At 69.8% G+C, this 114,835-nt stretch carries 103 protein-coding genes, 1 tRNA gene and 5 pseudogenes (2 of these 109 running past the window's edge); 70 read left to right on the top strand and 39 right to left on the bottom strand.

Annotated elements, in window-relative coordinates:
* A protein-coding gene (locus RV986_RS17305; protein WP_475918264.1) for an ATP-binding cassette domain-containing protein crosses the window boundary here: on the bottom strand, positions 1 to 124 show its 5' portion. It extends 365 nt beyond the left edge of the window; the window shows 124 of its 489 coding nt (coding positions 1-124); its start codon is at positions 122 to 124; its stop codon lies beyond the left edge, outside the window.
* Between the two features lie 45 nt (positions 125 to 169).
* On the opposite strand from RV986_RS17305, the gene RV986_RS17300 reads away from it, so the two are divergent.
* The 6 genes from RV986_RS17300 to RV986_RS17275 all read left to right on the top strand — a co-directional run bounded on the left by RV986_RS17300 (position 170) and on the right by RV986_RS17275 (position 7,488).
* Positions 170 to 628, top strand: coding sequence for an IS607 family transposase (locus RV986_RS17300; RefSeq protein ID WP_475918263.1), 459 nt, complete (start codon positions 170 to 172; stop codon positions 626 to 628).
* The gene (locus RV986_RS17295; RefSeq protein ID WP_475918262.1) at positions 625 to 2,556 is read left to right on the top strand and encodes a zinc ribbon domain-containing protein; all 1,932 of its coding nucleotides are present in this window, start codon (positions 625 to 627) and stop codon (positions 2,554 to 2,556) included. The genes RV986_RS17300 and RV986_RS17295 overlap by 4 nt, the downstream gene beginning before the upstream one ends.
* 145 nt (positions 2,557 to 2,701) lie before the next feature.
* The gene (locus tag RV986_RS17290; protein ID WP_475924306.1) at positions 2,702 to 3,271 is read left to right on the top strand and encodes an ATP-binding protein; all 570 of its coding nucleotides are present in this window, start codon (positions 2,702 to 2,704) and stop codon (positions 3,269 to 3,271) included.
* Between the two features lie 288 nt (positions 3,272 to 3,559).
* Complete coding sequence (gene lon / locus RV986_RS17285; protein WP_475918261.1) at positions 3,560 to 5,998, top strand: endopeptidase La; 2,439 nt, start codon at positions 3,560 to 3,562, stop codon at positions 5,996 to 5,998.
* 259 nt (positions 5,999 to 6,257) lie between these two features.
* Positions 6,258 to 6,776 (top strand): MarR family winged helix-turn-helix transcriptional regulator, encoded by a 519-nt coding sequence (locus RV986_RS17280; RefSeq protein ID WP_475918260.1) that lies wholly within the window; start codon positions 6,258 to 6,260, stop codon positions 6,774 to 6,776.
* Positions 6,777 to 7,056: 280 nt separating this feature from the next.
* Complete coding sequence (locus RV986_RS17275; protein ID WP_475924305.1) at positions 7,057 to 7,488, top strand: MarR family winged helix-turn-helix transcriptional regulator; 432 nt, start codon at positions 7,057 to 7,059, stop codon at positions 7,486 to 7,488.
* A gap of 97 nt (positions 7,489 to 7,585) precedes the next feature.
* Here RV986_RS17275 and RV986_RS17270 read toward each other — a convergent pair whose 3' ends face one another.
* The gene (locus tag RV986_RS17270; protein ID WP_475918259.1) at positions 7,586 to 8,374 is read right to left on the bottom strand and encodes a hypothetical protein; all 789 of its coding nucleotides are present in this window, start codon (positions 8,372 to 8,374) and stop codon (positions 7,586 to 7,588) included.
* A 395-nt stretch (positions 8,375 to 8,769) separates the two neighbouring features.
* Here RV986_RS17270 and RV986_RS17265 point away from each other — a divergent pair, with 395 nt between their 5' ends.
* From RV986_RS17265 to RV986_RS17245, 5 genes are read left to right on the top strand one after another with little or no spacing between them, the layout of a single operon-like run.
* Entirely contained in the window at positions 8,770 to 11,643 is a 2,874-nt protein-coding gene (locus RV986_RS17265; protein ID WP_475918258.1) for a sensor histidine kinase, read from the top strand.
* Positions 11,640 to 12,143, top strand: coding sequence for a roadblock/LC7 domain-containing protein (locus tag RV986_RS17260; protein ID WP_475918257.1), 504 nt, complete (start codon positions 11,640 to 11,642; stop codon positions 12,141 to 12,143). The genes RV986_RS17265 and RV986_RS17260 overlap by 4 nt, the downstream gene beginning before the upstream one ends.
* The gene (locus RV986_RS17255) at positions 12,140 to 12,547 is read left to right on the top strand and encodes a DUF742 domain-containing protein (protein ID WP_475918256.1); all 408 of its coding nucleotides are present in this window, start codon (positions 12,140 to 12,142) and stop codon (positions 12,545 to 12,547) included. Before RV986_RS17260 ends, RV986_RS17255 begins: the two co-directional genes overlap by 4 nt.
* A gap of 37 nt (positions 12,548 to 12,584) precedes the next feature.
* On the top strand, positions 12,585 to 13,214 hold the full coding sequence (locus tag RV986_RS17250; protein ID WP_475924304.1) for a GTP-binding protein: 630 nt from the start codon (positions 12,585 to 12,587) through the stop codon (positions 13,212 to 13,214).
* A 24-nt stretch (positions 13,215 to 13,238) separates the two neighbouring features.
* Positions 13,239 to 14,492: a styrene monooxygenase/indole monooxygenase family protein gene (locus tag RV986_RS17245; protein ID WP_475918255.1), complete on the top strand. Its 1,254-nt coding sequence runs from the start codon at positions 13,239 to 13,241 to the stop codon at positions 14,490 to 14,492.
* Between the two features lie 30 nt (positions 14,493 to 14,522).
* On the opposite strand, the gene RV986_RS17240 is transcribed toward RV986_RS17245, so the two are convergent.
* The 4 genes from RV986_RS17240 to RV986_RS17225 form a co-directional block, all read right to left on the bottom strand.
* On the bottom strand, positions 14,523 to 15,662 hold the full coding sequence (locus RV986_RS17240) for a C40 family peptidase (RefSeq protein WP_475918254.1): 1,140 nt from the start codon (positions 15,660 to 15,662) through the stop codon (positions 14,523 to 14,525).
* A 101-nt stretch (positions 15,663 to 15,763) separates the two neighbouring features.
* Positions 15,764 to 16,075, bottom strand: coding sequence for a hypothetical protein (locus RV986_RS17235; protein ID WP_475918253.1), 312 nt, complete (start codon positions 16,073 to 16,075; stop codon positions 15,764 to 15,766).
* Between the two features lie 25 nt (positions 16,076 to 16,100).
* Positions 16,101 to 16,826, bottom strand: coding sequence for a TetR/AcrR family transcriptional regulator (locus RV986_RS17230; protein ID WP_475918252.1), 726 nt, complete (start codon positions 16,824 to 16,826; stop codon positions 16,101 to 16,103).
* A gap of 213 nt (positions 16,827 to 17,039) precedes the next feature.
* Positions 17,040 to 17,969 carry an AurF N-oxygenase family protein gene (locus tag RV986_RS17225; protein ID WP_475918251.1) on the bottom strand — a complete coding sequence of 310 codons (930 nt, stop codon included), beginning with the start codon at positions 17,967 to 17,969 and terminating at the stop codon, positions 17,040 to 17,042.
* Between the two features lie 125 nt (positions 17,970 to 18,094).
* Between RV986_RS17225 and RV986_RS17220 the strand changes: the two genes are divergently transcribed.
* A complete protein-coding gene (locus RV986_RS17220; RefSeq protein ID WP_475918250.1) occupies positions 18,095 to 19,201 on the top strand; it encodes a ferritin-like domain-containing protein in 1,107 nt (368 codons plus the stop codon).
* Between the two features lie 20 nt (positions 19,202 to 19,221).
* Positions 19,222 to 20,211: pseudogene (locus tag RV986_RS17215) on the top strand (ADP-ribosylglycohydrolase family protein).
* A gap of 13 nt (positions 20,212 to 20,224) precedes the next feature.
* On the opposite strand, the gene RV986_RS17210 reads toward RV986_RS17215, so the two are convergent.
* The 5 genes from RV986_RS17210 to RV986_RS17190 form a co-directional block, all read right to left on the bottom strand.
* Positions 20,225 to 21,034, bottom strand: a complete 810-nt coding sequence (locus RV986_RS17210; RefSeq protein WP_475918249.1) for a TIGR03943 family putative permease subunit — start codon at positions 21,032 to 21,034, stop codon at positions 20,225 to 20,227.
* Positions 21,031 to 22,086 (bottom strand): permease, encoded by a 1,056-nt coding sequence (locus RV986_RS17205; RefSeq protein WP_475918248.1) that lies wholly within the window; start codon positions 22,084 to 22,086, stop codon positions 21,031 to 21,033. Before RV986_RS17205 ends, RV986_RS17210 begins: the two co-directional genes overlap by 4 nt.
* Positions 22,087 to 22,216: 130 nt before the next feature.
* On the bottom strand, positions 22,217 to 23,674 hold the full coding sequence (locus RV986_RS17200) for a penicillin-binding transpeptidase domain-containing protein (RefSeq protein WP_475918247.1): 1,458 nt from the start codon (positions 23,672 to 23,674) through the stop codon (positions 22,217 to 22,219).
* On the bottom strand, positions 23,671 to 25,065 hold the full coding sequence (locus RV986_RS17195; protein WP_475918246.1) for an FtsW/RodA/SpoVE family cell cycle protein: 1,395 nt from the start codon (positions 25,063 to 25,065) through the stop codon (positions 23,671 to 23,673). The genes RV986_RS17200 and RV986_RS17195 overlap by 4 nt, the downstream gene beginning before the upstream one ends.
* An 80-nt stretch (positions 25,066 to 25,145) precedes the next feature.
* Complete coding sequence (locus RV986_RS17190) at positions 25,146 to 25,613, bottom strand: SH3 domain-containing protein (RefSeq protein ID WP_475918245.1); 468 nt, start codon at positions 25,611 to 25,613, stop codon at positions 25,146 to 25,148.
* 145 nt (positions 25,614 to 25,758) lie between these two features.
* Between RV986_RS17190 and RV986_RS17185 the strand changes: the two are divergent.
* Positions 25,759 to 25,902, top strand: a pseudogene (locus tag RV986_RS17185) (transposase); the annotation flags it as partial.
* Between the two features lie 213 nt (positions 25,903 to 26,115).
* On the opposite strand, the gene RV986_RS17180 reads toward RV986_RS17185, so the two are convergent.
* On the bottom strand, positions 26,116 to 26,622 hold the full coding sequence (locus RV986_RS17180; protein ID WP_475918244.1) for a protein-tyrosine phosphatase family protein: 507 nt from the start codon (positions 26,620 to 26,622) through the stop codon (positions 26,116 to 26,118).
* Positions 26,623 to 26,719: 97 nt separating this feature from the next.
* On the opposite strand from RV986_RS17180, the gene RV986_RS17175 reads away from it, so the two are divergent.
* A complete protein-coding gene (locus tag RV986_RS17175; RefSeq protein ID WP_475918243.1) occupies positions 26,720 to 27,523 on the top strand; it encodes a nuclease-related domain-containing protein in 804 nt (267 codons plus the stop codon).
* 357 nt (positions 27,524 to 27,880) lie between these two features.
* Here RV986_RS17175 and ligD read toward each other — a convergent pair whose 3' ends face one another.
* Positions 27,881 to 28,762 carry a non-homologous end-joining DNA ligase gene (gene ligD / locus RV986_RS17170; RefSeq protein WP_475918242.1) on the bottom strand — a complete coding sequence of 294 codons (882 nt, stop codon included), beginning with the start codon at positions 28,760 to 28,762 and terminating at the stop codon, positions 27,881 to 27,883.
* 113 nt (positions 28,763 to 28,875) lie between these two features.
* On the opposite strand from ligD, the gene ku reads away from it, so the two are divergent.
* From ku to RV986_RS17130, 8 genes and pseudogenes are all read left to right on the top strand, one after another.
* Positions 28,876 to 29,985: a non-homologous end joining protein Ku gene (gene ku / locus RV986_RS17165; RefSeq protein ID WP_475918241.1), complete on the top strand. Its 1,110-nt coding sequence runs from the start codon at positions 28,876 to 28,878 to the stop codon at positions 29,983 to 29,985.
* Positions 29,986 to 30,258: 273 nt separating this feature from the next.
* A complete protein-coding gene (locus RV986_RS17160; protein ID WP_475924303.1) occupies positions 30,259 to 31,008 on the top strand; it encodes a patatin-like phospholipase family protein in 750 nt (249 codons plus the stop codon).
* A 367-nt stretch (positions 31,009 to 31,375) separates the two neighbouring features.
* Positions 31,376 to 31,588, top strand: coding sequence for a hypothetical protein (locus tag RV986_RS17155; RefSeq protein ID WP_475924733.1), 213 nt, complete (start codon positions 31,376 to 31,378; stop codon positions 31,586 to 31,588).
* A gap of 305 nt (positions 31,589 to 31,893) precedes the next feature.
* On the top strand, positions 31,894 to 32,460 hold the full coding sequence (locus RV986_RS17150; protein ID WP_475918240.1) for a peptidoglycan-binding domain-containing protein: 567 nt from the start codon (positions 31,894 to 31,896) through the stop codon (positions 32,458 to 32,460).
* Positions 32,461 to 32,961: 501 nt separating this feature from the next.
* Positions 32,962 to 33,393, top strand: a complete 432-nt coding sequence (locus RV986_RS17145) for a MarR family winged helix-turn-helix transcriptional regulator (protein WP_475918239.1) — start codon at positions 32,962 to 32,964, stop codon at positions 33,391 to 33,393.
* 79 nt (positions 33,394 to 33,472) lie between these two features.
* Positions 33,473 to 34,236: pseudogene (locus RV986_RS17140) on the top strand (transposase).
* A 768-nt stretch (positions 34,237 to 35,004) separates the two neighbouring features.
* A complete protein-coding gene (gene snpA, locus RV986_RS17135; protein WP_475918238.1) occupies positions 35,005 to 35,841 on the top strand; it encodes a snapalysin in 837 nt (278 codons plus the stop codon).
* Between the two features lie 251 nt (positions 35,842 to 36,092).
* Positions 36,093 to 37,567 (top strand): IS3 family transposase gene (locus tag RV986_RS17130; RefSeq protein WP_475918237.1). Its coding sequence is split into 2 segments (ribosomal slippage): positions 36,093 to 36,441 and positions 36,441 to 37,567, totalling 1,476 coding nucleotides; the frame shifts between segments, so codons are not numbered across the junction.
* On the opposite strand, the gene RV986_RS17125 is transcribed toward RV986_RS17130, so the two are convergent.
* Positions 37,512 to 37,925 (bottom strand): hypothetical protein, encoded by a 414-nt coding sequence (locus tag RV986_RS17125; RefSeq protein WP_475918236.1) that lies wholly within the window; start codon positions 37,923 to 37,925, stop codon positions 37,512 to 37,514. The genes RV986_RS17130 and RV986_RS17125 overlap by 56 nt on opposite strands.
* A 28-nt stretch (positions 37,926 to 37,953) precedes the next feature.
* Positions 37,954 to 38,850 (bottom strand): YecA family protein, encoded by an 897-nt coding sequence (locus tag RV986_RS17120; protein WP_475918235.1) that lies wholly within the window; start codon positions 38,848 to 38,850, stop codon positions 37,954 to 37,956.
* A gap of 394 nt (positions 38,851 to 39,244) precedes the next feature.
* Here RV986_RS17120 and recD2 point away from each other — a divergent pair, with 394 nt between their 5' ends.
* On the top strand, positions 39,245 to 41,563 hold the full coding sequence (recD2, locus tag RV986_RS17115; RefSeq protein ID WP_475918234.1) for an SF1B family DNA helicase RecD2: 2,319 nt from the start codon (positions 39,245 to 39,247) through the stop codon (positions 41,561 to 41,563).
* Positions 41,564 to 41,800: 237 nt separating this feature from the next.
* On the opposite strand, the gene RV986_RS17110 is transcribed toward recD2, so the two are convergent.
* The 3 genes from RV986_RS17110 to RV986_RS17100 all read right to left on the bottom strand — a co-directional run bounded on the left by RV986_RS17110 (position 41,801) and on the right by RV986_RS17100 (position 43,306).
* Positions 41,801 to 42,523 carry a nucleotidyl transferase AbiEii/AbiGii toxin family protein gene (locus tag RV986_RS17110; RefSeq protein WP_475918233.1) on the bottom strand — a complete coding sequence of 241 codons (723 nt, stop codon included), beginning with the start codon at positions 42,521 to 42,523 and terminating at the stop codon, positions 41,801 to 41,803.
* Positions 42,523 to 42,843 carry a hypothetical protein gene (locus RV986_RS17105; protein ID WP_475918232.1) on the bottom strand — a complete coding sequence of 107 codons (321 nt, stop codon included), beginning with the start codon at positions 42,841 to 42,843 and terminating at the stop codon, positions 42,523 to 42,525. Before RV986_RS17105 ends, RV986_RS17110 begins: the two co-directional genes overlap by 1 nt.
* 391 nt (positions 42,844 to 43,234) lie before the next feature.
* Positions 43,235 to 43,306: transfer RNA gene (locus tag RV986_RS17100), tRNA-Arg, on the bottom strand.
* Positions 43,307 to 43,564: 258 nt separating this feature from the next.
* On the opposite strand from RV986_RS17100, the gene RV986_RS17095 reads away from it, so the two are divergent.
* From RV986_RS17095 to RV986_RS16970, 26 genes are all read left to right on the top strand, one after another.
* Positions 43,565 to 44,173 (top strand): response regulator, encoded by a 609-nt coding sequence (locus tag RV986_RS17095; RefSeq protein ID WP_475918231.1) that lies wholly within the window; start codon positions 43,565 to 43,567, stop codon positions 44,171 to 44,173.
* Positions 44,174 to 44,522: 349 nt separating this feature from the next.
* Positions 44,523 to 45,692: an ArgS-related anticodon-binding protein NrtL gene (gene nrtL, locus RV986_RS17090; RefSeq protein WP_475918230.1), complete on the top strand. Its 1,170-nt coding sequence runs from the start codon at positions 44,523 to 44,525 to the stop codon at positions 45,690 to 45,692.
* 7 nt (positions 45,693 to 45,699) lie between these two features.
* Positions 45,700 to 47,091, top strand: a complete 1,392-nt coding sequence (gene lysA / locus RV986_RS17085) for a diaminopimelate decarboxylase (protein ID WP_475918229.1) — start codon at positions 45,700 to 45,702, stop codon at positions 47,089 to 47,091.
* A 313-nt stretch (positions 47,092 to 47,404) separates the two neighbouring features.
* Positions 47,405 to 48,697 carry a homoserine dehydrogenase gene (locus RV986_RS17080; protein ID WP_475918228.1) on the top strand — a complete coding sequence of 431 codons (1,293 nt, stop codon included), beginning with the start codon at positions 47,405 to 47,407 and terminating at the stop codon, positions 48,695 to 48,697.
* A gap of 6 nt (positions 48,698 to 48,703) precedes the next feature.
* A complete protein-coding gene (gene thrC, locus RV986_RS17075; protein WP_475918227.1) occupies positions 48,704 to 49,762 on the top strand; it encodes a threonine synthase in 1,059 nt (352 codons plus the stop codon).
* A 719-nt stretch (positions 49,763 to 50,481) separates the two neighbouring features.
* Positions 50,482 to 51,414 carry a homoserine kinase gene (gene thrB / locus RV986_RS17070; RefSeq protein WP_475918226.1) on the top strand — a complete coding sequence of 311 codons (933 nt, stop codon included), beginning with the start codon at positions 50,482 to 50,484 and terminating at the stop codon, positions 51,412 to 51,414.
* Between the two features lie 386 nt (positions 51,415 to 51,800).
* Positions 51,801 to 53,909: a transcription termination factor Rho gene (gene rho, locus RV986_RS17065; protein ID WP_475918225.1), complete on the top strand. Its 2,109-nt coding sequence runs from the start codon at positions 51,801 to 51,803 to the stop codon at positions 53,907 to 53,909.
* A 149-nt stretch (positions 53,910 to 54,058) separates the two neighbouring features.
* Positions 54,059 to 55,933 (top strand): trypsin-like serine protease, encoded by a 1,875-nt coding sequence (locus RV986_RS17060; protein ID WP_475918224.1) that lies wholly within the window; start codon positions 54,059 to 54,061, stop codon positions 55,931 to 55,933.
* Between the two features lie 219 nt (positions 55,934 to 56,152).
* Positions 56,153 to 57,328 carry an LCP family glycopolymer transferase gene (locus tag RV986_RS17055; protein WP_475918223.1) on the top strand — a complete coding sequence of 392 codons (1,176 nt, stop codon included), beginning with the start codon at positions 56,153 to 56,155 and terminating at the stop codon, positions 57,326 to 57,328.
* 227 nt (positions 57,329 to 57,555) lie between these two features.
* Positions 57,556 to 57,777, top strand: coding sequence for a 50S ribosomal protein L31 (gene rpmE, locus RV986_RS17050; RefSeq protein WP_352052736.1), 222 nt, complete (start codon positions 57,556 to 57,558; stop codon positions 57,775 to 57,777).
* 137 nt (positions 57,778 to 57,914) lie between these two features.
* Positions 57,915 to 58,991 carry a peptide chain release factor 1 gene (gene prfA, locus RV986_RS17045; protein WP_475918222.1) on the top strand — a complete coding sequence of 359 codons (1,077 nt, stop codon included), beginning with the start codon at positions 57,915 to 57,917 and terminating at the stop codon, positions 58,989 to 58,991.
* A gap of 115 nt (positions 58,992 to 59,106) precedes the next feature.
* Complete coding sequence (gene prmC / locus RV986_RS17040) at positions 59,107 to 59,952, top strand: peptide chain release factor N(5)-glutamine methyltransferase (protein WP_475918221.1); 846 nt, start codon at positions 59,107 to 59,109, stop codon at positions 59,950 to 59,952.
* 53 nt (positions 59,953 to 60,005) lie between these two features.
* A complete protein-coding gene (locus tag RV986_RS17035; RefSeq protein WP_054233231.1) occupies positions 60,006 to 60,653 on the top strand; it encodes an L-threonylcarbamoyladenylate synthase in 648 nt (215 codons plus the stop codon).
* Entirely contained in the window at positions 60,650 to 61,315 is a 666-nt protein-coding gene (locus tag RV986_RS17030; RefSeq protein ID WP_475918220.1) for an arsenate reductase/protein-tyrosine-phosphatase family protein, read from the top strand. The genes RV986_RS17035 and RV986_RS17030 overlap by 4 nt, the downstream gene beginning before the upstream one ends.
* A gap of 120 nt (positions 61,316 to 61,435) precedes the next feature.
* Positions 61,436 to 62,677: a serine hydroxymethyltransferase gene (locus tag RV986_RS17025; RefSeq protein ID WP_475918219.1), complete on the top strand. Its 1,242-nt coding sequence runs from the start codon at positions 61,436 to 61,438 to the stop codon at positions 62,675 to 62,677.
* Between the two features lie 126 nt (positions 62,678 to 62,803).
* On the top strand, positions 62,804 to 64,195 hold the full coding sequence (locus RV986_RS17020; RefSeq protein ID WP_475918218.1) for an MraY family glycosyltransferase: 1,392 nt from the start codon (positions 62,804 to 62,806) through the stop codon (positions 64,193 to 64,195).
* A 284-nt stretch (positions 64,196 to 64,479) separates the two neighbouring features.
* On the top strand, positions 64,480 to 64,917 hold the full coding sequence (locus RV986_RS17015) for a Cg1360 family ATP-synthase-associated protein (protein ID WP_467595142.1): 438 nt from the start codon (positions 64,480 to 64,482) through the stop codon (positions 64,915 to 64,917).
* Positions 64,918 to 65,190: 273 nt separating this feature from the next.
* Positions 65,191 to 65,961: a F0F1 ATP synthase subunit A gene (gene atpB / locus RV986_RS17010; RefSeq protein WP_475924302.1), complete on the top strand. Its 771-nt coding sequence runs from the start codon at positions 65,191 to 65,193 to the stop codon at positions 65,959 to 65,961.
* Positions 65,962 to 66,036: 75 nt separating this feature from the next.
* Complete coding sequence (atpE, locus tag RV986_RS17005) at positions 66,037 to 66,282, top strand: ATP synthase F0 subunit C (RefSeq protein WP_212726922.1); 246 nt, start codon at positions 66,037 to 66,039, stop codon at positions 66,280 to 66,282.
* Between the two features lie 38 nt (positions 66,283 to 66,320).
* Positions 66,321 to 66,878, top strand: coding sequence for a F0F1 ATP synthase subunit B (locus RV986_RS17000; RefSeq protein ID WP_475918217.1), 558 nt, complete (start codon positions 66,321 to 66,323; stop codon positions 66,876 to 66,878).
* Complete coding sequence (locus RV986_RS16995) at positions 66,875 to 67,696, top strand: F0F1 ATP synthase subunit delta (protein WP_475918216.1); 822 nt, start codon at positions 66,875 to 66,877, stop codon at positions 67,694 to 67,696. The genes RV986_RS17000 and RV986_RS16995 overlap by 4 nt, the downstream gene beginning before the upstream one ends.
* Before the next feature lie 160 nt (positions 67,697 to 67,856).
* A complete protein-coding gene (gene atpA, locus RV986_RS16990) occupies positions 67,857 to 69,446 on the top strand; it encodes a F0F1 ATP synthase subunit alpha (protein ID WP_475918215.1) in 1,590 nt (529 codons plus the stop codon).
* Positions 69,447 to 69,467: 21 nt separating this feature from the next.
* Positions 69,468 to 70,382, top strand: a complete 915-nt coding sequence (locus tag RV986_RS16985; protein ID WP_475918214.1) for a F0F1 ATP synthase subunit gamma — start codon at positions 69,468 to 69,470, stop codon at positions 70,380 to 70,382.
* On the top strand, positions 70,382 to 71,818 hold the full coding sequence (atpD, locus tag RV986_RS16980) for a F0F1 ATP synthase subunit beta (protein WP_475918213.1): 1,437 nt from the start codon (positions 70,382 to 70,384) through the stop codon (positions 71,816 to 71,818). The genes RV986_RS16985 and atpD overlap by 1 nt, the downstream gene beginning before the upstream one ends.
* A gap of 163 nt (positions 71,819 to 71,981) precedes the next feature.
* A complete protein-coding gene (locus tag RV986_RS16975; protein ID WP_054233220.1) occupies positions 71,982 to 72,356 on the top strand; it encodes a F0F1 ATP synthase subunit epsilon in 375 nt (124 codons plus the stop codon).
* Between the two features lie 161 nt (positions 72,357 to 72,517).
* Positions 72,518 to 72,964: a DUF2550 domain-containing protein gene (locus RV986_RS16970; RefSeq protein WP_475918212.1), complete on the top strand. Its 447-nt coding sequence runs from the start codon at positions 72,518 to 72,520 to the stop codon at positions 72,962 to 72,964.
* 34 nt (positions 72,965 to 72,998) lie between these two features.
* On the opposite strand, the gene RV986_RS16965 is transcribed toward RV986_RS16970, so the two are convergent.
* Both RV986_RS16965 and RV986_RS16960 read right to left on the bottom strand, forming a co-directional pair.
* Entirely contained in the window at positions 72,999 to 74,855 is a 1,857-nt protein-coding gene (locus RV986_RS16965; protein ID WP_475918211.1) for a glycosyl hydrolase family 18 protein, read from the bottom strand.
* 108 nt (positions 74,856 to 74,963) lie between these two features.
* Positions 74,964 to 75,053, bottom strand: a pseudogene (locus RV986_RS16960) (DNA-binding response regulator); the annotation flags it as partial.
* A 101-nt stretch (positions 75,054 to 75,154) separates the two neighbouring features.
* Between RV986_RS16960 and RV986_RS16955 the strand changes: the two are divergent.
* Together RV986_RS16955 and RV986_RS16950 are read left to right on the top strand one after the other, a co-directional pair.
* Positions 75,155 to 75,415 (top strand): annotated as a pseudogene (locus RV986_RS16955) (hypothetical protein); the annotation flags it as partial.
* Positions 75,416 to 75,582: 167 nt separating this feature from the next.
* A complete protein-coding gene (locus RV986_RS16950; RefSeq protein ID WP_475918210.1) occupies positions 75,583 to 75,840 on the top strand; it encodes a hypothetical protein in 258 nt (85 codons plus the stop codon).
* On the opposite strand, the gene RV986_RS16945 is transcribed toward RV986_RS16950, so the two are convergent.
* Positions 75,837 to 76,409: a cob(I)yrinic acid a,c-diamide adenosyltransferase gene (locus RV986_RS16945; protein WP_475918209.1), complete on the bottom strand. Its 573-nt coding sequence runs from the start codon at positions 76,407 to 76,409 to the stop codon at positions 75,837 to 75,839. The two genes, RV986_RS16950 and RV986_RS16945, sit on opposite strands and share 4 nt — an antisense overlap.
* Positions 76,410 to 76,704: 295 nt before the next feature.
* Here RV986_RS16945 and RV986_RS16940 point away from each other — a divergent pair, with 295 nt between their 5' ends.
* The 3 genes from RV986_RS16940 (at position 76,705) to RV986_RS16930 (ending at position 80,928) form a co-directional block, all read left to right on the top strand.
* Positions 76,705 to 77,553 carry a 3-hydroxyacyl-CoA dehydrogenase family protein gene (locus tag RV986_RS16940; protein ID WP_475918208.1) on the top strand — a complete coding sequence of 283 codons (849 nt, stop codon included), beginning with the start codon at positions 76,705 to 76,707 and terminating at the stop codon, positions 77,551 to 77,553.
* A gap of 241 nt (positions 77,554 to 77,794) precedes the next feature.
* Entirely contained in the window at positions 77,795 to 78,118 is a 324-nt protein-coding gene (locus tag RV986_RS16935) for an STAS domain-containing protein (protein WP_030596935.1), read from the top strand.
* A gap of 269 nt (positions 78,119 to 78,387) precedes the next feature.
* Positions 78,388 to 80,928, top strand: a complete 2,541-nt coding sequence (locus tag RV986_RS16930; protein WP_475918207.1) for an ATP-binding protein — start codon at positions 78,388 to 78,390, stop codon at positions 80,926 to 80,928.
* A 113-nt stretch (positions 80,929 to 81,041) separates the two neighbouring features.
* Here the strand turns inward: RV986_RS16930 and nucS are convergent, their stop codons facing one another.
* The gene (gene nucS, locus RV986_RS16925; RefSeq protein WP_475918206.1) at positions 81,042 to 81,713 is read right to left on the bottom strand and encodes an endonuclease NucS; all 672 of its coding nucleotides are present in this window, start codon (positions 81,711 to 81,713) and stop codon (positions 81,042 to 81,044) included.
* 242 nt (positions 81,714 to 81,955) lie between these two features.
* Between nucS and RV986_RS16920 the strand changes: the two genes are divergently transcribed.
* Entirely contained in the window at positions 81,956 to 82,348 is a 393-nt protein-coding gene (locus RV986_RS16920; RefSeq protein ID WP_475918205.1) for an SCO5389 family protein, read from the top strand.
* Positions 82,349 to 82,712: 364 nt separating this feature from the next.
* Here the strand turns inward: RV986_RS16920 and RV986_RS16915 are convergent, their stop codons facing one another.
* Complete coding sequence (locus RV986_RS16915) at positions 82,713 to 83,741, bottom strand: LLM class flavin-dependent oxidoreductase (RefSeq protein WP_475918204.1); 1,029 nt, start codon at positions 83,739 to 83,741, stop codon at positions 82,713 to 82,715.
* A 220-nt stretch (positions 83,742 to 83,961) separates the two neighbouring features.
* Between RV986_RS16915 and RV986_RS16910 the strand changes: the two genes are divergently transcribed.
* On the top strand, positions 83,962 to 84,303 hold the full coding sequence (locus RV986_RS16910) for an ATP/GTP-binding protein (RefSeq protein ID WP_475918203.1): 342 nt from the start codon (positions 83,962 to 83,964) through the stop codon (positions 84,301 to 84,303).
* A 12-nt stretch (positions 84,304 to 84,315) separates the two neighbouring features.
* Here the strand turns inward: RV986_RS16910 and RV986_RS16905 are convergent, their stop codons facing one another.
* The 7 genes from RV986_RS16905 to mce all read right to left on the bottom strand — a co-directional run bounded on the left by RV986_RS16905 (position 84,316) and on the right by mce (position 94,301).
* Positions 84,316 to 85,161, bottom strand: a complete 846-nt coding sequence (locus RV986_RS16905; protein ID WP_475918202.1) for an ABC transporter permease — start codon at positions 85,159 to 85,161, stop codon at positions 84,316 to 84,318.
* Positions 85,158 to 86,396, bottom strand: a complete 1,239-nt coding sequence (locus RV986_RS16900) for an ABC transporter ATP-binding protein (RefSeq protein WP_475918201.1) — start codon at positions 86,394 to 86,396, stop codon at positions 85,158 to 85,160. Before RV986_RS16900 ends, RV986_RS16905 begins: the two co-directional genes overlap by 4 nt.
* A gap of 274 nt (positions 86,397 to 86,670) precedes the next feature.
* Positions 86,671 to 87,441 carry an ABC transporter permease gene (locus tag RV986_RS16895; protein ID WP_475918200.1) on the bottom strand — a complete coding sequence of 257 codons (771 nt, stop codon included), beginning with the start codon at positions 87,439 to 87,441 and terminating at the stop codon, positions 86,671 to 86,673.
* Positions 87,442 to 87,443: 2 nt separating this feature from the next.
* Positions 87,444 to 88,394, bottom strand: coding sequence for an ABC transporter ATP-binding protein (locus RV986_RS16890; RefSeq protein WP_475918199.1), 951 nt, complete (start codon positions 88,392 to 88,394; stop codon positions 87,444 to 87,446).
* A 229-nt stretch (positions 88,395 to 88,623) separates the two neighbouring features.
* The gene (locus RV986_RS16885) at positions 88,624 to 89,559 is read right to left on the bottom strand and encodes a coiled-coil domain-containing protein (RefSeq protein ID WP_099920630.1); all 936 of its coding nucleotides are present in this window, start codon (positions 89,557 to 89,559) and stop codon (positions 88,624 to 88,626) included.
* 183 nt (positions 89,560 to 89,742) lie between these two features.
* Positions 89,743 to 93,594 (bottom strand): polarized growth protein Scy, encoded by a 3,852-nt coding sequence (gene scy / locus RV986_RS16880; RefSeq protein ID WP_475918198.1) that lies wholly within the window; start codon positions 93,592 to 93,594, stop codon positions 89,743 to 89,745.
* A 266-nt stretch (positions 93,595 to 93,860) separates the two neighbouring features.
* Positions 93,861 to 94,301, bottom strand: coding sequence for a methylmalonyl-CoA epimerase (mce, locus tag RV986_RS16875; protein ID WP_475918197.1), 441 nt, complete (start codon positions 94,299 to 94,301; stop codon positions 93,861 to 93,863).
* Between the two features lie 183 nt (positions 94,302 to 94,484).
* Between mce and RV986_RS16870 the strand changes: the two genes are divergently transcribed.
* The 3 genes from RV986_RS16870 (at position 94,485) to RV986_RS16860 (ending at position 98,363) form a co-directional block, all read left to right on the top strand.
* Entirely contained in the window at positions 94,485 to 95,687 is a 1,203-nt protein-coding gene (locus tag RV986_RS16870; protein WP_475918196.1) for an acetyl-CoA C-acetyltransferase, read from the top strand.
* Positions 95,688 to 95,792: 105 nt separating this feature from the next.
* Positions 95,793 to 96,749: a methylmalonyl Co-A mutase-associated GTPase MeaB gene (gene meaB, locus RV986_RS16865; RefSeq protein ID WP_319746180.1), complete on the top strand. Its 957-nt coding sequence runs from the start codon at positions 95,793 to 95,795 to the stop codon at positions 96,747 to 96,749.
* Between the two features lie 354 nt (positions 96,750 to 97,103).
* Complete coding sequence (locus RV986_RS16860; RefSeq protein WP_475918195.1) at positions 97,104 to 98,363, top strand: MFS transporter; 1,260 nt, start codon at positions 97,104 to 97,106, stop codon at positions 98,361 to 98,363.
* Positions 98,364 to 98,449: 86 nt separating this feature from the next.
* On the opposite strand, the gene RV986_RS16855 is transcribed toward RV986_RS16860, so the two are convergent.
* From RV986_RS16855 to RV986_RS16840, 4 genes are all read right to left on the bottom strand, one after another.
* The gene (locus tag RV986_RS16855) at positions 98,450 to 98,926 is read right to left on the bottom strand and encodes a MarR family winged helix-turn-helix transcriptional regulator (RefSeq protein ID WP_168511268.1); all 477 of its coding nucleotides are present in this window, start codon (positions 98,924 to 98,926) and stop codon (positions 98,450 to 98,452) included.
* A 92-nt stretch (positions 98,927 to 99,018) separates the two neighbouring features.
* Entirely contained in the window at positions 99,019 to 99,858 is an 840-nt protein-coding gene (locus tag RV986_RS16850; RefSeq protein ID WP_475918194.1) for an AIM24 family protein, read from the bottom strand.
* Positions 99,855 to 100,505 carry an AIM24 family protein gene (locus tag RV986_RS16845; protein ID WP_475918193.1) on the bottom strand — a complete coding sequence of 217 codons (651 nt, stop codon included), beginning with the start codon at positions 100,503 to 100,505 and terminating at the stop codon, positions 99,855 to 99,857. Before RV986_RS16845 ends, RV986_RS16850 begins: the two co-directional genes overlap by 4 nt.
* Position 100,506: 1 nt before the next feature.
* Complete coding sequence (locus RV986_RS16840) at positions 100,507 to 101,139, bottom strand: AIM24 family protein (RefSeq protein ID WP_095852555.1); 633 nt, start codon at positions 101,137 to 101,139, stop codon at positions 100,507 to 100,509.
* Positions 101,140 to 101,340: 201 nt separating this feature from the next.
* Between RV986_RS16840 and RV986_RS16835 the strand changes: the two genes are divergently transcribed.
* The 5 genes from RV986_RS16835 to RV986_RS16815 all read left to right on the top strand — a co-directional run bounded on the left by RV986_RS16835 (position 101,341) and on the right by RV986_RS16815 (position 104,226).
* Complete coding sequence (locus RV986_RS16835; RefSeq protein ID WP_475918192.1) at positions 101,341 to 101,688, top strand: DUF3817 domain-containing protein; 348 nt, start codon at positions 101,341 to 101,343, stop codon at positions 101,686 to 101,688.
* Positions 101,685 to 101,978: an MTH1187 family thiamine-binding protein gene (locus RV986_RS16830; protein ID WP_095852554.1), complete on the top strand. Its 294-nt coding sequence runs from the start codon at positions 101,685 to 101,687 to the stop codon at positions 101,976 to 101,978. The genes RV986_RS16835 and RV986_RS16830 overlap by 4 nt, the downstream gene beginning before the upstream one ends.
* 189 nt (positions 101,979 to 102,167) lie before the next feature.
* Positions 102,168 to 102,917 (top strand): hypothetical protein, encoded by a 750-nt coding sequence (locus tag RV986_RS16825; protein WP_475918191.1) that lies wholly within the window; start codon positions 102,168 to 102,170, stop codon positions 102,915 to 102,917.
* A 23-nt stretch (positions 102,918 to 102,940) separates the two neighbouring features.
* Positions 102,941 to 103,597, top strand: coding sequence for a DUF4166 domain-containing protein (locus RV986_RS16820; protein WP_099946644.1), 657 nt, complete (start codon positions 102,941 to 102,943; stop codon positions 103,595 to 103,597).
* Positions 103,594 to 104,226: a TetR/AcrR family transcriptional regulator gene (locus tag RV986_RS16815; protein WP_475918190.1), complete on the top strand. Its 633-nt coding sequence runs from the start codon at positions 103,594 to 103,596 to the stop codon at positions 104,224 to 104,226. Before RV986_RS16820 ends, RV986_RS16815 begins: the two co-directional genes overlap by 4 nt.
* Positions 104,227 to 104,246: 20 nt before the next feature.
* On the opposite strand, the gene RV986_RS16810 is transcribed toward RV986_RS16815, so the two are convergent.
* Positions 104,247 to 105,233, bottom strand: coding sequence for an ArsR/SmtB family transcription factor (locus tag RV986_RS16810; RefSeq protein WP_475918189.1), 987 nt, complete (start codon positions 105,231 to 105,233; stop codon positions 104,247 to 104,249).
* A gap of 76 nt (positions 105,234 to 105,309) precedes the next feature.
* Between RV986_RS16810 and RV986_RS16805 the strand changes: the two genes are divergently transcribed.
* The 4 genes from RV986_RS16805 (at position 105,310) to RV986_RS16790 (ending at position 109,385) form a co-directional block, all read left to right on the top strand.
* Positions 105,310 to 106,641: an MFS transporter gene (locus RV986_RS16805; protein WP_475918188.1), complete on the top strand. Its 1,332-nt coding sequence runs from the start codon at positions 105,310 to 105,312 to the stop codon at positions 106,639 to 106,641.
* An 11-nt stretch (positions 106,642 to 106,652) separates the two neighbouring features.
* Positions 106,653 to 107,162 (top strand): MarR family winged helix-turn-helix transcriptional regulator, encoded by a 510-nt coding sequence (locus RV986_RS16800; protein WP_095852549.1) that lies wholly within the window; start codon positions 106,653 to 106,655, stop codon positions 107,160 to 107,162.
* A 95-nt stretch (positions 107,163 to 107,257) separates the two neighbouring features.
* Positions 107,258 to 107,596 carry a DUF3817 domain-containing protein gene (locus RV986_RS16795; protein WP_168511282.1) on the top strand — a complete coding sequence of 113 codons (339 nt, stop codon included), beginning with the start codon at positions 107,258 to 107,260 and terminating at the stop codon, positions 107,594 to 107,596.
* 88 nt (positions 107,597 to 107,684) lie between these two features.
* Positions 107,685 to 109,385, top strand: a complete 1,701-nt coding sequence (locus RV986_RS16790) for an acyl-CoA mutase large subunit family protein (RefSeq protein WP_475918187.1) — start codon at positions 107,685 to 107,687, stop codon at positions 109,383 to 109,385.
* Positions 109,386 to 109,516: 131 nt separating this feature from the next.
* Here the strand turns inward: RV986_RS16790 and RV986_RS16785 are convergent, their stop codons facing one another.
* Together RV986_RS16785 and RV986_RS16780 are read right to left on the bottom strand one after the other, a co-directional pair.
* On the bottom strand, positions 109,517 to 112,330 hold the full coding sequence (locus tag RV986_RS16785) for an FtsX-like permease family protein (RefSeq protein WP_475924301.1): 2,814 nt from the start codon (positions 112,328 to 112,330) through the stop codon (positions 109,517 to 109,519).
* Between the two features lie 5 nt (positions 112,331 to 112,335).
* Positions 112,336 to 113,034, bottom strand: a complete 699-nt coding sequence (locus RV986_RS16780; RefSeq protein WP_475918186.1) for an ABC transporter ATP-binding protein — start codon at positions 113,032 to 113,034, stop codon at positions 112,336 to 112,338.
* 68 nt (positions 113,035 to 113,102) lie between these two features.
* Here RV986_RS16780 and RV986_RS16775 point away from each other — a divergent pair, with 68 nt between their 5' ends.
* A complete protein-coding gene (locus tag RV986_RS16775) occupies positions 113,103 to 113,693 on the top strand; it encodes a PadR family transcriptional regulator (RefSeq protein ID WP_475918185.1) in 591 nt (196 codons plus the stop codon).
* 105 nt (positions 113,694 to 113,798) lie between these two features.
* Here RV986_RS16775 and RV986_RS16770 read toward each other — a convergent pair whose 3' ends face one another.
* Together RV986_RS16770 and RV986_RS16765 are read right to left on the bottom strand one after the other, a co-directional pair.
* Complete coding sequence (locus RV986_RS16770) at positions 113,799 to 114,008, bottom strand: DUF397 domain-containing protein (RefSeq protein ID WP_475918184.1); 210 nt, start codon at positions 114,006 to 114,008, stop codon at positions 113,799 to 113,801.
* A gap of 11 nt (positions 114,009 to 114,019) precedes the next feature.
* Positions 114,020 to 114,835: the 3' portion of a helix-turn-helix domain-containing protein gene (locus RV986_RS16765; RefSeq protein WP_475918183.1), read on the bottom strand. It continues 66 nt past the right edge of the window; only the last 816 of its 882 coding nucleotides appear in the window; its start codon lies off the right edge, out of view; it ends in the stop codon at positions 114,020 to 114,022.

Raw genomic sequence — 114,835 nt, 5'->3', positions numbered from 1 at the left:
GCGCGATCCGCGCGCCGGGCAGCTCGCGCAACCAGGCGACGTACGACAGGAACTCGCGCACCGTGTAGCCGCGGGCCGCCCCGAACGACTGCGGGAGGTAGCCGAGCCGGCGGCGGATCTCCATCCGCTGTGCCGCGAGCGCCGCTTCTCCTCCGTCGACATTGAGAACATGAAGCGCGGCGGCATCGACCGGCCACGCCTGGAGCTGCTGTACGTCCGCGTCTGCGGCTCCACCGGCCAGGAGACTTCCCTGACCGCGCAGGAAGAGGAGTTGCGGACCACGGCCACCGGTGAAGTCGTCAAGGTTGTCAAGGACCGGGGATCTGGCCTGAAGGAGAACCGCCCAGGACTCAGCCGGGTCCTGGCGATGGTGTCCGACGGGTCGGTGACGGTAGTCCGTGTCACCCATGAAGACCGTCTCGCCCGGTTCGGTGTCGGCTGGCTCAAGCAGCTGTTCGCCGTGTACGGCGTGACTCTGGAAGTACTGCACCCGAAGAAGTCCGGGGGCCGGGAAGAACTCCTCGAAGACTTCATCTCCCTGGTCACCACGTTCGCCGGACGCCTGTACGGCATGCGCTCGGCGCAATCCCGCCGGCGGCTGCTCGCCGAAGCCGCGGAGCGCGCATGAGCCGGAAGCTGCCGCTCGCCGGCAACGAGACGTCCCGCACCGCCTGCGCCCGTGGCCGGCTGCGCACCGCAGTCGATGAGAAGACCGGTGAGTTTCTCAGCGCTTCCGTTGTGGCGCAGAGGGTCGGCTGGACTGCCGGTCTCGTGTCCGGCATGGTCGCCGGTCTGCTGGGCGAGCACTGGAACAGTCTCGACGTGAACTCGCTGGCCTCCGGCGTGGACGCGGGTGGGCAGAAGCTGCCGTCGAATGCCTGGATGGCCCTGCGCCGCCTGGGCTGGACCGTCAAGCCTGACGCGAAGGTCAATGACCGCATCGTCCGCATGGCCCAGGAGCAGGCTGGACGCACCCTGCGCTCCGTGAAGTGGCGATCGGATCTGGCCGTCGGCGTCCTCAAGGCGTGGCCTGCCGATCCGAAGAAGCGCACTGCCGAGGAGTGGGATGCCGTCCGTGAGGCGGTGCCTGGTGGCCAGTTGCTGCCGTCCAGCCTCATCACGTCCCGCACCCGGCAGGTCGTCTCCTTTCATAAGAAGCACGACCGGATGCCGGTGGATGTCTTCGAGCTGGAAGGCGCTCCCCGGATTGCCCGCATGCTGCTTCTGTCCGCCTGTGACAGCCAGCAGGCCACCATCGAGCGCGGCGATGAGCCAGGCCGGGCGCTGCTGCGGCTGCAACTGCCGATCCGCCCGGATCCGCAGTCGTATGCGGACTGGACGTGGGTGGCCTGCCCGATCACGCTGCCCCCGACCGTTCCCGCCGGTGCGGTATTGCACCTGCCTGCCCTGCGTGTCCACCAGGGCGCCGTACATGCCGACCTTGCCTACACGCATGCCGTTCCGAAGACGCAGCGCACCGGCCACGCGGTCGCCCTTGGCGTGGACTGGGGCCTGAACACCCTGCTCAGTGCGGGTGCCGCCCGGCTCCACGACGACGGAAAGATCACCACCCTCGGCAGTGGCGGCATGTTCCGTGCATCCGGCGTCCTGTCGAAGCAGCACCGCCTGCGCCGTCAGTCCGAGTACCTGCACACCAGGACTGACCAGTACGACCGGCTCATCGGCAGCGGTGAACGGCACCACCTGGCAGACAAGCGGCAGATCCTCGCCGACGAGATCCGTCATGTGTCTGACCGCCGGTCGAATCTCAATGACGCTCTGGCGTGGTCGGCCGCCCGGTGGGCCGTGGACCAGGCGATCGCTGCCGGGGCCACGGCCCTCTACATCGAGGATCTCCGCTCCATGGAGGCCCGGGGTATGGGCCGCAACCACAACACCCGCATGTCGCAGACGGTGCGCGGGCAGATTGTGGAGCGGATGCGCCATCTGGCCGCCGAGGTCGGCATCGCCGTGGTGACGGTCCCGGCCCGGAACACCTCCAGGCACTGCCCGCAGTGCCTGGTTCCATTGCGCCACCGCAAGTCTCCCGACCGGCCGACTGTTCCTGGCTGGAAGTGGGCGATCTGCCCGTCATGCAGTTGGCAGGGCGACCGGGACCAGGGCGCCTGGCGCCGGATCGTCGCACGAGGCCTCACCCACCAGGCAAAGACGGTCACCGACCGTGCCGGCGGCACGATGGTGATCCGCTCCGTGGTGGACACACTCGAAACCAGGGCGGTCGTCACACCGGCTGCCCCCCAGACCGGCCAGGACAGGTCCAAAACGGGACCGACTCGGCGACAAGCAGCATGTCCGACGCCCAGGCGACGCCGGACGCCCTCCTCCGCCTCGGCGGGCCAGTGTCCGGAGGGACACGTTCACACGGTCCGGAGACTGCCTCGTGCGGCCCTCCGGAACCAGGGCGTGACGACGATCAGCACACACCGTCCGCGAGGGGCAGTCCTGGGCGCGGGTTTCCACCTGCACGTCCATGCCTCCCCTCCATCGTGGGAACCCATACCAGGCGATACACCTGACTACGTTTCCCTAAGCTGATCAGAGACGCTTTCTGCCCCGAGCGGAGTCCCGGTGTGGGCGGCCACCGGTCCAGCGGACGGGGGAGACCGTGGCCGAGGAGATAAAGATCGAGGTCGGGCGGGACGTCACGGGACAGATAGCCGTCGGACACCACCTCATCCAGATGTCGGGTGCGCACTCGTCGGTGACCGTGATCCAGCCGGAGCGGCTGCCCCGCCCCGTCGTGCGGGAGGACCCGACGCTGCTGCCCAGACCTGCCGAGGACGTCGTCGGGCGCGAGGAGGAGACGGCCGACATCGTCCGGGCCGTGGCCGGGGGCGGGCCGGTGCAGCTCCACGGGCCGGCCGGTATGGGTAAGAGCACGCTGCTGCGGAAAGTGGCCCATCGGCCGGCCGCGGAAGGCGAGCGGGTGGTCTTCCTCCCGGCTACGGACCGTGATTCCGGAGACGTACTGCAAGACCCTGTTCGAGGCGTGCTACGACGCACCCAGATACCGGCCAGGGACGACCGAGCTGCGGCGGCTGATGACAGGGCTGGAGTTCCGGCTTCTGCTGGACGACGTCGGCTGCCCGGCACTGGAACTCGGCGAAGTGCTGAATGCCGCGCCTACCGCCACCCACCTGATGACCTGCACGGATCGCACGCTGTGCGGGCCGTAGCCCGCGCTCGCCGAGTCCGTGCACCGCTTCCTCCTCGGCCCCCTGGTCACCCGCGCGGTCACGGCGGCCGGTGACGAACTGGCACAGGAATTCACCCGGCGCCTCGGAACATGATCGGGGGGTCGCGCCTTATACGTACACGCCTTATACCTACGCGCCTGATCCCTACGCGCCTGATCCCTGCACGCCTGATCCCCACACGCCTGACACGTGCGCCTCCGACACACCGGCGGACGAGCGAAAGCCGCAGGCCACCGCCCCGTCACGGGGCGATCGCTCAGAGCGAACAGCCCCCGGGGAACATTCAAGGGCTCACCTGCATTGAGTCGGCATAGCTCAACTTGAATGCCGAAGGGGAGATCATGGCTTCGACGTCCACATCGCTCACTCTGCCTGTGCTGCCGCTCGACGACGAGGTCGTGCTGCCCGGGATGGTTGTTCCGCTGGACCTGAACGACGCCGATGTACGTGCCGCGGTGGAGGCAGCCCAGGCCGCCGCCCGGACGGAACCCGGCAAGCCGAAGGTGCTGCTGGTGCCCCGCATCGACGGGGTGTACCCGAGCACCGGTGTGCTCGGCACCGTCGAGCAGGTCGGCCGGCTGGCCGACGGCGACCCGGGCGCGCTCATCCGAGGGCGTGGACGGGTGAAGATCGGCGCGGGGACGACCGGTCCCGGTGCCGCCCTGTGGGTGGAGGGGACGCGGGTCGACGAGACCGTGCCGGACCCGCTGCCCGGCCACGTCACCGAACTGGTCAAGGAGTACAAGGCCCTCGCCACCAGCTGGCTGCGCAAGCGCGGCGCCTGGCAGGTCGTGGACCGCGTCCAGGCGATCGAGGACGTCTCCACGCTCGCCGACAATTCCGGATACTCGCCGTACCTGAGCACCGAGCAGAAGGTCACGCTGCTGGAGACCGCCGACCCGGTCGCCCGGCTGAAGCTCGCCACCGAGCAACTGCGTGAGCACCTCGCCGAGCAGGACGTCGCCGAGTCCATCGCCAAGGACGTACAGGAAGGCGTCGACAAGCAGCAGCGCGAGTTCCTGCTGCGGCGCCAGCTCGAAGCGGTCCGCAAGGAACTGCGCGAGCTGAACGGCGACGCGAAGGACGGCGAGGAGTCCGACGACTACCGCGCCCGCGTCGAGGCCGCCGACCTCCCCGAGAAGGTCCGCGAGGCCGCCCTCAAGGAGGTCGACAAGCTGGAGCGGTCCAGTGACCAGTCGCCCGAGGGCTCCTGGATCCGGACCTGGCTCGACACCGTCCTGGAACTGCCGTGGAACGAGCGGACCGAGGACGAGTACGACATCCAGGGCGCCAAGGGCATCCTGGACGCCGAGCACGCAGGTCTGCAGGACGTGAAGGAACGCATCACCGAGTACCTGGCCGTGCGCAAGCGGCGTTCCGAGCGCGAGCTCGGCGTCGTCGGCGGGCGACGCGGCGGTGCCGTGCTCGCGCTCGTCGGTCCGCCCGGCGTCGGCAAGACCTCGCTCGGCGAGTCCGTCGCCCACGCGATGGGCCGCAAGTTCGTGCGGGTCGCGCTCGGCGGCGTACGGGACGAGGCCGAGATCCGCGGACACCGGCGTACGTACGTCGGCGCGCTGCCCGGCCGTATCGTCCGCGCCATCAAGGAGGCCGGGTCCATGAACCCGGTGGTCCTGCTCGACGAGATCGACAAGGTGGGCTCCGACTACCGCGGCGACCCGGCCGCGGCGCTGCTGGAAGTCCTCGACCCCGCCCAGAACCACACCTTCCGGGACCACTACCTGGAGGTGGAGCTGGACCTGAGCGACGTCGTGTTCCTGGCGACCGCGAACGTCCTCGAAGCCATCCCGGAGGCCCTGCTCGACCGTATGGAGCTGATCCGGCTCGACGGATACACCGAGGACGAGAAGGTCGTCATCGCGCGGGACCACCTGCTGCCGCGTCAGCTGGAGCGGGCCGGTCTGGAGAAGGACGAGGTCACGCTCGACGAGAGCGCGCTGCGCAAGCTGGCCGGGGAGTACACCCGGGAAGCGGGCGTACGCACCCTGGAGCGGGGCATCGCCCGGCTGCTCCGCAAGGTCGCCGCGCAGCACGAACTCGGTGAGCGGGAGCTGCCGTTCACGGTGACCGACGAGGATCTGCGCGGGCTCATCGGGCGGCCGCACCACGTGCCCGAGTCCGCCCAGGACCCGGCCGAGCGCCGCACGGCGGTGCCCGGTGTCGCCACCGGCCTGGCCGTGACGGGCGCGGGCGGTGACGTCCTCTTCGTGGAGGCGTCGCTGGCCGACCCGGAGACGGGTGCGGCGGGTCTGACCCTGACCGGTCAGCTGGGTGACGTGATGAAGGAATCGGCGCAGATCGCGCTCTCCTTCCTCCGTTCGCACGGCGCCGAGCTGGAACTGCCGGTGGGCGACCTGAAGGACCGGGGCGTGCACATCCACTTCCCGGCGGGCGCGGTCCCCAAGGACGGTCCGAGCGCGGGCGTCACGATGACGACGGCGCTGGCCTCGCTGCTCTCCGGCCGCCTGGTCCGTACGGACGTGGCGATGACGGGCGAGGTCTCGCTGACCGGCCGTGTCCTGCCCATCGGCGGGGTGAAGCAGAAGCTGCTCGCCGCACAACGGGCGGGTGTCACCACGGTGATCATCCCGAAGCGCAACGAGGCCGACCTGGACGACGTCCCGGCCGAGGTCCTGGAGAAGCTCGACGTCCACGCCGTCACGGACGTCCGCCAGGTCCTGGAGCTGGCGCTGTCGCCGGCGACGAACGGCGCGACGTCGGAGGTTCCCGTGGCGGCGATGGGGGCACCTCCCAGGCGTTAAGCACTGGGGGAGGACGCCACTGGATGAGTGAAGGCTCGGGTCCCGTGAGGGAGGCCCGGGCCTTCGCCATACCGCCGGCCTTTGTCCGTGCCTTTGTCCATGCGCCGTCGTCCGTGCGCCGTTGTCCGTCGGCCGTCGGTGCGTGAGGTGGGGGGCGCGGGCTGCCGTCGCTCCACGCCTGCGGAATACTGACCGAGCTGTGGCCGGGGCCACCTTCGGCGGAAATGTTCAGGATCGGGAAACCGGGTGAGGGGCTGACGTGTACGAGGACGGGAACGGAGGCCGACGTCCGGCCGGATCCGACGCGTCGGGCAGAGGCGCGGAGCAGCCCGCCGCGCGGGTCGTCGCGGAGCCCGAGTTCCTCTCCCTGGAACGCGAGTTGACGGTGTTCCTGCGCCGTGCCCGTGCCAATCAGGGGGAGATGGCCCGCGAGGTGCATCCGGACCTGGAGTCCGCCGCCTACGGCCTCCTCGTACGTCTCGACGAGTGGGGCCGTCAGCGCGCCACGGAGCTGGCCGCCTACATCGGTGTCGGCAAGGCCACGATGTCCCGTCAGCTGCGCGCCCTGGAGGACCTCGGTCTGGTCGCCCGGGAGCCCGACCCCGCCGACGGGCGTGCCTGGCTCGTCCATCTCACCGACGAGGGCCGCAGCCGCGTCGGTCAGGTGCGGGAGGCGCGCCGCGCCCGCTATGTGAGCGAGCTCGCCCACTGGGACCCCCGCGAGGTCGCGGAGCTGGCGCGGCTGCTGCACCAGCTGAACCGGGGCATGGAGAAGTAGGTGGAGCGGCGGGGGGAGCGGGCCGTGTCCGTCGGGGCTCTCGCGTTCGGTCTCCGGGTACGGTGCTGACGTGCAGGAGACCGAGACGGGGAGCGGGGACGGGGACGAGGACGGGCGCCGGGACGAACCCGAGGCGCCGGAGCAGGTCCCGAACGAGGAATTCCCGCCGCTGGAGCACGTCCCGAACGAGGAATTCCCGGCACCGGAGCACGTCCCGAACCAGGAATTCCCGGCACCGGAGCAGGTCCCGAACCAGGAACTCCCGCCGCCGGAGCACGCCCTGAACCAGGAATTCCCGGCGCTGGAACGGGAGCTGACCGTATTTCTGCGGCGCGCCCGGGCCAATTCCGGCGAGATGGCCCGCGAGGTCCACCCCGACCTGGAGTCCTCGGCGTACGGACTCCTCTTCCGCCTCGACGAGTGCGGTCGCCAGCGCGCGACCGAGCTGGCGGCCTACATCGGCATCGGCAAGGCCACGATGTCCCGGCAGCTCCATGCCCTGGAGGTGCTCGGTCTGGTCGCCCGCGAGCCGGACCCCGCCGACGGGCGCGCCTGGCTCGTCCACCTCACCGACGAGGGCCGACACCGCTTCCGTACGGTGCGGGAGGCGCGACGGGCGCGATATGTCCGCGAACTCGCCGGCTGGGACCCGCGCGAGGTCGCCGAACTGGCGCGGCTGCTGCACCAGCTGAACCTGGTCATGGAGAGGTAACCGGGCGGGGCCCCGACCGTTCCCCAGGCCACCTCACTCCCCAGGCCACCTCACTCCCACGCCACCCCACTCCTCACGCCACTTCACTCCACCCCACTCACCACTCCACGAACACCACCGTCGCGTCGTCGTGCGTCTTGCTCCGCCCCAGCCGCGCCCGCTCCCGCGCGTCGGCGCGCTCCAGCGCCCGTACGCGGTCGACGAGCGCCTGGGCGCCCTCCTTGCGTACGAGCGTGAAGCAGTCCCTCCAGTCGCCCTCCCCGAACTTCTCCACCCAGCGGGTCGCGCCGTCCGTCACGGCGGCGAGGGCGCGGACCTCGGCGCGCGGGACCGTGCCCGTCACCGCCCGGGCCGCGACCGACGGGTCGGCGGCGGCCGTGAAGAAGCCGCCCTCCTTGTTGCGGACGGTCGCGTCGGCGATCGCGTCCGAGGCGAGGGAGGTACGGGGGACGCGGGTGAGACGGTCGTCCAGGACGGGGGTCACCTCGCCCGCGGGGGACTCCAGCAGAAGGGCCGAATCCGACAGGACCAGGTACTCGACGAGGTCGGCGGACCACCGGGCGAGGACCACGGTTGCCTGGGGCGTACGCGGGTGAGAAAGGTCACAGGTGCCCGTGTGGGCCTCTGCGGTGCGCAGGATCGACCGCGAAAGGATCTCCGGCAGGGGCAGATCCCGGCGGGAAACGGACAGTTCGGTCAGGGCTCCGCCGAGGCGTGCGGAGAACCAGGGGACGGAATGCAGACAGCCGTCGTCGTCCGCGGGGGGTGTCACGCCGTCGAGGACGACCAGTGAACCCCCTTGTCCTGACGCCGGAAGTCCGACCGATGCGAAGTCCTCGTTGGGGCGGTCCGGGTCACCCGGTTCGGAGATGAGTTCGGTGCGCATTCGGCCAGTCTGCACGACCCCTCCACAACGTCCACGAAAGGCTGGCAACGGTCGCGGGACAAGTGCGGAGCAGCAGCTCAGCCGCCGGGTTTGACATGGAATGATCGACTCCGGTGAGGCGTGGCGGCGAATACTGCCAAAGCGCGCCGCCGACGTCCAACCGGCCCGCCGCGCAAGGGGGCCGCGCACGCCGGCGGAACTTGCCCGCCAACTCCCGTCCGGGGTTCACTCCTTCGGGTGGCGGGCCGGATGATGCGGGACCACTGCCCACCGGCACTGGGAGGGTCGGGAGCCGATGGAGTCACCCCCTGCTTGAGCGAAGTCGAGAGCTTGGGGGAGGGTGGGCGCCTCAATTGACGGAACGTCACCCGGGCCCTTGGGTACACGAGTCAGGAATGCGAGCACCGGTGCAGAAGATGCGGTCTCGGCGCGCAGGCAGGCAGTCGGCCTCGGGAGGCGAGCGTTCGGCCTCCGACGGGGGCGCGGAGCGTACACCGGGTGCCGCGGGGGAGAGCCCCGCGGGCAAGGGTCGCTCCGCACATGTGCGCAATCGGCTGATCGTCGCCGTGGCGGTCGTCGCGGCCGCCATCGCCGGCGCCGGAGCCCCCACGATCATGGCGGCCTCGGAGCAGCTGAACGACTCCCAGAACCTGGTGACGCTCGCCGGGCCGACCCAGCAGGCGCTGACGCTCGCCCATTCGCTGGCCGACGAACGCGACGAGGTCACCTCGTACATCGCCGCGGGCCGGCCGAAGTCCAAGGCGCCCTCCGAGCAGCGCGGCGCCCGGGTCGACCGGCAGGTCCAGGAGCTGCGGGCGGACGAGGACGCGCCCGCCGTGCTGCTGAAGGACCTGGACGACATCGGCGCCGTCCGCAGAGCGGCGCTCACCGGCAAGAGCACCGCTCTCGAAGCGCACGAGGCGTACTCCGCCGTCATCACCGAGCTCCACGGCCTCGCCGAGGACCTGGCCGAGCGGCTGCCGCCCCGCGCGGGCACCGGCACGCACGCCCTCGCCGAACTCGACTCCGCCGTCCAGCAGGCGGCCGCCGCCCGCGGCCTGCTCCTGGCGGCCCTCAACATCCCGGTCACCACCGAGACGGTCATCAGCCCCGTCACCGGCCTGCCGACGACCAGTACCGACTCCTCCCCGGCCGACACCAAGCAGCGCGACGCGCTCAGCGCCGCCGCCCAGCAGGCCCGGCTGCGCTCGGACGCGGACCTCGCGAACTTCCGTGAGACGGCGACGAAGACCGCCAAGGCCTCGTACGACTCCACGGTCACGGGCCCGGACGTCACGGCCGCCGACAAGTACCTGACCGGCCTCACCGACCGGCCGACGCTCTCCGACTCCGAACTCGACACCAGCGTCAAGAAGCTGGACGCGGCGCTCTCCGCCCGCGTCGAACTGATGCGCGGCGTCGAGGCCTCCCTCAACGAGCGCCGCACCAAGACCCTGGAGCAACTGCGCGACGACGACGTCACCGCGCTGGAGATCCGGATCGCCCTCATCGGCACGCTGCTGCTGGTCGCGGTCGGCGTCTCGATGGCGATGGCCCGCACGCTCACCCGCCCGCTGTCCGTACTGCGCCGGGGCTCGGCCCGCCTCGCCGCCGACCCGGGCACGCAGGAGCCGGTGAAGTTCACCGGGCGCAACGACGAGTTCGCCCAGGTCGTCCGCTCCGTCAACGCGCTGCACGCGCACGCCGCCGCGCTCCACGAGCGGCTCGCCACCCTCGAAGCGGACCGCAAGCACCTCATCGGGCAGCGCCAGCTGATGGCCGACGAGCGCGACAGGCTGCGCGCCGAACTGGCCGAGGCGGCAGGACACCTGGAGCAGGTGCGCGGCACCATCCACGGCACCTTCGTCAACCTGGCGCTGCGCACCCTCGGACTGGTCGAGCGGCAGCTCGGGGTCATCGAGGGCCTGGAGGAGCGCGAGCAGGACCCGGACCGCCTCGGCACGCTCTTCAAGCTGGACCACTTCGCGACCGTCATGCGGCGCCACAGCGAGAACCTGCTCGTCCTCGCGGGCCACGAACACGTCCAGCACCACGCGGGCCCGGTCCCGCTCGTCGACGTCGTGCGCGCCGCGGTCAGCGAGATCGAGCGGTACGAGCGCGTCCGTATCGCCGCGCTGCCGCCGCACGCGCACCTCGCCGGGTTCGCCGCCGACGACCTCTCGCACCTGCTGGCCGAACTCCTGGAGAACGCCTCGTCGTTCTCGCCGCCCGACCAGCCCGTCGAGGTCTCCGGCTGGCTGCTGGAGAGCGGCGAGGTGATGCTCTCCGTGCAGGACGAGGGCATCGGCATGGCGGCCGAGCGGATGGCCCGGCTCAACGCCCGCCTCGCCGAGTTCGACCCGGACGACGCGTACGACCAGGAGAGCGGCGAGGGACTCGGGCTCGGCCTGTACGTGGTGGCCCGGCTCGCCCACCGGCACGGCGTCCGCGTACAGCTGCGCGAGCAGAAGCAGGGTGGCACGGCGGCCGTCGTCGTCCTCCCGAACCCCCTGCTCGCCACCTCCCCCGCCGTCGCGGTCCCCTCGGCCGCCCCGGTCGCCGGAGCCGCCCCCTCGGTCACCCTCCCGGGCGCCGACGCGGAGGCCAACTCCAACGTCCTGCCCGGCCGTTCGGCCCTCACCGCGCAGCAGCCCGCCGGTCCCACGGGTCCCACGGGTCCCACCGGTCCTACGGGTCCCGCCGTTCCCGCCGGGGACGAGGACCCGCTGATCGCCGCCGCGGAGGAAGCCGTACGGGCGGACGCCGCCGCGCAGGAGCCGGTACGCGCCCCCGAGCCGACGACGTCCGAGACCACGATGCTGCTGCTGGCACCGGTGCTCCCACCGGACGAGCCCGGCGCACCCGAGACACCCGCCGCCCGGGCCACCGACCCCGACCCCTACGCCATCGGCCCCGACGCCCACGACCGGGTGTCGGACGAGGAGCCGGAGCGCGTCACCGACAAGGGCCTGCCCAAGCGGACGCCGAAGATCTCGGCGCCCGCGCCGGTCCCGCCGCCGCGCGTCGGCGGCGTGGACGCCGAGGCACTGCGGCGCAGGCTCGGCGGCTTCCACCGGGGCGCCACGGAGGGCCGCCGCGACGTGGAGGCGGAGATCGCCGAACAGACGGCCCAGCCACAGACGTCCACCGCGCACAGCACCACACAGCACACCGCGCAGGACCACGCACAGGACTACGCACAGGACGCACGGAAAGCGTCCGACGCAGTAGACGCATCGGGGGGCACTGTCGAGGAGGCAAGCAGTTGACCGCGCCCAGTACCTTCGGCCTGAGCAGTGAAGCCCGCAATCTGCACTGGCTGCTGACGAACCTCGTCGAGGAGGTGCCAGGCCTCCTTTCGGTCGCGGTCGTCTCCTCCGACGGTCTGCTGCTGCTCTCCTCCGACCCCGGGAGGAACGCGGAGGCCCGCACCGGCCTGGAGGCACGCGCCGCCGGCCCCAAGGGCTCCTCCGCCGACCTCGCCACCATCGTCTCCGGCATCGGCAGCCTCACCATCGGCGCCGCCAAGCTGATGGACGCGGGCGGGGTGAAACAGACGATGGTCGCGATGGCCGAGGGCAGCCTCTTCGTCATGTCGATCAGCGACGGCTCGCTGCTCGGCGTGCACGGCGCCCCGGACTGCGACATGAGCGTGGTGGCATACCACATGGCGCTCTTCGTCGGCCGCGCCGGACATGTCCTGACCCCCGAACTCCGCAGCGAGCTACGCCAGTCACTCGAAGCCAAGCCGACGGGGAGCGCCCAGTGAGTTCTTCCTCCGCGCCCAAGCTCCCGATACGCGGCGGCGACCGCAAACCCGCCCGCGTACGCCCGTACTCGCTCACCGGCGGCCGTACCCGCTTCGGCCATGTGCTGCTCGTCGAGACGTTCGTGGCGGCGCTCGAAGCCCCCGAGGAGCGCAAGGAACTGCCCAACAGCTCGCGCGCGACCCGGGTGATGCCCGAGATGCAGGCCATCGTCGAACTCTGCCGCCGGATGCGTACGGTGGCCGAGATCGCCGCCCTCCTCAGGATGCCGCTGGGTGTGGTCCGCGTCCTCCTGAGCGACCTGGCGGACCAGGGAAAGATCCGTGTGTACGGAACAGGTCACGGCCCGGGACAGCCGGACCGCGCTCTGCTGGAAAGGGTGCTGAATGGACTCCGTCGTCTCTGAGGGCGCGGCGAGAACCGCCTTCCCCGCCACGGCCCCGATGCCGCTGGCCCCGGTGCCGGTGCCGGTGTCCGAGTCCGAGTCCGACGAGAACCTCCAGGCCTGGCAGACCGACCGCACCCGCGCCCCGATCGCCACGAAGATCGTGGTGGCGGGCGGCTTCGGCGTGGGCAAGACCACGCTGGTCACCGCCGTCTCCGAGATCGCGCCCCTCCAGACGGAGGCGCTGATGACACAGGCCGGCGAGGACACCGACGACCTCACCGCGACCCCGGAGAAGCTGACCACCACCGTGGCCATGGACTTCGGCCGCATCACGCTCGCCGACGACCTGGTGCTCTACCTCTTCGGTACGCCGGGCCAGCCGCGGTTCTGGTTCATGTGGGACGACCTGGTGCGCGGCGCGATCGGCGCGGTGGTCCTCGCCGACACCCGCCGCCTCAAGGACTGCTTCCCGGCGCTCGACTACTTCGAGAGCTGCGGACTGCCGTACGTCGTCGCGGTCAACCACTTCGACGGCACCGAGCGGTTCGACGCCGCGGATGTGCGTGAGGCCCTCACGGTGCCTTCACACATACCTGTCATGATCATGGATGCCAGGCGTCGGATCTCGGTCGTCGAGACCCTGCTCGCGCTGGTGGGGCACGCGCTCGACGTGAGCCCCGAATAGGACGTACACGGAGTGAGGACGCGCATGCGGAAGATACTCGTCGTCGGAGCCGGTCAGTCCGGACTCCAGCTTGCCCTCGGCCTCCAGTCGCACGGGTACGAGGTCACCCTGATGTCGAACCGTACGGCGGACGAGATCCGCACCGGGCGCGTCATGTCGACGCAGTGCATGTTCCACACGGCACTCCAGCACGAGCGCGATCTCCAGCTGAACTTCTGGGAGTCCCAGGCCCCGAAGATCGAAGGACTCGGCGTCTCGGTCGCGGCCCCCGGTTCCTTCGACCCGGGCCCCTCGCAGCGCGCGATCGACTGGGTGGGCCGGCTCGACGGCTACGCGCAGTCCGTCGACCAGCGGGTGAAGATGGCCGGCTGGATGGAGACCTTCGCCCAGCGCGGCAGCCAGCTGGTCATCCACGGCGTCGCGGTCTCCGACCTCGACTACTTCTCCCGTACCTACGACCTGGTCCTGGTCTCGGCCGGCAAGGGCGAACTGGTCTCCATGTTCGGCCGGGACGCCGCCCGCTCCCCGTACACGGAGCCGCAGCGCGCCCTCGCCGTCGCCTACGTCCACGGCCTCGGCCCGCGCCCCGAGCACCCCGACTACGACGCGGTCCGCTGCAACCTCGTCCCCGGTGTCGGCGAGCTCTTCGTCATGCCGACGCTCACCACGTCCGGCCGTGCGGACATCCTCTTCTGGGAGGGCATACCCGGCGGCCCGGTCGACGCCTTCAAGGGCATCAAGGACCCGGCCGAACACCTCTCCCTGACCCTGGAACTCATGGAGAAGTTCGTGCCGTGGGAGTACGCGCGGGCCACCAAGGTCGAACTCACCGACGTCAACGCCACCCTGTCCGGCCGTTACGCCCCCACCGTCCGCAACCCGATCGGCCGCCTCCCCGGCGGTGGCCTGGTCCTGGGCGTCGCCGACGTGGTGGTGGCCAACGACCCGATCACCGGCCAGGGCTCCAACTCCGCCGCCAAGTGCGCGGCCGCCTACCTCGCCTCGATCCTGGAGCAGGAGGAGAAGGAGTTCGACGAGACCTGGATGCAGGCCACGTTCGACCGTTACTGGGACACGGCCCAGCACGTGACGAAGTGGACGAACGCCATGCTGGGCGTCCCGCCCGAGCACGTCCTCAACCTCATCGGCGCCGGAACCCAGCTCCCGCCGGTGGCGCATCGTTTCGCCAACGGTTTCGACAACCCGGCGGACTTCGAGAACTTCTTCTACGAGCCGGAGAAGACGGAGGCGTACCTGGCTTCCGTGACCGGAGCCTGAACCTGCCCCTCCGGGCGCGGGGACGACTGATCAAGCAGTTCCCCGCGCCCGGAGGGACGCTGCTCGCCCCCCTGAAGGGGCGCTCTTCACCTTCCCCTCCGGAAGGCGCGGCGGCATGTAGTGCCGCAGCGGCTTGCCGTCCGGATCCGGACGAACGGCACCCAACAACGGATTGGCGGCGATGGGGGAGACCTTGACATCCGTCCCCGGTCTCGGGGCCTGCACGACCTTCCCGTCCCCCACGTACAGGGCGACATGCGTGGCATCGGGGAAATAAAGAACAAGGTCCCCGGGGCGCAGCTCGCTCAGCGGAACGCGGGGCAGCTCGGCCCACTGCTCCTGGCTGGTACGGGGGATGGGCCGCCCGGCATGGTCCCAGGCCTGCGAAGTGAGCCCCGAGCAGTCGTACGAGGCCGGCCCCTCGGCGCCCCACTCGTACGGCTTCCCGAGCTGCTTCACGGCGTACCGCACCGCCTCCTCGCCCTCCCGCGAGGGCGGCCGGGCACTGCTCAGCGCCCCCGAGGCCACCAGCTTGCGCTGCGCCTCGGCGACACCGGACTTCTCCAGCCGTGCCAGCTCCGCCAGCTGATCGGCACTGAGCGAGGCAAGCAACTCCTCGACCTTCCCCAGCTGCCCCCGCACCTCATCACGTTCCTTCTTCTGCCGCTCGGCGAGGACGAGTTGAGCGTCGAGTGCCTTCCGCGCGGCCCGCGCCAGCCCATCGGTCCTCTTCTCCCTCCCCACCAGCCGGTCCACGGTCTCCACCCGCTCCCGGGACAGCTGCCCGATCACATGCCCCTCGTCCAACGCGTGCTGCGGGTCACGGGCGAGCAGCAGCCGCACATACGAGGAGATCCCGCTGCTGTTCTGATACTGCTGCCGGGCGAGCCGCCCCGCCGCGCCACGGCTGTCCTGCAGCGAGAGGCGGGCCTTGACGAGGTCCCCGTCTAGCCGGGCGACCTCGGCCCGCCGCTTCTTCAGCTTCTCCTCGGTGGCGTTGTACGCCTCGGCGGCGCGCTCGGTGTCCCGGTACAGCCGCTGAAGATCCGTCAGCACCCGCACCACCGACCGCTCCTGCGCACCGGGATCGGGGGCGGCCACCGCGGGCGTGACCGACATCCCCGCCGCCATCGCGGCCGAACAAGCCAGACGCAGAAGCCTTCCTGACATGCCATCACCTCCGGTGCGAGGTGGTCCCTCCACCTCGCACCGGCAGGATCAGGTCGACGCATCCCGAGCGCGCGCCCGCTGACCGTTTCGGCCCAAGAAGGTCACTCGTCCGCGTGGGACTCCGGCGTGGCTCCCGCGCCCTTGGCACCGGGCTTGGACCAGGGCCACTTCAGCCCGCCCCTCCCAGCATCGCCGGACGGGTCGTACGCGTACTTCCACCCCTGATGCAGCCCCAACCGCTTGCTCGCCCGAGCCTGCACCCGCCGATAGACGAGCACGGTCGGCGGCCCGCCCCCGGCGTCCGGAACCGGAACCCGGTACACCTTCGGCGGGTGTCCGGTCAGACCGAGCAGGACGGGCAGCACACGCCCGTCCAGCGGGCCGCCCTCGAAGGGAGTGTCTTCGCTCTTCACCGCACCAGTGTCACAAACGCATCCGTCACAGCAGCCGCGCGGCGTCACTGATCACCGGAAGAACCACCCGGGCCAGCCGCCCCACGGCCCCGTCCCGCGCCTCCAGGGCCAGCGCGGCCCGCACCACCCCGGCACACTGCGGATCACGCCCCGCGCTGACGACGATCATCGCCGTGAACTGCTCCACGAGCCAGTCCCGCAGCTCGTCCAACGGCGGCTCCTTGCCCCCGTCCAGCCAGCTCAGCGAGGCACCCTCCACCGCGGTGATCCACATCCGCACGGTCATCCTCAGCCGCGCCCCCGGATCCCGCACGCCCAGATGATCGAGAATGTGCTGCGCCGCAGCCCGCCGCACGCCATCCACTATGGCCGTGGTCCGGGACGTCTCGACGACACTCCCGCCCTGCAACAACGCACTGAACCCGGCATCGTGCTGATCCACGAACGCCAGATACCGGTCGAGCGCCCGGGCCAGCCGCTCGCTCAGCGGTCCCTCCGGGGGCTCCGCGAAACAGTGTTCCAGCTCCTCCGCGGCGGACCGCAGGGCAGCCTCGTACAGCTGCTGCTTGCCACCCGGGAAGTACCGGTACACGAGCGGCCGCGACACCCCGGCCGCCTCCGCCACGTCATCGAGCGAGACCTCCTCGGGCGCCCGGTGCGCGAAGAGGGACAGCGCCGCATCGAGCAGCTGCGAACGCCGCTCCTCGACACTCAGCCGACGGTACGCGGGGGTGGGAGCCTGCGAGGTCATATCGGCAGCGTAACCGGCCTGCCACGCCCCCCACCCGCCCGCGGCAGTCGTCGTACTACCCAAGGGGGTCGTGCCGGTACGTCCGTTCGCGGCGTACTCGATCGTCCCAGGGGGAACCGAAAACCCGGCGGGACCGCCACCGGCCGCGAACGGACGTACCGGCACGGCCCCCCACCCCACAGACGGCCCCCAGGGGGACGGACCGCGCCCCTCTCAGGCCAGCAACCCGGACGCCTTCCACAACCGCCGCCCGACCCCCCGCAGCACCCCGATGTCGTCCAGGAACTCGGTCAGCCGCTTGGCCCCGGTCTGCATGACCTCCCGCCGATGCCCACTCGCCCGCACCTGCGCCACGGCCTCCCGCCGATCGAGGCCGACGTTCGTGTAGACCTCGGGATTGACGAAAGCGACGGAGAAGACCCGGGCGAACTCCCCCGATGTCACCCTCGTGAACTCCTGCGACCACCGCGGCGCGGTCACCATCTGCCGCCGCAGCTCCTCCCGCGCGTAGCGCACATGCCGCGCCTCCTCCACCACGTGGATGCGCGTGACCCCCCGTATCAGGCTCTGCACCCGCTCGTCCGGAAAGGTCAGCCGCTGCATCCAGTCCAGGATCTCCTCACCGAGCAGCGTGGCGGTGAATGACCCGGGGGTGGTGGACACGGTCTTGAAAATTCTCCCCAGATTCAGATGAGCCCGGCTCACCGGATAGTAGGGCGTGCCCCCACGCGAAATAAGCCGGGCGAACATCTTCGAGTGCCGACACTCGTCCTCGATCTCGGTCAAGGCGTAACGCACATGCGCACTGGTAGCAGCTTTGTCATAAATATGCCGCACCAGAAGCTGCATCAAAATAATCTCGAACCAGATCCCCAGCGAAGCCAGCGCAGCGGCCTCGTGCCGCGACAGCAGAACCCGCTGCTCCTCCCCCATCCGCCTCCACAGCGGGGTGTCGTACAGCGACACCAGCTCCGGCGGCCAGAACCACTTGCCGTCCTCGAAGGGCGCCTCCCAGTCCAGCTCCGTGTCCGGGTCGAAGGAGTGCTTGGCGGAGGAGTCGAGCAGCCGCTCGGCCACCTGCTCCCGGTCCTTGAGCAGGCCGAGCGCATCGCGCAGCACATCCGCTTCCGTCGCCGTCGTCATGACTGTTCCCACCTCTACAAGGGTTACCGGCGGTCACCACTTATGAGACTGCTTGTCAGCAAGCCCGTCAATCCCTTGCGCGCGACTTGTTGACGACGCGTCTACCACGTGTGAGCCTGCGATGTATGCCGACGTATGAGCTGTACGCCAAGGACCCGGGAGACCCCCTCTGGCAGATACCGGCCACGGGGACGGCACGCTTCACCTGGGAGTACGACGACGGCCGCGACCGACTGCTCGCCCTGTACCAGAAGGGCAAGGACAAACAGTGGGACGGCCAAAAACGAATCGACTGGACCCTCGAAGTCGATCCCCACGACCCACTCGGCACCCCCGACGAGTCGATGACCCTCTACGGAACCCCGCACTGGGCGAAGATGACCGACCGGGACAAGGGCGAACTGCGCAAGCACTACGCGTCCTGGCAGTTCAGCCAGTTCCTGCACGGCGAACAGGGGGCCATGGTCTGCGCGGCGCGCATAGTCGAGTCGGTCCCCGACCTGGACGCGAAGTTCTACTCGGCCACGCAGACGATGGACGAGGCCCGCCACGCCGAGATCTACGCCCGTTTCCTGCAGGAGAAGATCGGCATGCTGTACCCGATCAACGACAACCTGCGGTCCCTCCTCGACGACACCCTCCGCGACTCCCGCTGGGACATGCCGTACCTCGGAATGCAGGTCCTGATAGAGGGCCTGGCCCTGGCCGCCTTCGGCATGATCAGGGACACCACCGACAAGCCCCTCCCCAAACAGATCCTCGCCTACGTCATGCAGGACGAGGCCCGCCACGTAGCCTTCGGCCGCATGGCCCTGCGCGACTACTACACGCAACTATCCGACGCGGAACTGCGCGAACGCGAGGAATTCGTCATCGAGGGCTGTTACTTGATGCGGGACAGACTCCGCGGCGTGGAGGTCCTGGAAAACTTCGGCATCCCGAAATCGGAGGCCGAGGAATACAGCGAACAGTCCGAATTCCTGCGCCTCTTCCGCCAGTTGTTGTTCAGCCGCATCGTTCCGTGCGTCAAGGACATCGGCCTGTGGGGCAAACGCCTCCAGGAGGCGTACGTCGACATGGGCGTGTTCGAGATGGGCGACTCCAACCTCGACCTGCTGATGGCGCAGGACGAGGAGATCGCGGAACGGCTGGACGCGGAACGATTCGCGACGGAGGAGAAGGAACGGGTGGCGGAGGTGGAGGAGATGATCGAGAAGGGCACGGACTTGTAAGACGAAACGCCAGAAACGGCCTGCCCAAACACGCGTGCGCCGGCCCACCCCGACCGGCATGCTCACACCATGACACCCGCCCCGAACCCCCATCTCACCCCACGCGCCCTGGCCCGCCGCAGCCTGGAGGGCCTGGCCCTGGGCGACGCCTTCGGCGAACGCTGGTTCCCCCTCTTCCGGGACCGCCCCCAGGCGTACGAGGAGATCCGCGCCCGGCGCACCCCCGAGGAACCGGACTGGCACTGGACGGATGACACGGCCATGGCTCTCGGCATCCTCCGTGTCCTCGACGAACACGGCGAGATCCGGCAACCGGAACTGGCCCAGGCCTTCGCCCTCGGCTACGACGCCGACCCGGCCCGGGGCTACGGCTACGGCATGCACCAACTGCTCCCACGTCTCCTCCAGGAGCCGGACCGCTGGTCGGAACTGGCGCGCGGCCTGTTCGACGGCGAGGGCAGCCTCGGCAACGGCGCGGCGATGCGGGTGGCGCCGCTGGGGGCCTGGTTCCACGAGAGCCTCCCGCTCGTGGCCGAACAGGCGAGGCTCTCGGCCGAGGTGACCCACGCCCACCCGGAGGGTATCGCGGGCGCGGTGGCGGTGGCCGTCGCGGCTGTCGACCCGTCGGGACCTGAATATCGGCACGGTGGTGGAGGCCACGCCCGACAGCGCCGTACGCGAGGGGCTGCGGCGCGCCGCGAGCCTGCCCTTCACGACCGAGCCCTGGAAGGCCGCGGACATCCTCGGCAACGGATGGGGGTCCCCCTGCTCGAGCGAAGCCGAGAGCTTGGGGGAGGGTCCGCGCCGACGACACCGTCCCCTTCGCCGTCTGGTGCGCCACCCGGCACCCCGACGACCTGACCTCCGCCCTCTGGACCACGGCCGAGGGCTTCGGCGACGTCGACACGACCTGTGCCATCACGGGCGGCATCGTGGGCGCCCGTACGGGAGTGGGGCACGTACCCGAGGAATGGCTGAGCCGCCGCGAGGCGGTACCCGGCGCCGCCTAGGCCGACCTCGCCCTCAGTTGTTCCAGCTCTCGTCGTACGGGTCGTGCGGGGTCGGGACCGGTTTGGCCGCGGTGACGTCGAGGAACGGGATGCGGCCGTCGTTGACGGGGTCCTTGGTCTGTTTCGCGGTGTAGGTGCCGGTGACCTGGAGCCAGGTGTCGGGCTGCAGGACGGGCGGGAGGTGGCCGGTCAGACCGATCTTGACCGGCTGCGCGTCGGCGGCGCAGCAGTTGAGGGCCATCCGGACCAGATACGGGGTGCCGTCCTTGGCGAGGGCGAGGAAGCCGGTGACTTCGAGCCGCCGGTGGCCCAGCGTGCGGCCGTGGTCGTAGGCGGCGCGGCCGGCGTAGTCGACGACGCCGAGGGGCAACGGGTCGGTGGCCGGGAGGGACGGGTAGGCGAGGGGCGCCTGCAGGGCCGTACCGGCGTGCATGGCGCTGTAGGAGCCGAGCGCGGGCGGGGCGACGAGGATGAGGGCGAACAGCGGCAGGACGAGAAGCCAGGCGATACGAGGCTCACGATGGACGTGCCCATGCCCATCTCCACCCCCAGCCGCAGCTTCACCTCCAGCTTCACCCACAGCCCCAGCTTCACCCGCAGCCCCAGCCCCAGCCCCGGCCTCATGGTGCCCCTCACCCGGGGGCCGAGCCCGCCGCTCGTACCACACGGTCGCCAGCGCGGCGAGGATCAGCACGACCCCGGCCGCGAGCAGCAACGGCCGCAGCCCGGCCTTCACATAGCGCAGATACAGATCGGTGAACCCGGCGTGCAGCACCGCCGCGCCGGTGAGGAACAGGACCGCCGCCTGTGCCTGCCGGTTCACAGCAGTACCGTCCCGACGAGGACCGAGCCGAGGACGGCCAGGACGAAGGTGGCGGGCGCGAACCGCAGGGCGAAGCCGCGGCCGAAGGTGCCTGCCTGCATGGCGAAGAGTTTCAGGTCGATCATGGGTCCCACCACGAGGAAGGCAAGTCGCGCGGTCAGCGAGAACTGGGTCAGGGAGGACACGACGAACGCGTCGGCCTCGGAGCAGATGGAGAGCAGCACCGCGAGGACCGCCAGGGCGAGGATCGCCACCACCGGGTTGGCGGCCGCGGCGTGCAGCCAGGTCGCCGGTACGACGGCCTTGAGCGTGGCCGCCGCCATCGCCCCGATGACGAGGAACCCGCCGGCGTGCATCACGTCGTGCCGTACGGAGTCCCAGAACGCGGCCCCCTTGCCGAGCCCCTCGTGGGAGGGCCGGGCCGGCGGCCGCAGCCAGTCCGCGCGGCCCACCCGCTGCCACAGCCACCCCATCGCGCAGGCCACCAGCAGACTCGCCACGAACCGGGCGAGCACCATCTCGGGGTTGCGGGGAAACGCGACGGCGGTGGCCGTCAGCACGATCGGGTTGATGGCGGGGGCCGACAGCAGGAACGCCAGCGCCGCCGCGGGGGTGACCCCCCGCCGTACCAGCGCCCCGGCCACCGGCACGGACGCGCACTCGCAGCCGGGCAGTACCGCCCCGGCCATCCCTGCGACGGGCACGGCCAGCGCGGGCCGCTTCGGCAGGGCCCGGGCGAAGAAGGTCGGCGGGACGAACACCGCGATGACCGCCGACAGCAGCACGCCGAGGACGAGGAAGGGCAGGGCCTGGACGACCACCGCGACGAACACGGTCATCCAGCTCTGCATCACCGGCGCGGACAGCGCCCGGCGGATCGGTCCCTGCGCCAGCAGCAGCACGAGCAGCAGCATGATCAGGACGAGCGGCGAGCTGAAGTGCCAGCCCTGCGCAGCCTCCGCCGGGTCTCGTGGACGGTTCGGTTCGCCGAGGCCGCCGTCGTCCGCGTCGTGGTGACCGACCCCCGGCGGGGCCGCTTTGGTGATGCTCACGGGCGAGGTACCTCCGGCATGGCAGGGGTGGGGCGTCGTCGATGGGGTCCCCTCCCCATCAGTACGGCGATTCGGACCGGAGTGCTCATTCCCGGAGTGAGGAAACCGTCCCAGAACAAGGGGAACCGTCTCAGAACCCGAGCACCGCCTCCATCACCGCCTTGGCGATCGGCGCCGCGTCCCCGCCGCCGCTGATGTCCCCACGGCGGGCCGCCGCGTCCTCGACGACGACCGCGACCGCCACCGCGGGCTCCATGGAACCGTCCGCCTGGGCCCAGGAGATGAACCAGGCGTACGGCAGTCCGAGGTTGTCGATGCCGTGCTGAGCCGTCCCGGTCTTGCCGCCGACGGTCGCACCGGGAATCGCGGCGTTCGTGCCGGTGCCCTCCGTCACCACGTCCGTCATCAGCTCGCGCATCCGTGCGGCGGTCGCCGGGTTCATCGCCTGGTGGAGGGTGCTCGGGCCGGTCGTCGACACGGTGATGTCGCTGCGCGAGGTCGTCTTCTCCACGAGGTACGGCGACTTGACGGACCCGCCGCCCGCGACGGCCGCCGAGATCATCGCCATCTGGAGGGGGGTGGCCCGGGTGTTGAACTGGCCGATGGAGGAGAGCGCCAGCTGCGCCTTGTCGAGCGTGGTGTCGAAGTTGCTGGGGACCACGGAGAACGGGATCCGCAACCCCCGGTCGTTGAAGCCGAAGTCCGTCGCCGTCCGGGTCATGTCACGCAGTCCCACGTCAACGCCCAGCTTGGCGAAGACGGTGTTGCAGGACCACTCGAAGGCGTACCGCAGGGAGGCGTCCTCGCAGCCGTCCACCTCGTTCGTCAGCCGGGTCGTGGTGCCGGGCAGCCGGTACGGGTCCGGGGACGTGGTCGAGGCGTCGAGGTCCGTCACCACCCCCGCCTCCAGCGCCGCCGCGGCCGTCACCGCCTTGAACGTCGAGCCCGGCGGATAGGTCTGCCGGATCGCCCGGTTGAGCATCGGCTTGTCCGCGGCCGCGTTCAGCCGCCGCCACGCGTCCGTCACCGCCGTGCTCGTCCCGGACAGCGCGGCGGGGTCGTACGACGGTGTGGAGACCAGCGCCAGGATCTTCCCCGTGGCCGGCTGGATGGCGGCCACCGCGCCGCGCCGCGAGCCCAGACCCCGGTAGGCGGCCCGTTGCGCGGCCGGGTCGAGCGTCGTGACGACCTTGCCGCCGGGGCTGCGGTCGCGTGTGGTGTCGTTCCACAGGCGGAGCGGGGCGAGGAGCGGGTCGCTGCCGGAGAGGATGCCGTCCTCGGAGTTCTCCAGGAACGTGCTCCCGTACACCTGTGAGGCGAAGCCGGTGACGGGCGCGTACAACGGGCCGTCCGCGTACGTCCGCTCGTAGCGGAGCTGTTCGCCGGTGTCCTTGGAACCGGTGACCGGCCGGCCGTCGACGAGGATGTCTCCGCGCGGCTGGCCGTAACGGGCGATCGTCTGGCGGCGGTTGGCCGGATTGTCGTCGTACGCCCCGGCCTGGAAGACCTGGACGCGGGCGGCGTTGACGAGGAGGGCCAGCAGCAGCACGAGGCAGAGGAGGGCGGCTCTCCTGATGTACTTGGTCACGGCGCCGCCGTCCCGTCGTACTGGCTGCGCGCCGAGTCGCTGATCCGGATCAGCAGCGCCACGATGATCCAGTTGGTGACGACGGAGGAGCCGCCCTGGGCGAGGAACGGCATCGCCATGCCGGTCAGCGGGATCAGACCGGTCACACCGCCCGCGATCACGAAGACCTGGAGCGCCACGATCGAGGCGAGGCCGATGGCGAGCAGTCGTCCGAAGGGGTCGCGCAGGGCGAGGCCCGCACGGTAGCCGCGCTCCACGAGGAGGCCGTAGAGGAGGAAGATCGCGGCGAGGCCGAAGAGGCCCAGTTCCTCGCCCGCGGTGGCGAGGATGAAGTCCGATTTGGCGGCGAAGCCGATGAGGATGGAGTGGCCGAGGCCGAGTCCGGTGCCGAGCATGCCGCCGGCGGCGAACGCGAAGAGGGACTGGGCGAGTTGGTTCGGCCCCTGGCCCGCGTCGATCGACGCGAACGGGTGCAGCCAGTCCTGCACCCGGCTGTGGACATGCGGTTCCAGCCAGCCGACGGCCACCGCGCCCACGCAGGCGAGCAGCAGGCCGACCGCGATCCAGCCGGTGCGGCCGGTGGCGACGTACAGCAGGATCACGAAGAGGCCGAAGAACAGCAAGGAGGTGCCGAGGTCCCGCTCCAGGACCAGTACCAGCACGCTCAGCAGCCAGATCGCCACGATCGGGCCGAGGACGCGGCCGGTGGGCAGCTGCAGTCGTTTGAACCGCAAGATGGGCCGGCCCGCGTAGGCGAGCGCGTTGCGGTTGGCGGCGAGATAGCCGGCGAAGAAGACCGCGAGCAGTACCTTCGCGAACTCGCCCGGCTGGATGGAGAATCCGGCGATCCGGATCCAGATCCGGGCGCCGTTCACGGCGGGGAACAGGATCGGCAGGACCAGCAGGGCGAGGGCGGCGACGACCGAGACATAGGTGTAGCGCTGCAGGACGCGGTGGTCGCGCAGGAGGAGTACGGCCGCGATGAAGAGCCCGACGCCGAGCGTCGACCAGACGAGCTGGATGGTGGCGGCCTGGTCACTCGGGGTCTCCAGGTCGAGGCGGTAGATCAGCACCAGGCCCAGGCCGTTGAGCAGGACGGCGATCGGCAGCAGCAGCGGATCGGCGTACGGCGCCCGCAGCCGTACCGCGACATGCGCGAGCAGCGCGAGCACCCCGAGCCCGGCGCCGTAACCGGCGGCGCCGGGCGGAACGGTGCCGTGCCGGGCGAGTCCGACCGCGCAGTAGCCGTACACGGACAGGAGCACGGCGATGAAGAGGAGGGAGAACTCGATGCCACGGCGCCGGGGCAGGCGTACGGCGGGAGCGGGTGGGTCCGCTGCCACGGTCCTTCGCTGCGTTCGGGGAATTCCAGGCATTCCGGGCTGGATCATGTCCGGAACGTAGCAAGCGGTGAACCTGATGTCCCGTTATGTGGTGACAAACAGTCTGTTCTGGTGTGTGCGTCCGGGCGTCAGCACCAGCGTGGGGACGGTCCGATGGTGGCGATGTGGCGCGCCGCGCCCCAGGCCCAGGTGCCGTCCGTGAGCAGATACCAGAGCGGGTCGCCGCCGACGAACTCTCCCGGCGTCTTGCAGAAGATGCCGACCAGCTCGCCGTACCCCGCGATGCGGATGATCCGGCTGCCGCGGTCCGGGCTCGTGTGCAGGGCGAGGCCGTTGGGGGAGGTGATCCGGCCCTCGTAGAGGGGGTCGAGGCCGTCGTCATTGAACGGTCCTTCGTCGAACAGTCCGTCGTCGCCGTCGTCCCGGTTGATGTTGCTGCCGATCTTGTTGCTGTTGCTGTTGCTGTTGCTGCTGCCGCGGCCGGAGTCCCGGTCTGCGTCGGCGAGGGCGAGGGCGGGGGTGGCGCCGGCGACCGCGATGAGCGTGCCGGCGGCGAGCGCTATCCCGGTGCGGGCGAGGGTGTGACGCAGGGACATGGGGGCTCCTCCAGGAAGGTGGCGAACCTGACTAATCGCCACATTAGGAGCGAGGTCGGACGACCGCAGGCCGCACTGCGCCATCGGGGACGCCAGGGCGTCTCACGCCGCATGCCCTGGCCCGGTGCGGCAGCCGGGTCAGGTACCCCGCCCCCGCATTCCCGGACCACGGACACGATCCGTGCCGCCGAGACGTGGCGCGAACGCGGGAGGCCAGCGTGCCCGACACCGTTCGGGGCACGCGGCTGAGCATGAGTCTTGGCAACAGGACTCACTGCCGCTCAGTCTCCAGGAACGGTCACTGCTCTCCTGCGTCCGGGCCGGCCTCGTCCCGGGGCCATGGGGACGGCTCGGTGTGCGAGGTCGGCGTGAAATCGACAAAAACGACGCCGTACACCTCATTCGCCTTATTCGCCGAGAAATCCTTTTTATTCATACATTTGTGCAAGTTTATTCACATATCTGTGCAAGCGGGTGTGCCGGGGAGACCGACCCCCGGTGGCTACTCCGCCAGCTCCTCCAGGAGGCGGGCCGTGGGCAGGCCGGCGCGCAGGTACTCCACGAACAGCTCGTTGTGCAGAGCCCAGGGAGAGCGACGGCTCCGTATCAGCCGGATCGCCTCGTCGAAGGTGTGCCCGGCCAGGACGAGCGCGTGCGCGACGACGAGCCCCGAGCGGTTGTAGCCGTGATAACAGCGCACGAGGACCCGGCGCCCGTCCTCCAGCGCGTCGTCCGCGGCCCGCGCGAGACGGATCACGCCCGCGAGCTGCGTCCCGTCCAGGGGCCCGTCCGGGATCGGCCACACGTGATGCTCGACACCCGGGTCGGGACCGTGCCCAGGCAGCCGCAGCAGCGTCAGGACGAGGTCGAACTCATCCCGTACGACGGCGAACTCCGGCTCTCCGGTACGCCCCGCGAACGCGTGCCCGCCCATCCACAGACCAGGCACGATCTCGCTCCACGGGCTGCCCGGAGCGGGCACATCGGGTTGTTTTCTGCGAGTCCGCAACGGCGCCTCCCACAACTCCCCCAGCTCTTCCCAAAGGTAACCGGGTTCTTGCCCCTGGAGCACCCCGCCTGTTCCCATGGTCGTGGGGTGATGGTGCATGAACGGACTGCGCGTCATACCGATCTGGCGCCACGGACAGGAGCGCCTGTACGTGTGCCTGACCGACGGGAGGAACATCGCCTGGTACGACCGTGAGGCAGCGCGCGTCAATCTGCTCAGCGAGGACCGGCGGGAGGACGTGCTCGACGCGCTCGGCCCCTTCCTGACCGGCCCGGTGACCGTGGGGCCACCGCCGGTACCCACCCCGGCGGAACTGGCCCGCCTGGCCCTCCACCCGGACGACGACCTCGCGCCGAACCGGCCCGGCGAGGCGCTGATGATCGACCTCGACCGCGACCCGGGCCCCACGCACCGCCTGCGCCCCGATCCGCGACGCAGGGCCCTCACGGCCGAACAGACGGTCGGCGAGGCACTGGACCAAATGGAGGGCGCGGGCTGGCACACCCTCCATTCGATCCCCCTCCCCGGCGGCGACCGCATCCACCACCTGCTGATCGGCCCCGGTGGCCTCTTCGCCCTCCGCGCGCTGTACGCCCGCAAGCAGCGGGTTCTCGTCGCCGACCCCATGGTCACCGTCGGCCGCCGCGAGCCGCATCCGCTGCTGCGCCGCGTCCGCGCCGACGCCGACCGGGCCTCGTACGCCCTGACCGCCGAGGTCCACCCCGTCCTGGCCCTGGCGGCCCCCGCCGACCTCGACGTCCTGTCCCCGCTCCGCGAGGCCCGCGTCCTCCGGCACACCGACCTGACCTCGCTGGCCCGGCTGGGCGGCATCCTGAAACCGGCCGACGTCGAGGCGCTCCACGCGATGGCCCGCGACCGGCACACATGGCTGAAGGTATGACTTTCGCGCCTTGCCGACCTTGCCGACCTTGCCTGTCTTGCACGTCTTGATGCGGCTACGGGTGGCAGGGCGCCGCCGGCACAGCCGTCCCGTACCTCATCACCCACCCCCGGCCGCGTTCCTTCAGCCCGTCCGGCGTTCGAGGACGAGGCCGAAGGCCGTACCCCACCCACCCCGCTCACCCACCCGCCCCCGGCTCGCGTTCCTCCAGCCGGTCCGGCGTTTGAGGCCGAGGCCGTCCCGGCCGATGCGGGGGTCTGGGGGCGGAGCCCCCAGGTACGGGATGATGGGGGTCCCCCCTGCTCGAGCGAAGCCGAGAGCTTGGGGGAGGGTAGGGGCGGCGGGGGCGAAAGACCCCTACGGCAAGTCATGCGCACGGCCAGGATCCAGCAGCGGCCCCAAAAGATCCCCGTACCGCTCCACCCGCGCAGCGACATCGTCGGCGAAGAACACCAGCCGATCAGGCCCGGCACAGTCCGCGACCTCCTCCCAGGTAACGGGCGCCGACACCATCGGCGAGGACCGCGCCCGCAGTGTGTACGGCGTCGCGGTCGTCTTCCGCGCGGCGTTCTGACTGTGGTCGACGAACACCTTCCCGGGCCGCAGACTCTTGGTCATCCGATGCGTGACCAGCGCCGGAAGCGCCCGCTCCGCCTCCACGGCCAGCCCCCTCGCGTACCCGCTGACGTCCTTCGACGGCACCGGCACCAGCGCCGCCAGCAGATGCAGCCCCTTCGACCCGGACGTCTTCACATACGCCTCGATCCCGTCCGCCTCCAACCGCCCCCGCAGCCACAGAGCGACCTCGCAGCACTCGACAACCGTCGCCGGCGCCCCCGGATCGAGGTCGAACACGATCCGGTCGGCCTCACCGGGCGCCCCCGCCTGCCACTGGGGCGTGTGGAACTCGGTGACGAGGTTCGCCGCCCACATGAGCGAGGCGAGGTCCTGGACCAGGACCATCCGGGCGGGGCCCTCGGTCCGGGGGACCTCGGCGGTCTGGACCCAGTCGGGTGTGCCGGGCGGCACGTTCTTGGTGAAGAAGACCTGCCCGTCCGGCCCGTCGGGGTAGCGGAGGAAGGAGACCGGCCGGTTGTGGAGGTGTGCCAGCAGGGGGCCCGCGACCGTCGCGTAGTAGTGCAGCACCTCGCCCTTGGTGAAGCCGGTCGCGGGGTACAGGACCTTCTCCAGATGGGTGAGCGCGAGCCGCCGCCCCTCCACCTCGGTGATCGGCGTCATGGAACGAGCGTGGCACCGGATGGAACGAGCGGGGCACGAGACCTGCGGATGTGATGTCGGGAACATCCGTTTAGCCTGGCTTTCAACCGAACTTCGTCAGGAGGGAGCTGCCCGTGCGATCCATCTGGAACGGCGCCATCTCCTTCGGCCTGGTCAGCATCCCGATCAAGCTCGTGAACGCGACGGAGAGCCACTCGATCTCCTTCCGCCAGGTCCACCTGGACGACGGCGGCCGCATCCGGTACCGCAAGTTCTGCGAAGTCGAGGACCGCGAGGTCACCACCGGCGAGATCGGCAAGGCGTACGAGGACGCGGACGGCGCACTGATCCCGATCACGGACGAGGACCTGGCCTCGCTGCCGATCCCGACCGCCAGGACGATCGAGATCGTGGCCTTCGTACCGGCCGAGAAGATCGACCCGCTCCAGATGGACACGGCGTACTACCTGTCCGTGAACGGTGTCCCCGCCACCAAGCCGTACGTCCTGCTGCGCGAGGCACTCAAACGCAGCCAGAAGGTCGCCATCGCCAAGTTCGCGCTGCGCGGGCGGGAGCGGCTCGGCATGCTGCGCGTGGTGGACGACGTGATCGCCATGCACGGGCTGCTCTGGCCGGACGAGATCCGCGCCACGGACGAGGTCGCCCCGGACGCGAGCGTGACCGTCCGCGACAAGGAACTCGACCTGGCCGACGCCCTCATGGACACCCTCGGCGAGGTGGAACTCGACGAACTGCACGACGACTACCGCGAGGCCCTCGAAGAACTCATCGCCGCCAAGGCCTCCGGCGAACTCGCACCCGCACCCCCCGCCGGGGAGAAGCCCGCCGGCAAGGTGCTCGACCTGATGGCCGCCCTGGAGAAGAGTGTGCGCGCGGCCAAGGAGTCCCGGGGCGAGGCGACCGCCGAGGAGGAACCGGGCGAAGCCGCCGAGGTCACCCCGCTGCCGGCCCGCAAGTCGGCCCGTACGGCTCCCAAGGAGGTCGGCGGCAAGAAGTCCACGTCGACCGCGAGGAAGACGACGCCGAAGAAAACGACGCCGAAGCCGACGGGCCGGACGACCGCCAAGACGGCGACCACCAAGGCTGCGACCGCAAAGACGGTGACCACCAGGACGGCGGCCAAGCAGACGGCGGCCGCGGCCAAGAAGACGACCGCCAAGAAAGCGACCACGAAGAAGGCGACAGCCCAAAAGGCCACTCCCCGCAAGCGCGCATCGGCCTGACCACCCCGTACGACTCACGGCATACGACTCACGGCATACAAACTCACGACTCACGACAAACGACTCACGACAAACGACTCACCCCGGGCGGGATGAGCCCGTGGTGGAGGGTGAGCAGGAACGGGGACTACTCCCCGAGCGGAGACGGCGCTGGTGTCGGGCGGTGGCGGCCTGACCGCGCACGCATGGCAGGTCGGCATGCCGGCGGGACTGGCCGAGGCAGGGGTGGACCTCGGCGGTGCGGATGTGCTCGCCGGTACGTAGGCCGGCTCGCTGCGCGCGGTGGAACTGGCCGCGGGGGCGGCGCCGGCCGATCTGTACGCGGTACAGGTCGCGCGGACGCGGGCCATGCTGGAGGTGGACTTCACCTTCGCCATGACGGTCAAGTACCTGTGGGCTGCACTCGGTTCGCGCGATCCGGGGACGGTGGTCAAGCGCCTGGGCAGGCTGGCGCTGAGCGTGCGCGATGTGTCGGAGACCGAGGTCTTCGAGGCGATCGGTCCCCAACTGCCGGTTCAGGAGTGGCCCAAGAGGCCGGTACGGCTGTTCGCGGTGGACGCGCTCACCGGCGAGCCGACCGGCTTCAGCGCCGACAGCGGCGTCGACCTGGTGCGGGCGATGTCGGCGAGCTGCGCGCTGCCACCGCTGTTCCCGCCGATCACGATCGGGGCGGGGCGCTGGATGGACGGGGGCGTGCGCTCCACGACCAACGCCGACCCGGTGCACGACTGCCGACGGGTCGTCGTGCCGGCCCCGATTCCCAACGTACCGGGCGCGACCCCGAACGCCTCCGACCAGGTGGCCGCGCTCGCGGCAGACGGCGCCCGGGCCGCGCTGCTGGTTCCGGACCGAGCGGCCCGCCGCGCGTTCGGCCGCAATCCCTTGGACGCGTCCCGCATTCCCGGCGCGGCCCGATCGGGACTGCGGCAGGCGGCCGAGCCCGCCGAACAGATCCGCGCCATCGGGCACGGCACGCCGCCGACGGAAACGACGCTCACGACGGGCGATCATTCGGCCGGGTGAATCAGCTCAATCACGAAGGACGCGCCAGAGCCGATCTCGACCGCGGCTCACTCATCCCTTTCATCTCCCTCATCGCTCTCGCGGGCCTCGGCTGACGGTCGGCAGGATTCGATCAACCGGATGCCGAGAGGGAACAGGGAGGCCGAGAGGGAACAGGGAGGCCGAGAGGGAACAGGGAGGCCGAGAGGGAACAGGGAGGCCGAGAGAGGGCGGGGAGAACGGGGAGGGGGAGAGCGGCCCGCTCGGGGTGCAGCCACCTGCACCGTCGATCCGGTAGGGCGCTCCATGGTTCCCACAAGCGGGCGACGGCATTGTTGAATCCAACGGATCCCAGAGATTCACAGTCCCCATCCGGAAGGAAGCTCCCATGACGTCGCAGCCGCCCTCAACGGCGAGCACCACTATGACTACGGACGACCTGACCGAGCTCCCCGGCGAGAGCGCCCTCGCCCCGCTGCTCGCCGCCTGGGATCTGGCGCACCCCACCGTCGCCGACCCCGAGTGGCGGCACCTTCTGGACGAGATCGCCCACCCCCGCACCACCCGCGCGTTCCACCGCCTGGCCATGGCCGCAGCTTGACCCCGTACATCCGCCCAGGCCCGCCCGCACCGACCGCAACCGACACAACGGCCCCAACACAAGAGGCCCCGGATCCCTCCGGGGCCTCTCGCCTGTGCGCACCCGCCGGGATGCGAACGCCTCAACAGGTTCGGGACCGCCGAGCGGGAAGAGCGCTCCACGCGCTGAAGAAACGCTCCGTGCGCCAGTGTTCGCGCTCTGTCCTTCAGTGGAGTTCCTGGCTCAGTGTGACAGGTCCAAGAGAAAGCCGGACAAACGGAATGGATAATCCCCATATCTGGAGAGTTCGGCGATTAGGGGGAGGCGTGAAAATATCGCGCTTGATGCGCCAGGCTGTAATTCCGATTCTGGCCGTGATGTTGGTTGGGGGTGCCGGAGTTGCCGCAGCGGCACCGGCAGCGTCCAGCGACAGTGAGTACAAGATCACTCTTGAAATGAGTGAGTGTGACCTCATGGCAGTGGGCGTCACCGGCACGTGCATCCGTAGCCTGCAAACCTGGATGAACATCGCCGACGGGGCGAACCTCGTTGTCGACGGAGTGTTCGGCTCCGGCACAAAAAAGGCTGTCATCCACTTCCAGCGGCGCTTCGGCCTGACACCTGACGGCGTATTCGGCGACAATAGCCGAAACGCCCTCAAGGGCTGGTACTACGACATGATCCAGAACAGTGTGCCCACGCCGCGGCCGGGAGGCAGTGCGGCAGTCCCGCTGGACACAGGCAAGGCTGAGGAAGGGCTCAACAGTGGGATGGGGTACACGGTCGTCACGGCGATTGCCTGCGGGGGTGTCAGCGTGCTGGCAGGCTTTTTGACGACTCCCGCCGGCGGCTTCGGAGCTGGTCTCGCCTGCGACATCCTTCTCGACGACTGACGGAAGCGCGCGAAGAGAACGAAGGGAACGAAGGGAACGAAGGAAATAGCGATGGGCTGAACGCTGTCTGCGTGCTCGCACAAGGTGTGTCTCAGGTGTGTCGCGAACAGTAAGGGAAAGCCGGAAGGAGCGGGAGTCGGTGACATCGGCTCCCGCTCTCCCATGTCGGTATCCGCCCAGCCCGGCCCGGCAGGATTCGAACCTGCGCACACGGCTCCGGGGCCTTCACGGTCCGGAGTTCGGCGTCCGCCTCCCGCTCCCCGGGGTCGTGCGGGACACCAGCGATCCGACCGGGCAGGCGGGGTTCGGAGCCACCGTCCCCGTGCCCGACCAGCGAAAACACGGCGATCGCGCCCGGAAGGGCAACAGCTTCTCGACGCTCACCATCGCCTCCCCCTGTGGGTCGCCTGCGCAAGCCGCTGACCCGTCGGGGCTGAGATCCAGGTCACATTGACGATCGGCTCACCTCGATTCCATAATACGGTTATGCATAACAGGGTTATGGATTCCGGTAGCTCCGGTGAAGAGCTCGTCGTCGCCTTGGAGCAGCTGGTGCGGTACGTGCGCCAGGTCAGCACGGCCGGGGGTCTGAGCGCGGCGGCCTCGTCCGTGTTGGGCCGCCTCGGCCGCGAGGGACCCCAGCGGCTGACCGAGCTGGCACGCGCGGAGGGCGTCTCCCAGCCCGCAATGACACAGCTGGTCACGCGTATGGAACGCGACGGACTGGTACGCCGCATCGCGAGCACCGACGATCGGCGAGGCGTGCTGGTCGAAGCGACCGACGCCGGAGCCGAAGTCGTCAGAGCGCGGCGCGCCGAGCGTGCACAGGCTCTGCGCAAGCTGATGGACCGGCTTGATCCGCAGGAGGAGTCCGCGGTGGTCATCGCCCTCCCCGCGCTCGCCCGATTGGTCCAGGCCGAGCTGTCCAAGTGACCGCCGGGGGGCCTCCCCCTGAGTGGTGGACACGCTGATACTGGATCTGCTTGATCCGGAGGAAGCGAGAAGACCGCCGATGGCGATGAAGGACTACTCGGACGAGTTCAAGGCCGATGCCGTGGCCCTGTACGAGTCCACACCCGGGGCGATCTACAAGAGCATCGCTGCTGACCTGGGCGTCAACCGGGCGACCCTGCGTGAGTGGGTGCTGCGGGACCGCGAACGCCGTGGCATCACCGCCGCGATTGCGAAGCCGGGCGCCCGGCCTCGGGAGGCGGTGCCGTCCGCCGATCCGGACGAGCGGGTGCGGCAGTTGGAGGCCCGGGTGGCCGAGCTCGAGGCAAGTGAGCGCAAGCTCGCAACCGAGCGGGACATCCTCCGCAAGGCGGCCAAGTATTTCGCCGGAGAGACGAACTGGTGAGGAGCCGCTTCCAGTTCGTTGACGACCATCGGAACACCTACGAGGTGAAGCGGCTCTGCCAAGTCCTGGACGTCAACCGGTCCAGCTACTACAAGTGGCTCGCCGGCGCCGAGGCCCGGGCCACCCGGCAGCGGGAGGACCGGATCCTGGCCGAGGAGATCCGCGAGGTCCACGGTGAGTCCGGCGGCGCGGTCGGCACCAGCGCCGACAACGCGGCCTGCGAAAGCTTCCACGCCTCCCTGAAACGCGAGACCCTCCAGGGTGCCCACGACTACGGCGACTCCGATACCTGCCGCAGGACCGTCTTCGCCTGGCTGACCCGCTACAACACCCGCCGCCGGCACTCCGCCAACGGCCACCTCAGCCCCAACGAATACGAACACCGACACCACACCGCTAAACTCACGCTCGCCGCGTGATCAATAACCGCGTGCCCACCTTCACGGGGGAAGGCCCCCCGGCGGTTAGCTGCTTTCGGGCGTCAGCCCGGCTACTGCCTACGCCCGGACATGCGCCTGGTTCGTGTGGCTGACGACAGCCTGGCCCTCATCGTTCCGAAGCCGCTGGGTGCGGCGGACACGCTGCTGGAGGCGGGCGAGGGGTCGACCAACCTCTTCCTGTGCCGCTCGCCGGGCTGCACGGCGGGCCCGGCTTCCATCCTGATCAGGACTGAGCGGTGGCGACTCAGTGGTGAGGGGCTCTGCCCTGCGCCGAGGGTGCCTCTCTAGGGGGGGGGCGACTCGGGGCCAGTGGGGCGCAAAAGAAGCGGAAGCCGATTATTTCGTGACGTCAGTCACAGCACTCCGCGAATCAACCGGTGCACTTAGTAGATGCGTCATGGCGTACATCTGAGCATTTGTCCGTCTTGACCTGGATGTGGATTCTGCGGTGCGTGTCGGAATTCTGCCCGGGCGAGCCGCACGCTCACTGCCGTGCGCTGTAAGGCTTCTGACGCCGCGACAGCTTTTCCTCCTGTTGCCGTGTGTGGACCGGGGGCCCGCGCACCACCCTGGCGAGGTCCTGGGACCTACGAAGCGACGTAGTGGTGGGACCCATTGCGTGCCTTGTCGAGCGGTTCTAAGAATGTCGACCCACAGGACGTCGCTGCAGTTCGGAACCGGTGTTCACGCCGAGTCGACCGCGCGCTGTGGCGCTCGGCGTCACCGAGTGAGTAGGAGCCCCCCCACATGAAGTGGTCCCGAATGTCTCCGAGATTCCTCGCCCTCGCTCTCGGCCTGGGTCTGGCCTCCAGCGCGCTGGCCGTGGCGGTGCCGGCGAGCGCCCAGTCGGCCGTCACCCCCTCTGATTCCGGCGATACCTCCGTGGCGGGGTACGACGGGTCGGCCGCGGAGGCCGCGAACAACAAGGCGTTCTTCGAGGCTGTGCTCAAGTCGGTCGCCGAGAAGAGCGCCGCCCAGCCCAGCGGGCAGGCGGTGACCCTCCACTACGACGCCTCCAAGGCGCCGAGCTTCCGTTCGCAGATATCGAGCGCGGCCGAGATCTGGAACAGCTCCGAGTCCAACGTCAAGCTCGAGGAAGCTTCGAGCGGTTCGAGCAGCGCCGACTTCTCCTACTCCGAGGGCAACGACCCGCGCGGGTCCCACGCCTCCACCGATGGCCACGGAAGCGGCCAGATCTTGCTCGACTACACCCAGATCCAGCAGAACGACTCGATCCGCGTCGTCACCCACGAGACCGGGCACGTCTTGGGCCTGCCGGACAACTACAGCGGGCCGTGCAGTGAGCTGATGTCGGGTGGTGGCCCCGGCCCGTCCTGCACCAACCGCTACCCCAACGCCACCGAGCGTGCGCGTGTCGACGAGCTGTGGGCCGGCGGAGGCGCGCAGGCCCCGGGTACGGGGAACCAGTCCTCTGGCGGCCCGAGTGCTGCACCGTCGGCACCGTCCGTGGCTCCGGGTACGGGGAACCAGTCCGCTGGTCGCCCGAGCGCTGCATGGCCGGCATGGCCCGTGGGGCCGGGTCAGGGTCCGTGGCGTCCGCACCACCGCACGCTCTGGAACTGATCGCGTTCCCAAACGGGAAGCAGCTCGCTGTCGAGGACGGCGGGTGCTGAGATGCTCTGGTCCCCTCGCCACTGACTCGCACCCGCCAACCCTCACACCCCCGACGACGCAATAGCGAGTGAAGGGGTCCTCGCGCAAAAGGATCAATAGGCTCGTTCAGCCACCTGCAGGCCAGTACCCCCCCTCTCTGTCAAAGTGACTCAAGCCAGGCATACTGGATGATTCATTGAGTCGAGGGCGGAGAAGGAGGAGTGCCCGTAGTGGCCAGCACCAACGACCACGGGGCCCCGGATCCGCAGGTGACACCCCGGTCGACCGGGCAGCGGCGGTACTCGGCGGAGTACAAGGCGAGGATCCTGGCCGAGTACGAGACGCTCGACAAGCAGGGCAAGGGTGCCCTGCTGCGGCGGGAGGGTCTGTACTCGTCGCTGATCACGAACTGGCGCCAGCAGCGGGACAACGGCGCGAAGGCGGCGCTCGCCGCCCCTGCGGGCCGGCCGAAGGCGGATCCCAGAGAGAAGGAGATCGCCCGGCTCGAAGCCGAAAATGCCAGGCTCCGCAGCGAGTTGGGCAAGGCCCGCACCGTCATTGAGGTGCAGGGAAAACTCTCCGCGCTGCTGGATCAACTCGCCACGGGCAGCGACGGGACGACGGGCGAGAAGCCGTGACGGCAGCGGGAGGGGTCTTCGAGGCCGCCCGCGCCAAGGCCCTGGAATCGCTGTCGTTGCTGGTGGGACGGGTGCAGGCGTGCGCCGCGCTCGGCCTGAGCCGGGCGACCTGGTATCGGCACCACCGCAGGTCCCCGGCTCCGGTGCGGCAGAAGCGGGAGCGCAAGCGGCATCCGCGGGCTCTGACAGAGACGGAGGAGGCGAAGGTCCTGGCCGTGCTGCGCTCGGCCGAGTTCGTCGACATGGCGCCTGCCGAGATCTGCGCGGTGCTGCTGGACCGCGGCATCTACCTGTGCTCGGAGGCGACGATGTACCGGATCCTGCGCAAGCACGGCGAGGTCCGCGAACGGCGCCGGCAGGCCACGCATCCGCCGCGCAAGAAGCCCGAGCTGATCGCCACCGCACCCAACCGGGTGTGGTCGTGGGACATCACGAAGCTGAAGGGCCCGGTCAAGGGCAGCTATTTCTGCCTCTACACGATCATCGACATCTACAGCCGCTACACGGTCGGCTGGATGGTCGCCGCCTCGGAGAACAAGGAGCTGGCCGAGCAGTTCCTGTCCTCGACGATCGCCAAGTACCCCGTCCGGCAAGGCAAGTTGACGATCCACTCGGATCGCGGTTCGCCGATGATCGCCCACAACGTCGCGCAGATGCTGAACAACCTGGGTGTCACCAAGTCGCACTCTCGGCCCAAGACGTCCAACGACAATCCGTACTCGGAGAGTCAGTACAAGACCCTCAAATACCGGCACGACTTTCCCGGGCGGTTCGGCTGCATCGAGGACGCCCGCGCCTGGTGCACCGGTTTCTTCGACTGGTACAACCTCGCCCACCGGCACTCCGGAATAGCCATGCATACCCCCTTCGACGTGCACTTCGGCCTCGCCGACCAGCTCCGCGAGATGCGCGCCGACGTCCTCACGAGCGTCTACCGCCAGCACCCCGAACGATTCGTCCGCGGGGCACCCGAACCACCGAAACTCCCCGAGGCCGCCTGGATCAACAAGCCCGCCGACCTCCGACACGACGATCAAACGATCCCGGCACAGGGATAGAACGATCTACCTGCCTTGATCGCGTTGACAGGCTCCGTGGTGCCCAGCGGCGGAATGCCTCGATCCACTCGAAACCCTGGGGTGGAGGGTCGGGCAGGGGCAGGTCCAGCAAGCCGATCGCCTGCCAGTGTGCGCCGTGGCGGCACAGCGCCACCACTCCAGTTCCGGGACGCAGATCGAGGTCCTCCACCACTACGTCCACGCCCAGCACCCGGGTGTTGAAGGGCAGCGCGAGCCGGTCGGTGAGGACCGCGTGGAACCCGGCCAGTTCCTCATCTTCGCTGTATGCGTCGACCGTGGCCTCCTCGACCATCGTGTCGAGGTCCCGCTCCGGTATCGCGCCCACCAGCAGCCCCACTCTCCGCAAGTGCCTTCCCACCATGGCGTCAGTTCTTCGTGGGTGCACCGCAGCACTTCTTGTACTTGCGGCCCGAGTCGCACCAGCACGGACCGTTGCGCGCCGGCGGCCACAACAGGACACGCTCGGGATGTCCCGTCAGGGCGTACCACTCGCCGAAGGAACGCCGGGTCTCCGCCGCGTCCGCGTCACGGGCTTGCCGGCGTGTGTACGCCTCGAACTCGGCGAGGGTGGCGCTGACCATACGGACATGGGCGGCACCTGCCTCGCTGTACGCGTGCGCTTCGCGCTGCAGCCGCTCCGCGTAGGTGTCGTAGTCGTCGCCGTAGTGGGCGGTCGACTCCGGCCAGCGGGCGCGGACGGCGGTGAAGTCCTCGCGGACCCAGCGCAGCACGATCCCGTCGAACGCCTCCCCGTCCTCGGGCACGTCCACCGACGGCCCCTGTGACAGCGTCTCCAGCAGTCCCTCCCGGAACTGCGCAAAGGCGGCGTTCGCCTCTGCTTCTGCGGCGAGATCGTCCTCGTCAAGCTCGATTCCCAACTCGCCACGCAGGAAGCCGCGGTCGATGAGCAGCCCGTGCCGGTACTCGACCACCTGCGGGCTGTCGCCGTCCGCGCTGACGTGGTCTAGGCCCGCCTGGCACCACTCAAGTGCCTTCTCGTACCGCCCGGCCTCAGTCAGCGCCTCGACCATGTCGTCGATGACCCGAAGTCGCGCCGTCCCGGCGCGTTCGGTATCGAGGCGAGCCCGTAGGATTTCTTGGGCGTGCTCGGCCTCCGCCGCGCGGCCCAGCGCGTACAGCTGGTCGACGATGCCGACGTGGGCGTCGAGACGGTACTCGCCGTCGCATGCGGCGGCGCGCCGGAACAGAGACAGCGCCGCCTCGGCATCGCCGTGTCGGACTGTGAGCCATCCGGCGTCCACCAGCGCCCGTGGCTCCTCCGGATCATCGGCGTGCTCATCCGCCCAGCTTTCGCACGCGGCGGCGGACGGCTCTCCCCGTTGGGCGCCAAGGAAGGCTTCGTAAGCGGTTGGTGGGGCATCGGGGACAGCGAGTCCGGTCACAGGGAAACCCTACCGAGAAGCAATGCGTCCCGGTGCGTGCGGCAGCCCTCGTAGAACATGCGCTCGCCTTGTCCGGCCCACGTGCCAGTCGCCGTCGTCTGTACGGCGGCCCCGGTCGTGGGTGATGTCACTCGTGGGGGAGGGGATCCTTCAAGCGCGCGACAGACGGCTGTCCGGGGACGCATGCTGACCTTGCCGTATCCCGGCGGCGCCACATGATCCGCAGCCGTACGTACCCCTGGAGATGGTGCGCGTGCCCGACCAAGTGCCCCTGGACGCCTCGGAAGTCATCGACGGCGTGGTCGACCACCTGCTGCACGTCAGCTTCGACGAGCGCACGGTACTGCGGCTGACCGCCACAACGGGCGGTGAGGAAAGCATCACGGCCCTCGGCAAGGCGCTCTTTGGGGTGCGGCCCGGGGAGAGCCTGCGGCTGCACGGAGCCTGGGTCCACCATCCGCGCCACGGGCGGCAGTTCAGAGCCGAGCGGTGCGAGCGCACGATGCCTGCGGACGAGCGGGCGATCCGCCTCTATCTCGCCTCGGGCATGATCCGCGGGATCGGGCCGATTCTCGCCTCGGCGATCGTGGACGCCTTCGGCGAGCAGACCCTGAAGGTCATCGACGCCGAACCGCAGCGGCTCCTTGAGGTGCACGGGATCGGGCAGGTCCGGCTGGGCCGGATCACGGCGGCCTGGCAGGAGCAGAAGGCCATCGCCGAGATCATGGTGTTCCTGCAGGGCCTTCAGATCACTCCGGCGCTCGCAGTGAAGATCTACACGGTGTACGCCGATACCGACGACGATCCGATGCACGTCGTCCGCCGTACCCCCTACCGGTTGTGCCGGGATGTGCGAGGCGTCGGCTTTGTCAACGCCGACAAGATCGCCCTCGCCGTCGGCATCCCCAAGCACAGCGACGCACGCCTCCAGGCCGCGCTCTTGCATGAACTCGACCAAGCCGGAGCGAGCGGCCACTGCCACCAGCCAGTGCGCGTTCTGATCGCCCGTACCCGTCAGCTGCTGACCGATGACGATCCGGCGACCGAGGAGATCCTCGACGACGTGGTCCTGCGCCACGCGCTGGAGACGCTGCGCGGGCAGGGCGAGGTGATCACGGAGACGTTGCCGCTACCTGTGCTGGATGGCACTGACACCGTGGCCGATACCGAGATCGCCATGCTGGCGCACCGGCACCGGGATGAGGCACAACTGGCCTTCCACGTATGGCGCCTGCTCGGCTCCACCTCCTCGCTGGCAGAACTCGCTCCGTGGGCCGGGCGTCTGACTGCGCTGAGGGGCCCGGAGACGGCCGGGCTGACCGACGAGCAGCACCAGGCGATCCTGACCGCCCTGATCCGTCCGCTCTCGGTCCTGACAGGCGGACCGGGCTGCGGCAAGACCCATACTCTGCGCACCCTGGTTGAGATCGCCGACGCCGCCGGTGCGGTTGTCGCGCTGGCCGCTCCGACCGGGAAGGCCGCCAAACGCCTGGAGGAGACCTGCGGGCAGGCATCGATGACCGTGCACCGGTTGATCAGACCGCCCGACGGCGACTCCCTCTTCGATCACGCCGGCGTTCTGGAGACCGCCGACCTGGTGGTCATCGACGAGGCATCGATGCTCGACCTGGCCCTGGCCCGCCGGCTCTTCGCCGCCGTTCGGAACGGCTGCCACCTTCTGCTTGTCGGCGACATCGACCAGCTTCCCAGCATCGGGGCCGGCCGCGTGCTGCGCGACCTCCTCGATGTCGAGGACATCCCGCGTACCCGGCTCACCAAAGTCTTTCGCCAGCACGACGACAGCGCCGCGATCGTCGTCAACGCCCACCGCATCCTGCGCGGTGAACTGCCGGGGGAGGACCCCAAGGTCTTCTGGAATCGTCCCGTACCCTCCGCCGAGGAAACCGCCCGGCGAGTGGTGGACCTGGTCTGTGAGCTCATGCCGAAGCACCTCGGGGCCCGTCCGGAGGACATCCAGGTCCTGTGCCCTGGCAAGAAGAACGTCGCCGGGATGACCGACCTCAACCTGCGCCTCCAGGAGCGCCTCAACCCTCCTGCCGACGACAAGCCCCAGCACTATCACGGTGGGGCTGCCTTCAGGCTCGGCGATCGCGTGCAGCAGGTCCGCAACAACCCCCACCGCGGCGAAGCCGGAATCTTCAACGGCAGCGGCGGCACCATCACGGCTGTAGATGTCGAAGCCCACCAGCTCATTGTCACCTTCCACGACGGCGAGGCGGCCACGTACCCCTTCACCGACCTCGATGAACTGGTCCACGCCTACGCGCTGACCGTCCACCGCGCCCAGGGCAGCGAATACCCCTACGTCATCGTCCCCATGATCAGCGCGGCCGGGATGATGCTGCTCCAGCGCAACCTGCTCTACACCGCCGTCACCCGCGCCCGCAACGGAGCCATGCTCATCGGCCAGAGCGAAGCCGTCGAACGCGCGATCGCCAACAACCGCACCCAGCGCCGCAACACCGCCCTCACTCATCGCATCCATCACGCCGAGGCCGCCGTTCCGGCACTACGCGCTCACACACCGAACGGCCAACTCACGTGGGACTGAACGGAGGCGGGCCCGTCCCCAGGCTGCACAGCGGCCTTGACCGAGAGGCTCCACTGCTCGACACATACGATGGAGGGCAGGGCCCTTCCAGCCCGCTGGGAGTTCTCCCCATTCGGGAGGCGGGGCGGGATCGAGCATCATGGCCCGGACGGGAACTCAGCTCCTGCGTCGGCCCCCTGGCCGTGATGGCCCGGGGCAGGGGGGCGGTGGTTTGGTACCGGTGGCCGGATTCCGCCGTTAGGGCTGCTGCGAGGCGGGGGAAGAGGTTGCCGACGTGTCGGCTCGCTGCTCGGGGGGTTGCTCCTCCCCAGGTGTGGTCAGTTGGCGTTGCCAGTCGGCGAACCGCGCCCGCAGGGACGCGGCTTCGGCAGCGTCGAGACAGTAGGCGGCGAACTGCTTGTCGGTGTAGCGCTGGATGCGGGCGAGTGAGTCGGCGAACATGTGTGGGTCGAAGCCGTCGTCGTTCTGCCTGGCCAGTTCCATCAGGCGTTCGCGGGTGTACCCGGCTCTGAGGAGCCCGTCGACGTCGATGGCGTCGCGGACCTCGGCCCGGCCGTCCAGGGCGCTGGTCTTCCCGGCGGCGACGTCGTCGGGGTGCAGGACCGGGCCGAGCTCGGAAGACACGGGCGGGTGGTTGAGGAACTCGGCGACGAGTTCCACCTTGTTCTGGATGCCGCTGCTGGGGTCGGTGACGTTCAGCCGCGTGTAGGTGTGCTCGGAGTTCTGGTGGGCCAGTTCCACGGTGAAGCCCGCAGCCTCGTAGGCGGCGATGACGCGCTCGGTGGCCGCGGGCATCTCCGTGGTCGCCCGGTTGATCGGAGCAAAGAGGTCGACGTCGTCGCTGACTCGGTTGACGATCTGGTGGGCCTGGACGGCGTAGCCGTCTGCCAGGGCGTAGCCGAAGTCGTCGGCGAGTGCGTCGAGCCCGATGCGGATCAGTCGGCGGTGCAGCTCGTCCACTATGCCGCGGCTGCCGCAGTTGCGAGCTCGGGGAAGCGGGCTTGCCAGGCCGCGCGGACGGGGACGGGCAGGAACAGGTCCGCCCAGTGTCGGCGCAGGAGCTCGGCATTCAGGTGTGAGTGCAGGTCGGTCGGGGACTGGGCTTCCCGGATGACGCGCTCGTACATGAGCAGCAGGTCGGCCTCGTCAGCGAGGTCGTACTCGTAGGCCGGGCCCCAGTCGATGTGCCGGGGCAGCGTCATGGCGCGGGAGGTCGGCCCGACCAGCTCGTCGAGTGACTCCGGAAGCGCGTAGATCCTGGCGGCGGCGTACCTGCTCATATGCCCAGCAGGCCGCAACTTGTGGCGTCGTGGTACCGACTCTTGCATCCGCTGCGACGAAGGGCTGCTCTCGTGGCGAGCACTGGCCCGCGAAAATGAAACGGCCTGATTCTCCGTGTGTTCGTAGACCGTCACTATTGGCAAACATACAGGTCACGGCAGGTGTCCTACGGTGCTGGCTCCGCCTTGTGCCGTTTCCGTCCCGCACATGTCCCGTGCGAGGCGACTTCGCGGGATCGGATATTTGGGATTCCATCGGTCCGGCACCATAAAGTTGCAGGTCATAGCCCTGTCGGGCCGAGTGGTCATCGCCGAGTAGGCCGTGTGCGTTTTGGCATGCACAAGAAAGGCGCTGAACCGCGTTTCCGCTGTTCAGCGCCTTGATCCGGAGTGCCCCCGGCAGGATTCGAACCTGCGCACACGGCTCCGGAGGCCGTTGCTCTATCCCCTGAGCTACGGGGGCGTGTCGGGCGCGGTGTTCGCGGCGACGGGTAGAACCCTACCAGCTCTTTCAGGGGTGACTGCCACGGGTTTATGTGGGGGAGGGCGGTGTCCTGAGAGGGGGGAGGTGGGTCCGTTCGCGAGGTGGAGAGGACGACGGGGAGGGGAGGGGAGAAGGCGACGGAGAGGGTGGATAGGGCGGAGAGGGGAGAGGGAGGAGCCGGGAGGTGGAGGGTGGGGGCCGGGATTCGGTGGTCGTGCCCCCCGCACGGGGGTGGAAGTGGGGAAAACCCGGACGCCGTGGCCGGCGCGGACCTACTCTCGAGTTGTGCCAGGCGTGTCCGGTCGGGTGCTTGTTGTGGACGACAACAAGGTCATCCGGCAGCTGATCAGGGTCAACCTCGAGCTGGAGGGCATCGAGGTCGTGACCGCGGCCGATGGTGCCGAATGCCTGGACGTCGTGCATCACGTGCGGCCCGATGTGGTGACCCTGGACGTGGTCATGCCTCGGCTCGACGGGTTGCGCACCGCCGCGCGACTGCGTGCCGATCCGCGGACCCGGAGCCTTCCCATCGCCATTGTCAGTGCCTGCACTCAGTACGAGGTCGAGAGTGGGCTTGATGTGGGCGTTGACGCCTTCCTCGCCAAGCCCTTCGAGCCGGCCGAACTCGTGCGGCTTGTACGGGAGTTGATGGAGCGTCGGTGGAGTGGGGGCGGAGGCGGCCGCCGGGGTGGTGGTGACAACGGGGTGCCGTTCGAAGGTGTCGATGCTGTCGCGGGTGTCGGGAGTGTTGGGGGTGTTGGGGGTGTTGGAACTGCCTTTGGGGCGGCGGAGGCGTTCGGTCCTGAGGAGTTCGGCGCCGAGGAGACCCAGCGCGCCGGGCATTGAGGTGTTGGGACCTCTGGTCATCTGAAGCGATGGATCATTGAGCCGGTGGATCAGTCGGCCGGTGGATCAGTGGGCCAGTGGGTTGTCCGTTGGAGTCATTGGACCATTGGGTCAGTGAGTCGTCGGGGGTGCCGTCAGGCAGCCCGCGTCTGTCGACCAGTTCAGTGGCCAGTCGGTGGCCCGCGCACCCCAGCCGCCCGCTCCACCGTCGCTGAGCACGCCCCCTCCTCGACGCGCCCCTCGGCCTCGCGGCAGTGCCCCCGTCCCCGCTCCCCGAACCCCGTCCACATCCCGGACCCCCGCCAAACCGACTCGCGTACCCACCCCCCTCCTCCCCTACGCTTGTCCCGTGACCCCCGTCGAGCTCTCCCGTACCGTGCTGCGCGCGGTGCGTCGTGCTGTGGACGAGGGGGAGCTGAGCGTGGCCGTGCCGGTACGAGCGGTGGTGACGCCGCCGGGGCCGGGTGGGTGTGGGGACTATGCCACCAACATCGCGCTGCAGCTGGCGCGGGACGCCGGGCGGTCGCCTCTTCAGGTCGCCGAGATCCTGCGGCCCCATCTCACCCGCACCGACGGCGTCGCCGATGTCGCGATCACCGGGCCCGGGTTCCTCAACATCCGTCTCGGGGGCAGTGCGGTCGCCTCACTCGTACGTGAGATCCAGATGCGGATCCCGCGTGGCTCCTACGGCCACGGGGACGCCCTCGCCGGGCAGGTCGTGTCGCTCCGGATCCCGTACGACATCCGGGCCGAAGTCGTCGCCGACGCCCTCGTGCGGATCATCGCCGCCCAGGGCGGCCGTGCCGAGGTCCAGCACACTGAGCCGCAGCGGACCGACGTCCAGTGCAACGATGTCGAATGCGCCGACGACCAGTACGTCGACGACCAGTACGTCGACGACCAGTACGTCGGTGTTCAGTACGTCGACGTTCAGTACGTCGGTGTTCAGTACGTCGACGTTCAGTACGTCGATGCGCCGCACAGCCCGGCGGCTCATCCTCAGCCGTCGTACGTCCGCCCCGTCAACCTCCGGCCCGTGCCCGCGCCCGCTGATCCCACCCCCCTCGGCCCCGACGCCGCCCGCTGGGCCCTGCTGCACCCCGCCCCGCACGACCGGCCCCGGATCAGCGGCGACCACCTCGTTCAGCGGGAGAGCAATCCCCTCTTCCGTGTCCGGTACGCCCACGCCCGCGTCCAGGCCCTCACCCGCAACGCCGCCGCGCTCGGCTGCACCGGCGACCCCGGTGACGTACCCCACAGCGACGACCTCGTCGGTGCCCTCGCCGGGTATCCGGCCGTGCTCGCGCAGGCGGCCGTGCACCGTGCGCCCGACCGGCTTGCCCGGCATCTCGTCATCACCGCCGATGCCCTCCTCGCCCTCCAGCACACCGTGCTGCCGCTCGGCGACGAGAAACCCTCGGCCGCCCACCGTGCCCGGCTCGCGCTCGCCGAAGCCGCCGGGACGGTGCTGGCCGGCGGCCTGTCCCTGCTCGGCATCAGCGCACCCGACTATCTGTGAGAGAAGAATGAGCCGTTCCGCACACCCCGCCGGGCCCCGGCACGCCGATGTCCTCCCCGAGGGCCACTACTCCGCGCCGCCCGCCGACCTCAACGCCCTCGACCCCAAGGTCTGGGCCCACACCGTCCGCCGTACGGACGACGGGGTCGTGAGCGTCGGCGGCATCGAAGTCACCACGCTCGCCGAGCAGTTCGGGACCCCCGCCTACTTCCTGGACGAGACCGACTTCCGTGAGCGCGCCCGCGCCTGGCGCAGCGCCTTCGGGCACGACGCCGACGTCTTCTACGCCGGGAAGGCCTTCCTCTCCCGCGCCGTCGTGCGGTGGCTGCACGAGGAAGGGCTCAACCTCGACGTCTGTTCCGGTGGGGAACTCGCCACCGCCCTCTCCGCCGGGATGCCCGCCGACCGCATCGCCTTCCACGGCAACAACAAGTCCGTCGAGGAGATCCGTACGGCCGTCGAGGTCGGCGTCGGGCGGATCGTCCTCGACTCCTTCCAGGAGATCGTCCGCGTCGCCCACATCGCCCAGTCCCTCGGCAGGCGGCAGCGTGTGCAGATCCGGGTGACCGTCGGCGTGGAAGCGCACACGCACGAGTTCATCGCGACCGCGCACGAGGACCAGAAGTTCGGGATCGCGCTCGCCGACGGGCAGGCCGCCGAAGCCGTACGACGGGCCCTTGCCCTCGACGGGCTGGAACTCGTGGGGATCCACTCGCACATCGGGTCGCAGATCTTCGACATGGCCGGGTTCGAAGTCGCCGCCCGGCGTGTCGTGGGCCTGCTCGCCGCCGTCCGCGACGAGCACGGTGTCGAACTGCCCGAGATCGACCTCGGTGGTGGTCTCGGTATCGCGTACACGAGTGACGACGATCCCCGCGAGCCGCACGAGATCGCCAAGGCGCTGAGCGAGATCGTGACGAGGGAGTGCGAGGCCGCGAAGCTGCGCACGCCCCGGATCTCGGTCGAGCCGGGGCGCGCCATCGTGGGCCCCACCGCCTTCACGCTCTACGAGGTCGGCACCATCAAGCCGCTCGACGGGCTGCGCACCTACGTCTCCGTCGACGGCGGCATGTCCGACAACATCCGGACCGCGCTGTACGACGCCGAGTACAGCGTCGCCCTCGTGTCGCGGACGAGCGACGCGGAGCCGATGCTCGTGCGCGTCGTCGGCAAGCACTGTGAGAGCGGCGACATCGTGGTCAAGGACGCCTTTCTCCCCTCCGACCTGGCCCCGGGCGATCTCATCGCCGTCCCCGCCACCGGCGCGTACTGCCGGTCCATGGCCAGCAACTACAACCACGCCCTGCGTCCGCCGGTGGTCGCCGTCAACGACGGTGCGGCCCGGGTGATCGTCCGCCGGGAGACGGAGGAGGACCTGCTCCGCCTGGACGTCGGATGATCCGCTGATCCGCCGATCCATGGCGGCCCCCGAACGGCTCACCACGGCCGAGGGAAGATCTCCGGTCTTCAGGTCCCGGAAGGCCGGGACGGTGCGGAAAGCCCGCACGGCCCGCACGGCTCGCACGGCCCGCATGGCTCGCACGGCCCGCATGGCTCGCACTGCTCGCATGGCTCGCATGGCCCGGAAGATCTTCGGTCTCCCGGGTCGGTGAAAATGAAATAGACATCTCACGATCCGGACGAAGGGTAGAAACTCCCGTCCGGTGAGTGAGACTGGTCCAACCGTAGACGGTATGAGGAAACGAGGTCGGATGATGCGTAAGCGTCCGCTGAAGGTGGCGCTGCTGGGCTGTGGGGTTGTCGGCTCAGAGGTGGCGCGCATCATGACGACGCACGCCGACGACCTCGCGGCCAGGATCGGAGCCCCCGTCGAGCTGGCGGGCGTGGCCGTCCGCCGGCCCTCCAAGGTGCGTGACGGCATCGACCCCGAACTCGTCACCACCGACGCCACCGCCCTGGTCAAGCGGGGCGACATCGACGTCGTCGTCGAGGTCATCGGCGGTATCGAGCCCGCCCGCTCCCTCATCACCACCGCCTTCGAGTACGGCGCCTCCGTGGTCTCCGCCAACAAGGCGCTGCTCGCCCAGGACGGCGCCGCCCTGCACGCCACCGCCCAGGAGCACGGGCGCGACCTCTACTACGAGGCCGCCGTCGCCGGTGCCATCCCGCTGATCCGGCCGCTGCGCGAGTCCCTCGCCGGCGACAAGATCAATCGGGTGATGGGCATCGTCAACGGGACGACGAACTTCATCCTCGACAAGATGGATTCGACGGGCGCCGGATATCAGGAAGCCCTCGACGAGGCCACCGCGCTCGGCTATGCCGAGGCCGACCCCACCGCCGACGTCGAGGGCTTCGACGCCGCCGCCAAGGCCGCCATCCTCGCCGGGATCTCCTTCCACACGCGTGTGCGGCTCGACGACGTGTACCGCGAGGGGATGACCGAGGTCACCTCCGCCGACTTCGCCTCGGCGAAGGAGATGGGCTGCACCATCAAACTGCTCGCCATCTGCGAGCGGGCCGCAGACGGGGGGTCCGTGACGGCGCGCGTACACCCGGCCATGATTCCGCTGAGTCACCCCCTTGCTTCCGTGCGCGGCGCGTACAACGCGGTGTTCGTCGAGTCGGATGCCGCCGGGCAGCTCATGTTCTACGGTCCGGGCGCCGGCGGCGCCCCCACCGCCTCCGCGGTCCTGGGCGACCTCGTGGCCGTCTGTCGCAACAAGCTCAACGGTGCGACCGGCCCGGGCGACTCCGCGTACACCCAGCTGCCCGTCTCGCCCATGGGCGAGGTCGTCACGCGTTACCACATCAGCCTCGACGTGGCCGACAAACCGGGTGTTCTCGCCCAGGTGGCCACCGTCTTCGCCGAGCACGGGGTTTCCATCGATACCGTGCGTCAGCAGGGGAAGGACGGCGAGGCCTCTCTCGTCGTCGTCACCCATCGAGCGTCCGACGCGTCCCTGAACGGGACCGTCGAGGCGCTGCGCAGCCTCGACACCGTGCGGGGTGTCGCCAGCATCATGCGGGTTGAAGGAGAGTAGCCAGCAATGACCCACCAATGGCGCGGAATCATCGAGGAGTACCGGGACCGGCTGCCGGTGTCCGACAGCACACCGGTCATCACGCTCCGTGAGGGTGGTACGCCGCTCGTGCCCGCGCAGGTGCTCTCCGAGCGCACGGGCTGCGAGGTCCATCTGAAGGTCGAGGGCGCCAACCCGACCGGGTCCTTCAAGGACCGCGGTATGACCATGGCCATCACGCGGGCCAAGGAAGAGGGTGCCAAGGCCGTCATCTGCGCGTCGACCGGCAACACGTCCGCCTCGGCCGCCGCGTACGCCGTACGGGCGGGAATGGTGTCGGCCGTCCTCGTCCCGCAGGGCAAGATCGCGCTCGGCAAGATGGGCCAGGCCCTCATCCACGGCGCGAAGATCCTCCAGGTCGACGGAAACTTCGACGACTGTCTGACCCTGGCGCGCGCGCTGTCCGACAACTACCCGGTGGCGCTGGTCAATTCGGTCAACCCGGTGCGCATCGAGGGCCAGAAGACCGCCGCGTTCGAGATCGTGGACATGCTCGGCGACGCACCCGACATCCACGTCCTGCCGGTCGGCAACGCGGGCAACATCACGGCCTACTGGAAGGGCTACACGGAGTACGCCGCCGACGGCATCGCCAAGCGCACCCCGCGCATGTGGGGTTTCCAGGCCTCCGGTTCCGCGCCCATCGTGCGCGGCGAGATCGTCAAGGATCCGTCGACCATCGCCACCGCGATCCGTATCGGCAACCCGGCCTCGTGGAAGTTCGCGCTGGCCGCGCGGGACGAGTCGGGCGGGTTCATCGACGAGGTGACGGACCGTGAGATCCTGCGCGCCTACCGGCTGTTGGCCGCTCAGGAGGGTGTCTTCGTCGAGCCGGCGTCCGCCGCGTCCGTCGCCGGTCTGCTGAAGGCCGCCGAGCAGGGCAAGGTCGACCCCGGCCAGCGAATCGTCTGCACGGTCACCGGAAACGGGCTCAAGGACCCGGACTGGGCCGTCGCGGGCGCCCCGCAGCCGGTCACGGTTCCGGTGGACGCCGTCACGGCGGCCGAGCGGCTCGGCCTCGCGTAGCGCGGGACGGCTCTCTGGGGCTCGCGTGACGTGCAACGGCCTGGACCCGCGCAATGCGGAACGACGGGACGACGGGACGACGGGACGACGGGACGACGGAACGACGCACCGGCTCGGAACGGCGCGACGAATCGAAACGGCGCAACGGGTCGGAGCGGCCCCGGAGCCGAGCCGATCCCGTTGGCGTGAATCCGTCTGGCGCAAACCCGCCAGAGAGTCCTCGGAGGGCCGTCGGGCGTCGTCAGGGCCTGTCGGAGGCGGTCAGGGGGCGGGCGGGAACCGCCAGAAGATGGCGAAAACCGTCCGCCGGACGGGCCACCCCTCGGGCAACCCGACAGGGGGTGCACGGGGGGCTTACGACACGCATCGTGCGCCTCCTGTGCGCCCTATGTCGCCACAGAACCTTCCTTCGATAGGCTGTACTGAACCCGCCCCCCGCATATGCCGCGGTGCCGCGCCGTCATTGCCGTCATCGCCGTCCTTGCGGCCTCCGGGTCTTCCGTACGTATCCCGGTCCATCGCAGTCCATCGCAGTCCCTCGCAGTCCGTCGCAGTTCGTCGAAGTCCGTCTCGTAGCCCCCATCCCGCAGAAGATGCCGTAGAAGATCCCGCAGAACATCTCGCACGACATCCCGCAATCCCGCAGAACATGCCGCAGCACTTCTCGCGGTACATCGAAAATCTCGTACATCACGCAGCTCAAGGAGAGTCATCGAGCGATGGCCGGTCCAGCGTTCCGCGCCGCCGCCGTCCGGGTGCGCGTCCCCGCCACCAGCGCCAACCTCGGGCCGGGCTTCGACGCCTTCGGCCTGTCACTGGGGCTGTACGACGACGTGGTCGTCCGGGTGGCCGACTCCGGGCTGCACATCGACATCGCAGGTGAGGGCAGCGAGACGCTGCCCCGCGACGAGGGCCACCTCCTCGTACGCTCCCTGCGCACCGCCTTCGATCTGCTGGGCGGACAGCCGCGCGGCCTCGAGATCGTCTGCGCCAACCGCATCCCGCACGGGCGGGGCCTCGGCTCCTCCTCGGCCGCCATCTGCGCCGGAATCGTCGCCGCGCGCGCCGTGACCATAGGCGGCGACAGCAAGCTCGACGACACCGCGCTCCTGGAACTCGCCACCGAGATCGAGGGCCATCCCGACAATGTCGCGGCCTGTCTGCTCGGCGGTTTCACGCTTTCCTGGATGGAGGCCGGAGCCGCGCGGGCGATCAGGATGGAGCCCGCCGGTTCCATCGTTCCGGTGGTTTTCGTCCCCGGAAAGCCGGTTCTCACCGAAACCGCGCGCGGTCTGCTGCCGCGCACCGTTCCGCATGTCGACGCCGCCGCCAACGCGGGCCGGGCCGCACTGCTCGTCGAGGCCCTCAGCCGGCGCCCCGAGCTGCTGCTGCCGGCCACCGAGGACCGGCTGCACCAGGAGTACCGAGCCCCGGCCATGCCGGAGAGCGCGGCACTGGTGGAGCGGCTGCGGGCCGACGGCATTCCCGCGGTGATCTCCGGCGCGGGGCCCACGGTCCTCGCGCTGGCGGACGAGGAATCCGCCGACAAGGTCGCCCATCTCGCAGGTCAGGGCTGGGCCGCCAATCGGCTGGACCTCGATGCCACGGGAGCGTGCGTCCTGCCACTCGCCCCGGCGGGTGTCCATCAATAGCGCTCGGTTGCCGGATTTGGAGAGGGGGAATGTTTGTTGGATCCGGTAGTGTTAACCTCAAGTCTGCACCCGACCCCACCATGGCGAGGTGCTTCGTGTCCCCGTCCGGGACAACCATTCTTCCGGGAGCCTCCCAAACTGCTTTGTGCCATGCATTGGGTGCTATGCGCTGAGCAGTGCTGAGCACGCTCCGGAAACCGGCGTGACCGTGCCGATGACACCGCAATTCAGTGCCACGGCTCCGGAATCGTCATCACCAGATATGTCTTCCGCCGCTTTGGCGGACCACCGCCCCGGCACGGTCCACACAGCAAGGACCAAATCCGGACAGCACAACCGGTCGCCGAGCCAGACAGGCCGACGTCCGCTCCAGGGAAGGACCCTTCGTGAGCGACACCACCGATCTGATGGGCGCACGTGTCGAGGAGACCGCTGCCGCGCCCGCCACGGACGCCTCTGCCGCGCCTGCCTCCGGTGCCGGCTCCCGGCGGCGCCGCGGTACCGGCCTTGAGGGCATGGTGCTGGCCGAGCTTCAGCAGGTCGCGTCCGGCCTCGGAATCAGGGGCACCGCGCGGATGCGCAAGAGCCAGCTGATCGAGGTCATCAAGGAGGCGCAGGCCGGGGGTACCGCCCAGGCCGTCTCAGGCTCTGGGGGAGGGGGTGCCTCGGCGGAGAACGCCGACACCGCCACCGAGACCAAGCCGAAGCGCCGGGCCACCTCCAAGGCCCGTACGGGCGGCGACGACGCCGCTGCGGCCGCCGAGAAGAAGGCCGCCGAGAAGCCCGCCGCCGAGCAGGCCGTGGCCCAGCAGCAGATCGAGATCCCCGGCCAGCCGGCCAGCGACGACGCCCCCGCGAGTGAGCGCCGCCGTCGCCGTGCCGTCGCCGAGGCGGGCAGCCCGGATTCGCAGACCAGCACGGTGACCGAGGCGAAGAGCGAGCCGAAGGCCGCCGCCGTCGAGGCCCCCGCCGAGGCCAGGACCGACGCCGTCGACGCCGATGGCCGGCAGGGCCGCCGGGACCGCCGGGACCGTGGCGAACGCGGTGAGCGCGGCGACCGTGAGCGTGGCGGCCGTGACCGCGACCGCCGCGGTGGCAAGGTCGACGAGCAGCAGGGCCAGGGCGGCGCCGGCCAGCAGCGCCAGGAGCGTCAGGACCGCCAGCAGCAGGACCGTCAGCAGCAGGCCAGCGGCCGTCAGGACCGCCAGGACCGTCAGCAGCGCGACAACGGGCCGCAGGACGACGACGACTTCGAGGGCGGCCGCCGCGGCCGTCGCGGGCGCTACCGCGACCGTCGGGGCCGTCGCGGCCGCGACGAGTTCGCCACCAACGAGCCGCAGGTCGCCGACGACGACGTCCTGATCCCCGTCGCGGGCATCCTCGACATCCTCGACAACTACGCGTTCATCCGTACGTCGGGCTACCTGCCGGGCCCCAACGACGTGTACGTCTCCCTCGCCCAGGTCCGCAAGAGCGGTCTGCGCAAGGGTGACCACGTCACCGGTGCGGTCCGCCAGCCCAAGGAGGGCGAGCGCCGCGAGAAGTTCAACGCGCTCGTGCGCCTGGACTCCGTCAACGGCATGGCGCCCGAACAGGGCCGTGGCCGCCCGGAGTTCAACAAGCTGACGCCGCTGTACCCGCAGGACCGGCTCCGTCTGGAGACCGACCCGGGCGTGCTGACCACCCGCATCATCGACCTCGTCGCGCCGATCGGTAAGGGCCAGCGCGGTCTGATCGTGGCCCCGCCGAAGACCGGCAAGACCATGATCATGCAGGCGATCGCCAACGCGATCACGCACAACAACCCCGAGTGCCACCTGATGGTCGTCCTGGTCGACGAGCGTCCGGAAGAGGTCACCGACATGCAGCGGTCGGTCAAGGGCGAGGTCATCTCCTCGACCTTCGACCGTCCGGCCGAGGACCACACCACGGTCGCCGAGCTCGCCATCGAGCGCGCCAAGCGTCTGGTGGAGCTGGGTCACGACGTCGTCGTCCTGCTCGACTCGATCACGCGTCTGGGCCGTGCGTACAACCTCGCCGCCCCGGCCTCCGGCCGCATCCTGTCCGGTGGTGTCGACTCGACGGCCCTCTACCCGCCGAAGCGCTTCTTCGGTGCCGCGCGCAACATCGAGGACGGCGGCTCGCTGACCATCCTCGCGACCGCGCTCGTCGACACCGGCTCGCGCATGGACGAGGTGATCTTCGAGGAGTTCAAGGGCACCGGCAACGCGGAGCTCAAGCTCGACCGCAAGCTCGCCGACAAGCGCGTCTTCCCGGCGGTGGACGTCGACGCGTCCGGTACGCGCAAGGAAGAGCTCCTGCTCGGCAGCGACGAGCTCGCCATCACCTGGAAGCTGCGCCGTGTGCTGCACGCGCTCGACCAGCAGCAGGCGATCGAGCTGCTCCTCGACAAGATGAAGCAGACGAAGTCGAACGCCGAGTTCCTGCTGCAGATCCAGAAGACGACGCCGTCGCCGGGCAACGGCAACGACTGAGGTCAGCAGGGTCAGTAGGGTCAGTAACGCCAAGGGCCGCCCCCGTCACGCAGGTGACGGGGGCGGCCCTTTGTGCTCCATGGGACACATGTACGATCGCGTTTTCTTGCAACGCGTAAGTCTCAGGGGGGACTTGAATGGATACGTCCATGTCCGGGCGTGGTCGTCACAGACGCCGGATCCGTATAGCCGTGCCCTTCGCCGCGGCGACCCTGGCGGCCGCCGTCGGCGGTGCGCTCCTGATGTCGTCCGCGAACGCCGCCACCGGGCAGCCGACGCCGATCACGAAGCAGAGCAACTCCTCGCCGAGCCTCGCCACGCTGAAGAAGCGGATCGCGGGCGCCGTCGCGAGTGACGGCGCCGCCGGCCAGTCGGCGAACACGAAGAAGTCGTCGTTGAGCGCGAGCACGAGCGCGCGTGCGGGTACGGGCGCGCTTACGGGCACGAGCGCGACCGCGGGCGGTGTCTCCGTCGACCCGAAGATCATCGGTGGTACCACGACCGCCATCACCACGGCCCCGTGGATGGCCCAGCTCTGGTACCTCGACGACAAGGGCACCAGCGACACCGGCGACGACTTCGGCTTCTTCTGCGGCGGTTCCGTCGTGTCGCCGACGAAGATTCTCACCGCGGCGCACTGCGTCAAGGACGAGCACGGCAAGAGCTACAACTGGGCCGCCAACGGCGCCGTTGTGACCGGCACCGCGCAACTCCCCACCGACGGTGGCACCAACCTGCACGGTGGCACCGCCACCGCTGTCCTGCGGCAGTGGAACCACCCCTCGTACAGCGCGACGACCATCAACAACGACATCGCGGTCCTCACGCTGGACAACCCCGTCACGGCCAAGCCGATCCGGATGACGACGTCGGACGACACCGCCTCGTACGTCTCCGGCACCAAGGCGACGCTCTACGGCTGGGGCCGTACCACCTCCACCACCAACGACGTCTCCGAGACCCTGAAGACGGCCACGCTGCCCATCAAGTCCGACGCCACCTGCAGCGGCTTCTACGGCTCCGACTTCATCAAGGGCCACATGGTCTGCGCGGGCAACCCGGCGACCGGCAGCGACACCGGCACCACCTCCGCGTGCAACGGCGACTCCGGCGGGCCGCTGACCGTGGGCAACAGCACCGTGGGCTACCGCATCGTGGGTGTCGTCTCCTGGGGTGTGGCGGACTGCGTGGAGAAGGGCGCGTACAGCGTCTTCTCGAAGGTCAGCGCGTACGTCGGTGCGGCCTACCCGCAGGTCGACGACGCGAACCTGAGCCTCGACAACAAGGCCGACCTGTTCGTCCGCAACTCCTCCACCAAGACGCTGTACGAGCTGGACTCCAAGGGCACCTCGTTCGCCGCCCGGCAGTCCTGGGGCAACTGGAGCACGTCGAACGTCGTGCTGCAGGCCGACCTCAACCGCGACGGCTTCCAGGACGTCGTGGAGCGCCGCAGCTCCACCGGTGAGGTCCACTGGTGGCACTTCCTGCCGTCCACCGGCAAGTGGGCCGACACGAAGATCTTCAGCAACTGGAAGACCCGCACCGCCGTCGTCGCCCCCGGTGACGTCACCGGCGACGCCCTGCCCGACCTGCTCTCCGTCGACTCCGGCGGTGTGCTGTGGATCTACCCGGGCAAGGGCAACGGCACCTTCTCGGCGCCCGTCAAGGTCGGCTCCGGCTGGAACCAGTACAACGTCCTGCGCGGCCACGGCGACTTCACCGGCGACGGCAAGACCGACCTGATCGCGCGCAGCAAGACCGGTTCGTACATCTACCTCTACAAGGGCACCGGCAAGGCGGGCAGCGCGGCGTTCTCCGGTCGCGTCAAGGTGCGCACCTGGGACGGCTACAACGCCTTCGGCGCGGTCGGCGACGTGACCGGCGACGGAAAGGCCGACTTCCTGGCCCGTACGCCCGCCGGCGCGCTCTACCTGTACCCGGGCACCGGCAAGGCCACCAGCGAGATCTTCACCACAGCGGTCAAGATCGGTACCGATTTCAAGCAGTACGACATCTTCGGCTGAAATCGCAGGTGAGCGGGGTTTCCCCGGATTCATCGGCTACGCAGCGTGCCCACCACACCACGTGGTGGGCACGCTGCGTTGTGCAACCCTTTCCCGAGTTTCCCCGTCTGACCGTACGGAGCGACCATGAAGTAGTACGTGGTACGCCGATGGACCGGGCGTGGCCCTGAAAGCAGGGGGTAACCGACCGCAGACCCGCAACGAGGACAAGAGGAGCCCATGCCTGCCGAGAGCATGCCGGACCCCGGCACACCGGGCGCCCCCGGCACACCGGGCGCCCCCGGCACACCGGGCGAGCCCGGCACGAGCGCCCCGCGCCGCCGCGCGAAGGGCCGCCGCCGGAAGCCGCGCGGAACGCGGAGCAGGGCCCTGGTCGTCACGGCCTGGACCGCGGCGGGCATCGTCGTCCTGGGGGGCGCCGGCGCCGGTGTCCTGTACGTCAAGCTCAACAACAACCTCAAGACGGTCGACATCAACCAGGCCCTCGGCGCCGACCGGCCGGTGAAGGTCGACAACGGCTCCGAGAACATCCTGGTCCTGGGCTCCGACACGCGCTCCGGCGGCAACAAGGCGCTGGGCGGCGGCACCGACGACGGCAGCGCCCGCTCGGACACGGCGATGGTGGTGCACGTGTACGAGGGCCACAAGAAGGCCAGCGTGGTCTCCATACCCCGCGACACCCTCGTCGCGCGCCCCTCCTGCACCGACGCCAAGGGTGTCACCCACGACGCCGCCTCCGGCGTGATGTTCAACTCCGCGTACTCCACCGGTGGCGCCGCCTGCGCCGTGAAGACCGTCGAGTCCATGACCGGTATCCGCATGGACCACTACGTCGAGGTCGACTTCAGCGGCTTCCAGAAGCTCATCGACGACCTCGGCGGTGTCCGGGTGACCACCACCGAGGACATCGAGGACTCCGACAGCCATCTCAACCTGAAGGCCGGCACACACACGCTCGACGGCCGGCAGGCGCTCGGTCTGGTCCGCACCCGGCACGGCGTCGGCGACGGCTCCGACCTCGGCCGCATCCAGCTCCAGCAGGCCTTCATCAAGGCCCTGGTCAACCAGGTCAAGCACATAGGCGTCCTGACCAGCCCGACGAAGCTGGTCGAGCTCGCCAACACCGCGACCAAGGCCATCACCACCGACTCCGGCCTCGGTTCCGTCAAGGACCTCGTGTCCTTCGCCGACGGCCTCAAGGGCATCGGTTCGTCGAACATGAACATGGTGACGATGCCGGTCCAGTACGACAGTGCGAACGCCAACCGTGTCCTCGTCGACGAGGCCAAGGCGAAGCTGGTCTGGAAGGCCCTGAAGGACGACCGGGCGATCCCGCAGGCGGCCACGAAGGGCACGGCCACGGGCAGCGCGAAGGGCGTCGTCAGCGCCCCGTGAGAGGCGCGGGGCGGACACCGTGCGGCCCCGCAGCGTGGGCGCGACAAGCCCAGGACGCCCCGCGGGCGACCCCCGGACGACCCCCGGACGACCCGCGGGGAATAGATCACCTGGGCCCCCGGTTTTGGGGGATGGCGCCAGTCCTGGCAGACTGGTACGTCGGCTCCGGTTCACGCTCCCGCAATCCGCGGCGGCGACCCGGCGCCCTCCCGAAACTAGGAGACACCTTGAAGCGCGACATCCACCCCGAGTACGTCGAGACGCAGGTCAGCTGCACCTGTGGCGCGTCGTTCACCACCCGTAGCACGATCTCCAGCGGTGCCATCCGCGCCGAGGTCTGCTCCGAGTGCCACCCGTTCTACACGGGCAAGCAGAAGATCCTCGACACCGGTGGCCGCGTGGCCCGCTTCGAGGCCCGCTTCGGCAAGGCTGCCGCTGCCAAGAAGTAGCGAGCCCACAGCGCCGGTCTTCGGCGTCCCCGGCACGGGGGCGCCGGGACCGGCGCTTTGCGGTGCAGCCCCCACATTCGTCTTACCTACGTCCCCGAGCCCATCATGGAGCTGGGGACAGTCCATTGGAGCCGGAGATGTTCGAGGCGGTCGAGGAACTCATCGGCGAGCACGCCGATCTGGAGAAGAAGCTCGCTGACCCGTCGGTCCACGCCGACCAGGCCAACGCGCGCAAGCTGAACAAGCGCTACGCCGAGCTGACCCCGATCGTCGCGACCTACCGCTCCTGGAAGCAGACCGGGGACGACATCGGGACCGCGAAGGAGCTCGCGGCCGACGACCCGGACTTCGCCGCCGAGGTCAAGGTCCTGGAGAAGCAGCGCGAGGAGCTCACCGAGAAGCTCCGCCTGCTGCTGGTCCCGCGCGACCCCAGCGACGACAAGGACGTCATCCTGGAGATCAAGGCGGGCGCGGGCGGCGACGAGTCGGCCCTGTTCGCCGGTGACCTGCTGCGCATGTACCTTCGCTACGCCGAGCGCGTCGGCTGGAAGACCGAGATCATCGACTCCACGGAGTCCGAGCTCGGCGGCTACAAGGACGTCCAGGTCGCCGTGAAGACCAAGGGCGGCCAGGGCGCCACCGAACCCGGCCAGGGTGTCTGGGCGCGCATGAAGTACGAGGGCGGGGTGCACCGGGTGCAGCGCGTGCCGTCGACGGAGTCGCAGGGCCGGATCCACACTTCGGCGGCCGGTGTCCTTGTCACGCCCGAGGCCGAGGAGGTCGACGTCGAGATCCACGCGAACGATCTGCGCATCGACGTCTACCGCTCGTCGGGCCCCGGCGGCCAGTCCGTCAACACGACGGACTCCGCGGTGCGCATCACGCACATTCCCACCGGAGTCGTCGCCTCCTGCCAGAACGAGAAGAGCCAGCTGCAGAACAAGGAGCAGGCGATGCGTATCCTGCGCTCCAGGCTCCTCGCGGCGGCGCAGGAGGAAGCGGAGCGGGAGGCCGCGGACGCCCGCCGCAGCCAGGTCCGTACCGTCGACCGCTCCGAGAAGATCCGTACGTACAACTTCCCGGAGAATCGCATCTCGGACCACCGCGTGGGCTTCAAGGCGTACAACTTGGACCAGGTGCTCGACGGGGACCTCGACGCGGTGATCCAGGCGTGCGTCGACGCCGACTCGGCCGCGAAGCTCGCGGCCGCGTAAAGCCGAACGAAGCCTCTCAGAGCCGTACTTGTGAAGCCGTTTCATCTGTAAGGCCGTACCTGTAAAGCCGTACTCGTCAAGCCGTACGACAACAGCTCAGCCCCGGAGGACCAGCGTGAACCTGCTGCTCGCGGAAGTGGCCCAGGCCACCCAGCGGCTGGCCGACGCCGGCGTGCCCTCGCCGCGCAACGACGCGGAGGAGCTCGCCGCCTTCGTGCACGGCGTGAAGCGGGGCGAGCTGCACACCGTCAAGGACGTGGACTTCGACGCCCGCTACTGGGAGGTGACCGCGCGCCGCGAGGCCCGCGAGCCGCTCCAGCACATCACCGGGCGCGCCTACTTCCGCTACCTGGAGCTCCAGGTGGGGCCGGGGGTGTTCGTCCCGCGCCCGGAGACGGAGTCCGTCGTCGGCTGGGCCATAGACGCCGTACGCGCGATGGATGTCGTCGAGCCGCTGATCGTCGATCTCTGCACCGGCTCGGGCGCCATCGCGCTCGCCCTCGCGCAGGAGGTCCCGCGCTCCCGCGTACACGCCGTGGAGCTGTCCGAGGACGCCCTGCGGTGGACGCGCAAGAACGTCGAGGGGTCCAGGGTCGACCTGCGCCAGGGAGACGCCCTGGACGCCTTCCACGACCTCGACGGCCAGGTGGACCTGGTGATCTCCAACCCGCCGTACATCCCGCTCACGGAATGGGAGTACGTGCAGCCGGAGGCCCGGGACTACGATCCCGAACTCGCCCTGTTCTCGGGCGAGGACGGACTCGATCTCATTCGCGGCATCGAGCGCACCGCGCACCGGCTGCTGCGCCCCGGGGGCGTCGTCGTCATCGAGCATGCCGACACCCAGGGCGGGCAGGTGCCGTGGATCTTCACCGAGGAGCGGGGCTGGGCCGACGCGGCCGACCACCCGGACCTCAACAAGCGGCCGCGGTTCGCGACCGCCCGCAAGGCGATGCCGTGAGCGCGCGCATCGTGATCCCCAGCCGGCAGTACGTGTATGAGGAGGCCCGCTAAATGGCACGGCGATACGACACCAACGACGCGACCGACCGCATCACCGGTCTGCGTGAGGCCGCGTCCGCCGTCCGCCGTGGCGAGCTGGTGGTCCTTCCGACGGACACGGTCTACGGCATCGGCGCCGACGCGTTCACCTCGGAGGCCGTCGCCGATCTGCTGGAGGCCAAGGGCCGGGGCCGCAACATGCCCACCCCTGTCCTCATCGGCTCCCCGAACACCCTGCACGGCCTCGTCACGGACTTCTCCGAGATGGCCTGGGAGCTCGTCGACGCGTTCTGGCCCGGTGCGCTCACCCTCGTCGCCAAGCACCAGCCGTCCCTGCAGTGGGACTTGGGGGACACCCGGGGCACGGTGGCCATCCGTATGCCGCTGCACCCGGTCGCCATCGAACTGCTCACGGAGGTCGGCCCGATGGCCGTCTCCTCCGCGAACCTCACGGGCCACCCGGCGCCGGAGGACTGTGACGCCGCGCAGGAGATGCTCGGCGACTCCGTCTCCGTGTACCTGGACGGCGGTCCGACCCCCGGCAACGTTCCCTCCTCGATCGTCGACGTGACCGGCAAGGTGCCTGTGCTGCTGCGTGCGGGAGCCCTGTCGGCGGAGGAGCTCCGGAAGGTCGTACCCGACCTTGAGGTGGCGAATTGACAGCCCCTGACGCGGGGCGTGGCATAGGCACGGGGATCACGGGGACCAACGGGTCTCCCAGGGGGTCCTTCCGCATCCTCCACGTCAGCACCGGCAACGTGTGCCGCTCGCCGATCACCGAGCGGCTGACCCGGCATGCCCTCGCGGACCGGCTCGGGGACCCCCTGTGGGGCGGTCTGATCGTGGAGAGCGCGGGCACCTGGGGGCACGAGGGTGCGCCCATGGAGGCCAACGCGGAGACGGTCCTCGCCGACTTCGGCGCGGACGCCTCCGGGTTCGTGGGCCGCGAACTCCTCGACGACCACGTCATCAGAGCCGACCTGGTCCTCACCGCGACCCGCGACCACCGCGCCCAGGTCATCTCGATGGGCCACTCCGCGGGTCTGCGCACCTTCACCCTGAAGGAGTTCACCAGACTGGTCCGCGCCATAGACACGGCGACCCTCCCTCCCCTGGAGGACGGCGTGGTCGAACGCGCCCGCGCCCTGGTGCGGGCCGCCGCCGCTCTACGCGGGTGGCTGCTGGCGCCCACGGCGGAGGCGGACGAGGTCTTCGACCCGTACGGTGCGCCGCTTCCCTTCTTCCGCTCGATCGGGGACGAGATCAACGAGGCGCTGGATCCGGTGGTGACCGCGTTGACGGGGGTGCGGGCGCGGGCCTAGGCCGCCCGGGGCGGTGTGAACGGCACCCGGCAGGCCGTAATACCGGGCAATACCGGGCGTCCCACCGGTCCCGGTTCTACATTGGACGTAGCGCACCCCCGCCGAGGTCCGGAGTCCACCATGCCGGTCACACAAACGTTGGAAGCGGATGCCCTGCGTCGACAGGACCCGGAGCTCGCCGAGATCCTGATCGGGGAGCTGGCGCGGCAGTCGACGACGCTGCAGTTGATCGCGGCGGAGAACTTCACCTCGCCGGCCGTGCTGGCCGCGCTGGGGTCGCCGCTGGCGAACAAGTACGCCGAGGGGTACCCCGGCGCCCGTCACCACGGTGGCTGCGAGATCGTCGACGTCGCCGAGCGGATCGCCGTGGACCGCGCCAAGGCCCTTTTCGGCGCCGATCATGCCAACGTGCAGTCCCACTCCGGCTCTTCGGCCGTGCTGGCCGCGTACGCAGCCCTGCTGCGCCCCGGTGACACCGTCCTGGCGATGGGGCTGCCGTTCGGCGGTCACCTCACCCACGGGTCGCCCGCGAACTTCTCCGGCCGCTGGTTCGACTTCGTCGGGTACGGGGTGGAGGCGGACAGCGGGCTCATCGACTACGAGCAGGTGCGCGCGCTGGCCCGCGCACACCGGCCGAAGGCCGTCGTCTGCGGCTCGATCTCCTATCCGCGGCACATCGACTACGCGCTCTTCAGAGAGATCGCCGACGAGGTCGGTGCCTATCTCATCGCCGACGCCGCCCACCCCATCGGGCTGGTCGCCGGCGGAGCGGCGCCCAATCCGGTGCCGTACGCCGATGTCGTCTGCGCCACCACGCACAAGGTGCTGCGCGGCCCCCGCGGCGGCATGATCCTGTGCGGCGGGGAGCTGGCCGAGCGCGTCGACCGGGCGGTCTTCCCCTTCACCCAGGGCGGCGCGCAGATGCACACCATCGCCGCCAAGGCCGTCGCGTTCGGCGAGGCGGCGACGCCCGCGTTCACGGCGTACGCCCATCAGGTGGTCGCCAATGCGAAAGCTCTCGCGGAGGGCCTGGCCGGGGAGGGGCTCGCCCTCACCACCGGGGGCACCGACACCCATCTGCTGGCCGCGGACACGGCGCCGCTGGGCATCGACGGGCGCAGCGCGCGCGGTCTTCTCGCCGCCGCCGGAATGGTCCTCGACACCTGTGCGCTTCCGCACGGCGACACCCGTGGCCTGCGGCTGGGCACCGCCGCGCTGACCACACAGGGGATGGGCGAGGCGGAGATGGCGCAGGTCGCGAAGGTGTTCGCGGCGGTGCTTCGGGACGAGGTCGACGGCAGGACGGCGCGTGAAGAAGTGCGGGAGCTGACCGGAAGATTTCCGCCCTATCCGGACGAGTGAGGGGTACGCGCACTTGTGTGCACAGCCACTCGTGCAACCATCGTCGCTACCCGGAAGTCCCCAACCATATGCGCGCATCGCTAGTGTGTGGGGCTGAGATGGCCAGCGAGACCTGTGGGGAAGCCCGTGCGTGAATATCTGCTGACGCTCTGCATCACGGCCGCGGTGACGTATCTGCTGACAGGGCCGGTACGGAAGTTCGCGATCGTGGCCGGAGCCATGCCGCAGATCCGGGCACGTGACGTGCACCGGGAACCCACGCCGCGGCTCGGCGGCATCGCGATGTTCTTCGGCCTGTGCGCGGGCCTGCTGGTCGCCGACCACCTGCGGAACCTCAACGAGGTCTTCGAGAACTCCAACGAACCGCGGGCGTTGCTCTCCGGTGCCGCGCTGATCTGGCTGATCGGTGTCCTGGACGACAAGTTCGAGATCGACGCCCTGATCAAGCTGGGCGGTCAGATGATCGCCGCGGGTGTGATGGTCATGCAGGGTCTGACGATCCTGTGGCTGCCGATCCCCGGTGTCGGCCTGGTCGCGCTCACACAGTGGCAGGGCACCCTGCTGACGGTGGCGCTGGTGGTCATCACGATCAACGCCGTGAACTTCGTCGACGGCCTCGACGGGCTCGCCGCCGGCATGGTGTGCATCGCCTCCGCCGCGTTCTTCCTGTACGCCTACCGCATCTGGTACAGCTACGGCATCGAGGCCGCCGCCCCGGCGACGCTGTTCGCGTCGATCCTGATGGGCATGTGTCTGGGCTTCCTGCCGCACAACATGCACCCGGCGCGGATCTTCATGGGCGACTCCGGCTCGATGCTGATCGGGCTGGTGCTGGCCGCCGGCGCCATCTCGATCACCGGGCAGATCGATCCCGACGTGATGAACCTGTTCTCCGGTTCCGAGCGCAACACCGTGCACCAGACGGTGCCCGTCTTCATCCCGCTGCTGCTGCCCCTGACGATCATCGCCATCCCGGCCGCCGACCTCGTGCTGGCCATCGTGCGGCGTACCTGGCGCGGACAGTCGCCGTTCGCCGCCGACCGCGGACACCTGCACCACCGCCTGCTGGAGGTCGGCCACTCGCACAGCCGGGCCGTCCTGATCATGTACTTCTGGTCGGCGCTGATCGCCTTCGGCGCCCTCGCGTACTCGGTCAACTCGGGGGCCATGTGGAGCGTGCTCGGCATCGCGGCGCTCAGCGCGGTCGGTCTGGTGCTGCTCCTGCTGCCGCGCTTCACGCCGCGTGCCCCGCGCTGGGCCGAGCACCTCGTCCCGCCGCGCTACCGGCGCCGTCGCGAGGCCGCGCCGGTGGGCGAGGCCGAGGCGCCGGTGGCGGTGGCGTCCGTCGCCCACGAGGCGCCGGAGGCCCATGAGAAGGCGGCGGCCGAGGAGCAGGAGGAGGGCGTCCGCGAACACCGTTCCCCGGTCGCCACACATGCCCCAGGAGTCAACGGGGCGACGGCGATCGGCACCCGTGGGCGCCTCCTGGACGAGCGTAAAGCCGGAACTTCACGCTGACGCAAAGTAAGAATTGTGCAAGAGAGATCTTCGGCAAACCGCTCTAATACCAGACAATTTGCCCACCAGATTGCACAGACGCGCAGGTTCACTCTCATGTGTGACAGCGAGCACACCTTCTAGGTAAAGACCGCATCAAATAGTTTGTGATACGGTTCACGAGAACCCGGGACAGAGCCGAAGGGCCGCAGTGAGACGGCCCCTTGGCGTGAGGTTCTCTCTCAGCCCGGGACTACGCTCGTCCATGACGACACCCTGCCCCCGAAGCAAGCGGAGTTGCCGCCATGCCGTCCAATGACGCCCGGAACCTACTGCACACTGCTGTCCCCACAGCGGCTGTCGGCGTGATCGCCGTCGCCGTCAGTGGCGTGGTCGCGGGTGGCAAAGGCGCGCTCGGCGCGGGCATCGGCACACTGCTGGCCATCCTCTTCATGGGGATCGGCCTCTACGTCCTGCAGTGGACGGCGAAATCCCTCCCGCAGCTGTTCCAGGCCATGGGTCTGATGCTCTACGTCGCCCAGCTCCTGCTGCTCCTGATCTTCGTGGCTCTCTTCAAGAACACGTCACTGTTCAACCCCAAGGCGTTCGCGGTCGGCCTCGTCCTCGCGACCGTCGTGTGGATGGCGGCGCAGGCGCGGGCGCACATGAAGGCCAAGATCTTCTATGTCGACCCCGAACCCGAGAAGAGCGAGAAGCCCGAGAAATCCGGGTCCTCGTCGTGAGGGGTAGGGGCGGGATAAAGCCACCTTGGAGATCCTGCTATCGTCCGGTGCCAACTGCGGCATCGCGGGCGCGGGCATCTGAGCTGACGCCTGCTCAATCGCGAGGCTTGATGCCCCACAGCCGCCCTCACATCCGTTACACCAGTCCAGTGCCGAACCGCGGCTGCGCGCCGCGCCGACACAACGAGGTTGCCGTACCTATGCGTCACGCCGAAGGAGCCCGCGGTGAGTGCTGACCAGACCCAGCTCGCCTTTGACTGGAGCTGTCGGATCATGTCCGACAACGGGTGTGGCTTTCCGGCTCCGGGCCTGCACTCGTTCCTGTTCAAGCCGCTCGCCACGGTCGGGGGGTTCGAGTTCAACAAGGTGATGCTGCTCGCCCTCCTCACCTCCATCCTTGTCGTCGCCTTCTTCTGGGCGGCCTTCGGCAAGGCCAAGGTGATCCCGGGCAAGCTGCAGATGGTCGGTGAGGCCGGTTACGACTTCGTGCGCCGCGGCATCGTCTACGAGACGCTCGGCAAGCGCGAGGGCGAGAAGTACGTCCCGCTCATGGTCTCGCTGTTCTTCTTCGTCTGGATCATGAACATCTGGTCCGTGATCCCGCTGGCGCAGTTCCCGGTGTCGTCGGTCTTCGCCTTCCCGGTCGTGCTCGCCGTGATCGTCTACGTCCTGTGGGTCTCGGTCACGTTCAAGCGCCACGGCTTCGTCGGCTTCTTCAAGAACGTCACCGGCTACGACAAGTCGCTCGGCGGGGTGCTGCCGCTCGTCATGGTCATCGAGTTCTTCTCGAACCTGATCGTCCGGCCCTTCACACACGCGGTCCGACTCTTCGCCAACATGTTCGCCGGCCACCTGATGCTGGTCATGTTCACCGTCGCCTCCTGGTACCTGCTGAACAGCTGGATGGTTCCGGCGGCCGGCGTCTCGTTCATCATGACGATCATCATGGTCCTCTTTGAGCTTTTCGTGCAGGCCGTCCAGGCGTACGTCTTCGTGCTGCTGGCTTGCTCCTACCTCCAGGGCGCTCTCGCCGAGCACCACTGAGGCAAACCGCCCCGCAAACCCCAGGCGTCCGGTGGCCAACCCCCACCGGTCCATGAAAGAGAAGGAAGAACCGGCATGTCCGCTCTCCAGACCATCGCTGCCGCTGCGACCGTCCACGGCTCGGTCGGCTCCATCGGTTACGGTCTCGCCGCGATCGGCCCCGGCGTCGGCGTCGGCTACATCTTCGGTCAGGGCACCCAGGCTCTGGCCCGTCAGCCCGAAGCCGCCGGTCTGATCCGTGCCAACCAGATCCTCGGCTTCGCCTTCTGTGAGGCGCTCGCCCTCATCGGCATCGTTATGCCGTTCGTGTTCGGTAAGTAATCACCCCTTACTGACACGAAACGACGAAAGGCACTGATGTGATCGCCAACCTGGTTGCACTCGCAGCCGAGGAAGAGCAGAACCCGCTCCTCCCGGCGGGTCCCGAGCTGCTCGTCGGCACCATCGCCTTCGCCATCGTGTTCTTCTTCTTCTGGAAGAAGCTCCTCCCGAACATCAACAAGGTTCTGGAAGAGCGCCGCGCGGCGATCGAAGGCGGTATCGAAGAGGCCGACGCCATGAAGGTCGAAGCCCAGAGCGTGCTGGAGCAGTACAAGGCCCAGCTCGCCGAGGCCCGGCACGAGGCCGCGCGGCTGCGCCAGGAGGCGCAGGAGCAGGGCGCCACGCTCATCGCCGAGATGCGCGCGGAAGGCCAGCGGCAGCGCGAGGAGATCATCGCCGCCGGTCACTCCCAGCTGGACGCCGACCGCAAGGCCGCCTCGCAGGCGCTGCGTCAGGACGTGGGCAAGCTCGCCACCGACCTGGCCGGCAAGCTCGTCGGCGAGTCCCTTGAGGACCACGCCCGGCAGAGCCGCGTCATCGACCGCTTCCTCGACGGCCTCGACGAGGCTGCTTCGAAGGCCGAGGCGGCTCGATGACCACACACGGAGCCAGCCGCGAGGCCTTCGCAGCAGCCCGTGAGCGTCTCGACGCGCTGACGGACTCGACGTCCGTGGACGCGGTCCGGCTCGCCGACGAGCTGGCCGGCGTCACCGCGCTGCTCGACCGTGAGGTGTCGCTGCGTCGGGTCCTCACCGACCCGGCGCAGCCCGGCGAGGCCAAGGCCGAGCTGGCCCAGCGGCTGCTCGGCGGGCAGGTCGGCGGGCCGACCGCCGACCTGGTGGCCGGCCTGGTGCGCTCGCGCTGGTCGCAGCCGCGTGACCTGGTGGACACGCTGGAGGAGCTGGCGAACATCGCCGACCTCACGGCCGCCCAGCGCGGGAACACGCTCGACGAGGTCGAGGACGAGCTGTTCCGGTTCGGCCGGATCGTCTCTTCGAACACCGAGCTGCGTGCCGCGCTGACCGACCGCACCGCCTCGAAGGCGGCACAGAGCGAGCTGCTGCACCGCCTGCTCGGTGGCCGGGCCAAGACGACGACCGAGCGTCTGGTGACGCGCCTTGTGGCCGTACCCCGGGGACGTAGCCTGGAAGCGGGACTCGAGTCCCTGTCCAAGCTCGCCGCCGAGCGCCGCAACCGCATGGTCGCGGTCGTCACCTCGGCGGTCCCGCTGAGCGACGGACAGAAGCAGCGCCTGGGCGCCGCCCTGGCGAAGATCTACGGCCGTCCGATGCACCTCAACCTCGACGTCGACCCCGAGGTCATCGGCGGGATCCGGGTGCAGGTCGGTGACGAGGTCATCAACGGTGCCGTCAAGGACCGACTCGACGACGCCGGTCGCCGCATGGCCGGCTGACCGCAACTTCGACAGAAGATCCGTACGCGTCATCACGCAGTACCTACGCGTACACACGTAGTACTTACGGCCCTGGTTGGGCCGTGCAGAGGATTCCTGGGGGCTGACCCCAGACCCCCCAAGAAAACTTCGGGCCCAACAAGGAGAGCAGGGAACCCAGATGGCGGAGCTCACGATCCGGCCGGAGGAGATCCGGGACGCGCTGGAGAACTTTGTCCAGTCGTACAAGCCGGACGCGGCCTCGCGCGAGGAGGTCGGTACGGTCACCGTCGCCGGCGACGGTATCGCCAAGATCGAGGGCCTGCCCTCGGCCATGGCGAACGAACTGCTGAAGTTCGAGGACGGCACCCTCGGTCTCGCGCTGAACCTGGAAGAGCGCGAGATCGGTGCGGTCGTCCTCGGCGAGTTCAGCGGTATCGAGGAGGGCCAGCCGGTGCAGCGCACCGGTGAGGTGCTGTCCGTCGCCGTGGGCGAGGGCTACCTCGGCCGCGTCGTCGACCCGCTCGGCAACCCGATCGACGGCCTCGGCGAGATCGAGACCACCGGACGCCGCGCCCTCGAACTGCAGGCCCCGGGCGTCATGGTCCGCAAGTCGGTGCACGAGCCGATGGAGACCGGCTACAAGGCCGTCGACGCGATGACCCCGATCGGCCGCGGCCAGCGTCAGCTGATCATCGGTGACCGTCAGACCGGCAAGACCGCGCTGGCTGTCGACACGATCATCAACCAGCGCGACAACTGGCGCTCGGGCGACCCGAAGAAGCAGGTCCGCTGCATCTACGTCGCCATCGGTCAGAAGGGTTCGACCATCGCCTCCGTGCGTGGCGCCCTCGAAGAGGCCGGCGCGCTGGAGTACACGACCATCGTCGCCGCCCCGGCGTCCGACCCGGCCGGCTTCAAGTACCTTGCGCCGTACACCGGTTCGGCCATCGGCCAGCAGTGGATGTACGAGGGCAAGCACGTCCTCATCATCTTCGACGACCTCTCGAAGCAGGCCGACGCCTACCGCGCCGTGTCCCTGCTGCTGCGCCGCCCGCCGGGGCGCGAGGCCTACCCGGGTGACGTCTTCTACCTGCACTCCCGTCTGCTGGAGCGCTGCGCGAAGCTCTCCGACGAGCTGGGCGCCGGTTCGATGACGGGTCTGCCGATCGTCGAGACCAAGGCGAACGACGTGTCGGCGTTCATCCCGACCAACGTCATCTCCATCACCGACGGCCAGTGCTTCCTGGAGTCCGACCTGTTCAACGCCGGCCAGCGTCCGGCCCTGAACGTCGGTATCTCGGTCTCCCGCGTCGGTGGCTCCGCCCAGCACAAGGCGATGAAGCAGGTCTCCGGCCGACTCCGTCTGGACCTCGCCCAGTACCGTGAGCTGGAGGCGTTCGCCGCCTTCGGTTCGGACCTGGACGCCGCGTCGAAGTCCCAGCTGGAGCGCGGTCAGCGGCTGGTCGAGCTGCTCAAGCAGGCTCAGTACCAGCCGATGCCGACCGAGGACCAGGTCGTCTCCGTGTGGGCCGGTACCACCGGCAAGATGGACGATGTACCGGTCGCCGACATCCGCCGCTTCGAGAAGGAGCTCCTGGAGTACCTGCACCGCAAGGAGCAGGGCCTCATGACCTCCATCAAGGAGGGCGGCAAGATGTCGGACGACACCCTCACGGCCATCGCGGACTCCATCGCGGACTTCAAGAAGCAGTTCGAGACCGCGGACGGCAAGCTGCTCGGCGAAGACGTTCCGGCCGCGGCCAAGTGACGTAAGGAAGGGACCTGACTCATGGGAGCCCAGCTCCGGGTCTACAAGCGTCGCATCCGATCCGTCACCGCGACCAAGAAGATCACCAAGGCGATGGAGATGATCGCCGCCTCGCGCGTCGTCAAGGCGCAGCGCAAGGTGGCGGCCTCCGCGCCGTACGCGACCGAGCTCACCCGCGCGGTCACGGCGGTCGGCACCGGGTCGAACACCAAGCACCCGCTGACCACGGAGGCGGAGACGGCGACCCGTTCCGCGGTGCTGCTCCTCACGAGCGACCGCGGACTGGCCGGCGCCTTCAACTCCAACGCCATCAAGGCCGCCGAGCAGCTGACGGCGCGCCTTGAGGCGGAGGGCAAGGAGGTCGACACGTACATCGTCGGCCGCCGAGGTCTGGCCCACTACCACTTCCGCGAGCGTGCGGTCGTGCAGTCGTGGTCGGGCTTCACCGACGAGCCCACCTACGCGGACGCCAAGAAGGTCGCGGCGCCGCTGATCGAGGCCATCGAGAAGGAGACGGCGGGCGGCGGCGTGGACGAACTCCACATCGTCTACACCGAGTTCGTCTCGATGATGACGCAGACGGCGGTCGACGGCCGCCTGCTGCCCCTGCGCCTCGAAGAGGTCGCGGAGGAGGCGCCCAAGGGCGAGATTCTTCCGCTGTACGAGTTCGAGCCGTCGGCGGAGGACGTCCTCGACGCCCTGCTGCCCCGGTACGTCGAGAGCCGTATCTACAACGCGCTGCTCCAGTCGGCTGCCTCCAAGCACGCCGCCACCCGCCGCGCGATGAAGTCGGCGACCGACAACGCGGGAGACCTGATCACCACGCTCTCCCGTCTTGCCAATGCGGCCCGCCAGGCCGAAATCACCCAGGAAATCAGCGAGATCGTCGGTGGGTCCGCAGCCCTTGCCGACGCGACCGCGGGGAGTGACAAGTAATGACGACGACTTCTGAGACGGCCGTTGCCACGGGCCGCGTCGCCCGGGTCATCGGCCCGGTCGTCGACGTGGAGTTCCCCGTCGACGCGATGCCGGACATCTACAACGCCCTTCACGTCGAGGTGGCCGACCCGGCCAAGGACGGCGAGAAGAAGACGCTGACCCTGGAGGTCGCCCAGCACCTGGGTGACGGCGTGGTCCGCACGATCTCCATGCAGCCCACCGACGGTCTGGTCCGCCAGGCCGCGGTCACCGACACCGGCAACGGCATCACCGTCCCGGTCGGCGACTTCACCAAGGGCAAGGTGTTCAACACCCTCGGTGAGGTGCTGAACTCCGACGAGAAGTACGAGGGCGAGCGCTGGTCCATCCACCGCAAGGCCCCGCGCTTCGACGAGCTCGAGTCGAAGACCGAGATGTTCGAGACCGGCGTCAAGGTCATCGACCTTCTCACCCCGTACGTCAAGGGTGGAAAGATCGGTCTGTTCGGTGGTGCCGGTGTCGGCAAGACGGTGCTCATCCAGGAGATGATCTACCGCGTCGCCAACAACCACGACGGTGTCTCCGTGTTCGCCGGTGTCGGTGAGCGCACCCGTGAGGGCAACGACCTCATCGAGGAGATGTCGGAGTCGGGCGTCATCGACAAGACCGCCCTTGTCTTCGGTCAGATGGACGAGCCCCCGGGCACCCGTCTGCGCGTGGCCCTCGCGGGTCTGACGATGGCGGAGTACTTCCGTGACGTCCAGAACCAGGACGTGTTGTTCTTCATCGACAACATCTTCCGCTTCACGCAGGCCGGTTCCGAGGTCTCGACCCTGCTCGGCCGGATGCCCTCCGCGGTGGGCTACCAGCCGAACCTGGCCGACGAGATGGGTCTCCTCCAGGAGCGCATCACCTCGACCCGTGGTCACTCGATCACCTCGATGCAGGCGATCTACGTCCCCGCGGACGACCTGACCGACCCGGCCCCGGCCACCACGTTCGCCCACCTCGACGCGACGACGGTGCTCTCCCGTCCGATCTCCGAGAAGGGCATCTACCCGGCCGTGGACCCGCTGGACTCCACGTCCCGCATCCTGGACCCGCGCTACATCGCGGCGGATCACTACGCCGCCGCGATGCGGGTCAAGTCGGTCCTGCAGAAGTACAAGGACCTCCAGGACATCATCGCGATCCTCGGTATCGACGAGCTGGGCGAAGAGGACAAGCTCACCGTCCACCGCGCCCGTCGCGTGGAGCGCTTCCTGTCCCAGAACACCCACGTCGCCAAGCAGTTCACCGGCGTCGACGGGTCGGACGTCCCGCTGGAGGAGTCGATCGCGGCCTTCAACGCGATCATCGACGGTGAGTACGACCACTTCCCGGAGCAGGCGTTCTTCCTGTGCGGTGGCATCGAGGACCTCAAGGCCAACGCCAAGGAGCTCGGCGTCTCCTGAATCTCGCGTACCTGAGGGACTCCGGTTCCTGAGGAACTCGTGTTTGTGAAGGAGGGGGGCGGGACCGCACCTCGCGGGGCGCGTCCCGTCCCCCTCCGTACGCCCATTAGACTTTGACCCAACACCCGGCGGCCATGCCGGGTGGTGACCCGAGGAGCCCACCTTGGCTGCTGAGCTGCACGTCGAGCTCGTCGCCGCGGACCGCAGTGTCTGGTCCGGCGAGGCCACCCTGGTCGTCGCGCGTACCGCGTCCGGCGACATCGGCGTCATGCCCGGTCACCAGCCGCTGCTCGGTGTGCTGGAGTCGGGCCCGGTGACCATTCGTACGAGTGATGGTGGAACGGTCGTCGCCGCGGTGCACGGCGGTTTCATCTCGTTCGCCGACAACAAGCTGTCGCTTCTGGCCGAGATCGCCGAACTGTCGGACGAGATCGACGTCCAGCGTGTGGAGCGGGAGCTGGAGCGCGCGAAGGCGGAGGGCGATGCCTCTGCCGAGCGTCGCGCGGACGTCCGACTGCGGGCGGTGTCGGCGCGCTGAGCTGGGGGTACCTCCCAGGCCCTTAAGGCACTGGGGGAGCGCTGTGTGATGCTTTGCCTCAGCCGCGGCGGGGACCGGAACACTCCGGCCCCCGCCGCGGCTGAGGCAAATGCGGAGGTTTTTTCTTTTCCGTTACCTAGGAGACGAGGAGGTCGGTGTCGATGGTCCTCGCTCTGACTGTGTGCGGATTGGTAGTGGCGCTCGTGGTGGTGGGGCTGTTCGTCTTCGGCCTCCGCCGCCGGCTGATCCAGCGTTCCGGCGGCACTTTCGACTGCAGCCTGCGCTGGGACGTCCCGGAGAAGAGTGACCCCAACGGCAAAGGCTGGGGTTACGGAGTCGCCCGCTACAACGGCGACCGCATCGAGTGGTACCGCGTCTTCTCGTACTCCCCCCGCCCGCGCCGCGTCCTGGAACGTTCGGCGATCGAGGTGGCCGGCCGGCGCACCCCGGAGGGCGAGGAGGAACTCGCGCTGCTCTCCGACGCGATCATCCTGGCCTGCGTGCACCGGGGTACCCGTCTGGAACTGGCGATGAGCGAAGACGCGCTGACCGGTTTTCTCGCGTGGCTGGAGGCAGCCCCGCCCGGACAGCGCGTCAATGTCGCGTGACTTCTGGCTCAGTCAGCTGTTGAGCAGCTGTTGATCAGCTCAGCCCGCTGTTGATGGCGCTCACCAGTTCGCCGTTGCTGGTGTCTCCGCTGAACTCCCAGAAGAACGCGCCGCCCAGACCCTGGCTCCTGGCCCACGCCATCTTCGTACCGATGGTCGCCGGGGTGTCGTAGGACCACCAGTTGCTGCCGCAGTGCGCGTACGCCGTGCCGGCGATCGTGCCGGTGGCCGGGCAGGACGCCTTGAGCACCTTGTAGTCCTCGATGCCCTGTTCGTACGTGCCTGCCGCCGGACCCGTGGCGGTGCCGCCCGGAGCGTCCTGGGTGACGCCCGTCCAGCCGCGGCCGTAGAAGCCGATGCCGATCAGCAGCTTGCTCGCGGGTACGCCCTTCGCCTTGAACTTGGCGATCGCGTCGGCCGTGGTGAAGCCGGGCGTCGGGATCCCGCTGTAGGAGGTGAGCGGGGAGTGCGGAGCGGTCGGGCCGTCCGCGTCGAAGGCGCCGAAGAAGTCGTACGTCATCACGTTGTACCAGTCGACGTACTGCGAGGCGCCCGCGTAGTCGGCGGCGTCGATCTTGCCGCCCGAGGTGCCGTCGGCCGTGGTGGCCGCGGTGACCAGGTTGCCGGTGCCGAACTTGGCGCGCAGGGCCTGCATCAGGTTCTTGTAGGCCGCGGCGCCGCTGGTGTCGCAGGACAGACCGCAGGCGTTCGGGTACTCCCAGTCGATGTCGATGCCGTCGAAGACGTCCGCCCAGCGCGGGTCCTCGACCAGGTTGTAGCAGGACTGCGCGAAGGCGGCCGGGTTGGCGGCGGCCTGGGCGAAGCCGCCGGACCAGGTCCAGCCGCCGAAGGACCAGAGGACCTTGATGTTCGGGTACTTGGCCTTCAGCTCGCGCAACTGGTTGAAGTTGCCGCGCAGCGGCTGGTCCCAGGTGTCCGCGACACCGCTGACGGACTGGTCGGCGGTGAACGCCTTGTCGTAGTCGGCGTAGGAGTCGCCGATCGCGCACTGGCCGTTGGTGACGTTGCCGAAGGCGTAGTTGATGTGCGTGATCTTCGCCGCGGAGCCCGAGGTCACCAGGTTCTTGACGTTGTAGTTGCGGCCGTAGATGCCCCACTCGGTGAAGTAGCCGAGCCTGACCGCGTTGCCGGTCGGGGGCGGAGTGGTGCCGCCGCCCGTGGTGTGCACGGCGACCGCGCCGCTCACCGGACCGGTCTGGTCGGCGGTGTCACGGGCCTGGACGGTGTACGAGTAGTCGCTGCCGGCGGTCAGACCGGTGTCCGTGTACGAGGTCGTCGTCACGGTGGCGACCTTGGTGCCGCCGCGCAGCACGTCGTAGTTCTTGACGCCCTTGTCGTCGGTGGCCGCGCTCCAGGACAGCTTCACCGAGGTGTCGGTGATCGCGGAGGCGGTCGGGGTGCCGGGCGCGGAGGGCGGGTTGTCACCGGGGACGGTGGGGCCGCCGTCACAGCTGCCGCCGTTGAGCGTGCAGTTGGCGGGCGAGCCCGTCCCGGCGCCGTTGAAGCCGAAGGAGACGGAGGCGCCGGCGCCGAGAGCGCCGTTGTAGGACTTGTTCTTGGCGGTCCAGTGGGTGCCGGAGGAGGTGACGTCCGCGTCCCAGGCCGAGGTGACGGACGTACCGGAGGGGAAGTCCCACCCGATCGTCCAGGAACTGATGGTGGTGGTACCGGTGTTGGTGACCGTCCACTTGCCTTCGAAGCCGGTGCCCCAGTCCTGGGTCTTGGTGTACGTGGCGGTGGCGGACGTGGCGGCGTGGGCAGGGCTCGCGAGGCCGACCAGCGCGGCGAGGGGGAGGAGCAGGGCGGTGAGCCCTGCCGCGGTTCGCCGTCGGACTCCGGTTCCGGTTCTGATTCTGATACTGAAGCGCATCCTGCGCCTCCTCGGTGGTGTCGGGGACATGACCTAGCGCAGTGCGGCGAGAATAGAAAGGTCTGGACCATAGGTCAATAGGTCTGGACCAGTGGGCCCGGAGTGTGGTCAGACCCCCAACTCCTGCGCCGGCACCGCCGCTTGGACGCGGCCGTGCAGTCCCAGCTTCCCCGGCAACCGGCTGACGTGGGTCTTCACCTGATCCACGGGATGCGTCGGGCGGCACCGGACGAGCCGTACAGGACGGCCGCGTACACGAGCCTGGAGGGTGACCTTGCATCCGCTGTGAGGAGCCAACCGTGATCGTCGGGTTGATCGTCGCGTGCGAGGTCGGCTTCTGTGTACTGCCGGCCGCGGCCCCGCCGTCCGCTGTCTGCTGAACCTGCGCCGCACCGGCGTGGCCCTGCTGCTGTGCGCTTCGCGGCGCTCGCTGTGCCGCCCACCGTCTGTCCGGAGCCCCGCCGACCTGGAAGCCGCCCCGCTACGGTCTGCCGCGCGCCGCGCACGAGGGGCGCCGCTGGCTGCGCACGGTGCTCGCGGCGGCCGTCGCCTGCGCCCTTGGGGGAGCCGGAGCCGGCACGGTCGTTCACGAAGCGCTGCGGGCGCGCGGCGTCCGCACCCCGGCGCGCCCCGCCTACGCACCCCCCTCGGCGTACGCCGCGTACGCACCGGAATTACGTCCGGGCCGCCCTTGGCAGCGAGCCGGGGCTGCCCCGACCATGCGGCCATGGACAGCACTCTGCTCGCGGCGCTGATCGGTACGGTGGGTGGTGGCCTGGCCACCGCGGGCGGGGCGTGGCTGCGGACGCGGGACCATCTGCGGACGGCCGCCCGGCTCATCTATGCCGAACTGACGCGGGACAGCGCCGCCGTCGCGTACTTCCGGCAGACCGGACACTGGGCGGCGCCCACCCTCTCCCGCGCGGCCTGGGACAGCCAGGGCGCGGTGCTGGCACGGCGGCGCGACGGCCGGTCGTTCGGCTAGCGCTCGCCGCCCGGCACCCACAGCACGTCACCGGTCTCCTTGTTCGCCGTCCGGGCCAGGATGAACAGCAGGTCGGAGAGGCGGTTCAGATAGGTGGCGGTCAGCGGGTTCATGGCGTCCCCGTGCACCTCCAGCGCCGCCCACGTCGACCGCTCGGCCCGGCGTACGACCGTGCACGCCTGGTGCAGCAGGGCCGCGCCGGGGGTGCCGCCGGGCAGGATGAAGGAGCGGAGCTTCTCCAGCTCGTCGTTGAAGCGGTCGCAGTCCGCCTCCAGTTTGTCGACGTAGAACTGCTCGACGCGCAGCGGCGGGAACTTCGGGTCCTCGACCACGGGGGTGGAGAGGTCCGCCCCGACATCGAAGAGGTCGTTCTGCACCCGGGTGAGGACCGTGACGATCTCCTCGTCGAGGCCGCCCAGCGCGACCGCCGTCCCGATCACCGCGTTCGCCTCGTTGGCGTCCGCGTACGCCGAGATCCGCAGATCCGTCTTGGCGACCCGGCTCATGTCCCCGAGGGCGGTGGTGCCCTGGTCGCCGGTCCTGGTGTAGATGCGCGTCAGATTGACCATGGGGCCAACTTAGACGGTCTGTCCACATCCTCGAAGGACGGGGAGACGCCGGCGTCGGCCGGTCGGGGAAGGCACCAACCGGAGGGCGACCGCGCGCAATTGACGCTCCTACCACCGGGGTCGTGAACCCGTCGGCGCCGACCGCGGGGAGGAGCCCCGGGTCCGCCGGACGGAACGTGACCACCGTCTCACGGCGTGAGACCGTGACACGCATTACTTACGGGTCACACGGGCCCTCACGAGCGCTAGTGTCCGCCCGAGAGACAGACAAACAGCGCGTCAGGGGAGTCGCACAGTGGCACGGAAGCTCGCTGTCATCGGAGCCGGGCTCATGGGGTCCGGTATCGCCCAGGTGTCCGCGCAGGCGGGCTGGGACGTGGTGCTGCGTGATGTCACCGACGAGGCGCTCACGCGCGGACTCGACGGCATCAAGGCCTCGTACGACAAGTTCGTGAGCAAGGGCAAGCTGGAGGCGCACGACGCCGATGCCGCGCTCGCCCGGATCACCGCGACCACCGACCTCGACGCCGCCGCGGACGCGGACATCGTCGTCGAGGCCGTCTTCGAGAAGCTGGAGGTCAAGCACGAGATCTTCCGCGCGCTCGACAAGATCGTGCGGGACGAGGCCGTGCTCGCCTCCAACACCTCGGCCATCCCGATCACCAAGATCGCGGCGGCCACCGAACGCCCGGAACGCGTCGTCGGCGTGCACTTCTTCTCGCCGGTGCCGATGATGCAGCTGTGCGAGCTGGTGCGCGGCTACAAGACGAGCGACGAAACCCTGGCCACCGCGCGGGAGTTCGCCGAGTCCGTCGGCAAGACCTGCATCGTCGTCAACCGTGACGTCGCCGGCTTTGTGACGACCCGTCTCATCTCGGCACTCGTCGTCGAGGCCACCAAGCTGTACGAGTCGGGCGTGGCCACCGCCGAGGACATCGACCTCGCCTGCAAGCTGGGCTTCGGTCATGCCATGGGACCCCTCGCCACGGCCGACCTCACGGGCGTCGACATCCTCCTGCACGCCACCGGCAACATCTACACCGAGACCCAGGACGAGAAGTTCGCTCCTCCGGAGCTGATGCGCCGGATGGTTGACGCCGGTGACATCGGACGCAAGAGCGGGCAGGGCTTCTACAAGCACTGAATCAAGCATCTGATCGGACACCTGGTCGGACATCTGGGCAGGTATCTGATCAAGCGCGTCATCAAGCATCACCCGTCACGGAAACCGCACGTGCCTCTGGGGTGTCACCCCATATGGTGAATTCGGTATCGGTTCGCTTACAGACGGCAACCTCCGCGGCCTCAACCCAGTCAGACCGTGCACACAGAAGACGTGCACACCGAAAACGGCCGAGTACGAGACGCACTCTCGGGGAGCGCATATGTACATCAGGGGCGACCACGCCGAGCTGGTCGTCGGGGGCCGCCTCGACGTACGCAGCGCGGCGGACGCCCGTACGGTCCTGCACTCGGCCGTCGACGACGGAGTCGGCGATCTGGTGCTGGACCTGTCCGAGCTGGACTCCTGGGACGCCACCGGCCTCGGTGTCATCATGGGAGCCCACCGACGGGCCGGGCGGTGCGGCCGACGGCTCGTGCTGCGCCGCGTACCACCACAGATGCAACGCCTGCTGGTGGCCACCCGGCTGCACCGGATCCTCGCGATCGAGGGCGGCATCGGGGTCGAGTCACTGCCCCGGGTGTGATCCGGCGTACGCGCCCTGAGCTGCGTACGAAACGCACCTCGCGCGCAATCCTCACGAGACTGTGACGTCTCGGACGGCGCGGTACCCCGGCTGTTCAGAGATACTGTGCGAAGGTTTAGGGTTCGGCTGCCCGCCGCCCAAAACCCTACGAGCGGGCACCGGACCAGAAGCGACAGCGCGGTGTGCAGCAAGGCCGGGAGGGGCCTGGGTCCTGTCACCGGACTCCCGGCGACAGAATCCGCACACGACGCTTTTGGGGGGCTTGGAACATGGACCCGAACAACCGGGAACCCGAAGAGCACGGCCATGACGACGACGGCCAGGCGCCTCGCTCGCGCCCGCCGCGTGATCCGCTCACCGCTGACCTGGGTCAGCACTCGCCCGCACTCGCCCGTACCGTCCAACTGGTCTCGGGCGACTTCCTGCTCACCGTCAACCCCGTCGACGGCAGCGAGATAGAGGCCTGCCCGCCCGGGGAGCGGCCGCAGCGGCCGACGAAGTTCAGTGCCACCGAGCGCGCCGAGCTGGCCCGCGCCGCCCGGCCGCCCGTACCGCCAGGACCGGCTCAGCCCCGACTGCCGCTGCTGGAGCGCCAGGCGGAGCGCGAGGGGCTCGTCCGCCTGCTGGCGCGCGGGCGTTCCGTACGTCTCACCGGCCCCGCCGGCTCCGGCCGCAGCAGCCTGCTCGACGCCGTCGCCGAGGACTGCGCGGACCTCGCCCCCGACGGTGTCGTCCGGCTGTCCGGGTACCGGCGCACCGCGGCCGACCTGCTCCACGACCTGTTCGCCGCCGTCTACAACGCGCCCCTGTACCGACCGGAACGGGACGAACTGCTCGAACTCCTCCACGGAATCGGCGCGGTCGTCGTCCTCGACGACGTGGAGATCGGCGGCAGCGCGCTCGACGAACTCCTCGACGCCACGCCCGAGTGCGCCTTCGTCATCGCCGCGACCCCCGATGTCCCCGCACCCTCCGCCGACTCCCTCCTCGAAGAGGTGTTCCTCGGCGGACTCGACCGCAGCAGCGGTCTGGAACTGCTGGAGCGGACCGTCGGACGTGTGCTCACCGAGGAGGAGTCGAACTGGGCGGGCGACCTCTGGTTCGAGTCCGAGGGACTGCCGCTGCGCTTCATGCAGGCGGGGGCGCTGCTGCGGCAGCGCGACCGGCTGCAGGCCAACGAGGACGTCTTCGACGATTTCGGCGTCTTCCAGGACGCCCCGGTCGACGCGCCCTTCGAGGCGGCCGGCGGTAATGACGTACCGCTGCCCTCGCTCGCCGAAGGGGCCGCGCCCGCCGCGCTGCTCGCCTCCCGGCTCAGCGCTTCGGCCCGTGCCACCCTGCGCTTCGCCATGGCGCTCGACGGCGAGGTGCCGCACCAGACGCATCTGCCCGCCCTCGTGGACGACACCCACGCCGACGCCGCGCTCGCCGAACTCGCGGGCTGCGCGCTGGTCTCCCCGGTCGGCTCCCGCTACCGGCTCGCGGCCGGTGTGCAGGCCCAGCTGGAGGTCGCCGGATACGCCGACGGGATCGAGGAGCAGGCCCGCACCGCGGCCCAGCACTACGCCTGGTGGGCCGGGCATCCCTCGGTCACTCCGGAGCGGGTCTGCGCCGAGGCCGACGCCCTTCTCGCCGCGCTCGCCGTCCTGGTCCCGCTCACCGCGCCCCCGGTCGACGAGCAGGACGAGAGCATCGCCGTGCAGCTGGCCCGCGCGGCCGCGCCCGCGTTCGCCGGGGGACTGCACTGGAGCGCCTGGGAGCGGGCGCTGCGGGCCGGCGCCGAGGCCTCCCGGCTCGCCGGTGAGGTCGGCGAACAGGCCTACTTCCACCACGAGTTGGGCATCCTCGCGCTCTGCGGCGGCTCGCTGGACCGGGCCCGCGCCGAGCTGGAGTCGTCCATCGGGCTGCGCGGTGCCCTCGCCGACAAGCGCGGCACCGTGGCGGGCCGCCGCGCCCTCGCGCTGGTCGCCGACCGCTCCGGGGCCGTCCTGCCCGGCGGGCGCACGGCGGCGGGCGAGGAGGTGCCCGACGCGCGGCACGAGGAGTCGGCGTCGCCGCCCGGTGGCGTACCGGCCGCGTTCGCGCTGCCCGCCCCGGCCCTGGAGCCCTCGACGCTGGTCACCAACCGGGTCGAACCGGGCCTGCCGGTGAAGCGGGTGGGCGTCGGCAGCCGGCTGGTGAGCGGCACCCGGCGCAATCTGGTGGCCGCGGGCGCGGGCGCGCTCCTCGCCGCCGTGCTCGGCACCGTGGTGACGCTCGGCGCGACCTCGAACAACAACGGTGACACCCCGTCCGAGAAGGTCGGCGTCAACCCGTCGGCCAGCCAGGGCGGCCAGGACGACAGCCTCGGCGCGGACAAGGCCAAGAAGGACGGCGGGGGCGGCAGCGACGCGGGCGTGGTGACCGCGCCGACGGATCCGGGGCCCGACGGCACGTACGGGACCTCGGACGATCCGACGCCGCCGGCCGGCACCAGCGGGCAGCCGTCGGACACGCCGAGCGGGACGCATGGGGGTGGCGGTGGCGGTACGTCTCCGTCGCCGTCCAAGTCGACTTCGACGCCGCCGACCAAGAGCCCGTCGCCGTCGCCTTCGAAGTCGACGAGCTCGTCGCCGTCCCAGAGCCCGTCGGAGACGCCCTCCGAGACGCCGCCGACCAGCACTTCGCCGAGCCCGTCCTTGTCGAACTCCGCCAGCGGCCCCGCTTCCAGCGTCCCGGCGAGCGCCACCGCAGGCGCACCGGAAAGCAGTGCGGCGACCGTCCCGCAGAGCAGCGGCGCCGTCGGCTCGCCGAGCGGCTCGGTGATCTGAGCGGCACGGAGACAGGCAGAAACACGGAGACGGACGGGAGGGCCGGGTCCGAAGTCGGACCCGGCCCTCCCTCCTGCCTGTTGTCGTGGCTCGTCGCGTGAGCCGGGTGGCCGTCAGAACAGTCGCAGCTTGTCGTCCTCGATGCCGCGCAGCGCGTTGTAGTCCAGGACCGTGCAGCCGATGCCGCGGTCCGTGGCGAGGACGCGGGCCTGCGGTTTGATCTCCTGGGCGGCGAAGATGCCGCGGACCGGCGCGAGGTGCGGGTCGCGGTTCAGCAGCTCCAGATAGCGGGTGAGCTGCTCCACGCCGTCGATCTCGCCGCGCCGCTTGATCTCGATGGCCACGGTCCGGCCCTCGGCGTCGCGGCACAGGATGTCGACGGGGCCGATGGCCGTCATGTACTCGCGGCGGATGAGCGTGTAGCCCTCGCCGAGGGTTTCGATGCGGTCCGCGAGGAGCTCCTGGAGGTGTGCTTCCACGCCGTCCTTGATCAGGCCCGGGTCCACGCCGAGTTCGTGCGAGGAGTCGTGGAGGATCTCCTCCATCGTGATGATGAGTTTCTCGCCCGCCTTGTTGATGACGGTCCAGACGCCCTCCTCGTCGCCCGAACCCTCCTTCAACGTGCAGGGGGGCGACATCCAGTTGAGGGGCTTGTAGGCCCGGTCGTCCGCGTGGATCGAGACGCTGCCGTCCGCCTTCACCAGGATGAGGCGGGGGGCCGACGGAAGATGGGCGGTGAGCCGGCCCGCGTAGTCAACGGAACAGCGGGCAATGACGAGACGCATGGTCGGCAACGCTACTCGACGGGCACAGGTGCACGCGATTCGCCCTGGAAGACGCCTGTTCGGTAGTGGCTGATTGTGTGCCTACTGGGAGTTCGCTATGCGCGCATTCTCCTGGTGCCGTCACCGTCCGTTGCTTACCGTATAAACGGGAGGTCGCGATGCGTGTACTCAGCGTGTTGGACATCGCGGCTCCCTTACCTGTCCGGCAACCCCCGAGGCCTGGGGGTGCGAGAGGAGAACCCATGTCGCTCGACGTCTCACCGGCCCTACTCGAAAAGGCCGAGCGAGGCGAGGTCGACGAAGCTGAATTCGTCGACTGCGTCCGGACCTCCCTGCCCTACGCATGGGAGATGATCAGCTCCCTGGTGGCTCAGCTGAAGGTGGACGGCGGCAACTTCGCCGACAACCAGACGCCTCCGCCGGACGAGCAGGCGCGTGGCCAGCTGCTGCGTGCGCTCGCGAGTGATGCGATACGCGGCGCGCTGCAGCAGCACTTCGGTGTGCGGCTGGCTTTCCAGAACTGCCACCGGGTGGCGGTGTTCCCACTGGACTCCTCAGTGGACGACACGCTGGCACGCTTCACCTCGGTGCGCAGTCAGTTGCTGAACCAGTCGCCGGAGTTCCGCGACTGCTGACGTGACGCCTTGATGACGCTCGGCTTGCCGCTCCGTACGCGGGAGGTGCATTTGTACGGGGCGGCAGGCTCCCCCCCCGGGTTCGCCGAGCCGAACGGCGGGACGCGGACCGTGGGGGAGGCGGATCTCGGGAGTGGGACGCGGACCGCGGGGGCGGGTGGGTCCGTCGGGTCGCAGGGCCGCGTTGTCCAGGCCGCGGGGCGGGACAAGTCGGCTGTGGGGGAGGCCCGTTGGGGTGCCGGGTGGCATCGCCCCTCCTGCTGGAGGGCCGTTCGCCCGCGAGGCACCCGCACGGGGCCCTGGAGACCTGCACAGGGCCCGGGGCGCCCTCGCCCACGCCCGGGCCCGCACACCCTGCCCTGCCTCAGCCGAGGTGGGGGAGCACCTCGGTGCCGAGCCGGCGGACGTTCTCCTCCGTCGCGGCCAGGTCGCCGGAGCCCTCGACGAGGAGGGCGAAGCGGGAGATGCCGGTGCGTTCCGAGGTGGCCGCGAGCCGGTCGGCGCACAGCCGCGGCGTACCCACCGGGTGCAGCCCGCAGAGCAGTTCCGTGTACGCCAGCGGGTCGCGCATCGTGCGGGCCCGGCCGTCGACCGTCACATGCGCGTCCAGCCCCTGCTTCAGCCAGCCCGGCATCGCCTTGACGAGTGCCTCGACGGCGTCGGTGCGGCGGTCCGCGATCTGGCAGACACCGGCCGAGACATGGCCCGCGCGGAGGATCTCGTGCGCCGGGCGGCCCGCCACACGTGCGTACTGCCGCCACAGGGCCACCATTTCGGCCTTCTCCTCGTCACCGACATGCATCCCGAGAAGCATCGGCAGACCGCGCTCGGCCGCGAGCCGCACGCTCGCCGGTGAGGTGCAGGCCACGACGACCTCGGGGCCCGGGGAGCCGCTCAGCGCCTCCGACGGCCGGGGCACGACGGGCACTTCACGGAACCTGAACCGCTCGCCGCGGCCCTCGACGGACGGCTCGCGCAGCCAGCGCACCAGCAGATCGAGTGATTCCGGGAACCCCTTCTCGTACGCTTCGAGTCCCGAGCCGAAGACCTCCAGGTCCACCCAGGGTCCGCCGCGCCCCACACCCAGGGTGAAGCGGCCGCCGGACGTCATGTGCAGCAGGGCGGCCTGTTCGCCGAGGGCCACGGGGTGGACGGTGGGCAGTACGCTGACCGCCGTACCGACGCAGATGCGGCGGGTGCGGCCGAGCAGCAGGGCGGCGAGCGTGACGGCCGACGGGCAGGTCCCGTACGGCACGAAGTGGTGCTCGGCCAGCCAGACCGCGTCGAGCCCGGCTTCCTCGGACACCTCGGCCGTCCGCACCGCGCGGTGCAGGGCCTCCCCCTGACCCTGGCCCGGGAACTGGGCCGCCAGTACAAAACTTCCAACGTGCATGGTGCTTCCTGCTTCCTCGGCTCCGACGCGGAGCTCCCCCACCGGCATAACCGCCCGACACGTGCCGAAGACACGGCCTGTCGGAGAGATTTGCGGATTGTCTGCAGAATGGACCGACGGGAGGGCGATCTGTGGGGGTTGGTGGAGTACGCCTACCCCCGTACGGGCCGCGTAGGCTGGAGAAGACCCCTGCTCCCTGTATAGCTCCGTGAGGTGTCCTGTGTCCCCGCGTCGCAACCGTCCCAAGGGTTCCGACTCCTCCGGCCGGAGTGCGCCCCCCGAAGAGGACGACCGCTCAGGGCGGTACGGCGGCTGGCAGTCCACGGAGAGCTGGCAGGGCGAGGAGTGGAGCGTGCGCCATGTGGCGGGCGCCAGCGCCGAGGGCAAGACCTACCGCTGCCCGGGCTGCGACCAGATGATCCCCTCCGGAGTCCCGCACGTGGTGGCCTGGCCGGAGCACTCGGGCGTCGACGACCGGCGGCACTGGCACAAGGCCTGTTGGAACGCGAAGGACCGCCGCACCTCGCGGGTGCAGCGGTCCCGTAACGCGCCGCGGTTCTAGGCGACTTCCCCGTCACACGTCCCGGCGCTCCAGCAGCACGAACGCGCCGGCGATCGCCACCGCCGTGACCCCGGCCAGCAGACCGAGCTGCGCGCCGCCGGTGCCGTCCTCGCTGTCCAGCACGAAGATCCTGGCGAGGGCGTTGGGAGCGGCGTACTCCTGCATCTTCTCGCCGAACGTGCGCATGCCCTGGGACATCATCAGGAACGCGGGCAGGATCGCGGGCACCAGGACGACACCGAGCATCGTGGTGATCGCGCCCGCCGAGTGGCGCAGCATCGAGCCCACCGCGAGCGACAGCACCCCGAGCAGCGAGACGTACAGCGAGCCCTTGACGACCGTGCCGGCCCACGGGGCGTGCGAGGCGCCACTGTGCATCCCCGCGGTCAGCAGGCCGACCAGGCCGATGGCGAAGACCGAGACGGCCAACGCGACCGCGAAGAAGATGATCAGCTTGGCGGCGAGCACCCGGTACCGCTGCGGCGAGGCGGTGAAGGTCGTCCGGATCATCCCCGTGCCGTACTCGGACGAGACCACCAGGACGCCCAGGGTGATCAGGCAGATCTGGCCGAGGATCAGCCCGAAGAAGGCCGGGATCGTGTAGGGCGCGTCGTTGAAGTCGGAGTCCTGGGTCTGCGCGGCGACCAGGAAGCCGATGCCGATCACCAGCAGCAGGAAGACGCCGAGCGTCCACATCGTGGAGCGCACCGACTTGATCTTCGTCCACTCGGAGGCGAGCGCGTGGCCGAGGTGCGTGCGGGTGACCGGGATCGGCGAGCTGTACGAAGTGCCGGGCGCCGTCTGCCAGTTGGGGGCAGCGGCGGTCTGCTGCGGCATCGGGGGCTGGGGCGTGCTCATCGGGCGTCCTCGGGCTTGGTCAGGTCGGGGGCGGCGGGCGTCGCGGGCGCGGCAGGCGCGGCGGGCGGCTGTGCGAGGGCCTGGGGCGCGGGCTGGGCGTACGGGTTGACGTCCACGGTCGCCGGAGCCGCCGGGGCGCCGGGAGCGCCGTAGGGGCCCGTCTGCGGGGCGCCCTGCGGCATCGCGAACGGCTGTCCGCCCTGCTGCGGCGGCGGCGGTGCGTACCAGCCGGGCTGCCCCTGGCCCGCGACCGGCAGCTGTTGCGGCGGCGGCATGGCGCCGGGCGGCAGTTCCTGCTGGAGTCCGGCCTTCTGGTCGATGGTCGAGCGGTAGTCGACGGCGCCCTGCGTCATGCGCATGTACGCCTCCTCCAGCGAGGCCTGGTGCGGCGACAGCTCCCACAGGCGTACGTCGGCGGTGTGCGCGAGGTCACTGATGCGGGGCAGCGGCAGCCCCATGACCCGCAGCGCCCCGTCCTGCTCGGGCAGCACCTGGCCGCCCGCCTCGGTGAGCGCGGCGGTCAGCTTCTCGCGCTGCTGCGGCTCGGTCTCCGGGGTGCGGACCCGGGCGAAGTCGGCCGAGTTGTGCGAGATGAATTCCTTGATGCTCTGGTCGGCGAGCAGCTGACCGCGGCCGATCACGATCAGGTGGTCGGCGGTCAGCGCCATCTCGCTCATCAGGTGCGAGGAGACGAAGACCGTACGGCCCTCCGCCGCGAGCGCCTTCATGAGGTTGCGGACCCAGAGGATGCCCTCGGGGTCGAGGCCGTTGACCGGCTCGTCGAAGAGCAGCACCTGGGGGTCGCCGAGGAGGGCGGCGGCGATGCCGAGCCGCTGGCCCATGCCGAGCGAGAAGCCCTTGGAGCGTTTCCTGGCCACGTCCTGGAGGCCGACGACACCGAGCACCTCGTCCACGCGGCGGGCCGGGATGCCCGACAGCTGGGCGAGGCAGAGCAGATGGTTGCGGGCGTGCCGGCCGCCGTGCACGGCCTTGGCGTCGAGGAGCGCGCCGACCTGACGGGGCGCGTTGGGCAGCTTGCGGTAGGGGAAGCCGCCGATGGTCACCTGCCCCGAGGTGGGGTTGTCGAGACCGAGGATCATCCGCATGGTCGTCGACTTGCCCGAGCCGTTGGGCCCGAGGAAGCCGGTGACGGCGCCCGGTCGCACCTGGAAGGAAAGGTTGTACACGGCTGTCTTGGCGCCGTAGCGCTTCGTCAGGCCGACTGCCTCGATCATGCTCCGCACCCATCGAAAGGTTCAGGACGTCGGGGCGCACGCCCCCGTAAGGGTTAGGAGGATATCGGGGCGCTGACGGTTCCACTCAAGAGAAAGTAAAACCATGCAGGTCACGCGGGGGAGAGATCGAGTAGGAGTTCTACCCCGCGACGTACCTGGATCCCTGTATTTGTCAGGTACCCGTCGCCCCTGGTCAGGCCGAAAACGGAGCCCCGCACTCACCCGCGAGACCTTCGCGCCCGCCCACAGGACCTTCACTTCCTGCCGACGAGACCTACGCGTCCCGCCTCTTGAGCAGCGCATAGCCTCCGGCGAGCGCCGCGACCACCCACAGCGCCATGATCGCGAGGCCGCCCCAGGGTCCGTACGGAGTGTCGTCGCCGATCGGGGTCACCACCCGCATGATCTTGCTGCCGGCCTGGTCCGGGAGATAGCGGCCGATCTTCTTCGTCGCGGAGACGGCGCCGAGGATGTTGGAGATCAGGAAGAAGAACGGCATCAGTATGCCGAGCGAGAGCATCGGGCTGCGCAGCATCGTCGCGACCCCCATCGAGAAGACGGCGATGAGCGTCATGTAGATCCCGCCGCCGAGCACCGCGCGCAGCACGCCGGGATCGCTGATCGACGCCTTGTGCGTGCCGAGCGCCGCCTGCCCCAGGAAGAAGGCGATGAAGCTGGTGATCATGCCGACGACGAGGGCGAGCCCCGCCGCCACCGTGATCTTGCTGAAGAGGAACGCGGCGCGCTGCGGGACCGCGGCCAGCGAGGTGCGGATCATGCCGGTGCTGTACTCGTTGCCGACCACGAGCACCCCGAACACGATCATCGCGAGCTGACCGAGACTCATCCCCGCGAAGCTGATGTACGTCGGGTCGAAGGAGAGCTGGTCCTTGTGGTTCATCTTGTCGAACTCGTTCTTCGACAACAGCGAGATCAGGATGCCGAGCGCGATCGTGACGACCGCGGCGAGGCTGAGCGTCCAGACGGTGGACGCCACCGACCGGATCTTGGTCCACTCCGACTTCAGGACCTGGGTCGCCGCCATGCTCAGGTCTCCTTGTTCCAGCCGCCGGCCCACTCCTGGGACGGGGCCTCGGTGTGCGCGTGGTACTCCACCGACTCCGCGGTCAGCTGCATGAACGCCTCCTCCAGGGAGGCCTGCTGGGGGCTCAGCTCGTGCAGCACGAGCTGGTGCTGCGCGGCCAGCTCACCGATGTGCTCGGACTTCGCGCCGTCCACCTCCAGCGCGCCGCTGCCGCTCTCGACGACCGTGATGCCCGCCCCGTGCAGCACATCGAGCAGCCGCTCGCGCTGAGGGGAGCGGATCCGGACGTACGACCGCGAGTTCTGCTGGATGAAGTCGGCCATGGAGGTGTCGGCGAGGAGGCGTCCCTGGCCGATGACGACGAGGTGGTCGGCGGTCAGCGCCATCTCGCTCATCAGGTGCGAGGAGACGAAGACCGTACGGCCCTGGGCCGCCAGCGACTTCATCAGATTGCGGATCCAGTGGATGCCCTCGGGGTCGAGGCCGTTGACCGGCTCGTCGAACATCAGGATCCGCGGGTCGCCGAGCAGCGCGCCCGCGATGCCGAGCCGCTGGCCCATACCGAGGGAGAAGCCCTTGGCCTTCTTCTTGGCGACCGCGGTCAGACCGACGGTGTCCAGGACCTCGTGCACCCGTGCCGTCGGGATGCCGTTGCTCTGGGCCAGGCAGAGGAGATGGTTGAAGGCGCTGCGGCCGCCGTGCATGGCCTTGGCGTCGAGCAGGGCGCCGATGTACTTCAGCGGGTCCTTGAGATGGTCGTAGTGCTGCCCGTCGATCCGTACGTCGCCCGCGGTGGGGCGGTCGAGACCGAGCATCATCCGCATGGTGGTGGACTTGCCGGCGCCGTTCGGCCCGAGGAACCCTGTCACGATGCCCGGCCTGACGGCGAAGGTCAGATTGTTGACCGCCACCTTCTCGCCGTACCGCTTGGTCAGCCCCTCAAGCTCGATCATGCGGCCACGGTAGGGCGACGCGTGGGGCCGTGCCACCTGAGCGAGGGGGTCTTTGCCGCTTGTTCACCGTGGTTTGCTGGCGCGTCATCAGAGCGTGGCGCAACCACACGGCGGAGCCGCGGAACGGCACAGCCCCGTACCCCTTCGGGGAGCCCCCGCCTCGCACGACAACGGCCCGCATCCCGAGGAGGGATGCGGGCCGGAGCCGATACCGGGAACCGGACCGGAACTACCGGGTCTGCTGGGCCGGAACCCCACGGGAGATCGGCTCGTCCTCGGCCGGCGTGCTCGCTGCGGCCACCGCGGCGCCCGTGAGCGTCGCGAGCATCTCGCGGACGTTCGTGAGCTGTGCGTTGATCGAGTCGCGACGGTTCGTCAGTGCCGCCAGCTCGCGCTCGGACTCCGAGCGGATGCGGTCGGCCTTGGCGTTCGCGTCGGCCACGATGTCCTCGGCCTGGCGCTGGGCCGTCTCGACCGTCTGGCGGGCGCGGCGCTCGGCGTCCGTGCGCAGCTTCTCGGCCTCCAGGCGGAGCTGCTCCGCGCGGTGCTCGATCTCCGCGAGACGCTTCTCGGCCTTGGCCTGACGCGACGCCAGGTCGCGCTCGGACTGCTCGCGGCGCTTGGCGAGGTTCGTCTCGAAGTCGGCGGCGGCCTGCGCGGCCTTGGCGCGGGTCTCCTCGAAGAGGGCGTCCGCCTCCTCGCGCTTGGACTGCGCGTCCTTCTGCGCCTCCTGGCGCAGCTGAGAGGCGTCGCTCTTGGCCTTCTCGACGATCCGGACGCCCTCGTCCTCCGCCTTGGACTTGCGGTCTGCAGCGAACGATTCTGCGTCGTTGCGGACCTGCTGAGCGGCGGACTCGGCGAGCTCACGGTGCTGCTCGGACGCGCGACGGGCCTCCTCGCGCAGATCCTTCGCCTCCTCCTCGGCGAGGCGGAGGATCTTCTCGACGCGTGCGCCGAGACCCGCGTACGACGGCTCGGCGTCGCTGACCTGGGCCTGGGCGTTCTGCGTTTCGAGGTGGAGCTCCTCGATGCGCTTTTCGAGAGCAGTGATACGGGCCAGAGCGCTGTCACGGTCGGAGACGAGCTTCGAAATGCGTTCGTCCACCTGAGCGCGGTCGTACCCACGCCGCACAAGCTCGAAGCCGTAGGGGGAAGTGTCGCTCATGGGGTTCCTGTCGAATGAGACCGGTGAGGTGATAGGGGGAATCCTAGGGGCCAAAGCGGTGTGTCATCGAGCGGATACGTGTTTGATCTGGAGAATGAGACTCCTTTTGGGTGGCTGACTGTCAGAGGGCTTGCCAGAACCTGTGGCAAAGATCCGTACAAAGCACGAAATGGGTGGTTCTGGCTAGCCCTCTGACGACTTGCCACTCGAACGAGTTGCGCCGGCGGCGGCGCCCGCTTTGACCCCACCATCCTTGCCGACGGACGGGGCCTCAAAGGATTCCAACGCCTCCAGGACGTCCTGGACACGGGAAATCTCGGCATTGATGTCCTCGCGACGGCGGATGAGCACTTCGAGCTCGCGCTTGCCCTCCTCCACCGCGGCCCGCGCCTCGCGGATGGCCTCGGCCTTGATCTCCGTCGCCTCGGCGATGAGCGAGCTCTTCTTCTGCTCGGCCTCCTTGAGGAGCCCCTCGGCCTTCTTGACCGCGGCGATGCGCACCTTGCTCGCCTCGGAGTTGGCCTCCGAGACCAGGTCCTTCGCCTTCGCCTGGGCCTCGGCGAGCTGGTCCTCGGCGGCTCTGATCAGTGCGTCACAGCGCTCGCCGGCCGTCTTCATCGTCTCGGCCGACTCGCGGCGGGCCCGCTGGTGCAGCTCCTCGATCTCGGTGGTGATGCGGTCGCGCAGCTCCTCCGCCCGCTCCCTTATGGCCGTCGCGTCCCGGCGCGCGCCGATCAGCAGCTCGTCCGCGTCCGTGCGGGCCCGCTCCACCAGGGAGTTGCCCTCGACGGTCGATTCGGAGACCAGCCGCTCGGCCTCATTGCGTGCGGCGCCCACCATGGAGTCGGCCTGCGCCTCGGCGTCCGCGGTGGTCTTCTGCGCGCTCTGCTGCGCCTCGGTGAGCAGCTTGTCGGCCTCGGAGGCGGTCTCGGAGATGAGGGTGTCGACCTGCTCGGCCGCCTCGGAACGCCGCTTGTTGGCCTCCCGGCGCGCCGCGTCAAGGGTCCGGTCCGCCTCGTCACGCGCGGCGGACGTGACCCGCTCGGCCTCCGCCGCCGCCTCGGCCTTGACCCGCTCGGCCTCGGTGCGGATCCGCTCGGCGTGCTGCTGCGCGGAACCGACCGTGTCGGCGGCCTCGGCGCGCAGCCGCTCCGCGTCCCCGGTCGCGTCCGAGAGCAGCTGCTCGGCCTTGGCCCTGGACTCCGTACGGACCCGCTCGGCCTCGGCGTTCGTCTCGTTCGTCAGCCGCTCCGCCTCGGCGCGCGACTCGTTGATGAGCGTGTCCGCCTGCGTGGCCGCGTCCGAACGGATCCGGTTGGCGTCCTCCCGGGCGTCCCCGCGGGCGCGCGAAGCCTCCTGCTCGGCGTTCGCGACGGTGTCCGACGCCTCGGTGCGCGCCCGCTGGGTGAGCTCGGCGGCTTCCGAACGCAGCCGCTCGGACTCGGCGATCGCGTCCGAGACGGTCCGCTCGGCAAGGGCCTTGGCGGCGTCCGTCTCCTCGGCCGCCACGCGCCGGATACGGCTCGCGTCCTCGGAGGCCCGCTCCCGCTCCGCGTAGGCGTCGGCGCGGACCCGGTCCGCCTCCTCCTGCGCCTCGGTCCGCATCCGGTCCACCACGTGCTCGGCGGCGCTGCGCAGACCGGCGATGTCGTCCTGGGCCTGCTCGTGCAGCCCCGCCACGGAGTCGCGCACCTGCTGCGCGGTCTGCTCGGCGCTGGAGACCATCTCGGTCGCGCGCCGGTCGGCCTCCTCGATCAGCCGTACGGCCTCGGCCTGGGCCTCCTCGACACGGTTGCGCGCGGAGGCGAGGAGCTCCTCGCTCTGCTCGCGGGCCCGCTCGCGCTCCTGGTCGGCCTCCTGGCGCGCCGAACCGAGGAGTTCCTCGGCCTCGCGGCGGCGCCGGGCGGCCTCCTCCTGGGCGGCGGCCAGCGTCTCGGCGCCCTCGGTGGCCAGCCGCTCGGCCGCGGCCTGGGCCTCCGCCCGTACCCGGTCGGCGCTGTCCTGGGCCTCCGACTTCAGCCGCTCGGCCTCCGCCGCGGCCTCCGACCGCAGCCGTACGGCGATGTTCTCGCCCTCGGCCCGCGACGTGGAGGCGTCCGCGGCGGCCTCGTTGCGCAGCCGGTCGGCCTCCGCCTCGGCCTGCGCCTGCAGCGTACGGATCCGCTCGGCGGCCTCGCCCCGCAGCCGGTCCGTCTCCTCGGCGGCCTCGCGGCGGATCCCCTCCGAGTCCGCGCGCGCGTCGCTCAATGCCTGCTCGGCCGAGGTGAGCCGCTGCTCGGCCTCGGTGTGCAGCCGGGTCAGTTCCTCGGCGGCATCCGCCCGGCGGGCCGCTATGGCGCGCTCGGTCTCCTCGCGCAGCCCCTCGCTGGCCCGCTCGGCCTCCGCCTTGATCGTCTCGGCCAGCTCGACGGCCTCGGCGCGGTTGTTCTCGGCCTCCTTGCGCGTGCGCTCCAGGGTGTCCTCGGCCTGGCGGCGCAGCGCCGTGGCGCGCTCGATGGCCTCGGTGCGCACCCGCTCGCTGTCGGTGGTGGCCGTGTTGCGGAGTTCGTCCGCGTCCACCTTGGCCTTCGCGAGCAGCTCCTCGGCGGTCTTGGCCGCCTCCTCGATCTGCTGGACGGCCTCACGCCGGGCCTCGGAGCGGATCCGCTCGCCCTCGGCGTTCGCGTCGCCGCGCAGCTGCTCGGCCTCGCCGCGCAGCCGGCGCGCCTCCTCCTGCAGCTCGACCGTCTTGGCGCGGTACTCCTTGGTGTCGTCCTTCGCCGTGCCCTTGAGCTGCTCGGCGATGTCGTGCGCCTCGGCGCGCAGCCGGTCCGCCTCGGCCTCGGCCTCGGTGCGGATCCGCTCGGCCTCCTCGGCCGCCGCCTTCGTGGTCGTCTTGGCTTCCTCGGACGCCTTGTCGAGGACGTCCTCCGCGGTACGGGCCGCCTTGGCGAGCTGGGAGGCGGTCTCCTCGGCGGTGAGGCTGCGGGCGTTGTCGTCGGCCTCCGCGATGATCTTCTCGGCCTTGGCGCGGGCCTCCGCGACCACCTGCTCGGCGTCCGACCTGGTGGTCTCGGCCTCCTTGGTGGCCTCGCTGACCAGCCGGGCGACCTGCTCCTTGGCCGTCCGGGTGCGCTGCTCGTTGGCCGACTCTGCGCTGGAGAGGGCCTTGGCCGCGGCCTCCTTCGCCTCCGCGACGACCTTGTCCGCCTCGGCCCGCGCCTCGCGCAGCGCCGCCTCGGCCGCCGTCATGCGCTGCTCGGCGGCCCGGCTCAGCTCGGTGGCCTGGCGGCGGGCGCTGTCCGACTCGTTCGCCGTGGAGCTGCGCAGCTGCTCGGCGTGGTCGGTGGCCTCCTGGGCCTGCGTCGAGGCCGCGTTCAGCAGCCGCTCGGAGTCCGTGCGGGCCCGGCGCAGCAGCGCCTCGGCCTCCGCGCGGGCCGACTCGGCGTCGTTCGTCAGCCGCTGGCGGGCCTCGGCGGCGATCCGCTCGGCCTCCGCGCGGGCCGCACTCAGTGCCTGGTCGGCCTCGGTGCGCGACTCCTCCAGGAGCCGGCGGGCCTGCTGCTCGCTGCGGGCGCGCAGCTGCTCGGCCCAGGCCACGTTCTCGTTGACGTGCGACTCGACGGTCTGGCGGCGCTCCGACAGCTCCTGGTCGAGCTGCTGGCGGCGCGCGACCGCCTCCTGGTGCAGCTCGGCCTGCAGCCGGGCCGCCTGCTCGGCGTGCTCCTGGAGAATGCGCTGCGTCTGCGCACGGGCCTGGCTCATCTCGCGCTCGGCGTCGGCGCGCAGCTGATCGGCCTGGATCTGGGCATTACGGAGCAGCTGCTCGGCCTGATAGCCGAGGTCGCCGCCGCTGTCGTAGGCAGGCCGGGTCGCCAGACTGCGGCGCGCCTCGTGCAGCTTGGCGCGCAGCACCTCGACCTGATAGCCGAGGTCCTCGGCGTGCTGGACGGCCTTCTCCCGCTCGGTCTTCAGCCGTTCCATCTCGGCCTCGAACCGAGAGAGGTGGTCGACGTCAGCCGCCGGCTCTCGCTCCTGGCGTTCGTAGCCCCGCACTGCGCGGTCCCATCCGTCCCCTGGTCGCAAGTCTCTCCAAACGAGCCCCGTCCATCCGCCGAACGGGGCCCCCGGGGAATGGTGTCAGATCAACAGCGGAGCACGGGCTGCCGCCCCGACGCTCGTCCCCCGAAACCTGGACCCCGGCCCTCGGTCACGCCGTCCTCAGGGCGGCACGACCTCAGGACCCGTCGTTCGGACGGGCCCTGGGCCGCCCCGAAATGGCAGCGGCCACTCCCAACCCTACCGGCCCAGATATACGGGGGTCAGTGCTCAGGTGACTCAACAGTCGCCGAAGTGACCAGTTCTGTCAGGACACCGTGGCAATCCTTCGGGTGGAGGAAGGTGATTCTGGACCCCATGGAGCCCCGTCGGGGCTCTTCGTAGAGGACTCGTACACCTTTGTCCTTGATATCGGTGGCATCGGCATCGACATCCGCCGTACCGAACGCGATGTGATGGACGCCCTCTCCGTTCTTCGCCAGCCACTTCCCGACGGTCGAGTCCTCGCGGGTCGGTTCCAGGAGCTGGAGGTAGGAGGCGCCGCCGTCCGAGGTCTCGTTGATCTTGAGCATGGCCTCGCGGACACCCTGCTCCTCGTTGACCTCGGAGTGGAACACCTCGAAGCCGTACGTCGCACGATAGAACTCGACAGTCTTGTCGAGGTCGAAACAGGCGATCCCGATGTGGTCGATTCGCGTCAGCATGGAGTCAGTGCAGCGCGCCCGCGGCGGTTACGCAACGTGCGCGCGATCACACTGACTGCCGGATGACGGTTGGCGTACCGCTCAGTACATTCAAGTACACCCTCATCTGGGGGGATCCTCCCAGACCCCCCCAACTCGTTCACTCACTCCTCGGCTGTGCAGCCGGTAAGGGGATCGCACCTCATGTCTGGAACGAACAACAGCACCTCGGTGATCGTCGCGGGTGCCCGTACGCCCATGGGACGGTTGCTGGGCTCGCTGAAGTCCTTCTCCGGGGCCGACCTCGGAGGCTTCGCGATCAAGGCCGCCCTCGACCGTGCGGGGATCGGTGGCGACCAGGTGCAGTACGTGATCATGGGTCAGGTGCTGCAGGCCGGGGCGGGGCAGATCCCGGCACGCCAGGCCGCGGTCAAGGCGGGCATCCCGATGAGCGTCCCGGCGCTCACGATCAACAAGGTGTGTCTGTCCGGTCTCGACGCCATCGCGCTCGCGGACCAGCTGATCCGCGCGGGTGAATTCGACATCGTGGTCGCGGGCGGCCAGGAGTCCATGACGAACGCGCCCCACCTGCTCCCCAAGTCCCGCGAGGGCTTCAAGTACGGCGCGATCGAGATGCTCGACGCGATGGCGTACGACGGTCTCACCGACGCCTTCGAGAACATCGCCATGGGCGAGTCGACGGAGAAGCACAACACGCGCCTCGGCATCGCCCGCCCGGAGCAGGACGAGGTGGCCGCACTCTCGCACCAGCGCGCGGCCGCCGCGCAGAAGAACGGCATCTTCGAGGCGGAGATCACGCCGGTGGAGATTCCGCAGCGCAAGGGCGAGCCCGTGGTCTTCAGCAAGGACGAGGGCATCCGCGCCGAGACCACGGTGGACTCGCTGGCGAAGCTGCGCCCCGCCTTCACCCGGGACGGCACGATCACGGCGGGCACCTCCTCGCAGATCTCCGACGGTGCCGCGGCCGTGGTCGTGATGAGCAAGACCAAGGCGCAGGAGCTCGGTCTCCAGTGGATCGCCGAGATCGGCGCGCACGGGAACGTCGCGGGTCCGGACAACTCCCTCCAGTCCCAGCCCTCGAACGCGATCCTGCACGCCCTGAAGAAGGAGGGCCTCGACGTCTCCGATCTCGACCTGATCGAGATCAACGAGGCGTTCGCCGCGGTCGCCGTGCAGTCAATGAAGGACCTCGGCGTATCCACGGAAAAGGTGAACGTCAACGGTGGTGCCATCGCCCTCGGTCACCCGATCGGGATGTCCGGCGCCCGCCTCGTGCTGCACCTCGCGCTGGAGCTCAAGCGGCGCGGCGGCGGGGTCGGCGCGGCGGCGCTGTGCGGTGGCGGCGGGCAGGGTGACGCGCTGATCGTGCGGGTACCCAAGGCCTGACGCCGTTGTCTCTTTCCGTACGACCCTGATGCGTACGACCCTGGCGCGTACGACTGTGAACGACCTCGGTGCGTACGACTCTGAACGGATCTGAACGGAGCTGTGATGCAGGACGTCTCCTCGCTGGTGGCCCAGGCCAGGGAAGGCAGGCCGCGGGCCGTGGCCCGGCTGATCTCCCTGGTGGAGGGGGCGTCCCCGCAGTTGCGCGAGGTCATGGCGGCGCTGGCCCCGCTGACCGGCAACGCGTACGTCGTCGGGCTCACCGGCTCTCCGGGCGTGGGCAAGTCGACCTCGACCTCGGCGCTGGTGACGGCGTACCGGCGGCAGGGCAAGCGGGTCGGGGTCCTGGCCGTCGACCCGTCCTCGCCGTTCTCCGGAGGCGCCCTGCTCGGCGACCGTGTCCGTATGTCCGAGCACGCCTCCGACCCCGGTGTCTACATCCGCTCGATGGCCACGCGAGGCCATCTGGGCGGTCTGGCCTGGTCGGCCCCCCAGGCCATCCGCGTCCTGGACGCGGCGGGCTGTGACGTGATCCTGGTGGAGACGGTCGGTGTGGGCCAGTCGGAGGTGGAGATCGCCTCCCAGGCGGACACCTCGGTGGTCCTGCTCGCCCCCGGCATGGGCGACGGCATCCAGGCGGCGAAGGCCGGAATCCTGGAGATCGGCGACGTGTACGTGGTGAACAAGGCCGACCGGGACGGTGCCGACGCGACCGCGCGTGAGCTGAACCACATGCTCGGGCTCGGCGAGTCCCGAGGACCCGGGGACTGGCGGCCGCCGATCGTGAAGACGGTCGCGGCGCGGGGCGAGGGCATCGACGAGGTCGTCGAGGCCCTGGAGAAGCACCACGCCTGGATGGAGGAGCACGGTGTCCTCGCCGAGCGGCGCCTCGCCCGGGCGTCCCAGGAGGTCGAGACGATCGCCGTCACGGCGCTGCGCCAACGTATCGGTGACCTTCATGGTGACCGCCGCCTGAGTGCGCTCGCGGAGCGGATCGTGGCGGGGGAGTTGGATCCCTACCGGGCGGCGGACTCGTTGGTGGAGGGCCTGACGGAGAGCTGAGGCGGGTTTTCTCGCCCCCGCCAGCCCCCGGGGCGGGTAGGGGCTCCGCCCCAGACCCCGGGCGGGTTCTTCGCCTGCGGGCCGGTGGGGGTTGCTCGCGCAGTTCCCCGCGCCCCCAAGGCGGGGCCGCGCCCCGAATCCCCGCGCCCCCAGGGCGGGGCTGCGCCCCGGATTCCCGCGCCCCTCGAGGGTGGGGGTGTGTGTACCTGTCAGCTCTTGGCGCCCGCTGTTACGTTAGGGCGCATGTTCCTCCTCTTGGCATAGGGCCCGCCCAGGCCCGCGACGGACACCGGTGGGTGCGCCGTCGCGGCACTCAGGCGACCCCTGTCCACCTCCCGGTCGAGGAACCCCAACATGTCTGCGCCCGCGCCGCGGCCCTCGTACGCCGCGTTCTTCCGCATCCCCCACACCCGCCACACCTTCACCGCCGCCCTCATCGGCAGGCTCTCCTACGGCATGGTCTCGCTGGCCCTGATGCTCAGCGTGACCGAGGCCACCGGCTCGTACGCCGCCGCCGGCACGGTCATGGCCCTGTTCGGCGCGACAAGCGTGCTCCTGTCACCCGTGAGGGCGGCCCTGATCGACCACCACGGCCCCCGCCGCGCCCTCATCCCGATGGCCGCGCTCTACGCCACCCTGCTCGCGACCCTCGCGACAGCGGCCTGGCGACCCGGAACACCCGCACCCGCCCTCGGCGCCCTCGCCGCCACCGCGGGCGCCTGCACACCGCCCCTCGGCCCCACGGTGCGCGCCCTGTGGGGCGAGGTCATCGAGGACAACCGGGTCCTGCAGCGGGCGTACAGCCTGGACGGGATCGCCGAGGAGATCCTCTTCGTCTCGGGTCCGCTGCTGGTGGGCGCGGTCGTCCAGTTCGCACCCCCGGCCGCCGCGCTCGCGCTCTGCGCCCTGCTGGTGTGGGCCGGAACCCTCGCCTTCGTCCTGTCGCCGGCCGTGGCGGGCGTACGTCCGGCCGTCACGAAGCCCGTCGCACGCCCAGGGCGCGGGCGCCGTTTCCGTGACGGACGCGCGCTCCTGCAGCCCGTCGTCGTCGCGGCGGGCGTCGGCCTGTCCGTGGGGGCCGTCGACCTTCTGGTGATGGCCTACGCCACCCGGCATCAGCACGGGAACGACGTGGTGGCCTGGGTGCTCGCCGCACTGTCGCTGGGCAGCGCCCTGGGCGGCCTCCTGAACGGCGCCGTCGACTGGCGTACGCCCGCACGGGCGCGGCTGCCGCTGCTGGCGGGCGGCCTGGGCCTCGCCCTGGCGGCCGCGGGCCTCGCTCCCGGCCTCGGCACCCTGACCGTCGCCGTGGCCTGCGCCGGATTCTTCGTCGCCCCGGCCCTCACGACGTCGTACCTGATCGCCGACGAGGCGGCCCCGCCGGGCCGCCGTACCCAGGCCGGAGCCTGGGTCAACACCGCGGTGAACGCCGGAAGCGCGGGCGGCACCGCGGGAGCAGGCCTTCTGGTGGGCCACCTGCCCCTGAGCCTGTGCTTTGCGATAGCGGGAGTCGTGGCGGTGGCGGTGGGCGTGCTCTCAACGCAGGGTGCTCGTGCGGCGAGAGCGTCGCACGGAGCCCATAGGGAAACGCCCGCACCGACCTGCGCCCCTTAGGGGCGCGGGGAACGGCGCGACCAGCCACGGACTACCCGCAGCGACAGGCAACCCGCGGCTACGGTCGGCCCGCATTCACCGAGCCGCTACGGCTTGCCGCGCTGCCCCCGCAAATGCTCCGCGATCGGTCGCAACGACTTGTGCAGTTCCTCCAGGGCCTCCGGGGACAGCAGATCCATGAAGTGCCTGCGCACGGACGCCACGTGATGCGGCGCGACCTTCTTCATCGTCTCCATGCCGTGATCGGTGAGGACGGCGAACAGCCCCCGCCGGTCCGACTCGCAGTTCTCACGCCGGACCAGGTCCGCGTTCTCCATGCGGGTGATCTGGTGCGAGAGTCGGCTCTTCGACTGGAGGGTGGCGGCCGCGAGGTCGCTCATCCGCAGCCGGAAGCCCTCCGACTCGGAGAGGTTCACCAGAATCTCGTAGTCGTTCATCGTCAGCCCGAATGGCTGCAGGTCCCTTTCGAGCTGGTACGTCAACAGCCTGTTGACCTCCAGGTGGGTGCGCCAGGCGCACTGCTCCGCATCGGTCAGCCAGCGCGTGGCCGTCTCGGTCTCCATGAATGAAGTCTACCTAAAATGTTGAAATGCGAACTAGTGAGGGTGGTGTGACGGTGCGCACGCGTTCGATGTCACACTCCGCAGACTACCGCTCACAGCCCGAAGCGACGCTGGAGGTCTCCGAGCTGTCCGGGAAGGCGCGGTGTGCCGGCCTGCTGTCCGTGCTGTCCCTGGTGACCGGGTACGCCGCCCCCGCCGGGCACTCCCGGCTCGTGCGGAACCGCCCCCGTGGACTGCTCGGCCATGAGTACCTCGGTGGACTGCAGCAGCACCGTGCCGGCCCCCACGAACTCGAACTGATGCTCCTCTCCAGAGGCCCCGCCGAGGCCTGTCAGTGCACGTAGACCGCCCATGAGGCCTGTCATGTACCCGTGGTCGTAGTGGTGGCACGGGGACGGGCAGTCGGCCCAGCCGACAAGCGCTTGCGGATCCACCCGGATGGGAGGCTCCATGAACACCACCGGACCGTTGGAGGCCGCCACGAACTTGCCCGTTCCGATGAGCGTCAGAAAGCCCGGCACGATCGACTGCTTGAGCGCGAGACTTGGCTGAAAAGCAAGCAAGTTGCCTGAGCGAATGGTCAGATTGCCCTCGTCCAGGTCGTACGAGTTCACGTCGAACGCCCGGTCGGCGAGGAGCATCTTGCCCGAGCCCTCCGCCACGACCCAGTCGCTCGCGTGCAAAGGGGAATGGAAGGACGTACGGATCAGACGGTCCAGGCGGCCGTGCCCGATGCCGTTGAATTCCATCGTCCCGTAGTAGGCGATCATCTTGCCCTTCTGCAGGAACCACTGGCTCCCCTTGAGCTCCACGCAGAAGGTGTACTTGTTGACGTTGTCGTCGACCGGCAGGGTCATCGGGTCGTGGATCACCGGACCGCCCGGAGTCCCGCCGCCCGGATAGCCGCCGCCGGGAGTTCCGTACGGGCTCACAGCTTCTCCTCCGAGGCCTGGACGTACACCGCACCACTGCCGCTCAGCTCCAGCTGGAACGCCTCGCCCGAGCCGCGGCCCACCATGTCGCGCCAGCCGAGCGCCGTGGACAGCTTGTTGCGTACGTCACCGTGGTGCGCCACGTACGCCTGGGGGTCGACATGGATGGGGCGCTGGGGGGAGATGGGGACCTCGATCACGCCCCCGTGCGCCATCACGGCGACCGAGCCGTGCCCCTTGAGGGTGGTGGTGAACAGCCCCTGGCCCGTCACCTGGCCCCGGACCATGCCCATCACCCCGCCCTGCGAGCCCAGGAACATCGTGCCCTGCTGGAGGGTGCCGTCGAAGGCCAGCAGCCGGTCCGCCTCGACGTACAGGGTGTCGCCCGTGAGGCCGATCACCTGGATGTGATGGCCGCCGTGCCCGAACAGGACCGTGCCGCTGCCCTCGACGGTCATCAGCGGGGTTGCCTCGTTGGCCACCCGGCGGCCGATCATCGACATGATCCCGCCCTGGCCGCCCTGGACGTTGGGTGTGAAGGAGACCTCGCCCTTGTAGGCGAGCATCGCGCCGCGCTGACTGAACAGGCGCTGGCCGGGCAGGACCGTCGCCTCGATCATCTTGGAGTTCACTTCGCGGAACGGCATGTCACACGTCCCCCGCGATCGTGTTGCGCTCACTGGGCTGCACGTAGACCAGACCGTCGCCCTCGAAGCGGATCTGGAAGGCCTCGCCGCCGCCCTCGCCCATGAATGTGCGGAAGGTCACTCCGGCCTGGAAGGACTGCCGGACATTGCCCTGGTGCGCGATGTACGCCCCCGGGTCGACCGTCAGCGGGTACTGGGAGCTGACGCGCAGCACCACGGCCGGGCCGTCGGACGTGATCGCCGCCTGGCCGTGGCCTTCGACGGTGGTCGTGAACAGCCCGTTGCCCTGGGAGGCGCCGCGCAGTCCCGTGAAGGACGTGCCTGTGCGCAGCCCGGCATCGGTCGCGAGGAGATTGCTGGACTCGACGTACAGCTTGTCGCCCTGGAGGTTCACCAGGTTGATCTCGGAAGCCCGGTCCGCGAACCAGCAGGTCCCTTGCCCCTTCACCTCCATCACCGTCATCTGCTCACCGGTGATGCGCCGGGTCACCATCCCGCGGATCCCCTCCCCACCGCCGCTCAGCTTCTTGAACGCCATCTGACCGTCGTACGCGACCATCGAGCCGTTCTTCGCCTTCACGGCGTCCCCGGTCATGTCGACGGCCAGCACTTTGCTGCCTTGAAGTCGGAACATCGCCACGTTGTGAAGGTAGCCGCCGGGTGGGGACGCGGACAGGCCCCAGGGGTGGATCTCACCCCTGAGCGGACCCTTAGGGGGCAAGACGGGCACCCCCGAGAGGGGCTGCCGCGCCCCGGGTGCCACAATGGCGGACGCTTGTGCTCACGTTCACAAAGCGGCTCCCGCCGACAGCGAAACTCCCACCGAAGGTGACCCGTGGACATTAAGACCGCCACCGCCCTCCGCCGCCTGCGCCTGGTCTCGGCCCCCGAGGCCGTCTCCTTCCTGCTGCTGCTCCTCTGCTCGGTGCTGAAGCGGACCACGGACTTCAACGGGGTGCGCGTCATGGGCTCCATCCATGGCGTCCTCTTCATCCTGTACGTGATCTTCTGGGCGGACGCCTGGAACCGCACCAAGTGGGGCAAGAAGACGGCGGCCCTCTACTTCGTCCTGTCCGTGCTGCCCACCGGCGGCTTCTTCGCCGAGCGCAAGCTGCGGCGGGAGAGCGAGGACGCGGTCATCGCCTCCCGCGCCCGCCGCGAGGGAGTCGTGAAGTCCTCATGATCGTCGCCTTCTCCGTGACGCCCCTGGGCGTCGGCGAGGACGTGGGGGAGTACGTCGCCGACGCCGTCCGGGTGGTCCGTGAATCGGGGCTGCCGAACCGCACCGACGCGATGTTCACCTCCGTAGAAGGTGGGTGGGACGAAGTGATGGACGTGGTCAAGCGCGCCGTCGCCGCCGTCGAGGCGCGGGCGCCGCGCGTATCCGTCGTCCTGAAGGCGGACATTCGACCCGGTGTGACGGACGGGCTGACCTCCAAGGTGGAGACCGTGGAGCGGCACCTGTCCGCATAGGCCTCCGGCGGGAAGCCCCGAAGCCCCGAAGCCCCGAAGCCCCGAAGCCCCGAAACCCCGAAACCCCGGTCCAGTGGGCCGGGGTTTTTCGCGCCCGACCATTTGAGCGATCGCTCAAACCCCGGTAATCTCAGGCGTGATCGATTGAGCGATCGCTCAAAAGTGGTCACTGATCTGGGGGTTCGGTAAATGGGGCTCTACGTAGAGACACATGTACGAGGCGATCTCGACGACCTGTGGGCACGGACGCAGGACCCCGCGCAGCACCAGCGCTGGGACCTGAGGTTCACCTCCATCGCCCACCTCCCACGTATCGAGGGCGAGCCGCAGCGCTTCCGGTACGCCACCCGGGTGCTGCCCTTCCTGACCGTCGCCGGGACGGGAGTCTCCGCCGGGGAGAAGGAGCGCCCCGACGGCACCCGCACCTCCGCCCTGCGCTTCGCCTCCCCGCACCCGCTCTCCCTCCTCGCCGAGGGCAGCGGCTACTGGCGCTACGTCCCCGACGCCGACGGCGTCCGCTTCCTCACCGGGTACGACTACCGCCCGCGATGGGGCCGCTTCGGAGCCGTGGCCGACCGGCTCCTCTTCCGCCCCCTCATCGGCTGGGCCACGGCCTGGTCCTTCGACCGGCTGCGACTGTGGCTGGAGCGGGACATCACACCGGAGCGGGCGCTGCGCAACTGGCTCGGCGAGTGCGCCGTGCGCGGCTTCGTCCTGCTGGCCGCCTGCTCGGGCACGGTGTACGGCGCGCTCGTGGACGCGGCGGGCCCGCTGGCGCCGCTCGCCCTCTACTCGACCCCCGTACTGGCCGTCGTCGCCGCCCTCCTGGCGCTCTTCGCGCCCCCGCTGCCCGGCACCCCGGCCGCCCGCCGCTGCCTGCGCACCCCGATCGCGCAGGCCCGTGCGCCGCGCGTCCTCGCCACCCTGGAGCAGCGGTGACCCCCTCCATCTTCCGCACCGCGATGGGCGCCGACTTCGACCGCCTCCACCCCGAGCTGCGGCGACGCTTCTCCGTGGGCCTGGCCGGCGGCGAGGCGTGCACCGGCCACGGCGTCATGGACCGCGTCTGGCACGGGAGGGGCTTCGTGAAGCCGTTCCTGGCCCTCGGCGGCACCCGCAACATCCTCGTCCCGCGTGCGGGCCGGAACGTCCCCTTCATGATCGAGAATGTGCCCTACGCCGACACCTTCGGCCGTGAGACGGTGAGCTTCGTGCGCACCTTCGACCTGCCCGGCCGCTCCCGCCGCTTCGACGCCCAGATGGTGCTGAGCCCCAAGGGCGACCGCGTCCTCGACTACCTCGGCACGCATCAGCACCTCGCCAGCGACCTGCACCTGCGCGCCGAGCCCGACGGCTCCCTGCTGATCCGCTCCGGCGAACACCGCTTCCGGGAGGGCCCGGTGGACGTCCGCGTCCCCGAACTCATCGGCGCCGACGCCCAGGTGCGCGAGTCCTTCGACGACTCCACGGGGCGCTTCCACATTCAGGTCCGGGTCGTGAACCGCCACTTCGGTCCGCTCTTCGGTTACGAGGGCAGCTTCCGGGCGACGTACACCGACGTCCGTACCCGCGGGGTGCGGCCCGGGCTGCGGCCCGTCCGCGAGGAGGCGCGCGCGTGAGCGAGGCGACCCGGGCGAAACTGCTGGAGGGCGCCCTGCGGACGCTCACCGAGCAGGGGATCGCGAAGACCTCGGCCCGTACGATCGCGGCGACCGCCGGAGTCAACCAGGCCCTCGTCTTCTACCACTTCGGGTCCGTGGACGAGTTGCTGTCGGCCGCGGTCCGGTACGGGGCGGAGCAGCGGGTCGCGCACCACCGGGAACGGCTCGCCGAGGTCGGGTCGCTGGCGGAACTCCTCGCGTTCGGACGGGAGATGCACGAGGTGGAGCGGGCCGAGGGACATGTCGCCGTCCTCGGGCAACTTCTCGCCGGGGCGCAGACGGACGCGCGTCTGGCGCCCGCGACCTCGGAGGGGCTGGATCTGTGGATCACCGAGATCGAGCGGGTCCTGGTCCGGGTCCTCGCGCCGACCCCGCTCGGCGAGTTCGCGGATCCGGCCGGGCTGGCGCGTGCCGTCGCCGCGTCCTTCGTCGGCATCGAGCTGTACGAGGGGGTCGACCCCGAGGGTTCCCGGGCCGCCCTCGACGCCCTGGAACAACTGGCCGCCCTGGTCGCCGCCCTCGACACCCTCGGCCCGGTCGCCCAACGAGCCATCCGCCACCACCTGCGCCGCACCACGCGCGGCTGACCGGGGCGACGCGGGGCGGGCTATTGCTCCGTACCCGACGCCAGCGCCATCCCCAGGGGGGTGCGTTCGTACAGGACCTGGTGGCCGTAGCGGCGTGAGGTGAGCAGGCCTCCGGCGCGCAGGACCGTGAGGTGGGCGGAGACGGACGACGGGGCGAGCTGGAGGCGGTGGGCGAGGGCTGTCGTGGTGGTGGGTTCGTCCAGGGCCGTGAGGACGGTGGCCCTGCCCCGTCCCAGAAGTCGCACGAGGGCGTCGGGGGTGTGGTCCGTCGGTTCGGCCCACAGGCCGCCGATGCCGCGGGCGGGGTAGGCGAGCGTGGGCTGCCAGGGGGGCTCGAAGGAACTGACCACCTCCGGCCAGATGAAGACACTGGGCACCAGAATCAGGCCCTGGCCCGCGAGGTCCCGCTCGTGCCGGCCCTTCCACTCGATGGTCAGCGTGTGGGAGCGCCAGCCGAACCGACGGTCGATCTCCGGCAGCAACCCGCCCAGACCGACCTCCGCGAGCCGCCGCGAGTGGAACGCGATGTCCGCCTCCAGCAGGGCGCGCAGCCGCGGCCAGTCCGGTTCGACGAGCGCGTGCCAGGCCGTCTCCATCAGGTCGGCCAGCTCCTGGACCATGCGCATCGGGTCCTTCAACAGCGACCGGCCTCGGGACGATTCGAGGGCGCCCGGGGTGTCCGCCAGTGACCTCGCGGCCTCCTCGCGGGCCGCCTCGGGGTCGGCCGCGCGGACCGCCGCGATCTCCTCCTCGAAGGTGGCCGCAGGACCGATCGGGGGCGGGCAGAGCCAGTCGGGGCAGTAGCCGCGCTGCGGCATCAGCAGCCACAGCGGTGCGAGGTCGAGTCCGGCGGCGGCCGCGCGGATACGGCGCAGCCAGTGCGCGTGGTAGCCGTGCCGCGCGGGACGGTTGAGCGTGCGGACCGCCTCCTGCGTCTCCCACAGGGGCGACACCGCGAAACGGCAGTTGAGGAGGTCGTCCTCCCCGAAGTGCAGGAGGGAAGGCAAGAAGAGACACCCCCTGAAGATTCGGCTGGGACCGAAACTCTACGGGCCGGGCCGTCGGGTGAGCACGCTGTTGCCCATGCCGGACGCAGAAATGAAGGGCGCGACGACGCTGCCCGCCCCACCGACCACCCCACCGAACGCGCCCGAAGCCACGGGCTACGGCCGAGTCTTCGCCGTACGGGAGTTCCGCGCCGTCTTCGCCGCCCACGCGTTCTCGCTGCTCGGCCTCGTGGTCAGCGAGCTCGCCCTGTCCGTCCTGGTCTACGACCTGACGGGCTCACCGCTGATGAGCGCCCTGACGTTCGCACTCGGCTTCCTCCCCTACCTCATCGGTGGAACCCTCCTCGCCGGCGCCGCGGACCGCTTCCCGGCCCGCCGGGTCCTCGTCGTGTGCGACCTGGTGTGCGCGGGCTGCGTGGCCGTCATGGTGGTGCCGGGCGCGCCCATCGCCGTACTGCTGGCCATGCGCTGCGCGCTCGCCGTCGTCTCACCGCTCTTCCAGGGGGCGCGGACGGCGACGCTGACCGACGTCCTCGGCGACGGCGATCTGTTCGTCCTGGGCCGCTCCCTGCTGCGGATCGTCTCGCAGGGCGCGCTGCTCGCCGGGTTCGGGCTCGGCGGCGTGCTGCTCACCGTCGTGTCACCGCGCGGCGCGCTGCTCATCACGGTGTGCACCTTCCTGACCTCCGCCGCGCTGCTGCGCTTCGGCACCCGGCGACGGCCCGCGCGGGCCCGTCACGAAGGCGCGCTGGTGCGGGACTCGCTCCACGGAACCCGCCGGATCCTCGCCGACCGGCGGGTACGGGCCCTGCTCCTGCTGTTCTGGGTGCCGCCGATGTTCGCCGTCGCGCCGGAGGCGCTGGCCGCGCCCTACGCCGACGGGCTCGGCGTCGGATCGGCCGGGCTCGGACTGCTGATGTGCGCCCTGCCGGTCGGCACGATCGCGGGGGAGCTGTACGCGGGTTCGAGGCTGCGGCCCGCGACCCGCACCCGGCTCGCCCTCCCGCTCGTCTGCGTCACCCTGCTGCCGTACGTCGGCTACGTCCTGCGGCCGGACCTCGGCTGGTCGCTGGCCCTGCTGCTGCTCGCGGGCACCGGATCCGCGTACTCACTCGGCCTGGACCAGTGGTTCGTGCGGGCCGTGCCCGAGGAGCTGCGGGGGCGGGCGATGACGCTGAACACCGCCGGTCTGATGACCGTCCAGGGGGTGGGGATGGCGCTGTCGGGGGTGGCGGCCGAGCTCGCCGGAGTGCGGGCGACCGTCGCGGGCGCGGGGGTGCTCGGCACCGTCTGCTGCGTACTGCTGGCGGTGGAGGCGCGGCGTACGGAGGGGGCCGCGACCCCCGTCGTAGAGGGGGCCGGGACCGAAAGGCGAGACGGGGCTGACCAGCATATGACCGGCGGGTAAGGTCTTATGCCGTGCCGAAGCCGCTCAGCCTTGCCTTCGATCCCATCGCCCGCGCCGACGAACTCTGGAAGCAGCGCTGGGGATCCGTGCCGTCCATGGCCGCGATCACCTCGATCATGCGCGCGCACCAGATCCTGCTCGCCGAGGTCGACGCGGTCGTCAAGCCGTACGGACTCACCTTCGCGCGCTACGAGGCACTGGTCCTGCTCACCTTCTCCAAGGCCGGCGAGCTCCCGATGTCCAAGATCGGCGAGCGCCTCATGGTGCACCCGACCTCCGTCACGAACACCGTGGACCGGCTGGTGAAGTCCGGGCTCGTCGACAAGCGGCCCAACCCCAACGACGGGCGCGGCACGCTCGCCTCCATCACCGAGAAGGGCCGTGAGGTCTGCGACGCGGCGACCCGCGACCTGATGGCGATGGACTTCGGGCTCGGGGCCTACGACTCCGAGGAGTGCGCGGAGATCTTCGCGATGCTGCGGCCCCTGCGCATCGCCGCGAGCGACTTCGACGAGGAATAGACGAGGGACGGAGAAACAGAGGGGCAGACGTACAGGGGCGCGCCGGGGCGGGGGTGCTCGTAGATCGCGCAAATGGGGTCGTTACGCTCATCCCCATGAAGAAGAGCGTGCTGACCCGCTACCGCGTGATGGCCTACGTCACCGGTGTGCTGCTGGTCCTGCTGACCCTCGCCACGATCGCCAAGTACGTGCTCCACATGAACGGTGCCGGGGACGCCACCTTCGCCCTCGGCTTCGCGCACGGCTGGCTCTACGTCGTCTACCTGGTCTTCGCCTTCGACCTGGGCTCCAAGGCGAAGTGGCCGGTCGGCAAGCAGCTGTGGGTGCTGCTCGCGGGGATCGTTCCGACGGCCGCGTTCTTCGTGGAGCGGAAGGTCACCCAGGAGCTGGAGTCGAAGATCGCGGAGGACTCTCCCGTGGTCGCCAAGGCGTAGCCCTTATCGCCGCACTCTTACCGCCACGGGAGTGGTCCGTGGCGGTTCCCCATCGACATTTACTAGGACGTCCTAGTAAATTCGAAGCATGGACGCTGACGCCATCGAAGAGGGCCGCCGCCGCTGGCAGGCCCGGTACGACACCTCGCGCAAGCGTGAGGCCGACTTCACCACGCTCTCCGGTGATCCGGTGGAGCCGGTGTACGGGCCACGGCCGGGGGACAGGTACGACGGCTTCGAGCGGATCGGCTGGCCCGGCGAATACCCCTTCACCCGCGGCCTGTACCCGACCGGCTACCGAGGGCGTACGTGGACGATCCGCCAGTTCGCCGGGTTCGGGAACGCGGAGCAGACGAACGAGCGCTACAAGATGATCCTCGCCGCGGGCGGCGGCGGACTGTCGGTCGCCTTCGACATGCCGACGCTCATGGGACGCGACTCCGACGATCCGCGCTCCCTCGGCGAGGTCGGGCACTGCGGGGTCGCGATCGACTCGGCGGCCGACATGGAGGTCCTGTTCAAGGACATCCCGCTGGGTGACGTCACGACGTCGATGACCATCAGCGGACCGGCCGTACCCGTCTTCTGCATGTACCTGGTCGCGGCGGAACGGCAGGGGATCGACCCGTCCGTCCTGAACGGCACCCTCCAGACCGACATCTTCAAGGAGTACATCGCCCAGAAGGAGTGGCTCTTCCAGCCCGAGCCGCACCTGCGCCTCATCGGCGACCTGATGGAGCACTGCGCCGCGAAGATCCCCGCGTACAAGCCGCTGTCCGTCTCCGGCTACCACATCCGGGAGGCCGGCTCCACGGCCGCGCAGGAGCTGGCGTACACGCTGGCGGACGGGTTCGGCTACGTCGAGCTGGGGCTCTCGCGCGGCCTCGACGTGGACGTCTTCGCCCCCGGCCTCTCCTTCTTCTTCGACGCGCACCTCGACTTCTTCGAGGAGATCGCCAAGTTCCGGGCCGCGCGGCGGATCTGGGCGCGGTGGATGCGGGACGTGTACGGGGCGAAGTCGGACAAGGCGCAGTGGCTGCGCTTCCACACGCAGACCGCGGGTGTCTCGCTGACGGCGCAGCAGCCGTACAACAACGTCGTCCGTACGGCGGTGGAGGCGCTCGCGGCCGTTCTGGGCGGTACGAACTCCCTGCACACCAACGCGCTGGACGAGACGCTCGCGCTGCCGTCCGAGCAGGCCGCCGAGATCGCCCTGCGCACGCAGCAGGTGCTGATGGAGGAGACCGGGGTCGCCAACGTGGCCGACCCGCTGGGCGGTTCCTGGTACGTCGAGCAGCTGACCGACCGGATCGAGGCCGACGCGGAGAAGATCTTCGAGGAGATCCGGGCGCGGGGGCTGCGGGCGCACCCCGACGGGCGGCACCCGATCGGTCCCATCACCTCGGGCATCCTGCGGGGGATCGAGGACGGCTGGTTCACCGGGGAGATCGCCGAGTCGGCGTTCCAGTACCAGAAGGCGTTGGAGAAGGGTGACAAGCGGGTGGTGGGGGTGAACGTCCACCACGGATCCGTGACCGGGGATCTGGAGATCCTGCGGGTCAGCCACGAGGTGGAGCGGGAGCAGGTACGGGAGCTGGGTTCCCGGAAGGCGGGGCGTGACGAGGCGCGGGTGAGGGCCTCGTTGGACGCGATGCTCGCCGCCGCGCGGGACGGGTCGAACATGATTGCGCCCATGCTGGAGGCGGTGCGGGCCGAGGCCACGTTGGGTGAGATCTGCGGTGTCCTGCGGGACGAGTGGGGGGTGTACACGGAACCGCCGGGTTTCTAGTGCCGCATCAGGCGACGTTGGCCCCGTTGGCCTGCGTCCTCGCGGGTGAGGCTGCGCAGAGACAGAACAGAACGGCTGCCCGGAACGGGACGCGCCGCAGCGACACGTCCGCGTCCCGCCCGGGGTCTGCCTCAGTCCCTCGCCAGCAGGTGGGCCGGGGCGATGCGGGACATGGCCCGGATCGGTACGGAGAGGACCCCGCACACCAGGCCGACCGCGGCGAGGGTTGCCAGCAATGCGGCGCCGACGACCGTCGACAGCCGTCCTGCCAGGAGTCCCTGACCGATCGTCAGGACTGCGGTCAGGCCGACGACGGCTCCGGTCAGACCGCCCAGGAGGGCGAGGCCGGCACCTTCGTAGAGGGTGAGCCGGGCGATCTCGCGGTGCGACCAGCCGGTGGCGTTCAGCACGGCGAGGTCGGCCGCTCGCTCGCGTTGCGACAGGACCAGGACGTCCACCGCCCCGGCCGCGCCGAGCAGCAGTGACAGGGCGACGCTCACATAGTCGGCGGTGCGTGCCTGCGCGACGACGGCGTTGCCCAGGAGTGAGCCGGCCACCTCGCCGCGGAAGGCGAGGGTGAGGCACAGCAGCACGGTGAAGGCCGCCACCCCGAGCGCCAGGCCGGCCGCGCCGAGCACGGTGCGGCCGGGAGTGCGCAGCAGGTTGCGCAGCGCGAGGCCGGTGACCGAACGGACGGGAACCGCCCGGCGGGTGGGCGTCACCGGCGGGGAGACCGCGTCCAGCGGCCCCAGCCGGGTCGCCCGCCAGGCGGGCAGCAGGCCCGCGGTCAGCGCGAGCAGCAGTGCGACAGGCAGGACCAGGGCCGCCTTCGCCGCCGTCCCGGACAGCCCGAGCAGGGTGCCCAGCCCGTAGGCGGTCAGGGCGCCCAGCGCACCCGCGCCGAGGCCGATCACCGCCAGTTCGCCGAGTATCAGGCGCAGGACCTCCGGTGTGCTCCACCCCATGCAGCGCAGTGCGCCGATCTCGGTGCGGCGCGATCGTACGGAGGCCAGGGCGGCCTGCCCGAGGAAGAGTCCGCAGACCACCAGGACCAGGACGAACAGCACCGCGCTCTTGGTGTCCACGGCCCGCAGGATCCGCAGGGCCACGCCCTTGGCGACCCAGCGCTCGGTGACCTTGATGTCCGAGGGCAGCACGATGGTCTGCGGCGCGGGCGAACTGCCGACGGTGACGTCGACCTGCAGCTTCGGGTAGGCGGCGCGGATCTGGCCGGCGACGGAGTTGACCCGGGCCCGGGAGGTGGGGTCGACGCCGGTGACGCCCTCGACGCGGACGCGGATGGCGCTGACCGGTGCCGTGTCCTGCGCCGTGGGCTTTCTGCGGCTGTGGGTGAGTGCCGGGATCGAGTCGATCGTGGTGAGCATGGTGGGCGGCGGGCTGAGGTACCCGCCGAGGTTGCGGTCGGGTCGCAGCGGCCGGCCGTTCAGGGCGGCCCGGCCGGCCGCGTCCGCGCCGGTGACCTGCGGTGGCTGGTAGGTCTCCAGCGGGACCCGGGAGAGTGCGGAGAAGCCGCGCAGCTTGCCGGGGTCGTAGCGGCCTACGACGCGGACCAGCGGGTCCGGGGCGCGTCCCGAGTCCTGACGGTCGCAGGTCTTGAACGAACCGCACACGGTGGCGGCATGCCCGGTGACCGTCCGGAACTGGGTGCCCGCGTTCTCTTCGGGGACATACGTATCCGGCTGGTTGCTGTTGTACTGCCAGATGCCGGGCGGCTGGGCGGGCCGGGTCTGCACGGCCAGGCCGTCCTCGGTGCTGCGGTAACGGACCGGGCCGACCGTCCAGTAGTTCAACGTCTCGAACCAGGCGCCGGCGTCGGTGATGGACCGGAAGCCGGTGCCGAGGTCGGCGGTGACGGTGCCGACGGCGGTGCCCCGCAGGCCGTTGACGAAGTCGTGGGCTTGTGGGCTGCTCAACTTGGAAGGCAGCGCCTCCGGATCGCCGACGTCCAGTCGCTTGACGGTGGCACTCAGGGTGCCGGCCGTCAGGGCGCGGCTGCTGAGCACGACCGGGACCTGGTAGTGGTGGCCCCGCTCCGATTCCACCGACTTCGGGTCCTCCCACGGGTCCGGGGCCCAGACGGGCCGGTCCTGTGCGGTGAGTGTCCGGCCCGAGGTGACCGTGTCGCTCAGGCCCACGAGTTCGTCCTCCGCCGCCGGATCGATCGCCGACAGCAGCACCGGGAACTTGACCGGTACCTCGGCCGTGGCCTTCCCGTCCCCCGGTACGCAGGTCATGTTCGAGCGGGGGTCGAGGGAGAACACCGACTCCGGGTCGTCGTTCCAGTCGAACATGGGCTGGGGCAGCTTCTCGCCCAGGAAGTCGGTCTTCAACCCGCTCTTGTCCATGTTGTAGAACCAGCAGACCGAGTACCTCCGGCCGTTCACCTTCTCCTGCTGCAGGTCCGGCCAGGGGTTGTCGTCTCCCCACGTCGCGTCCGTGACGATCGGCTCGCGGGTCAGGTAGACGTACTGGTCGGCGGCCGGGTAGCTGCCCAGCCCGGCTTTCACCTTCGGGGTGAGGCGCAGGAGTTGGCGGGGGACCTCGCTGTCCCGGAACGCCGATACATCGACCGGGACGGCGCCGTCGACCATCAGATAGCCGATGTTGGCGACCGGAGCGGCGGTCTCGATACCGGAGAGGGACTTGATGCGCCGGTACTGGTCGAGGGTGATGCCGCCGAAGATCCCCGACAGGAAGTTGGGCTCGACCAGTCCGCGGTCCCGCTCGACGGCGGACTGGCTGCCGGCCGGGCGGACCAGGATGTCGTACGCGGAACGGGAGCTGTCCTCGACGATCCCGGTGGTCCGCGCCTGGCTGGTGGTCACGGTCGAGGTGAGCAGGGTGAAGCTGGTGGCGGCGACGAGGATGCCCGCGGCGAGGGCGAGCGCACGCGAACGACGCCGCCACAGCTGGGAGAAGATCATGGCGATCACGGACGCAGGCCTCCGAGCCGGTCGAACGCGTCGGCGGCGGGCGCCACCTGCTCGTCGGACACGATCCGGCCGTCGTGCAGCCGTACGATCCGGTCGCAGGCCACCGCGACCTCCGGGTCATGGGTGGTGAGCAGCATCGTCATCCCGTACCGCTCGCGCAGCGACAGCAGCAGATCGATGATCTCCCGGCCGGTCGCGCTGTCGAGGTTGCCGGTCGGTTCGTCCGCCAGCAGCAGCCCCGGCCGGTTGATCAACGCCCGGGAGATCGCCACCCGTTGCTGCTGACCGCCGGAGAGCTCGGAGGGCAGCGCGTCGGCGCGTGCCGCGAGGCCGACCGCCGCCAGCAGCTCCAGCGCGCGGGAGCGCCGGTCGAAGTCCACCCGGCGGGGCAGCACCGGCGCGAGCACGTTGTCCAGCACGGTCAGTGCGGGCAGCAGGTGGAAGCGCTGGAAGACGAACCCCACCCGGCGGCGGTGCGCATCTAACTGACGTGACGTCAGTTCTGTGCCGTCGACCTCCACGGCTCCCTCGTCGGGCCGGTCCATGCCGCCGAGCAGGTGCAGCACGGTGGACTTCCCCGAGCCCGACGGGCCGGTGACCGCGACGGCCTCGCCGTCCGCTATCTCCAGGTCGACGGCGTCCAGGGCGGTCAGGCCCGGATACCGGCGGGTCACCCCCCGCAGTCGTACACCCATGGCGCCTCCACCTCTCCTGCATTGTGGCAATGCAGCGGTACATTGTCACAATCCAGGGGAGGTGCAAAATGCCACTGCATCACGCCGTGCTCGCGTTGCTGACCGAGGGGCCCAGTCACGGGTACGAGCTCAAAGGGCGCTTCGAGGAGACCATCGGCCCACAGTGGGGCGGCCTCAACATCGGCCACCTCTACCAGATTCTGGACCGACTGGTCCGGGACGCCTTCGTCACCAGGTCACAGGTGGCACAGCCGGACCGGCCCGACAAGACGCTGTACAGCCTCACGGCGTCCGGACAGGACGAGTTGCGGGAATGGGCGACCAGCGCGTGGGTGCGCACGGGCGGGTTCCGCGACGAGTTGTTCCTCAAGCTGTTCGGCGCCTCGGCCCTCGGCCCCGACGCCCTGGACGCCTTCGTCGCGGCGCAGAGCCGGTCCTACCTCTCCGAACTCGCCGGCCTGACCCGGCTGCGGCGCTCCCACACCGGCGCCCCCCTGGTGGCCCTCCTGATCGACGCGGCCATCGCCCACACCAAGGCCGACCTGCAACTGGTCGAGGGCGCCGCCGAGCGGCTCGCTCCGCTCGGCGAGGCCGGCGTCCGCGCGGCGGCACGGGCCGACGCGCCCGATCGGGCGGCTGAGCAGCTCGGCTCAGGTTAGAGGGGAATGAGCGAGGTATTTCTCGGCCCCTGCCGCCCCCGCTTGTCTGTGGGCGTGCCGCGGGGCGCTGCGGGCTCTGTCGCCTGGCGGACCTGGCCCTGCGGGTTACCGGTCGGCCCGGGTGGAGCCGGCGAGCGCACCGGCCTGGACGGTCCGTATGAGATGGCCGAGGAGGACGGGGGTGGTGGCGATGATCTCGTCGGGGGTGTCGCTTTCGCGGAGGCGGAGGGTGCCGTCGGAGGCGGCGGCCACATAGAGGCAGTTGCCGGACTCGTCACCGCTGAAGGATGATTTCTGCCAGGTGAGGTGGAGCATTTCGGGCCCTTCTAGAGGTCGTACAAGAGGTGTTGGAGCAGCGTCAGCGAATCTGGTACCGCATGGGACTCAGGTGCGGTGGAGGGGTCCACCGGGGCGAGCGCGGACTTCGTCAACCGGTCGAAGAGCGAGCGGTATTGGGACAGGTGTTCCCTCGTGTCACGGTAGATCGGTTCGTTCGGATGCTCCAGTACGACGGTGGCCAGTTCCTCGACATGTGGCGCCGCATACAGGAACGGGGTGCTCACGCCCAGAAAGGTCCGGGCGCGGAACGGGAAGATCTGGATGACCACGTTCGGCAGCCGGGCCGACTCGATGAGGTGGAGAAGCTGTGCCCGCATGACCTCGGACCCGCCGTAGTGCATGCGCAGGGCCGCCTCGTGAATGACGGTGTGCACGGTGGGGCCGTGCTCGCCGGTGAGGATCTTCTGGCGCCTCAGGCGGAATGCGATGGCGTCCTCGGGGGTGGCGTGTCTGGGCTGGACGTCGCTGAAGAGGGCGCGGATGTACTCCTCGGTCTGGAACAGGCCTGGGATGAGTAGGGGCTCGTACGAGCAGAGACTTGCCGATCCAGCTTCCAGCTCCGCGAGGTTGAGCGCGTGAACGGTGACCCTCCCTCGGTATGTGCTCCACCACCCCTTGCCGTTGGACTCCGACAGTGCGACGAGGGACTCCAAGTATGGAGCAGAGTTGACCCCGTAGGCCGCGCACAGTCGGCGAAGACGATCGGTGGTGATGGCGGTGCGACCGGCTTCGATATGGCTGAGGAACGGCGCCTTGAAGCCCGCGATGGTGGCTGCTTCGGATGTGGTGATGCCGCAGTGGTC

The organism is Streptomyces sp. RLA012, from assembly GCF_056270325.1.
The sequence above is the reverse complement of the archived record's forward strand: the minus strand, read 5'-3'. Positions and strand labels throughout refer to the sequence as shown.

Coding starts and splice junctions, on each gene's coding strand:
- RV986_RS17290 (WP_475924306.1), top strand. CDS start 2,702: ATGTCGGGTGCGCACTCGTCGGTGACCGTGATCCAGCCGGAGCGGCTG.
- RV986_RS16895 (WP_475918200.1), bottom strand. CDS start 87,441: ATGGCGGCGACCCAGGTCCTGAAGTCGGAGTGGACCAAGATCCGGTCG.
- RV986_RS16915 (WP_475918204.1), bottom strand. CDS start 83,741: ATGCACGTTGGAAGTTTTGTACTGGCGGCCCAGTTCCCGGGCCAGGGT.
- RV986_RS16855 (WP_168511268.1), bottom strand. CDS start 98,926: ATGGAGACCGAGACGGCCACGCGCTGGCTGACCGATGCGGAGCAGTGC.
- RV986_RS16825 (WP_475918191.1), top strand. CDS start 102,168: ATGGGGCTCTACGTAGAGACACATGTACGAGGCGATCTCGACGACCTG.
- RV986_RS17300 (WP_475918263.1), top strand. CDS start 170: ATGAAGCGCGGCGGCATCGACCGGCCACGCCTGGAGCTGCTGTACGTC.
- RV986_RS16920 (WP_475918205.1), top strand. CDS start 81,956: ATGTCGCTCGACGTCTCACCGGCCCTACTCGAAAAGGCCGAGCGAGGC.
- atpD (WP_475918213.1), top strand. CDS start 70,382: ATGACGACGACTTCTGAGACGGCCGTTGCCACGGGCCGCGTCGCCCGG.
- RV986_RS16840 (WP_095852555.1), bottom strand. CDS start 101,139: ATGTTCCGACTTCAAGGCAGCAAAGTGCTGGCCGTCGACATGACCGGG.
- RV986_RS17230 (WP_475918252.1), bottom strand. CDS start 16,826: ATGACCTCGCAGGCTCCCACCCCCGCGTACCGTCGGCTGAGTGTCGAG.
- RV986_RS17055 (WP_475918223.1), top strand. CDS start 56,153: ATGCCTGCCGAGAGCATGCCGGACCCCGGCACACCGGGCGCCCCCGGC.
- RV986_RS16870 (WP_475918196.1), top strand. CDS start 94,485: ATGTCTGGAACGAACAACAGCACCTCGGTGATCGTCGCGGGTGCCCGT.
- lysA (WP_475918229.1), top strand. CDS start 45,700: ATGAGCCGTTCCGCACACCCCGCCGGGCCCCGGCACGCCGATGTCCTC.
- RV986_RS16795 (WP_168511282.1), top strand. CDS start 107,258: ATGAAGAAGAGCGTGCTGACCCGCTACCGCGTGATGGCCTACGTCACC.
- RV986_RS16860 (WP_475918195.1), top strand. CDS start 97,104: ATGTCTGCGCCCGCGCCGCGGCCCTCGTACGCCGCGTTCTTCCGCATC.
- prfA (WP_475918222.1), top strand. CDS start 57,915: ATGTTCGAGGCGGTCGAGGAACTCATCGGCGAGCACGCCGATCTGGAG.
- RV986_RS16885 (WP_099920630.1), bottom strand. CDS start 89,559: ATGAGCGACACTTCCCCCTACGGCTTCGAGCTTGTGCGGCGTGGGTAC.
- RV986_RS17080 (WP_475918228.1), top strand. CDS start 47,405: ATGATGCGTAAGCGTCCGCTGAAGGTGGCGCTGCTGGGCTGTGGGGTT.
- RV986_RS16805 (WP_475918188.1), top strand. CDS start 105,310: ATGCCGGACGCAGAAATGAAGGGCGCGACGACGCTGCCCGCCCCACCG.
- atpE (WP_212726922.1), top strand. CDS start 66,037: ATGTCCGCTCTCCAGACCATCGCTGCCGCTGCGACCGTCCACGGCTCG.
- RV986_RS17265 (WP_475918258.1), top strand. CDS start 8,770: ATGCGAGCACCGGTGCAGAAGATGCGGTCTCGGCGCGCAGGCAGGCAG.
- RV986_RS16985 (WP_475918214.1), top strand. CDS start 69,468: ATGGGAGCCCAGCTCCGGGTCTACAAGCGTCGCATCCGATCCGTCACC.
- RV986_RS17270 (WP_475918259.1), bottom strand. CDS start 8,374: ATGCGCACCGAACTCATCTCCGAACCGGGTGACCCGGACCGCCCCAAC.
- RV986_RS17025 (WP_475918219.1), top strand. CDS start 61,436: ATGCCGGTCACACAAACGTTGGAAGCGGATGCCCTGCGTCGACAGGAC.
- RV986_RS17245 (WP_475918255.1), top strand. CDS start 13,239: ATGCGGAAGATACTCGTCGTCGGAGCCGGTCAGTCCGGACTCCAGCTT.
- RV986_RS16965 (WP_475918211.1), bottom strand. CDS start 74,855: ATGCGCTTCAGTATCAGAATCAGAACCGGAACCGGAGTCCGACGGCGA.
- RV986_RS16845 (WP_475918193.1), bottom strand. CDS start 100,505: ATGCCGTTCCGCGAAGTGAACTCCAAGATGATCGAGGCGACGGTCCTG.
- RV986_RS16780 (WP_475918186.1), bottom strand. CDS start 113,034: ATGGGTGTACGACTGCGGGGGGTGACCCGCCGGTATCCGGGCCTGACC.
- RV986_RS17240 (WP_475918254.1), bottom strand. CDS start 15,662: ATGTCAGGAAGGCTTCTGCGTCTGGCTTGTTCGGCCGCGATGGCGGCG.
- RV986_RS17175 (WP_475918243.1), top strand. CDS start 26,720: ATGAACGGACTGCGCGTCATACCGATCTGGCGCCACGGACAGGAGCGC.
- nucS (WP_475918206.1), bottom strand. CDS start 81,713: ATGCGTCTCGTCATTGCCCGCTGTTCCGTTGACTACGCGGGCCGGCTC.
- RV986_RS17105 (WP_475918232.1), bottom strand. CDS start 42,843: ATGAGCAGGTACGCCGCCGCCAGGATCTACGCGCTTCCGGAGTCACTC.
- atpB (WP_475924302.1), top strand. CDS start 65,191: ATGTCCGACAACGGGTGTGGCTTTCCGGCTCCGGGCCTGCACTCGTTC.
- RV986_RS17295 (WP_475918262.1), top strand. CDS start 625: ATGAGCCGGAAGCTGCCGCTCGCCGGCAACGAGACGTCCCGCACCGCC.
- mce (WP_475918197.1), bottom strand. CDS start 94,301: ATGCTGACGCGAATCGACCACATCGGGATCGCCTGTTTCGACCTCGAC.
- RV986_RS17190 (WP_475918245.1), bottom strand. CDS start 25,613: ATGTCCCTGCGTCACACCCTCGCCCGCACCGGGATAGCGCTCGCCGCC.
- RV986_RS16995 (WP_475918216.1), top strand. CDS start 66,875: ATGACCACACACGGAGCCAGCCGCGAGGCCTTCGCAGCAGCCCGTGAG.
- RV986_RS16785 (WP_475924301.1), bottom strand. CDS start 112,330: ATGATCTTCTCCCAGCTGTGGCGGCGTCGTTCGCGTGCGCTCGCCCTC.
- RV986_RS16935 (WP_030596935.1), top strand. CDS start 77,795: ATGTACATCAGGGGCGACCACGCCGAGCTGGTCGTCGGGGGCCGCCTC.
- thrB (WP_475918226.1), top strand. CDS start 50,482: ATGGCCGGTCCAGCGTTCCGCGCCGCCGCCGTCCGGGTGCGCGTCCCC.
- RV986_RS16905 (WP_475918202.1), bottom strand. CDS start 85,161: ATGAGCACGCCCCAGCCCCCGATGCCGCAGCAGACCGCCGCTGCCCCC.
- RV986_RS16830 (WP_095852554.1), top strand. CDS start 101,685: ATGATCGTCGCCTTCTCCGTGACGCCCCTGGGCGTCGGCGAGGACGTG.
- RV986_RS16950 (WP_475918210.1), top strand. CDS start 75,583: ATGGACAGCACTCTGCTCGCGGCGCTGATCGGTACGGTGGGTGGTGGC.
- RV986_RS17225 (WP_475918251.1), bottom strand. CDS start 17,969: ATGACGACGGCGACGGAAGCGGATGTGCTGCGCGATGCGCTCGGCCTG.
- RV986_RS16820 (WP_099946644.1), top strand. CDS start 102,941: ATGGGCGCCGACTTCGACCGCCTCCACCCCGAGCTGCGGCGACGCTTC.
- atpA (WP_475918215.1), top strand. CDS start 67,857: ATGGCGGAGCTCACGATCCGGCCGGAGGAGATCCGGGACGCGCTGGAG.
- RV986_RS17220 (WP_475918250.1), top strand. CDS start 18,095: ATGCCGACGTATGAGCTGTACGCCAAGGACCCGGGAGACCCCCTCTGG.
- ligD (WP_475918242.1), bottom strand. CDS start 28,762: ATGACGCCGATCACCGAGGTGGAGGGGCGGCGGCTCGCGCTCACCCAT.
- RV986_RS16770 (WP_475918184.1), bottom strand. CDS start 114,008: ATGCTCCACCTCACCTGGCAGAAATCATCCTTCAGCGGTGACGAGTCC.
- RV986_RS16890 (WP_475918199.1), bottom strand. CDS start 88,394: ATGATCGAGCTTGAGGGGCTGACCAAGCGGTACGGCGAGAAGGTGGCG.
- RV986_RS16930 (WP_475918207.1), top strand. CDS start 78,388: ATGGACCCGAACAACCGGGAACCCGAAGAGCACGGCCATGACGACGAC.
- RV986_RS16790 (WP_475918187.1), top strand. CDS start 107,685: ATGGACGCTGACGCCATCGAAGAGGGCCGCCGCCGCTGGCAGGCCCGG.
- lon (WP_475918261.1), top strand. CDS start 3,560: ATGGCTTCGACGTCCACATCGCTCACTCTGCCTGTGCTGCCGCTCGAC.
- RV986_RS16970 (WP_475918212.1), top strand. CDS start 72,518: ATGGTCCTCGCTCTGACTGTGTGCGGATTGGTAGTGGCGCTCGTGGTG.
- RV986_RS17060 (WP_475918224.1), top strand. CDS start 54,059: ATGTCCGGGCGTGGTCGTCACAGACGCCGGATCCGTATAGCCGTGCCC.
- RV986_RS17015 (WP_467595142.1), top strand. CDS start 64,480: ATGCCGTCCAATGACGCCCGGAACCTACTGCACACTGCTGTCCCCACA.
- snpA (WP_475918238.1), top strand. CDS start 35,005: ATGAAGTGGTCCCGAATGTCTCCGAGATTCCTCGCCCTCGCTCTCGGC.
- RV986_RS17155 (WP_475924733.1), top strand. CDS start 31,376: ATGACGTCGCAGCCGCCCTCAACGGCGAGCACCACTATGACTACGGAC.
- RV986_RS17195 (WP_475918246.1), bottom strand. CDS start 25,065: ATGATCCAGCCCGGAATGCCTGGAATTCCCCGAACGCAGCGAAGGACC.
- RV986_RS16900 (WP_475918201.1), bottom strand. CDS start 86,396: ATGATCGAGGCAGTCGGCCTGACGAAGCGCTACGGCGCCAAGACAGCC.
- thrC (WP_475918227.1), top strand. CDS start 48,704: ATGACCCACCAATGGCGCGGAATCATCGAGGAGTACCGGGACCGGCTG.
- meaB (WP_319746180.1), top strand. CDS start 95,793: ATGCAGGACGTCTCCTCGCTGGTGGCCCAGGCCAGGGAAGGCAGGCCG.
- RV986_RS17035 (WP_054233231.1), top strand. CDS start 60,006: ATGGCACGGCGATACGACACCAACGACGCGACCGACCGCATCACCGGT.
- RV986_RS17250 (WP_475924304.1), top strand. CDS start 12,585: ATGCCGCTGGCCCCGGTGCCGGTGCCGGTGTCCGAGTCCGAGTCCGAC.
- RV986_RS17145 (WP_475918239.1), top strand. CDS start 32,962: ATGGATTCCGGTAGCTCCGGTGAAGAGCTCGTCGTCGCCTTGGAGCAG.
- RV986_RS16775 (WP_475918185.1), top strand. CDS start 113,103: ATGCCACTGCATCACGCCGTGCTCGCGTTGCTGACCGAGGGGCCCAGT.
- RV986_RS16945 (WP_475918209.1), bottom strand. CDS start 76,409: ATGGTCAATCTGACGCGCATCTACACCAGGACCGGCGACCAGGGCACC.